Origin of the sequence: Klebsiella sp. D5A (assembly GCF_001620885.1) — a bacterium.
Classification (GTDB): domain Bacteria; phylum Pseudomonadota; class Gammaproteobacteria; order Enterobacterales; family Enterobacteriaceae; genus Klebsiella; species Klebsiella variicola.
The window spans coordinates 1-96,615 of sequence record NZ_LOAR01000019.1; the positions used below are offsets into that span (position 1 = coordinate 1).

The 96,615-nt window shown below is 56.9% G+C and carries 104 protein-coding genes and 2 pseudogenes; 60 read left to right on the top strand and 46 right to left on the bottom strand.

Annotated features, from left to right (window positions below):
• Nucleotides 1-277 precede the first annotated feature (277 nt).
• Nucleotides 278-829, bottom strand: a complete 552-nt coding sequence (locus AS136_RS22420) for an NAD(P)H nitroreductase (RefSeq protein WP_008807622.1) — start codon at nucleotides 827-829, stop codon at nucleotides 278-280.
• Between the two features lie 165 nt (nucleotides 830-994).
• On the opposite strand from AS136_RS22420, the gene sppA reads away from it, so the two are divergent.
• The 5 genes from sppA to yajD all read left to right on the top strand — a co-directional run bounded on the left by sppA (nucleotide 995) and on the right by yajD (nucleotide 6,573).
• Nucleotides 995-2,848, top strand: a complete 1,854-nt coding sequence (gene sppA, locus AS136_RS22425; RefSeq protein WP_063267018.1) for a signal peptide peptidase SppA — start codon at nucleotides 995-997, stop codon at nucleotides 2,846-2,848.
• Nucleotides 2,849-2,986: 138 nt separating this feature from the next.
• On the top strand, nucleotides 2,987-4,006 hold the full coding sequence (gene ansA, locus AS136_RS22430) for an asparaginase (RefSeq protein ID WP_008807624.1): 1,020 nt from the start codon (nucleotides 2,987-2,989) through the stop codon (nucleotides 4,004-4,006).
• Between the two features lie 9 nt (nucleotides 4,007-4,015).
• Nucleotides 4,016-4,657, top strand: coding sequence for a bifunctional nicotinamidase/pyrazinamidase (gene pncA, locus AS136_RS22435; protein WP_012542094.1), 642 nt, complete (start codon nucleotides 4,016-4,018; stop codon nucleotides 4,655-4,657).
• Between the two features lie 170 nt (nucleotides 4,658-4,827).
• Nucleotides 4,828-6,081: a chitinase ChiD gene (gene chiD / locus AS136_RS22440; RefSeq protein ID WP_012968474.1), complete on the top strand. Its 1,254-nt coding sequence runs from the start codon at nucleotides 4,828-4,830 to the stop codon at nucleotides 6,079-6,081.
• 147 nt (nucleotides 6,082-6,228) lie between these two features.
• Complete coding sequence (yajD, locus tag AS136_RS22445) at nucleotides 6,229-6,573, top strand: HNH nuclease YajD (RefSeq protein ID WP_002901254.1); 345 nt, start codon at nucleotides 6,229-6,231, stop codon at nucleotides 6,571-6,573.
• A gap of 96 nt (nucleotides 6,574-6,669) precedes the next feature.
• Here the strand turns inward: yajD and AS136_RS22450 are convergent, their stop codons facing one another.
• Nucleotides 6,670-6,948 carry a YeaC family protein gene (locus AS136_RS22450; RefSeq protein WP_012542095.1) on the bottom strand — a complete coding sequence of 93 codons (279 nt, stop codon included), beginning with the start codon at nucleotides 6,946-6,948 and terminating at the stop codon, nucleotides 6,670-6,672.
• A 43-nt stretch (nucleotides 6,949-6,991) separates the two neighbouring features.
• Nucleotides 6,992-7,405, bottom strand: coding sequence for a peptide-methionine (R)-S-oxide reductase MsrB (gene msrB, locus AS136_RS22455; RefSeq protein ID WP_008807627.1), 414 nt, complete (start codon nucleotides 7,403-7,405; stop codon nucleotides 6,992-6,994).
• A 337-nt stretch (nucleotides 7,406-7,742) separates the two neighbouring features.
• Between msrB and gapA the strand changes: the two genes are divergently transcribed.
• Nucleotides 7,743-8,738 (top strand): glyceraldehyde-3-phosphate dehydrogenase, encoded by a 996-nt coding sequence (gapA, locus tag AS136_RS22460; protein WP_008807628.1) that lies wholly within the window; start codon nucleotides 7,743-7,745, stop codon nucleotides 8,736-8,738.
• A 74-nt stretch (nucleotides 8,739-8,812) separates the two neighbouring features.
• The gene (locus AS136_RS22465) at nucleotides 8,813-9,697 is read left to right on the top strand and encodes a D-hexose-6-phosphate mutarotase (protein ID WP_023322412.1); all 885 of its coding nucleotides are present in this window, start codon (nucleotides 8,813-8,815) and stop codon (nucleotides 9,695-9,697) included.
• A gap of 55 nt (nucleotides 9,698-9,752) precedes the next feature.
• Here AS136_RS22465 and AS136_RS22470 read toward each other — a convergent pair whose 3' ends face one another.
• The gene (locus AS136_RS22470; protein WP_371856940.1) at nucleotides 9,753-10,604 is read right to left on the bottom strand and encodes an aldo/keto reductase; all 852 of its coding nucleotides are present in this window, start codon (nucleotides 10,602-10,604) and stop codon (nucleotides 9,753-9,755) included.
• Between the two features lie 94 nt (nucleotides 10,605-10,698).
• Complete coding sequence (locus AS136_RS22475) at nucleotides 10,699-11,445, bottom strand: MipA/OmpV family protein (RefSeq protein ID WP_008807631.1); 747 nt, start codon at nucleotides 11,443-11,445, stop codon at nucleotides 10,699-10,701.
• 416 nt (nucleotides 11,446-11,861) lie between these two features.
• Here AS136_RS22475 and yeaG point away from each other — a divergent pair, with 416 nt between their 5' ends.
• Together yeaG and AS136_RS22485 are read left to right on the top strand one after the other, a co-directional pair.
• Nucleotides 11,862-13,796: a protein kinase YeaG gene (gene yeaG, locus AS136_RS22480; protein WP_008807632.1), complete on the top strand. Its 1,935-nt coding sequence runs from the start codon at nucleotides 11,862-11,864 to the stop codon at nucleotides 13,794-13,796.
• An 85-nt stretch (nucleotides 13,797-13,881) separates the two neighbouring features.
• The gene (locus tag AS136_RS22485; RefSeq protein WP_012968476.1) at nucleotides 13,882-15,165 is read left to right on the top strand and encodes a YeaH/YhbH family protein; all 1,284 of its coding nucleotides are present in this window, start codon (nucleotides 13,882-13,884) and stop codon (nucleotides 15,163-15,165) included.
• A gap of 45 nt (nucleotides 15,166-15,210) precedes the next feature.
• Here AS136_RS22485 and AS136_RS22490 read toward each other — a convergent pair whose 3' ends face one another.
• Nucleotides 15,211-15,774 carry a hypothetical protein gene (locus AS136_RS22490; RefSeq protein WP_008807634.1) on the bottom strand — a complete coding sequence of 188 codons (564 nt, stop codon included), beginning with the start codon at nucleotides 15,772-15,774 and terminating at the stop codon, nucleotides 15,211-15,213.
• 158 nt (nucleotides 15,775-15,932) lie between these two features.
• On the opposite strand from AS136_RS22490, the gene AS136_RS22495 reads away from it, so the two are divergent.
• Complete coding sequence (locus tag AS136_RS22495) at nucleotides 15,933-16,415, top strand: glutathione peroxidase (protein WP_012968477.1); 483 nt, start codon at nucleotides 15,933-15,935, stop codon at nucleotides 16,413-16,415.
• A 121-nt stretch (nucleotides 16,416-16,536) separates the two neighbouring features.
• Here the strand turns inward: AS136_RS22495 and AS136_RS22500 are convergent, their stop codons facing one another.
• Both AS136_RS22500 and AS136_RS22505 read right to left on the bottom strand, forming a co-directional pair.
• The gene (locus AS136_RS22500; protein ID WP_012968478.1) at nucleotides 16,537-16,848 is read right to left on the bottom strand and encodes a hypothetical protein; all 312 of its coding nucleotides are present in this window, start codon (nucleotides 16,846-16,848) and stop codon (nucleotides 16,537-16,539) included.
• A gap of 105 nt (nucleotides 16,849-16,953) precedes the next feature.
• The gene (locus tag AS136_RS22505) at nucleotides 16,954-17,841 is read right to left on the bottom strand and encodes a LysR family transcriptional regulator (protein ID WP_023322409.1); all 888 of its coding nucleotides are present in this window, start codon (nucleotides 17,839-17,841) and stop codon (nucleotides 16,954-16,956) included.
• Between the two features lie 97 nt (nucleotides 17,842-17,938).
• On the opposite strand from AS136_RS22505, the gene AS136_RS22510 reads away from it, so the two are divergent.
• On the top strand, nucleotides 17,939-18,991 hold the full coding sequence (locus AS136_RS22510) for an SDR family oxidoreductase (RefSeq protein ID WP_016160734.1): 1,053 nt from the start codon (nucleotides 17,939-17,941) through the stop codon (nucleotides 18,989-18,991).
• Nucleotides 18,992-19,000: 9 nt separating this feature from the next.
• Here the strand turns inward: AS136_RS22510 and AS136_RS22515 are convergent, their stop codons facing one another.
• Nucleotides 19,001-19,882 (bottom strand): LysR family transcriptional regulator, encoded by an 882-nt coding sequence (locus tag AS136_RS22515; protein WP_008807639.1) that lies wholly within the window; start codon nucleotides 19,880-19,882, stop codon nucleotides 19,001-19,003.
• Nucleotides 19,883-20,057: 175 nt separating this feature from the next.
• On the opposite strand from AS136_RS22515, the gene AS136_RS22520 reads away from it, so the two are divergent.
• Nucleotides 20,058-21,248, top strand: a complete 1,191-nt coding sequence (locus tag AS136_RS22520; RefSeq protein WP_016160732.1) for an MFS transporter — start codon at nucleotides 20,058-20,060, stop codon at nucleotides 21,246-21,248.
• Here the strand turns inward: AS136_RS22520 and AS136_RS22525 are convergent.
• The 7 genes from AS136_RS22525 to AS136_RS22555 form a co-directional block, all read right to left on the bottom strand.
• Entirely contained in the window at nucleotides 21,245-22,261 is a 1,017-nt protein-coding gene (locus tag AS136_RS22525) for a C45 family autoproteolytic acyltransferase/hydolase (RefSeq protein ID WP_063267019.1), read from the bottom strand. The genes AS136_RS22520 and AS136_RS22525 overlap by 4 nt on opposite strands.
• A gap of 21 nt (nucleotides 22,262-22,282) precedes the next feature.
• Complete coding sequence (gene glnQ, locus AS136_RS22530; protein ID WP_012542105.1) at nucleotides 22,283-23,005, bottom strand: glutamine ABC transporter ATP-binding protein GlnQ; 723 nt, start codon at nucleotides 23,003-23,005, stop codon at nucleotides 22,283-22,285.
• A 2-nt stretch (nucleotides 23,006-23,007) separates the two neighbouring features.
• Nucleotides 23,008-23,664, bottom strand: a complete 657-nt coding sequence (glnP, locus tag AS136_RS22535; protein ID WP_012542106.1) for a glutamine ABC transporter permease GlnP — start codon at nucleotides 23,662-23,664, stop codon at nucleotides 23,008-23,010.
• 51 nt (nucleotides 23,665-23,715) lie between these two features.
• Complete coding sequence (gene glnH / locus AS136_RS22540) at nucleotides 23,716-24,468, bottom strand: glutamine ABC transporter substrate-binding protein GlnH (RefSeq protein WP_008807644.1); 753 nt, start codon at nucleotides 24,466-24,468, stop codon at nucleotides 23,716-23,718.
• Between the two features lie 127 nt (nucleotides 24,469-24,595).
• On the bottom strand, nucleotides 24,596-25,150 hold the full coding sequence (locus AS136_RS22545) for a carboxymuconolactone decarboxylase family protein (RefSeq protein ID WP_012968484.1): 555 nt from the start codon (nucleotides 25,148-25,150) through the stop codon (nucleotides 24,596-24,598).
• Entirely contained in the window at nucleotides 25,147-26,475 is a 1,329-nt protein-coding gene (locus AS136_RS22550) for an aspartate aminotransferase family protein (protein ID WP_022065498.1), read from the bottom strand. The genes AS136_RS22545 and AS136_RS22550 overlap by 4 nt, the downstream gene beginning before the upstream one ends.
• Nucleotides 26,476-26,603: 128 nt before the next feature.
• On the bottom strand, nucleotides 26,604-27,461 hold the full coding sequence (locus tag AS136_RS22555) for a MurR/RpiR family transcriptional regulator (protein WP_023322405.1): 858 nt from the start codon (nucleotides 27,459-27,461) through the stop codon (nucleotides 26,604-26,606).
• Between the two features lie 226 nt (nucleotides 27,462-27,687).
• Here AS136_RS22555 and AS136_RS22560 point away from each other — a divergent pair, with 226 nt between their 5' ends.
• A complete protein-coding gene (locus AS136_RS22560) occupies nucleotides 27,688-28,695 on the top strand; it encodes an AraC family transcriptional regulator (RefSeq protein ID WP_063267020.1) in 1,008 nt (335 codons plus the stop codon).
• Between the two features lie 102 nt (nucleotides 28,696-28,797).
• The gene (locus AS136_RS22565; protein WP_012968487.1) at nucleotides 28,798-29,628 is read left to right on the top strand and encodes an oxidoreductase; all 831 of its coding nucleotides are present in this window, start codon (nucleotides 28,798-28,800) and stop codon (nucleotides 29,626-29,628) included.
• 13 nt (nucleotides 29,629-29,641) lie between these two features.
• Here the strand turns inward: AS136_RS22565 and AS136_RS22570 are convergent, their stop codons facing one another.
• A complete protein-coding gene (locus tag AS136_RS22570) occupies nucleotides 29,642-30,577 on the bottom strand; it encodes a LysR family transcriptional regulator (protein ID WP_012968488.1) in 936 nt (311 codons plus the stop codon).
• Nucleotides 30,578-30,677: 100 nt separating this feature from the next.
• On the opposite strand from AS136_RS22570, the gene AS136_RS22575 reads away from it, so the two are divergent.
• Both AS136_RS22575 and AS136_RS22580 read left to right on the top strand, forming a co-directional pair.
• Nucleotides 30,678-31,787: an alkene reductase gene (locus tag AS136_RS22575; protein WP_044613716.1), complete on the top strand. Its 1,110-nt coding sequence runs from the start codon at nucleotides 30,678-30,680 to the stop codon at nucleotides 31,785-31,787.
• A 2-nt stretch (nucleotides 31,788-31,789) separates the two neighbouring features.
• A complete protein-coding gene (locus AS136_RS22580) occupies nucleotides 31,790-32,383 on the top strand; it encodes an ester cyclase (RefSeq protein WP_016160724.1) in 594 nt (197 codons plus the stop codon).
• 89 nt (nucleotides 32,384-32,472) lie between these two features.
• On the opposite strand, the gene AS136_RS22585 is transcribed toward AS136_RS22580, so the two are convergent.
• On the bottom strand, nucleotides 32,473-33,222 hold the full coding sequence (locus AS136_RS22585) for an SDR family oxidoreductase (protein WP_012968491.1): 750 nt from the start codon (nucleotides 33,220-33,222) through the stop codon (nucleotides 32,473-32,475).
• 167 nt (nucleotides 33,223-33,389) lie between these two features.
• On the opposite strand from AS136_RS22585, the pseudogene AS136_RS22590 reads away from it, so the two are divergent.
• The 7 genes and pseudogenes from AS136_RS22590 (at nucleotide 33,390) to AS136_RS22615 (ending at nucleotide 41,772) form a co-directional block, all read left to right on the top strand.
• A pseudogene (locus tag AS136_RS22590) lies at nucleotides 33,390-34,281 on the top strand (LysR family transcriptional regulator).
• A gap of 400 nt (nucleotides 34,282-34,681) precedes the next feature.
• The gene (locus AS136_RS27410) at nucleotides 34,682-34,927 is read left to right on the top strand and encodes a hypothetical protein (protein WP_072199700.1); all 246 of its coding nucleotides are present in this window, start codon (nucleotides 34,682-34,684) and stop codon (nucleotides 34,925-34,927) included.
• 315 nt (nucleotides 34,928-35,242) lie between these two features.
• Nucleotides 35,243-37,936, top strand: coding sequence for a magnesium-translocating P-type ATPase (gene mgtA, locus AS136_RS22595; RefSeq protein WP_012542116.1), 2,694 nt, complete (start codon nucleotides 35,243-35,245; stop codon nucleotides 37,934-37,936).
• A gap of 75 nt (nucleotides 37,937-38,011) precedes the next feature.
• Nucleotides 38,012-38,236, top strand: a complete 225-nt coding sequence (locus AS136_RS22600; protein ID WP_063267021.1) for a hypothetical protein — start codon at nucleotides 38,012-38,014, stop codon at nucleotides 38,234-38,236.
• Nucleotides 38,237-38,250: 14 nt separating this feature from the next.
• Complete coding sequence (locus AS136_RS22605; RefSeq protein WP_063267022.1) at nucleotides 38,251-39,903, top strand: Na/Pi cotransporter family protein; 1,653 nt, start codon at nucleotides 38,251-38,253, stop codon at nucleotides 39,901-39,903.
• Nucleotides 39,904-39,968: 65 nt separating this feature from the next.
• On the top strand, nucleotides 39,969-40,313 hold the full coding sequence (locus AS136_RS22610) for an SLOG family protein (RefSeq protein ID WP_063267023.1): 345 nt from the start codon (nucleotides 39,969-39,971) through the stop codon (nucleotides 40,311-40,313).
• 325 nt (nucleotides 40,314-40,638) lie between these two features.
• A complete protein-coding gene (locus AS136_RS22615) occupies nucleotides 40,639-41,772 on the top strand; it encodes an FAD-dependent oxidoreductase (RefSeq protein ID WP_063267024.1) in 1,134 nt (377 codons plus the stop codon).
• Between the two features lie 143 nt (nucleotides 41,773-41,915).
• Here AS136_RS22615 and AS136_RS22620 read toward each other — a convergent pair whose 3' ends face one another.
• Nucleotides 41,916-42,503, bottom strand: a complete 588-nt coding sequence (locus tag AS136_RS22620) for a TetR/AcrR family transcriptional regulator C-terminal domain-containing protein (RefSeq protein WP_012542120.1) — start codon at nucleotides 42,501-42,503, stop codon at nucleotides 41,916-41,918.
• A gap of 166 nt (nucleotides 42,504-42,669) precedes the next feature.
• On the opposite strand from AS136_RS22620, the gene AS136_RS22625 reads away from it, so the two are divergent.
• A complete protein-coding gene (locus AS136_RS22625) occupies nucleotides 42,670-44,112 on the top strand; it encodes a DHA2 family efflux MFS transporter permease subunit (RefSeq protein WP_063267025.1) in 1,443 nt (480 codons plus the stop codon).
• A gap of 122 nt (nucleotides 44,113-44,234) precedes the next feature.
• Here the strand turns inward: AS136_RS22625 and AS136_RS22630 are convergent, their stop codons facing one another.
• Together AS136_RS22630 and AS136_RS22635 are read right to left on the bottom strand one after the other, a co-directional pair.
• Entirely contained in the window at nucleotides 44,235-45,020 is a 786-nt protein-coding gene (locus AS136_RS22630; RefSeq protein ID WP_032732799.1) for an SDR family oxidoreductase, read from the bottom strand.
• Nucleotides 45,021-45,071: 51 nt separating this feature from the next.
• Nucleotides 45,072-45,968, bottom strand: a complete 897-nt coding sequence (locus AS136_RS22635; protein ID WP_063267026.1) for a GntR family transcriptional regulator — start codon at nucleotides 45,966-45,968, stop codon at nucleotides 45,072-45,074.
• 192 nt (nucleotides 45,969-46,160) lie between these two features.
• On the opposite strand from AS136_RS22635, the gene AS136_RS22640 reads away from it, so the two are divergent.
• Genes AS136_RS22640 through AS136_RS22670 form a run of 7 tightly spaced genes read left to right on the top strand, consistent with a single transcriptional unit; the run spans nucleotide 46,161 to nucleotide 52,839 of the window.
• The gene (locus tag AS136_RS22640; protein ID WP_012968501.1) at nucleotides 46,161-46,973 is read left to right on the top strand and encodes an ABC transporter substrate-binding protein; all 813 of its coding nucleotides are present in this window, start codon (nucleotides 46,161-46,163) and stop codon (nucleotides 46,971-46,973) included.
• Between the two features lie 27 nt (nucleotides 46,974-47,000).
• Nucleotides 47,001-47,726, top strand: a complete 726-nt coding sequence (locus AS136_RS22645; RefSeq protein WP_008807665.1) for an amino acid ABC transporter permease — start codon at nucleotides 47,001-47,003, stop codon at nucleotides 47,724-47,726.
• Nucleotides 47,723-48,463, top strand: a complete 741-nt coding sequence (locus AS136_RS22650; RefSeq protein ID WP_012968502.1) for an amino acid ABC transporter ATP-binding protein — start codon at nucleotides 47,723-47,725, stop codon at nucleotides 48,461-48,463. The genes AS136_RS22645 and AS136_RS22650 overlap by 4 nt, the downstream gene beginning before the upstream one ends.
• Before the next feature lie 13 nt (nucleotides 48,464-48,476).
• On the top strand, nucleotides 48,477-49,652 hold the full coding sequence (locus AS136_RS22655) for a M20 family metallopeptidase (protein WP_008807667.1): 1,176 nt from the start codon (nucleotides 48,477-48,479) through the stop codon (nucleotides 49,650-49,652).
• A complete protein-coding gene (locus tag AS136_RS22660; RefSeq protein ID WP_049246043.1) occupies nucleotides 49,649-50,749 on the top strand; it encodes a mandelate racemase/muconate lactonizing enzyme family protein in 1,101 nt (366 codons plus the stop codon). Before AS136_RS22655 ends, AS136_RS22660 begins: the two co-directional genes overlap by 4 nt.
• The gene (locus AS136_RS22665; protein ID WP_043875490.1) at nucleotides 50,736-51,905 is read left to right on the top strand and encodes a M24 family metallopeptidase; all 1,170 of its coding nucleotides are present in this window, start codon (nucleotides 50,736-50,738) and stop codon (nucleotides 51,903-51,905) included. Before AS136_RS22660 ends, AS136_RS22665 begins: the two co-directional genes overlap by 14 nt.
• A gap of 10 nt (nucleotides 51,906-51,915) precedes the next feature.
• Nucleotides 51,916-52,839 (top strand): dihydrodipicolinate synthase family protein, encoded by a 924-nt coding sequence (locus AS136_RS22670; RefSeq protein ID WP_023297410.1) that lies wholly within the window; start codon nucleotides 51,916-51,918, stop codon nucleotides 52,837-52,839.
• Here AS136_RS22670 and AS136_RS22675 read toward each other — a convergent pair.
• Nucleotides 52,823-53,920, bottom strand: coding sequence for a glutamine amidotransferase-related protein (locus AS136_RS22675; protein WP_063267027.1), 1,098 nt, complete (start codon nucleotides 53,918-53,920; stop codon nucleotides 52,823-52,825). The two genes, AS136_RS22670 and AS136_RS22675, sit on opposite strands and share 17 nt — an antisense overlap.
• A gap of 68 nt (nucleotides 53,921-53,988) precedes the next feature.
• Here AS136_RS22675 and AS136_RS22680 point away from each other — a divergent pair, with 68 nt between their 5' ends.
• Nucleotides 53,989-55,197: a pyridoxal phosphate-dependent aminotransferase gene (locus tag AS136_RS22680; protein WP_023322391.1), complete on the top strand. Its 1,209-nt coding sequence runs from the start codon at nucleotides 53,989-53,991 to the stop codon at nucleotides 55,195-55,197.
• 386 nt (nucleotides 55,198-55,583) lie between these two features.
• Nucleotides 55,584-56,171, top strand: coding sequence for a TetR/AcrR family transcriptional regulator (locus tag AS136_RS22690; RefSeq protein ID WP_022065835.1), 588 nt, complete (start codon nucleotides 55,584-55,586; stop codon nucleotides 56,169-56,171).
• Between the two features lie 26 nt (nucleotides 56,172-56,197).
• Here the strand turns inward: AS136_RS22690 and AS136_RS22695 are convergent, their stop codons facing one another.
• Nucleotides 56,198-56,974: a BPL-N domain-containing protein gene (locus AS136_RS22695; protein WP_063267028.1), complete on the bottom strand. Its 777-nt coding sequence runs from the start codon at nucleotides 56,972-56,974 to the stop codon at nucleotides 56,198-56,200.
• Nucleotides 56,975-57,468: 494 nt separating this feature from the next.
• Here AS136_RS22695 and umuD point away from each other — a divergent pair, with 494 nt between their 5' ends.
• The 3 genes from umuD to AS136_RS22710 all read left to right on the top strand — a co-directional run bounded on the left by umuD (nucleotide 57,469) and on the right by AS136_RS22710 (nucleotide 59,659).
• Nucleotides 57,469-57,888, top strand: a complete 420-nt coding sequence (gene umuD / locus AS136_RS22700) for a translesion error-prone DNA polymerase V autoproteolytic subunit (RefSeq protein WP_008807676.1) — start codon at nucleotides 57,469-57,471, stop codon at nucleotides 57,886-57,888.
• Nucleotides 57,889-57,890: 2 nt separating this feature from the next.
• A complete protein-coding gene (umuC, locus tag AS136_RS22705; protein WP_063267029.1) occupies nucleotides 57,891-59,153 on the top strand; it encodes a translesion error-prone DNA polymerase V subunit UmuC in 1,263 nt (420 codons plus the stop codon).
• A gap of 263 nt (nucleotides 59,154-59,416) precedes the next feature.
• Nucleotides 59,417-59,659, top strand: coding sequence for a DinI family protein (locus AS136_RS22710; protein WP_004203750.1), 243 nt, complete (start codon nucleotides 59,417-59,419; stop codon nucleotides 59,657-59,659).
• Nucleotides 59,660-59,830: 171 nt separating this feature from the next.
• Here the strand turns inward: AS136_RS22710 and AS136_RS22715 are convergent, their stop codons facing one another.
• Nucleotides 59,831-60,967, bottom strand: a complete 1,137-nt coding sequence (locus AS136_RS22715; RefSeq protein ID WP_162823382.1) for a glycosyltransferase family 9 protein — start codon at nucleotides 60,965-60,967, stop codon at nucleotides 59,831-59,833.
• On the opposite strand from AS136_RS22715, the pseudogene AS136_RS29130 reads away from it, so the two are divergent.
• The 3 genes and pseudogenes from AS136_RS29130 (at nucleotide 60,962) to AS136_RS22725 (ending at nucleotide 62,281) form a co-directional block, all read left to right on the top strand.
• Nucleotides 60,962-61,121 (top strand): annotated as a pseudogene (locus AS136_RS29130) (hypothetical protein). The gene AS136_RS22715 and the pseudogene AS136_RS29130 sit on opposite strands and share 6 nt — an antisense overlap.
• Before the next feature lie 95 nt (nucleotides 61,122-61,216).
• Nucleotides 61,217-61,717, top strand: a complete 501-nt coding sequence (locus AS136_RS22720) for a YbaK/prolyl-tRNA synthetase associated domain-containing protein (RefSeq protein WP_008807680.1) — start codon at nucleotides 61,217-61,219, stop codon at nucleotides 61,715-61,717.
• Between the two features lie 117 nt (nucleotides 61,718-61,834).
• Nucleotides 61,835-62,281: a DUF441 domain-containing protein gene (locus AS136_RS22725; protein WP_008807681.1), complete on the top strand. Its 447-nt coding sequence runs from the start codon at nucleotides 61,835-61,837 to the stop codon at nucleotides 62,279-62,281.
• Here the strand turns inward: AS136_RS22725 and AS136_RS22730 are convergent.
• Nucleotides 62,265-63,059, bottom strand: a complete 795-nt coding sequence (locus tag AS136_RS22730; RefSeq protein WP_008807682.1) for an AraC family transcriptional regulator — start codon at nucleotides 63,057-63,059, stop codon at nucleotides 62,265-62,267. The genes AS136_RS22725 and AS136_RS22730 overlap by 17 nt on opposite strands.
• 106 nt (nucleotides 63,060-63,165) lie before the next feature.
• Here AS136_RS22730 and AS136_RS22735 point away from each other — a divergent pair, with 106 nt between their 5' ends.
• On the top strand, nucleotides 63,166-64,341 hold the full coding sequence (locus AS136_RS22735; RefSeq protein WP_162823381.1) for a CynX/NimT family MFS transporter: 1,176 nt from the start codon (nucleotides 63,166-63,168) through the stop codon (nucleotides 64,339-64,341).
• 31 nt (nucleotides 64,342-64,372) lie between these two features.
• On the opposite strand, the gene AS136_RS22740 is transcribed toward AS136_RS22735, so the two are convergent.
• Nucleotides 64,373-65,065, bottom strand: coding sequence for a CTP synthase C-terminal region-related (seleno)protein (locus AS136_RS22740; RefSeq protein WP_012968515.1), 693 nt, complete (start codon nucleotides 65,063-65,065; stop codon nucleotides 64,373-64,375).
• A gap of 145 nt (nucleotides 65,066-65,210) precedes the next feature.
• Here AS136_RS22740 and AS136_RS22745 point away from each other — a divergent pair, with 145 nt between their 5' ends.
• Both AS136_RS22745 and AS136_RS22750 read left to right on the top strand, forming a co-directional pair.
• Nucleotides 65,211-65,720, top strand: coding sequence for a 2-thiouracil desulfurase family protein (locus AS136_RS22745; RefSeq protein ID WP_012968516.1), 510 nt, complete (start codon nucleotides 65,211-65,213; stop codon nucleotides 65,718-65,720).
• Nucleotides 65,707-66,063, top strand: coding sequence for a DUF488 domain-containing protein (locus tag AS136_RS22750; protein ID WP_063267036.1), 357 nt, complete (start codon nucleotides 65,707-65,709; stop codon nucleotides 66,061-66,063). Before AS136_RS22745 ends, AS136_RS22750 begins: the two co-directional genes overlap by 14 nt.
• Here AS136_RS22750 and AS136_RS22755 read toward each other — a convergent pair.
• Nucleotides 66,053-66,292: a putative hemolysin gene (locus tag AS136_RS22755; RefSeq protein ID WP_008807687.1), complete on the bottom strand. Its 240-nt coding sequence runs from the start codon at nucleotides 66,290-66,292 to the stop codon at nucleotides 66,053-66,055. The two genes, AS136_RS22750 and AS136_RS22755, sit on opposite strands and share 11 nt — an antisense overlap.
• A gap of 301 nt (nucleotides 66,293-66,593) precedes the next feature.
• Between AS136_RS22755 and AS136_RS22760 the strand changes: the two genes are divergently transcribed.
• The 4 genes from AS136_RS22760 (at nucleotide 66,594) to AS136_RS27425 (ending at nucleotide 68,085) form a co-directional block, all read left to right on the top strand.
• Entirely contained in the window at nucleotides 66,594-67,607 is a 1,014-nt protein-coding gene (locus AS136_RS22760; protein ID WP_049138445.1) for a sensor domain-containing diguanylate cyclase, read from the top strand.
• A gap of 57 nt (nucleotides 67,608-67,664) precedes the next feature.
• Nucleotides 67,665-67,766: a YoaK family small membrane protein gene (locus AS136_RS27415; protein WP_004150782.1), complete on the top strand. Its 102-nt coding sequence runs from the start codon at nucleotides 67,665-67,667 to the stop codon at nucleotides 67,764-67,766.
• On the top strand, nucleotides 67,766-67,840 hold the full coding sequence (gene yoaJ, locus AS136_RS29410) for a protein YoaJ (RefSeq protein WP_004892898.1): 75 nt from the start codon (nucleotides 67,766-67,768) through the stop codon (nucleotides 67,838-67,840). The genes AS136_RS27415 and yoaJ overlap by 1 nt, the downstream gene beginning before the upstream one ends.
• A gap of 119 nt (nucleotides 67,841-67,959) precedes the next feature.
• Complete coding sequence (locus tag AS136_RS27425) at nucleotides 67,960-68,085, top strand: hypothetical protein (RefSeq protein WP_012542130.1); 126 nt, start codon at nucleotides 67,960-67,962, stop codon at nucleotides 68,083-68,085.
• A 48-nt stretch (nucleotides 68,086-68,133) separates the two neighbouring features.
• On the opposite strand, the gene AS136_RS22765 is transcribed toward AS136_RS27425, so the two are convergent.
• The 4 genes from AS136_RS22765 to fraE all read right to left on the bottom strand — a co-directional run bounded on the left by AS136_RS22765 (nucleotide 68,134) and on the right by fraE (nucleotide 71,872).
• The gene (locus AS136_RS22765; RefSeq protein ID WP_004203731.1) at nucleotides 68,134-68,397 is read right to left on the bottom strand and encodes a DUF2534 family protein; all 264 of its coding nucleotides are present in this window, start codon (nucleotides 68,395-68,397) and stop codon (nucleotides 68,134-68,136) included.
• A 130-nt stretch (nucleotides 68,398-68,527) separates the two neighbouring features.
• The gene (gene leuE / locus AS136_RS22770; protein WP_004203730.1) at nucleotides 68,528-69,166 is read right to left on the bottom strand and encodes a leucine efflux protein LeuE; all 639 of its coding nucleotides are present in this window, start codon (nucleotides 69,164-69,166) and stop codon (nucleotides 68,528-68,530) included.
• Nucleotides 69,167-69,255: 89 nt separating this feature from the next.
• Complete coding sequence (lpxP, locus tag AS136_RS22775) at nucleotides 69,256-70,170, bottom strand: kdo(2)-lipid IV(A) palmitoleoyltransferase (RefSeq protein WP_008807690.1); 915 nt, start codon at nucleotides 70,168-70,170, stop codon at nucleotides 69,256-69,258.
• Between the two features lie 658 nt (nucleotides 70,171-70,828).
• Nucleotides 70,829-71,872: a fructose-asparagine asparaginase gene (gene fraE, locus AS136_RS22780; RefSeq protein WP_012542131.1), complete on the bottom strand. Its 1,044-nt coding sequence runs from the start codon at nucleotides 71,870-71,872 to the stop codon at nucleotides 70,829-70,831.
• A gap of 308 nt (nucleotides 71,873-72,180) precedes the next feature.
• On the opposite strand from fraE, the gene AS136_RS22785 reads away from it, so the two are divergent.
• On the top strand, nucleotides 72,181-73,389 hold the full coding sequence (locus tag AS136_RS22785; RefSeq protein WP_023339923.1) for an HD domain-containing phosphohydrolase: 1,209 nt from the start codon (nucleotides 72,181-72,183) through the stop codon (nucleotides 73,387-73,389).
• Nucleotides 73,390-73,462: 73 nt separating this feature from the next.
• The gene (locus AS136_RS22790; RefSeq protein ID WP_063267030.1) at nucleotides 73,463-75,247 is read left to right on the top strand and encodes a sensor domain-containing diguanylate cyclase; all 1,785 of its coding nucleotides are present in this window, start codon (nucleotides 73,463-73,465) and stop codon (nucleotides 75,245-75,247) included.
• A gap of 6 nt (nucleotides 75,248-75,253) precedes the next feature.
• On the opposite strand, the gene AS136_RS22795 is transcribed toward AS136_RS22790, so the two are convergent.
• Nucleotides 75,254-76,144: a LysR substrate-binding domain-containing protein gene (locus AS136_RS22795; RefSeq protein WP_008807694.1), complete on the bottom strand. Its 891-nt coding sequence runs from the start codon at nucleotides 76,142-76,144 to the stop codon at nucleotides 75,254-75,256.
• 120 nt (nucleotides 76,145-76,264) lie between these two features.
• Here AS136_RS22795 and AS136_RS22800 point away from each other — a divergent pair, with 120 nt between their 5' ends.
• On the top strand, nucleotides 76,265-77,767 hold the full coding sequence (locus tag AS136_RS22800) for a UbiD family decarboxylase (RefSeq protein WP_012542133.1): 1,503 nt from the start codon (nucleotides 76,265-76,267) through the stop codon (nucleotides 77,765-77,767).
• A 75-nt stretch (nucleotides 77,768-77,842) separates the two neighbouring features.
• Here the strand turns inward: AS136_RS22800 and AS136_RS22805 are convergent, their stop codons facing one another.
• Both AS136_RS22805 and AS136_RS22810 read right to left on the bottom strand, forming a co-directional pair.
• A complete protein-coding gene (locus AS136_RS22805) occupies nucleotides 77,843-78,253 on the bottom strand; it encodes a Spy/CpxP family protein refolding chaperone (RefSeq protein WP_012542134.1) in 411 nt (136 codons plus the stop codon).
• Between the two features lie 129 nt (nucleotides 78,254-78,382).
• Entirely contained in the window at nucleotides 78,383-79,069 is a 687-nt protein-coding gene (locus tag AS136_RS22810) for a KPN_01159 family EAL domain c-di-GMP phosphodiesterase (protein WP_016160694.1), read from the bottom strand.
• A 467-nt stretch (nucleotides 79,070-79,536) separates the two neighbouring features.
• Here AS136_RS22810 and AS136_RS28505 point away from each other — a divergent pair, with 467 nt between their 5' ends.
• On the top strand, nucleotides 79,537-79,725 hold the full coding sequence (locus tag AS136_RS28505; RefSeq protein ID WP_032691162.1) for a hypothetical protein: 189 nt from the start codon (nucleotides 79,537-79,539) through the stop codon (nucleotides 79,723-79,725).
• Here the strand turns inward: AS136_RS28505 and AS136_RS22815 are convergent.
• Nucleotides 79,704-80,336, bottom strand: coding sequence for an ECs1377 family protein (locus tag AS136_RS22815; protein ID WP_063267031.1), 633 nt, complete (start codon nucleotides 80,334-80,336; stop codon nucleotides 79,704-79,706). The two genes, AS136_RS28505 and AS136_RS22815, sit on opposite strands and share 22 nt — an antisense overlap.
• 572 nt (nucleotides 80,337-80,908) lie before the next feature.
• On the opposite strand from AS136_RS22815, the gene AS136_RS22820 reads away from it, so the two are divergent.
• Entirely contained in the window at nucleotides 80,909-81,106 is a 198-nt protein-coding gene (locus AS136_RS22820; RefSeq protein WP_004140506.1) for a hypothetical protein, read from the top strand.
• 58 nt (nucleotides 81,107-81,164) lie between these two features.
• On the opposite strand, the gene AS136_RS22825 is transcribed toward AS136_RS22820, so the two are convergent.
• Complete coding sequence (locus tag AS136_RS22825) at nucleotides 81,165-81,959, bottom strand: AraC family transcriptional regulator (RefSeq protein ID WP_063267032.1); 795 nt, start codon at nucleotides 81,957-81,959, stop codon at nucleotides 81,165-81,167.
• Between the two features lie 77 nt (nucleotides 81,960-82,036).
• Here AS136_RS22825 and AS136_RS22830 point away from each other — a divergent pair, with 77 nt between their 5' ends.
• From AS136_RS22830 to AS136_RS22840, 3 genes are read left to right on the top strand one after another with little or no spacing between them, the layout of a single operon-like run.
• Nucleotides 82,037-84,088 carry an FUSC family protein gene (locus AS136_RS22830; protein ID WP_063267033.1) on the top strand — a complete coding sequence of 684 codons (2,052 nt, stop codon included), beginning with the start codon at nucleotides 82,037-82,039 and terminating at the stop codon, nucleotides 84,086-84,088.
• The gene (locus tag AS136_RS22835) at nucleotides 84,081-84,293 is read left to right on the top strand and encodes a DUF1656 domain-containing protein (RefSeq protein WP_012968537.1); all 213 of its coding nucleotides are present in this window, start codon (nucleotides 84,081-84,083) and stop codon (nucleotides 84,291-84,293) included. Before AS136_RS22830 ends, AS136_RS22835 begins: the two co-directional genes overlap by 8 nt.
• Nucleotides 84,290-85,210, top strand: coding sequence for an efflux RND transporter periplasmic adaptor subunit (locus AS136_RS22840; protein ID WP_012968538.1), 921 nt, complete (start codon nucleotides 84,290-84,292; stop codon nucleotides 85,208-85,210). Before AS136_RS22835 ends, AS136_RS22840 begins: the two co-directional genes overlap by 4 nt.
• Here the strand turns inward: AS136_RS22840 and cydB are convergent.
• The 6 genes from cydB to AS136_RS22870 form a co-directional block, all read right to left on the bottom strand.
• Nucleotides 85,204-86,214 (bottom strand): cytochrome d ubiquinol oxidase subunit II, encoded by a 1,011-nt coding sequence (gene cydB, locus AS136_RS22845; RefSeq protein WP_008807703.1) that lies wholly within the window; start codon nucleotides 86,212-86,214, stop codon nucleotides 85,204-85,206. The two genes, AS136_RS22840 and cydB, sit on opposite strands and share 7 nt — an antisense overlap.
• Nucleotides 86,211-87,617, bottom strand: a complete 1,407-nt coding sequence (locus AS136_RS22850) for a cytochrome ubiquinol oxidase subunit I (RefSeq protein ID WP_012542145.1) — start codon at nucleotides 87,615-87,617, stop codon at nucleotides 86,211-86,213. The genes cydB and AS136_RS22850 overlap by 4 nt, the downstream gene beginning before the upstream one ends.
• 55 nt (nucleotides 87,618-87,672) lie before the next feature.
• The gene (locus AS136_RS22855) at nucleotides 87,673-88,560 is read right to left on the bottom strand and encodes a manganese catalase family protein (RefSeq protein WP_012542146.1); all 888 of its coding nucleotides are present in this window, start codon (nucleotides 88,558-88,560) and stop codon (nucleotides 87,673-87,675) included.
• A 16-nt stretch (nucleotides 88,561-88,576) separates the two neighbouring features.
• A complete protein-coding gene (locus tag AS136_RS22860; protein WP_008807706.1) occupies nucleotides 88,577-89,083 on the bottom strand; it encodes a ferritin-like domain-containing protein in 507 nt (168 codons plus the stop codon).
• A 26-nt stretch (nucleotides 89,084-89,109) separates the two neighbouring features.
• Nucleotides 89,110-89,604, bottom strand: a complete 495-nt coding sequence (locus AS136_RS22865; RefSeq protein WP_063267034.1) for a YciE/YciF ferroxidase family protein — start codon at nucleotides 89,602-89,604, stop codon at nucleotides 89,110-89,112.
• An 89-nt stretch (nucleotides 89,605-89,693) separates the two neighbouring features.
• Entirely contained in the window at nucleotides 89,694-89,879 is a 186-nt protein-coding gene (locus tag AS136_RS22870) for a con-10 family general stress protein (RefSeq protein WP_004150795.1), read from the bottom strand.
• 610 nt (nucleotides 89,880-90,489) lie between these two features.
• Here AS136_RS22870 and AS136_RS22875 point away from each other — a divergent pair.
• Together AS136_RS22875 and AS136_RS22880 are read left to right on the top strand one after the other, a co-directional pair.
• Nucleotides 90,490-91,683, top strand: a complete 1,194-nt coding sequence (locus AS136_RS22875; RefSeq protein WP_008807708.1) for a zinc-dependent alcohol dehydrogenase — start codon at nucleotides 90,490-90,492, stop codon at nucleotides 91,681-91,683.
• A gap of 107 nt (nucleotides 91,684-91,790) precedes the next feature.
• Nucleotides 91,791-92,018 (top strand): DUF1272 domain-containing protein, encoded by a 228-nt coding sequence (locus AS136_RS22880; RefSeq protein ID WP_012542149.1) that lies wholly within the window; start codon nucleotides 91,791-91,793, stop codon nucleotides 92,016-92,018.
• A 54-nt stretch (nucleotides 92,019-92,072) separates the two neighbouring features.
• Here the strand turns inward: AS136_RS22880 and AS136_RS22885 are convergent, their stop codons facing one another.
• The gene (locus tag AS136_RS22885; protein WP_063267035.1) at nucleotides 92,073-92,618 is read right to left on the bottom strand and encodes a cysteine hydrolase family protein; all 546 of its coding nucleotides are present in this window, start codon (nucleotides 92,616-92,618) and stop codon (nucleotides 92,073-92,075) included.
• Between the two features lie 325 nt (nucleotides 92,619-92,943).
• Between AS136_RS22885 and AS136_RS22890 the strand changes: the two genes are divergently transcribed.
• From AS136_RS22890 to AS136_RS22905, 4 genes are all read left to right on the top strand, one after another.
• Nucleotides 92,944-93,417 (top strand): OsmC family protein, encoded by a 474-nt coding sequence (locus AS136_RS22890; RefSeq protein WP_022066230.1) that lies wholly within the window; start codon nucleotides 92,944-92,946, stop codon nucleotides 93,415-93,417.
• A gap of 137 nt (nucleotides 93,418-93,554) precedes the next feature.
• Nucleotides 93,555-93,878: an antibiotic biosynthesis monooxygenase family protein gene (locus tag AS136_RS22895; RefSeq protein ID WP_012542151.1), complete on the top strand. Its 324-nt coding sequence runs from the start codon at nucleotides 93,555-93,557 to the stop codon at nucleotides 93,876-93,878.
• Nucleotides 93,871-94,263, top strand: a complete 393-nt coding sequence (locus AS136_RS22900; protein WP_032732783.1) for an amino acid-binding protein — start codon at nucleotides 93,871-93,873, stop codon at nucleotides 94,261-94,263. The genes AS136_RS22895 and AS136_RS22900 overlap by 8 nt, the downstream gene beginning before the upstream one ends.
• Complete coding sequence (locus AS136_RS22905; RefSeq protein WP_032732782.1) at nucleotides 94,260-94,973, top strand: ArsR/SmtB family transcription factor; 714 nt, start codon at nucleotides 94,260-94,262, stop codon at nucleotides 94,971-94,973. Before AS136_RS22900 ends, AS136_RS22905 begins: the two co-directional genes overlap by 4 nt.
• A gap of 337 nt (nucleotides 94,974-95,310) precedes the next feature.
• Here AS136_RS22905 and AS136_RS22910 read toward each other — a convergent pair whose 3' ends face one another.
• The 3 genes from AS136_RS22910 to AS136_RS27435 form a co-directional block, all read right to left on the bottom strand.
• Nucleotides 95,311-95,784: a hypothetical protein gene (locus AS136_RS22910; protein ID WP_032730035.1), complete on the bottom strand. Its 474-nt coding sequence runs from the start codon at nucleotides 95,782-95,784 to the stop codon at nucleotides 95,311-95,313.
• The gene (locus tag AS136_RS22915; RefSeq protein ID WP_032732780.1) at nucleotides 95,781-96,119 is read right to left on the bottom strand and encodes a hypothetical protein; all 339 of its coding nucleotides are present in this window, start codon (nucleotides 96,117-96,119) and stop codon (nucleotides 95,781-95,783) included. The genes AS136_RS22910 and AS136_RS22915 overlap by 4 nt, the downstream gene beginning before the upstream one ends.
• 398 nt (nucleotides 96,120-96,517) lie before the next feature.
• Nucleotides 96,518-96,615: hypothetical protein (locus tag AS136_RS27435; protein ID WP_228140427.1), on the bottom strand; the 98-nt coding region annotated here is incomplete at its 5' end.

Below are 96,615 nucleotides of genomic sequence, written 5' to 3' on the forward strand. Positions count from 1 at the left end.
GCCCGCATCCATGCGGGCTGCCCCTGCCTTCCGGGAACGTCTCAGCGATGTTGAGGCCGTCAGCACCGGCAGTTTCAGCAACAATGGTAAATAAATTAACGACAGGTCGTACGAACGTAGGCCGGGTCAGGCGCGAGCCGCCACCCGGCACAAAATCGGCTCCGTGCCCGCTGTCCTTGCCCGGCGGCGCTGCGCTTGCGCGGGCCTACAGACAGTCAGAGCCGGATGCGTTGGCCGGGTAAGGCGCCAGCCGCCACCCGGCATCACAAGCACCGACTCAGAAGCGCGTCACAAACGGCGCGGTATCCGGCAGGGCAATGGTGGTTGAGGCTTTTAGCTGCGGCGTCCCCAGATAGAGGAAGCCGACAATTTTATCCTGCTCGCGGCACGCGAAGCCGGCCCGCACCACCGGGCTCTCGGTCAATGCTCCGCTGCGCCAGATGCCATTGAATCCCTGGGCCAGGGCCGCCATCTGCATCGCCATCACCGCACAGCCAGCGGACATCTCCTGCTCCCAGCGCGGCACCTTCGGGTGGTCTTCACAGCGCGCGACTACGGTAATGATCAGCGGCGCGCGGAACGGCGCATTGCGGGCTTTCTCTATTCCCTTCTCATCCTGGCCGGCCTCTGTGGCCCCTTTTTCCAGCAGCTGGCTGAAGCGCTCGCGGCCGTCATCGGCGATAATAAAAAAGCGCCACGGCTGCAGGGTGCCATGATCCGGGGCGCGCAGCCCGGCGCGCAGAATGTTTTCCAGCTGTTCGCCAGCCGGGGCAGGTTCCGCCAGGCGAGAAGCGCTCCGGCGATTAAGCAGTAGATCGAGAGCATCCATCTGTATAACTCCTGTGATGTCATTTTTCATAAAATTAACATGCACAAGGATTTTGTTACAGCGTGGTCGGTGATTCCTGCTGACAACCGACGGCTCACTCTTTAGGATAGCCAGACGCGGCGGCCCCTGCGGCCTGCCCTTTTTAGATAACGTTAGGGAGAAGACATGCGAACCCTTTGGCGACTGATTGCCAGCTTTTTTAAATGGACGTGGCGGATACTCAACTTTATTCGCAAACTGGCTCTGAATGCGATCTTCCTGGTGCTGGTGCTGGTGTGTATCGGTATCTGGAGCCAGTTCAGCACCACTACCAGCGAACATGCCGCGCGCGGCGCGCTGTTGCTGGATATTACCGGCGTGGTGGTGGATAAACCTTCCGCCAGCAGCAAGCTCGGCGTAATTGGCCGCCAGCTGTTTGGCGCCAGCTCGGACCGTCTGCAGGAGAACTCTCTGTTCGATATCGTGCAGACCATTCGCCAGGCGAAAGATGACCGCAATATCACCGGTATTGTGCTGGATCTGAAAAACTTCGTTGGCTGCGATCAGCCGTCCATGCAGTACATCGGTAAAGCGCTGCGTGAGTTCCGCGACAGCGGCAAACCGGTCTATGCCGTCGGCAGCAGCTACAGCCAGGGCCAGTACTACCTGGCGAGCTTTGCCAACAAAATCTGGCTCTCACCACAGGGCGAGGTTGACCTGCACGGCTTCGCCACCAATGGGCTGTACTACAAATCACTGCTGGATAAGCTGAAGGTCTCCACCCATGTCTTCCGCGTCGGCACCTATAAATCCGCCGTCGAGCCTTTCATTCGCGATGATATGTCCCCTGCCGCCCGCGAGGCGGACAGCCGCTGGATTGGCGAACTGTGGCAGAACTACCTCAACACCATTGCCGCCAACCGCCAGATCACCGCCCAGCAGCTATTCCCGGGCGCCCAGGGCATTATCGATGGCCTGCGTAAAGTGGGCGGCGATACGGCAAAATATGCGCTGGACAATAAGCTGGTGGATGAGCTGGCGACCTCCACGGAAGTGGAAAAGGCGCTGACCAAACAGTTTGGCTGGAGCAAAACGGATAACAATTACCGGGCGATCAGCTATTACGACTACAACGTGAAGACACCGTCTGACGAAGGTTCCGCCATTGCGGTGATCTTTGCCAACGGCGCCATCATGGATGGCGAGGAGACCCCGGGCAACGTTGGTGGCGATACCACGGCGGCGCAAATTCGCGATGCGCGCCTCGACCCGAAAATTAAGGCCATCGTTCTGCGCGTTAACAGCCCGGGCGGTAGCGTGACCGCCTCAGAAATTATCCGTGAAGAGCTGGCGGCAGCCAAAGCTGCCGGTAAACCGGTAGTGGTCTCGATGGGCGGCATGGCTGCATCTGGCGGCTACTGGATCTCCACCCCAGCGGATTACATCGTCGCGAACCCGAGCACCCTCACCGGCTCCATCGGCATCTTTGGCGTAATCAACACCGTGGAAAATACCCTCGGGTCGATTGGCGTCCATACCGACGGCGTCGCCACGTCGCCGCTGGCGGATGTCTCCAGCACCAAAGCGCTGCCGCCGGAAGTGCAGCAGCTGATGCAGTTGAGCATTGAGAATGGCTATCAGCGCTTTATCACCCTGGTGGCTAACGCCCGTAAGAGCACGCCGGAGAAAATCGACCAGATTGCCCAGGGACACGTCTGGACCGGGGAAGATGCCAAAGCCAACGGCCTGGTCGACAGCCTCGGCGACTTCGACGATGCGGTGGCTAAAGCCGCCGAGCTGGCGAAGCTGAAAACCTGGCACCTCAACTACTATCAGGAAGAGCCGACCTTCTTCTCGATGGTGCTGGATAGCCTGACCGGCTCGGTACGCGCCTCGCTGCCGGCGGCCATTCAGGCCTGGCTGCCTGCACCGGTCGCCGCGGCGGCCGAGACGGTGAAAGCGGAGAGCGACAAGCTGGCGGCGTTTAACGACCCGCAGAACCGCTATGCCTTCTGCCTGACCTGCGCCAACATCCGTTAGTACGCAGCGGCTGCCCCGTCTCCCGGGGCAGCCTTTTTCCCGCACCTGCCAGCGCCGCCACAAAGCGAGCGGCCAACACTGTATTTTTTCCCGCGTCTCTTTATACTGCGCCTGTCTACGACCAACCTAAGCGATGCTATGCAAAAAAAATCGATTTACGTTGCCTACACCGGTGGGACCATCGGTATGCAGCGCTCTGAACACGGCTATGTACCCGTTTCCGGCCATCTGCAGCGTCAGCTGGCGCTGATGCCTGAATTCCATCGTCCGGAGATGCCGGACTTCACGATCCATGAATACCATCCGCTGATGGATTCATCCGATATGACCCCCGAGGACTGGCAGCACATCGCCGACGATATCCGCAGCCATTACGATGAGTATGATGGCTTTGTGATCCTCCATGGTACCGACACCATGGCGTTTACCGCTTCGGCGCTGTCGTTCATGCTGGAAAACCTTGGCAAGCCGGTCATTGTGACAGGGTCACAAATCCCACTGGCCGAGCTGCGTTCTGATGGTCAGATTAACCTGCTCAACGCTCTCTACGTTGCCGCCAACTATCCGATTAACGAAGTAGCGCTGTTCTTCAACAATCGACTGTTTCGCGGCAACCGCACCACTAAAGCCCACGCCGACGGCTTCGACGCTTTCGCCTCGCCAAACCTCGCGCCGCTGCTGGAAGCCGGGATCCATATCCGCCGCCTCGGTACCCCGCCGGCGCCGCAGGGCCGCGGAGAGCTTATCGTGCACCCCATCACCCCGCAGCCGATTGGCGTGGTGACGATTTACCCCGGCATCTCCGCCGACGTGGTACGCAATTTCCTGCGCCAGCCGGTGAAAGCGCTGATCCTCCGCTCCTATGGCGTCGGCAATGCCCCACAGAATGGCGAGTTTATTCAGGTGCTGGCGGAAGCCAGCCAGCGCGGTATTGTGGTGGTCAATCTGACGCAATGCATGTCCGGGAAAGTGAACATGGGCGGCTATGCCACCGGCAACGCCCTCGCCCAGGCGGGGGTCATCAGTGGTTTCGATATGACGGTGGAAGCGACGCTGACCAAGCTACACTATCTGCTTAGCCAGCAGCTGGATGTTGACGCCATTCGCGCGGCGATGCAGCAAAATCTGCGTGGCGAACTCACCCCCGACGAGGCTTAAGGAGGACGTATGGCACATCGAGCGCTGTTACTGGTTGATTTGCAGAACGACTTTTGCGCCGGCGGCGCGCTGGCGGTTCCTGAAGGCGACAGTACCGTCGAGGTGGCTAATGCGCTTATCGACTGGAGCCTGGCGCGCGGCGAGCCCATCGTCGCCAGCCAGGACTGGCACCCGGCGGATCATGGCAGCTTCGCCAGCCAGCACCAGGTGGCACCCTACACCCAGGGCGAACTCGACGGCCTGGCGCAGACCTTCTGGCCGGATCACTGCGTGCAGCACAGCGAAGGCGCGGCGCTGCATCCGCTGCTCAAACAGCAGGCGATCAACGCCGTGTTCCATAAGGGGCAAAACCGGGTCATTGACAGCTACAGCGCTTTTTTTGACAACGGTCACCGGCAGAAAACTGAACTGGACGGCTGGCTGCGCGGCCAGGGCATCGTGGAACTGACCGTCCTCGGCCTCGCCACCGATTACTGCGTCAAATTCACCGTGCTGGATGCCCTGGCGCTGGGCTATATGGTCAATGTCATCATCGACGGCTGTCGCGGCGTTAACCTGCAGCCGCAGGACAGCAGCCAGGCGTTTATGGAGATGGCCGCCGCGGGCGCCACGCTGTATACCCTCGATGACTGGCGGGAATCTCAGGCCTGATCCCTCCCCCCGGCGCCCTCGCGCCGGGTCTTCTTCTGCCGCCTCGCTATCGTCCATAAATTGAACTCTCTCGCAGTTTCAACAGGTTATTGCTGGTAGTCTGGCAAGGCTGTTTTTTCGCCACGCCATTTCCGTGGCGTGGTTATTTTTTATGTCAAAGAGGAACCACTATGAAACGTTTGCCCTTGCTGGCAGCCTTGCCCTTGCTTTGCGCTTCCGCGCTCTCTGCCCAACCTCTGATGTCCGTCGGCTATTTTAACGGCGGCGGCGACGTCACTGCCGGGCCCGGCGGCGATATCGATAAGCTGGACGTCCGGCAGATCACCCATCTCAACTACTCGTTTGGTCTTATCTATAACGATGAAAAAGACGAGACTAATGCGGCCCTGAAGGATCCCGCTCATCTGCACGAGATCTGGCTGTCGCCGAAGGTGCAGGCGGATCTGCAAAAGCTCCCGGCCCTGCGTAAACAGAACCCGGACCTCAAGGTCCTGCTGTCGGTCGGCGGCTGGGGGGCGCGCGGTTTCTCCGGCGCGGCGGCAAGCAAAGAAACCCGTAAGGTGTTTATTCAGTCTGCGCAGGAAATTGTTGAAAAATATGGTCTGGATGGGATTGACCTCGACTGGGAGTTTCCGGTCAACGGCGCCTGGGGGCTGGTTGCCAGTCAACCGGCCGATCGCGATAACTTTACCGCGCTGTTAAAAGAGCTGCGCGCAGCGTTTGGTACCAGGAAACTGGTCACTATTGCCGTGGGGGCTAACGCAGAAAGTCCGAAAAGTTGGGTGGACGTTAAAGCGATTGCGCCATCGCTCGACTACATCAACCTGATGACCTACGACATGGCCTACGGCACGCAGTACTTCAACTCGAACCTGTATGACTCCAGCCACTGGCCAACGGTCGCCGCGGCGGATAAATACAGCGCCGATTTTGTGGTCAACAATTACCTGGCCGCCGGGCTTAAACCCAGCCAGATGAACCTCGGGATTGGTTTTTATGGCCGGGTACCGAAACGGGCAGTTGAACCGGGGATTGACTGGACGAAAGCGGATGCGCAAAACAATCCGGTCACCCAGCCCTATTTTGGGCCACAGGAGGTCGCGCTGTTTGCCTCACTGGGTTATGACCTGAGCAAAGACACCTACGTAAAATACAACGATATCGTGGGCAAACTGCTCAACGATCCGCAAAAACGTTTTACCGAGCACTGGGACGATGAAGCGAAGGTTCCGTGGCTGTCAGTGCAGTCCGCGGAGGGCAAGCCGCTGTTCGCCCTGTCGTATGAGAACCCGCGATCGGTGGCCATTAAGGCGGACTATATCAAGGCGAAGGGCCTCGCCGGGGCCATGTTCTGGGAATATGGCGCCGATGACCAGAATCAGCTGGCCCGTCAGCTGGCGGAATCGCTGGGGATCAAACACTAGTCACGCCCCTTCCCCTCGGGCTGCGTGACGCAGACAACATCGCCTGCAATGCAGGTATATCGCGCAGCCCGGGATAGGTTATGATGCCAGTTATCCGCTGCGCCACGCGCTGGCGCAGCTTAACCGTTTGACAGGAGGCAGGGGGCCATGGCCTATATCCCCAAAAATTACGCGCGTCTGGAAGTGGGTTACCGCGAAAAGGCGCTCAAGCTTTTTCCCTGGGTGTGCGGACGCTGCTCACGGGAGTTTGTCTACTCCAATCTGCGCGAACTGACGGTGCACCACATCGATCACGACCACTCCAATAACCCGGAAGATGGGAGTAACTGGGAGATGTTGTGCCTGTATTGTCACGATCACGAACATTCCAAGTACACCGAAGCCGATCAGTATGGCTCCACGGTGGTGGCGGGCGAAGATGCGCAAAAGAGCGTCGGTGAGGCCACCTACAACCCGTTTGCCGATCTGAAAGCGATGATGAACAAAAAGTAAGCATGCCGATCTGGCCGCTACGCGCGGTCGTTCACGCTGATGCTGTCCGGCGCGGGGTGACCCCGACGCCGGAACCACGCGCCGCCGGCTGGCGCTTTATTGCAGCTTAACGGTGGCGATCGGCTTTGGCACGATGCCGAAATCTTCCTTCAGCTGCTGTTTACTCTTCATCACCATCTGCCCGCGAGTGTCGATGGTCATGTGCTGGGCTTCGGTGTTATACCGGGCCTGCCACAGCATCACCAGCTGCAGGCTATTTTCCTTTTGCTCCGGCGTCAGCGCCACGCCATCCGGCCATTTTCCCAGCTCCACCGCCGTCGCCAGACGCTGGTAAACTTCCGGCGTCATACTGTCGATAATTTGCTCAATATCCATCTTCCGCTCCACTCCGCTTGGAATAATTTGCTGAATCGTTTCTTCAACCCTTAATCTGCTCGCCATTCTGCTCATCAGTGAAGCTCAGCGACGCCGAATTCACACAATAGCGCTCGCCGGTCGGCTGTGGGCCATCCGGAAATACGTGGCCGAGATGGGCGTCACAATTTCCACAACGGATTTCAATGCGCTGCATGCCGTGCGAATTGTCGGTCAGATAGCGAATGGCCTCATCGCTCACCGGCTCATAGAAGCTCGGCCAGCCGCAACCGGAGTCGTATTTGGTTTGGGAGTTAAACAGCGGCGCATCGCACACCAGGCAGTGATACACGCCATTTTTCTTGTTGTGCAGCAGCCGTCCGGTGAAAGGCGGTTCGGTGCCGTGATGCTGCGTCACGTAAAACTGCATTTCGCTTAAGCCGTTTTTCAGCTCTTCCGGGGAGGGTTTATTCGCCATGGGCTTACATCTCGCTTTGCAATGGACAACTTTCGCTCCAATTCTAACAAAACATTAACAATGAAGCGTGCACTTTTGTTCTAAACTTATGCGGTGCCAACAGGCAGCCAGATAATTGTGACTTAAATCACGTTTTTATCTTAAATGCCCTTTAAAATTCCGCGCGCAGCCCCCATATGGAATTGGGCTCAAAGGGAGAGTGAGGCAAATCAATCGCGCAAGGTGTGCTCAGGATTGATTTGTCGCAATGATTGACACGATTCCGCTTGACGCTGCGTAAGGTTTTTGTAATTTTACAGGCAACCTTTTATTCACTAACAAATAGCTGGTGGAATATATGACTATCAAAGTAGGTATCAACGGTTTTGGCCGTATCGGTCGCATTGTTTTCCGTGCTGCTCAGAAACGTTCTGACATCGAGATCGTTGCAATCAACGACCTGTTAGACGCAGAGTACATGGCTTACATGCTGAAGTATGACTCCACTCACGGTCGTTTCGACGGTACCGTTGAAGTGAAAGACGGTCATCTGGTCGTTAACGGTAAAAAAATCCGTGTTACCGCTGAACGTGACCCGGCTAACCTGAAGTGGGACGAAGTTGGTGTTGACGTTGTTGCTGAAGCAACCGGTATCTTCCTGACCGACGAAACCGCTCGTAAACACATCACCGCTGGCGCGAAAAAAGTCGTTCTGACTGGCCCGTCCAAAGACAACACCCCGATGTTCGTTCGCGGCGCTAACTTCGAAACTTACGCTGGCCAGGACATCGTTTCCAACGCTTCCTGCACCACCAACTGCCTGGCACCGCTGGCTAAAGTTATCAACGACAACTTCGGTATCGTTGAAGGCCTGATGACCACCGTCCACGCGACCACCGCGACTCAGAAAACCGTTGATGGCCCGTCTCACAAAGACTGGCGCGGCGGCCGCGGCGCAGCTCAGAACATCATCCCGTCCTCTACCGGTGCTGCTAAAGCAGTAGGTAAAGTACTGCCAGAACTGAACGGCAAACTGACCGGTATGGCGTTCCGCGTTCCGACTCCGAACGTATCCGTTGTTGACCTGACCGTTCGTCTGGAAAAAGCAGCGTCCTACGAAGAAATCAAGAAAGCCATCAAAGCCGCTTCTGAAGGCGCAATGAAAGGCGTTCTGGGTTACACCGAAGACGACGTTGTTTCTACCGACTTCAACGGCGAAGTTTGCACTTCCGTGTTCGATGCTAAAGCAGGTATCGCACTGAACGACAACTTCGTGAAACTGGTTTCCTGGTACGACAACGAAACTGGCTACTCCAACAAAGTTCTGGACCTGATTGCTCACATCTCCAAATAAGTTGAGATGAAAAAGTAATCTGTAAGAGCGACTTCGGTCGCTCTTTTTTTTGTCTGCAGAGATAGGATTGCACAATGATAAATAAAATTTTTGCTCTCCCGGTGAATGAAACCATTTCTCCCGTGATCTCCCGTCGCCAGCTGGACGACCTGGAGCTGATTGTCATCGACCATCCGCAGGTGAAAGCCTCTGTGGCGCTGCAGGGAGCGCACCTGCTCTCCTGGAAACCCGCCGGTGAAGAAGAAGTCTTGTGGCTGAGCAACAACACCCCATTTAAACAGGGCGTCGCCCTGCGCGGCGGCGTGCCGATTTGCTGGCCCTGGTTTGGCCCTTCCGCGCAGCAGGGTCTGCCGTCGCACGGCTTTGCCCGCAATCTGCCATGGACCCTGGAAGGTCATGACGAAGACGACAGCGGCGTCATGTTGACCTTTGCGCTCCAGCACAGCGCCGAAACCATGAAGCTCTGGCCGCACGAATTCACCCTCTATGCCCGCTTCAAGCTGGGCAAAACCTGCGAAATCGAGCTGGAAGCCCACGGTGAATTCGAGACCACCTCTGCCCTGCATACCTACTTCAACGTCGGCGATATCGCAGCGGTGAAAGTGAGTGGTCTTGGCGAGCGCTATATCGATAAAGTGAAGAATGCCGAAGAAGGCGTCCTGAGCAACGGCGTGCAGACCTTCCCGGACCGCACCGACCGCGTCTACCTTAACGCTGACAGCTGCAGCGTGATCCATGACGATGCGCTTAACCGCACTATCGACGTCGTGCATCATCATCAGCACAACGTGGTGGCCTGGAACCCGGGCCCGGCGCTGTCCGTCAGCATGGGCGACATGCCGGACGATGGTTACAAAACCTTCCTTTGCGTCGAAACCTGTTGCGTGACCCAGCCGCAGAAAGCCAGCGAAGAGACCCCCTCTCGCCTGGCGCAGACCATCAGCCTGAAAAAACGCTAACAGCAAAAAGCCCCGTTCCCGACGGGGCTTTTTTCTCCGCTGGCTGAGGTGCTGATTAAACCATATCCAGCCGGGTTTTTCGCTGCGGTGGTGGATAGAGGCGATCCAGCTGCGCGAGCTCTTCCGCACTGAGGACGATATCGAGCGCGGCAGCATTCTGCACCACATGCTCAATACTGGCCGCTTTCGGGATCGCCAGCACTCCCGGATGACGAATCACCCAGGCGAGCAGCAGCTGCGCGACTGTCACCCCCCGCGCGTTAGCCATATTAATGATATCGGTATGCTGAAAAAGTCCATCGCGTAAGCGCCCCGCCTGCGCCAGCGGGCAGTAGGCCATCACCGGCAGAGTGTGCTGCTGGCACCAGGGCAGGAGATCGTATTCAATGCCCCGCGATGCGAGATGATAGAGCACCTGGTTGGTCGCGCAGCGTTCGCCACCCGCCGTCCGCCACAGCGCCTGCATATCGTCGGTGTCCAGATTAGAGACGCCCCAGCGGCGGATCTTGCCCGCGGCCACCAGCCTCTCCATCGCCTCGACCGTCTCCTGCAGCGGGATATCCCCGCGCCAGTGCAGGAGATACATATCGAGATAGTCGGTCTGCAGCCGGCGCAGGCTGTTTTCACAGGCGCGGCGCATCGCCGTTCCGCCGGCGTGCCAGGGATAGACTTTGGACACCAGCACCACGCGATCGCGCAGGCCGCGGATCGCCTGCCCGACGACCTCTTCCGCCCCACCGTCGGCATACATTTCCGCCGTATCGATCACCGTCAGTCCGTGGTCGATGCCCGCGCGCAGTGCAGCCACTTCCTGCGGACGCTGGGCGCTGTTTTCGCCCATATACCAGGTGCCCAGCCCGATGGCCGGAACCGCCGCCTGCTCGCCAAAGCGTACTGTTTTTTTCACCGTCTCCTCCTCTTTAGCTTTCTGCACCACCATAAAGCAAAACAGGGCGTGAAGCCCTGTTTTGATGCATAAAGCGCACTGTAATGATGCACAATCAGAAGGTGTAGGTAATCCCGGTTGAGATCAGGCCGCTCCAGGATTTGTCCACCATCGGGCTGTCGGTAATTTCATCCGACAGACGGGTATAGCGTGCAATGCCGTATACGCTCCAGTCGCCGAGGAAGCGATAGTTAGCCGACAGCTCCAGATACGGGTTCCAGCTGCTGTCCGGATCGTAGCTGCGCATGCCGCTGCGACGGGACTCATGCTGCGAGACACCATAGTAGTATTCGTTCTGATTGTCGCTGTTCCACTCCACGCCAATGCCCGGCGTCAGCGTCAGGTTACCATTGGTGTAGCGGTACAGCCAGGCGAGATCCCAGTTGATACCATTACTGTTATCCAGCGTATCGCCTGCAATCGTCGTGCGCAGGAAACCATAGGGCGTGTTGTGGACATAAGACAGACCGGCCATCACGGTCGATTTACGTTTATCCAGTTGACGCATTTGCGCGCTGTCGCTGTCGCCCGGCTTGAAGTACATCGGCGACCAGTAGGCCGTTATTGACAGCTTATCGTTGGTGTCGTTCCACAGGTAGTAGCCCCCGCCCAGACCGTGGAACCAGAAGTTATCGCTCTCATAACTAATGACCGGCACCGGGTAGACATCCGCATCATATTGCTTATACGGATGTTCGACGATGCCTACGCCAGCCCCAAGAGTGAACTTCCCGTCGGCATGCGCCGCGCTGGCGGACGTCGCAATCAGCACGCCGAGTGCCAGAAGTTTGATTTTAGTCACAATCCATATTCCCGTTGTCAAATTATCAGCCCGTGCAGTTTACCGTCGTAGACCTCATGCCTCAAATTCTTTACCCGACATGACACAAATCGTTCACTTTCCCACCCTTCTCTTACCATGAGGTGACAGCCCGGTGACAGCTTCGCGTCCTGGCGTGTCAAAAAGCGTCATTTTCAGGATGAGTTATTGATATGTCATTGAAATTGATTTTCTGCGGCATGCAAGATTTCTAAATGCATCTACGCTTAAATTTAGAAGGTGTAATTGCAGGGCACATTCACGCTACTCCACCCGCAACCTGGCATAAGGGTTGCTGGATATCTGGAGAGCGACGTTCAGCTTATGTCTTCCGGGGGCCCCCACTACTCATATGAACGGCTCTCAACCTGTGCTAAAAAACGAAAGGACGGCATGCCATGAATATATTCGATCACTATCGCCAGCGCTATGAAGCTGCCAAGGACGAAGAGTTCACACTGCAGGAGTTTCTTACCATCTGCCGGCAAGATCGCAGTGCCTATGCCAATGCGGCAGAACGTCTGTTGATGGCCATTGGTGAACCCGTCATGGTTGATACGGCTCTCGAGCCGCGGCTATCCCGTCTCTTTTCAAACCGGGTCATCGCACGCTATCCGGCCTTTGAAGAGTTTTACGGTATGGAAGACGCCATTGAGCAGATCGTTTCCTATCTCAAGCATGCCGCCCAGGGGCTGGAAGAGAAGAAACAGATCCTCTATCTGCTGGGGCCGGTGGGCGGTGGTAAATCGTCGCTGGCTGAACGGCTGAAAGCGTTGATGCAGCGCGTGCCCATCTATGTGCTGAGCGCCAACGGCGAGCGTAGCCCGGTCAACGATCACCCGCTGTGCCTGTTTAATCCGCAGGAGGATGCCCAGATCCTTCAGAAAGAGTATGGCGTGCCCACCCGCTACCTCGGCACCATCATGTCGCCGTGGGCGGCCAAGCGCCTGCACGAGTTTGGCGGCGATATTACTAAATTCCGCGTGGTCAAAGTCTGGCCATCGATTCTTGAGCAGGTCGCCATCGCCAAAACCGAACCCGGTGATGAAAACAACCAGGATATTTCGGCGCTGGTCGGTAAAGTGGATATCCGTAAACTGGAACACTATGCGCAAAACGACCCGGACGCTTATGGCTACTCCGGTGCGTTGTGCCGTGCCAACCAGGGGATTATGGAATTCGTCGAGATGTTTAAAGCGCCGATTAAGGTGCTACATCCGCTGCTGACCGCCACCCAGGAAGGGAACTACAACGGGACCGAAGGGATCTCTGCCCTGCCGTTTAACGGGATAATCCTCGCCCACTCCAACGAATCGGAATGGGTGACCTTCCGTAATAACAAGAACAATGAGGCCTTCCTCGACCGCGTCTATATCGTCAAGGTGCCTTATTGCCTGCGTATCTCCGAAGAGATCCGCATCTATGAAAAATTGCTCAACAGCAGCGAGCTGACCCACGCGCCGTGCGCCCCGGGCACCCTGGAAACGCTGGCGCGCTTCTCGATTCTGTCGCGTCTGAAAGAGCCGGAAAACTCAAGCATCTACTCGAAGATGCGGGTCTATGATGGCGAAAGCCTGAAAGATACCGACCCGAAAGCGAAATCCTATCAGGAGTATCGCGATTACGCCGGGGTGGATGAAGGGATGAACGGGCTCTCCACCCGCTTTGCCTTTAAGATCCTGTCACGGGTGTTTAACTTCGACCATGTCGAGGTGGCCGCCAACCCGGTGCATCTGTTCTATGTCCTGGAGCAGCAGATTGAGCGCGAACAGTTCCCACAGGAGAACGCCGAGCGCTACCTGGAGTTCCTCAAAGGCTATCTGATCCCGAAATACGCCGAGTTTATCGGCAAAGAGATCCAGACCGCTTATCTGGAATCCTACTCCGAGTACGGGCAGAACATTTTCGATCGCTATGTCACCTACGCCGACTTCTGGATCCAGGATCAAGAGTATCGCGATCCGGATACCGGTCAGCTGTTTGACCGTGAGTCGTTGAATGCTGAGCTGGAGAAAATTGAGAAGCCGGCCGGGATCAGCAACCCGAAAGACTTCCGTAACGAAATCGTCAACTTTGTGCTGCGCGCCAGAGCCAACAACAGCGGACGTAATCCGAACTGGACCAGCTACGAGAAACTGCGCACGGTTATCGAGAAGAAAATGTTCTCTAATACCGAGGAGCTGTTGCCGGTCATTTCGTTTAATGCCAAAACATCAACCGATGAGCAGAAAAAACACGACGACTTTGTCGACCGCATGATGGAGAAAGGCTACACCCGCAAACAGGTTCGCCTGCTCTGCGAGTGGTACCTGCGGGTTCGTAAATCGTCCTGATGCGTCAAGCCCGGCGGCACGCCGCCGGGTCAACTGCAGCTGAATGATGATAAGCAAAGTTGGCTAATGCAGTACAGGAGGGCATATGACCTGGTTCATAGACCGACGCCTGAACGGGAAAAACAAAAGCGCCGTCAATCGCCAGCGCTTTTTGCGCCGTTATAAGGCGCAGATTAAACAGTCGATTTCCGAGGCTATCAACAAGCGCTCGGTGACCGATATTGAGAGCGGAGAATCCGTCTCGATCCCGACGGACGATATCAACGAGCCGATGTTTCATCAGGGTCGCGGCGGCCTGCGCAACCGCGTCCACCCAGGCAACGACCATTTTGTGCAAAACGACCGGATTGAGCGACCGCAGGGAGGTGGCGGCGGCGGTGGCGGCGGTCAGGGGCAAGCCAGCGCCGACGGCGAAGGGAAGGATGAGTTTGTCTTCCAGATTTCGAAAGATGAGTACCTGGATCTGTTATTTGAAGATCTCGCCCTGCCGAACCTGAAGAAGAATCAGCACCGGCAGTTGAACGAGTTTAAAACCCATCGCGCGGGCTTTACCTCGAATGGGGTGCCAGCCAACATCAGCGTGGTGCGTTCGCTGCAGAACTCGCTGGCTCGCCGTACGGCGATGACCGCTGGCAAGCGCCGTGAACTGCGCGCCCTGGAGGAGGATCTGGAGACCATCAGCCGCAGCGAACCGGTGCAGCTGCTGGAGGAGGAACGCCTGCGCAAAGAGATTGCTGAGCTGCGCGCCAAAATTGAACGGGTGCCGTTTATCGACACCTTTGACTTGCGCTACAAAAATTATGAAAAACGGCCGGAGCCCTCCAGCCAGGCAGTGATGTTCTGCCTGATGGACGTCTCAGGCTCGATGGACCAGGCCACCAAAGACATGGCCAAGCGCTTTTATATCCTGCTGTATCTGTTCCTCAGCCGGACCTATAAAAACGTCGATGTGGTCTATATCCGCCACCATACCCAGGCAAAAGAGGTGGATGAACACGAATTTTTCTATTCTCAGGAAACCGGCGGCACCATCGTCTCCAGCGCCCTGAAGCTGATGGATGAAGTGGTGCAGGCCCGTTATGACCCGGCGCAGTGGAACATCTACGCCGCCCAGGCGTCGGATGGCGACAACTGGGCCGATGACTCCCCGCTGTGCCACGAACTGCTGGCGAAGAAAATTCTGCCAGTGGTGCGTTATTACAGCTACATCGAAATTACCCGCCGGGCGCATCAAACCCTGTGGCGCGAGTATGAACATCTGCAGGCGACCTTTGATAATTTCGCCATGCAGCATATCCGCGACCAGGAAGATATCTACCCGGTATTCCGCGAACTGTTTCACAAGCAGTCATCTAAAAGTGAAGCTTAATTAAATACTCAGCCAGTGAGTCGAGTGACTTGCTGGCTGTTTTCCTCAGACACAAGGCCCGATGGCACATCCATACATCATGTAAAATGGAAACAACGGGGCCATGGCGACGGCGCCAAGCGAGCTAATCGTTTTGGTCTTATCATTGATTGATACCACAACGGGGTGCGCTAACTGGTAGGCGGCGGCCAGATCTGACGCGTCCGATGCAGTCCAAAATCCTGTCGCTTTAAACAACACCCCGAGGCGATCGTTATCAATTTGCACCGCATGATACTGATTCACCAGCTCGCTATGCTGCCCGGCATCCAGTTTGCGCTGATCCATCACCACCAGATATTCCGCCGTCACCTCATGTTGTTCCACGACAAAGTTAACCCGCACGCCGGAAGCCTGTTGATGAAAGCGTTCATAAAAGGTCTTATAACGCTGATATTCCTGAGGCACACCGTCACGGACAAAGCGGTAACTGTATTTCGCTGAGCTGGCGACAATACCGGACTCTGTGGGTTTCATCGCCACAATGGTATCCCGAGGCGGCAAGTTTGGCGTGCTGGTACATCCTGCGAGTATCGCTACCACCACCAGCGATAAGACATATTTCATCATTTTCAGCCGTTCCTGTTTGCGATTTTCTCTATGACATCTGGCGTTTTTTTAACACTCCAGGTACAAATCCCTAACCCTGTGTATCATAACTGCCTAATCTGCTTCAAACATTCGCGCGATCGTCAGCGTTGAACTGTTTCTACTCTCAGGAGCCTGCTATGACCCCTTTTTATCAATTGACGGCTACCCGCCTGCGCGGCCAGCCCCTCTCAATGTCTGACTATGCTGGCAAGGTGGTTCTGGTGGTGAATACGGCCAGCCATTGTGGCTTCACACCGCAATACGCTGGCCTGGAAGCGCTCTACAAAAAGTACGCGGCTCAGGGGCTGGTAGTGCTTGGTTTCCCGTGCAACCAGTTTGGTAAGCAGGAACCCGGCGGTGCGGATGAAATCGAGCAGACCTGTCACGTTAACTACGGCGTGAGCTTCCCGATGTTTGAGAAAGTGGACGTCAACGGCCCCGCCGCACACCCGCTGTTTCGTTATCTGAAACAAGCGTTGCCCGGCGTGCTCGGCGGACGGATCAAGTGGAATTTCACCAAGTTCCTCATCGCTCGCGACGGCACACCCCTCGCGCGTTTTGCGCCGTTGACGACGCCGGAGAAAATGGAGGCCTCCATTGTCGCGGCCCTCACGCGCTGAGTGTTCCCGTCATGCCACGTTCACCCAGCGGCGGCTGGCTGCCCATACAAGGTAGACGTCGCTCTCACGCGGCCAGCAACCGTCTGTTGCTGGCCGATCTTCCACCTGCCCGGTCATCAGCCTACAGTGGCGACACGGCCTCAACTTCATGCTGAAACACGTAGGGGTCGGAGAGGAGTTCGAATGCGTCGTCGTCCGGATAAGTGACCGCGACGTGATAGTCTTCGCCTGCGAAGGCTTTGACCGCCGCAAGATCCTGCCAGTAGGTGGCGAGAAAAAAATGCGCCCATTCGCCCTGGTTTTCCTGGCGCACCAGCGCGCCTCTGTTACCGGGGATACCCCGGGCGTGATCCACGCCGGTCTGCTCAAGGTGGCGGGCAAACCCCTCGGCATGTTGCAATGGCACACAGCCGTGCCAGGTCCTGACGATCATTTGCGTTCTCCTGTGGTGATAAACGTCTCACCTTAACATCAGAAACCACCTGCAGGGGAGCGGCACGATACCGCGCACGGTTCTGAATGGGGGAGCGCCTTACCCTCAGCTCCCCACAGCGAGCTCAGGCAGTCGCGCCTCAATCAAGGCGATCACGCTTCTGACCCGCGGCGGAATAAAACGGGCATCGGGATAGACGGCATACAGGAAACGGTCCGGTAATCGCCAGTCAGCCAGGATCGGCACCAGCCTTCCAGCCCTGAGGGCCCTGGCCGCCAGCGGTCGCTGCATCCCTCCGATGCCGATACCGGATTCCAGCGCCTGCAACAGCGCATCGCTGGTGTTGGCCCGAAAAACGGTCTTAACCTGCACGTCTCTCGTCTCGTCTGCGGAAATTATCCGCAGCGGAGCATCAAGCGGGAGGCCGCTAAACCGAACGTGTGGATACTCCGCCAGGTCGTCCACGGACTGGACGGCGTAATGACCTGGTGCCGCAAAGAGCGCCGTTTCAATCCGCGCCAGAACCCGCGCAGCATGGGATGGCGGCGGCTCATGGCCGAGACGCAGCGCCACATCCACCCCTTCGGTAACCAGATCGGCGATCCGATCGTCGAGCGACAGCATCAGGTGCAGTTCAGGATACTGTTTCTGCAGCGCCAGCAGATGCGGCAGCAGAAGACTGCCGAGACCGCTTGGCAGCTGGACATGCACTCGTCCCTGAAACTGAGGCTCCGCCGGGTTGAGCCGCCTTTCCGCCTCCTGCATGGCGTTCAGCACCCGCTGCATATCACGCCGGTAATGCACCCCCTGCTCGGTAAGCATCATGGCACGCGTCGTACGATGGAGTAACACCACGCCAAGCTCCTGTTCGAGCGCGGCGATCTGCTGACTGACGGCAGATTGCTTCATCCCGAGCTGCCGGGCGGCTGCGGAAAATGAGCCGGCTTCGGCAACGCGCAGAAAGGTGGCGATGGCGGTGAGCTTATTATTCATTTCATGATTCTGCTGATAAGTGTCATCCGTTTCATGGGATAGGTGGCAAAAAAATAATCTAGCACACTGTGTCGGTCACCTTCCCAGGAGAAACACCATGAACAAGACATCCTCTCAGGTCGCACTGGTCGCTGGCAGCAGCGGCATCGTTGGCCGCCAGCTGGTCAACACCCTGTTACATCGTGGATGGGAGGTTATCGGCCTCAGCCACCGCGCCCTGTCGCAACCGGGGGCGATCCCGATGATTCACGTCGATTTACGCGATGCCCGGCACAGTGCGCAAGCGCTCCAGCCGCTGTCCACCGTGACCCACATTTTTTACAGTGCCTGGATGAATGCCGGAAACTGGAGCGAGATGGTGGAGCCGAACGTTAGCATGCTGCGTAATCTGGTCAGCCACGTCGAACAAAACGCCCCGCTGCAGGCGGTCAGCCTGATGCAGGGGTATAAAGTGTATGGCGCCCATCTTGGCCCCTTTAAAACCCCGGCGCGGGAAAGCGACCCCGGCGTACCCGGGGCTGAATTTAACGCCGCTCAACTTGCGTGGCTCCGCCACTTTCAACAAGGCAAAACCTGGCACTGGAGCGCTATCAGGCCCGGCGTGGTGGGCAGCCCGGTGCCGGGTAATGCCATGAATCTTGCGTTGAGCATCGCGCTGTATGCGTCACTGTGCAAAGCCCTGGGTTTACCGCTGCGCTTTCCCGGCACGTTAACCACCTGGCACAGCATTGTCGATCATACTGACGCCGACCTGCTGGCGGAGGCCACGCTGTGGGCCGCCACCTCACCGGCGGGGGAAAACGAGGCCTTCAACGTCAATAATGGTGATATCTGGCGCTGGTGCGAGCTGTGGCCGCGCATCGCGCAGTGGTTTGAACTGGAATGCGCCCCGCCCGTCAGGCTCTCATTTCATCAGCTATTCAATGACTACCGTGCCGTCTGGCACGAGCTGGCCGGAGAGCGGCTGGTGGAAGCGGACATTCTGCGTCTGAGCGACGGTCAGTTTGCCGATTTCGTGTTCGGCTGGCAGTACGATATGTTTGGCGATGGCAGTAAACTGCGCCGGGCTGGCTTCCAGCGGATGCAGGCCACAGACGAGATGTTTTTCAGCCTGTTTTCGCAGCTGAGAACGGCGCGGGTGATCCCCTGAGCGTTAGCGTCAGGGCAACGCCAGCCGGTCTTGATGGTCCGCAAAGAGGGTGATGAGATGGTCGGCGATAACCCGCACGCGTCTGGACCCGGCCAGGTCGGAATGCATCACTAACCATAACGTCTGATCCGCGCCGATCTCCGGCAACAGGCACTGCAGCCCGTTGGCCCGCGCCATAAAGTGCGGCAGGACGCCCAGCCCAAGCCCCGCTGATACCGCGGAAACCTGGGCCACGAGCGTATTGGCTTCGACTTTACACGGTCGCCCTCGTAGGGTGCGCGTGATCCATTGGGCGGCCGGCAGGTGCTGGTGAGTCTCCGGCCACCCCACAAAGTCCGCCTCGCTCAGCGACAGGCCGTCCGCGCCGGCCAGATAGCTGGCGGCGCCATAGACGCCAAACCCCACCGTCCCCAGCCGCTTTAAGGTCAAATGCCCGGCGTCAGGCTTGACCATGCGGATCGCCAGATCGGCATCCCGACGGTGCAGGTTCACCGGCTGCACGCCGCTCAGCACCTCCACCCGCAGGTCAGGATAGTGGTCCAGGAGCCCTTTCAGGGAGGGCAGAATAAAATGCGTGGCCAGGTTGTCCGAGGTAGCCAGGCGGACAACCCCGGCGACATGCCCCTGCAGTTGCGCCGCCTCGCCGAACGCCAGGCCTGCGTATTCCAGCGCCTCCGCCCGCGCGAGCAGGGCTTCGCCATCGTCGGTCAGGCGATAGCCGCTCTGATGGCGGCTAAAAAGCGGGACTTTCAGCGACTGTTCCAGCCGATCCAGCCTGCGGGACACCGTGGCAATCCCCATGTTCATCTTGTCGGCGGCGCCGCTTAGCGTTCCCGCCCGGGCGATGGCGAGGAATATGCGCGCATCATCCCAGTTAAACTCTGCCGTCATCTCTTTTCCATTTATGGAAAACGGTTCTCCGTTTTCTGCTCTTTTTTATCATTTTCGCAGGGATGATACTGCACGCCACTCGCGGAGACAAACAGGCTATCCGATCGCCGGTTCTCTCCTCACCTGAACGTCCGTGCACCATGCGCGACTTCCCTCTTCTTAGGATACGCCTGACATGAAAGAGATTGCTTTACCCCTTAACCCAACCCCGACGCGCGTCTGGATAGCCGTCATTGCGCTCGGGATCTGCGCCTTTTCGATTGTCACCAGCGAACTGGCGCCGGTGGGCATGCTCAGCGCCCTGGCGGCGGATTTTCACCAGACGGAATCCGGTATGGGGCTTGCCGTCACCGCCTACGGCTGGGTGGGCGCCCTGGCGGCCCTGCTTTCCGGCGCGATGCCAGCGCGTATTTCACGCAAGGCGCTGCTGGTCGGGCTGATGCTGACCCTGGCGCTTTCCTGCCTCGCCGCGACCCGGTCTTATTCCATGTTCGCCCTGATGAGCGCCCGCATGATTGGCGCCCTGGCGCATGGCGCCTTCTGGGCCTTAATTGGCATCGTCGCCGCGCAGCTGGTCCCGCCACACCGGCTGGGGCTGGCTACGGCAATCATTTTTGGCGGCGTGTCGGCGGCAAGCGTAGTGGGGGTACCGCTGGCGAGCTTTATCGCCACCCTGGCGGGCTGGCGACACGCGTTTTTGGCGGTGGCCCTGCTGTCACTGGCCGCAGCGGCAGTGCTATGCTCGACGCTGCCCGCGCTGGCCGCGTCCACCCCCGTCAGGCTGGGTGTTTATCGCGATATCTTCCGTAATCCGCTGCTCTGCGGCCTGTATGGCGCCACGGCCTGCATCATTACCGCTCACTTTGCCGCCTTCACCTACGTTGAACCGCTGCTGATAACACTTCAGGGAGTACCGGCGACCGCCCTCTCCGGCCTGCTGCTGTTGTCAGGGGTTTCCGGGCTGGTGGGTAACGTTATCGCGGGTAAGCTTATCGACCGTCATCTGAAGGGGCTGATTTTTGCTTCACTGCTGCTGAGCGGAGGCGCGCTGGCGCTCCTCGGCACCGGACGGCTTGCGCCCCTGCCTTTCTGTTTTAGCGGGCTGCTGTTAGCCCTGTGGGGCGCCGGTATCGCGATCGTGTACGTCGGCTTACAGACCTGGCTGCTGCGCAGCGCAGGCGCGGTCGCCCAGCCGGCGTCAGCCATTTACGTGGCTATTTTTAATGCCGCCATCGGCACCGGGGCGCTTGTCGGCGGCCAGCTGATCGCCACTGCGGGCTTGTCAGGCATGGTGTGGCTGGCGGCGGGGATCATGGCGTGCAGTACGCTGCTGATCGCCCTGCTGAAAGCGCCCTCAGTCGGCTAAAGGCTGCCCTGCAAAACCGCGTTTTCACGATCCAGGGTGAAGACCTGCCATGCGACCCGGGTCGCGCTCAGGGTAAAAATGGCCGTCGCCAGCGTATTTTCGTCATCCGGATCTTCCGCAGACAGCCGGTAAATCGGTAACAGCGGATCCTGCTGGTCGGAGAGCATCGCTTTCGCTGTTACCCCATCCAGCGACGAGTTCGTCGCCAACCACGCGTCCAGGCGCTGCTGGCGTGAGCCGGAGCTCCCGGTCACGATCTGTTCAATGGTCGCAAGCTGGGGATGGATCAGATGGTTGGCATGCCCAAAGGTGGCGGTCAGCTGGCGCACTGAGCTGCCGGAGCCGGTAGCTTCCACGCTAAACAGACGGCTATCGCCCATTTGACCCAGTGTGTGGTGAAACGCGCCCGCGCGCGGTGTCGCGGTCAGCAGGGTAATGGCCTCATCTAACGTGGTGGCATTCAGCGATGCGCGGGCCAGTATCTGGCGCGGCATCCCCTCCGGACGATGCACAGCACGAATATTGTTGACCGTATTGACTATCCCTTTCTCATTCACCGCGAAGGTGTGCCCGCACAGGGAGCCGGGGTAGGCGAAGCTGGTGAAGGCGAGGCCCACATCCGGTGTCACGTGGACGATGGCGCAGTCACCGCGCAGCTGCGGGAAGCCATCTTCATTTTGCGCAATAATTAACTCGCCCTCAGCGCTTATCCCCGCCAGGGTAGTGCAGCCATCCGACGTCGAACGCACCAGATCGCCGCGACAGTTCCAGGCAAACACCTCATCCACCGGCGCCTGCAGCCCCTCCGCCATGCCCTCCAGCTCCTGCCAGATCAGCGGAAACTGAGCCTGGACGGTTGCGCGCATGCGCTGGGTTTGCTCCGCCGTTTTCAGGGCGGTTACGGTTTGCCACAGCGCTGTTTGCCTGATTTTAGTATGCCAGGCCTCACGACCAAACGCGCCAAGCTGCTGACCCACCGCATAGGCGGAACCACGGATTGCGATTGTTTTCATATTGTCATCATTCACTTATGTTCAGGATACGTGTTGCAAAAACTCTTGCAGACGCGGATTGCTGCTGGCAGTGAGCAGCACCTCAGGTGAACCATCTTCGGCAATGGTGCCGCCATCAATAAAGATCAACCGGGAAGCCACCTCTCTGGCAAAGCCAATCTCATGGGTCACAATCACCATCGTCATGCCCTCTTCGGCCAGCGAGCGCATGACCTTTAACACCTCATGCCGCAGTTCGGGATCGAGAGCGGATGTTGGCTCATCAAATAACATCATTTTGGGTTTTACCGCCAGGGCACGAGCTATCGCCACGCGTTGCTGCTGTCCCCCCGAGAGCTCTGCCGGATAGTGGTTGGCGCGTTCGCGCAGACCCACGCGGTCCAGCAACGCCAGCGCCTGCTCCCGCGCCGCGGCCTTACTCTGCTTACGCACGCGAACCGGACCAAACATGACATTCTCAAGGGCGGTCAGATGCGGAAATAAATGAAACTGTTGAAACACCATACCGGCTTCGCGGCGAATATCACACTCATTCGCGTGCGGATCCGTAATATGCATGCCCGCCACCAGCAGCGTTCCCGAAGAGATCTCCTCCAGCTTGTTAATGCAGCGCAACAGGGTCGATTTTCCCGAGCCGGACGGGCCAATGATCACCACCACCTCGCCCGCTTCAATCTTTAAATTGATATCGTGCAGCACCTGAGTGGCGCCGAAGTTTTTCGCTACCGCGCTAAATTCAACCATGCTCATAAAATATGGATCCTTTTCTCAAGTTGTTTCAGCAGGAAGCTCAGGCACAATGTCAAAAACAGATAAATCATCGCCACCGCCGTCCACACCTCCAGCGCCCGAAAGTTACCGGCAATAATCTCTTGTCCCTGGCGGGTTAATTCTGCCACGCCAATCACAATAAATAGCGAGGTATCTTTTATACTGATAATCCACTGATTGCCTAATGCCGGGATCATTCGCCGAAAAGCCAGCGGCATAATGACATGTAATAGGGTGCTGCGTGGCGATAACCCCATCGCCAGGCTGGCTTCTTTAAAACCTTTATTGATCGACAGAATCGCGCCCCGGGTGATCTCCGCTATATAAGCGCCGGAGTTAATCACAATGGTAATAATTGCGGCAGGAACCGGGTCAATACGCACTGGCAACACCATCGGCAGGGCGAAGTAGATAAACATCACCTGCACCATGATCGGCGTTCCGCGGATTAATTCCACAAACACCAGCGATACCGTTTTTGATATTGTTCCGCCTAATGCGCGGCAGGTTCCCGCCAGCAAGCCAATGATTAACCCACCTAACAAACCGGACAAAGAGATAATCAGCGTCAGCTGCAAGCCCTGCATCAGCAGCGGTAAAGCATCCCAAATATAGCGACTGTCAAAATTCATCATTCTACCCGTCAAGAAGAAATGAGGTCGGATCGCTCCGACCTGGCAGGGTTATTTCGGCTGTTTAGCAAACCACTTAACGTAAATCTTGTCGTAGGTGCCATCGGCACGCAGGGCCTGCAGAGCCTGGTTCACTTTTGGCGTCAGGCTGCTGTTTTTCTGCATCGCAAAGCCATATTGCTGTGGCAGAATGCTGTCCGTCTCCCCGGTGGATTTGACCTTGCCATTACCCGCCGTCTTCACGTAGTAAAGGACATTTGGCGAATCGTGAACGACGGCATCGAGATTGCCGGCCTGAAGGTCAAGGTAGGCGTTATCGATATTCGGAAACTCGATATAATTCGCTTTATATTTGCTTTTCATAAAGCTGGCCGCCGCCGTCCCCTGCTTAAGGCCAACTTTTTTCCCGGTCAAATCACTGAATTTGGCAATGGAATTATCAGTACTTTTCACGGCTATTAACAGGTCGGCATTATAATACCCATCACTGAAATCCACGACCTGTTTACGCGCATCGGTAATGGTTATTCCGGCCATCGCCACGTCCAGATTACGCGACTGCAGTCCGGGGATGAGGCCGCCGAAATCCATCGGCCTTAATTCGTAGCTGATATGCATTTTCTTTGCGATAGCGTCCCACAAATCGATATCAAAGCCGACATATTTATCACCTTGTTTAAATTCAAAAGGGACAAAGGCGGTATCCACGCCCACCGTTATTTTGTCCTGGGCTGCTGTCACAAAACTGGCTGAACAAATAACCAAAGCCAGCGTCAGTTTTAATTTATTAAATAGTCCAGTCATAATTACCCTCAGCGTCAATGAAATGGCATGCAACGAATATCAGCCTGCGATATATATCGCCGGAAGAACCAATAACAACACTTGATATGCAGGGCGCATTATTATGCGCCCGAATGAAAAGGCTAATTTATTCAGAAAATAGAGAGTCGGTGGTATCCGGTACGGGCGTCTGGGCGCTGTTCATCACCATGGAGAGAAAACTGTAATAACCGTTTATCCCAATCAGATCCACCACGCCCTTCTCACCCCATAAATCAACGGCTTGTTGCCAGGTGCTATCACTCACCTTTTGCTGCTGATGCAGTTGCTGACAGAAGTCATAGATCACCTGCTCATCGGGCCGGAGATCGTCTGGCGGGCGCCGTTGCTTAATCGCCCGCACCGCCGCGGCAGAGATGCCCTTCTCACGTGCTATTGGCGCATGGATCGCCCACTCTACCGGCTGTGACCAGTGCCGTGCGGTCAGCAAAATCGCCAGTTCAGAAAGACGCTGACCCAGCGCGCTGCGATAACGTAAATACTCCCCCATACGCTGGGCATGCGCCATCAGCTCGGGACTACGCAGCAGCGGCTCAAAAGGCGGCAGTAAGGCGCCGCGCGGCCCATTGATGATCTCTTCCGCTAACTGACGTTGCCGCTCGTCCCATTCCTGTTCCGCCAGGGGCGGTAAACGATTGATCATAATTTTCCCGTCTCTTCGCGGATCACGCTGTTCAGCGTATCGACCACAAAGTCGATCTGCGCCGGGGTGATGATAAACGGCGGCGCGATCAGGATGTGATCGCCATACTGACCATCGATCGTGCCGCCCATGGGGTAGACCATCAACCCACGCGCCATACAATTTGCTTTGATCGCAGCATGCAGCTTCAGGGCAGGATCGAACGGGGTTTTGTTGTCTTTATCGCGCACCAGCTCGACGCCGGCAAACAGGCCGCGTCCGCGCGTATCGCCGACATGCGGTAACTCACCCAGCACCTCGCGCAGGGCCTGTTGCAGATAGGCGCCCTGCTGTTTGACGGCAGCCAGTAAATTATCGCGCGCAATCACCTGCTGCACCGCCAGAGCTGCCGACGCGGCGGTAGCATGACAAATGTAAGTGTGGCCATGCTGGAACAACCCGCTGCCCGCCTTCAGCGCGGAAACAATGGTCTCACTCGCCAGTACCGCCCCAATCGGCTGATAACCCCCGCCGAGTCCCTTGGCGATGGTTACTAAATCAGGCACCACGTCGTCTTGTTCAAACGCGTGTAGCGTCCCGGTACGCCCCATACCGCACATCACCTCATCGGCGATATACAGGATGCCGTATTTATCGCACAGGCGGCGCACCCCCTTCAGATAGCCCGGCGTCGGCGGCGTGGCCCCCGTCGTCGCCCCCACCACGGTTTCCGCACAGAAACCGATAATCGTTTCCGGGCCGGCCTCAAGAATGGCTTGCTCCAGCTCATTGAGCAGACGTTCGGTATACTGTTGCTGGGTCTCGTCAGCCCGGCGATCGCGGTACTCATTGCAGGCTGAGACGCGGATAACATCCATTAATAAGGGGGCAAACTGGCGACGGCGCCATTCGTTACCGCCCACCGCCAGCGCGCCCAGCGTATTGCCGTGATAGCTCTGTTTACGGGCGATAAATCGGGTGCGCGATGGCTGGCCGATCTCCACAAAGTACTGCCGCGCCATCTTCAGCGCCGTCTCTATTGCCTCGGATCCGCCCGAGACAAAGTAGGCATAGTTAAGCTCGCCGGGCGCCGTGCGGGTGAGATGGTCGGCCAGCTGCTCCACGACATCACTGGTAAAAAAACTGGTATGCGCATAGGCCAGCTGATCGATCTGGCGGTGCATCGCCGCCAGCACATCAGGGTGTGCGTGTCCGAGGCAGGAAACCGCCGCCCCGCCGCAGGCATCAAGATACGGCTTTCCCTGGGCATCAAAGATATAGGCCCCCTGGGCACGTGAGGCCACGATCGGCGTGCTACGCAGGCTGCGGTGAATGACATGACTCATACTGGGTTCTGCTCCTGAATCCGCTACATTAATTGAGCGTATCTTGCAGGATCCATTTGGATCACGTCAACGAAATAAAGATATAAATGCATCCATAATTCTTATACCAGATACATTTGAATCATTTATCAGGATTTACCGGGGATCACATAGACGCCAGAATCGATAAGATAGCGTTCGGCACTTTCAATTTTACTCACCGCCTCCCGGCCGTGGCGCACCACCAGCATCGCCAGTAAACACTCCGCCAGCCCCATGCCGGAGACCACGGAAGGGAAAAATGACGGACTGTCGATGGAAAACAGCAGCGTGCAGTCTGCCGCCTGCGCTAAAGGGGAAACCGGCGAGTCGGTGATGGCGAGGATCTTCGCCCCTGCCTGCCGGGCTGCCCGTAAAACATCCAGTGATTCGCGTGAATAGGGCGCAAAGCTGGTGAGTAAGACGCAATCCCGGCTGGTCAGTTCGCGGGTGAAAACTTCGATATTGCTGGCCAGGCCATCGATTAACGATACCTGCCGGTTGAACAGTCGATAGACATAAAACAGCGACCACGCGATCGGAAAGCTGGCGCGGAATCCGCAGATATAGACATTCTCCGCGCTATCGAGCAAGGTCACCGCCTGCTCCATCTCCTGCGCATTTTCGTTTTGCGTAAAGGTCAGATTCGCCTGATGCGCCTGAAAAACCTCTTTATACAGCTGCGTTTGCGTGCCGCGGGCCATCATTTTTTCCGCTTTTGATACGTACGTATCATTGCGCAGCCCCAGGTCGTCAATGAAATCGCTTTTCAGCTCGCTCCAGCCGCGGTAACCCAGCCGCTGCGCCAGACGCAGCAGCGTCGCCGGTTTTACCCCGGCTTCCGCCGCGAAGGCACGCATCGATAACACCACCAGTTGGCTGGCATTTTGCAGTGAGAACTCGGCGGCGCGTTGCAGCTCGGGCGACAACCCGCCGAATTCATTAATGATTTTTTCCCTGAGATTCATGGCAGCTACTTACTGGTTTTAAGTGAAAGCTATCTAATCATATTTGAGATCAAGACTCTATAGGTGGCTAACGACCCCGCGGGTCACATCCGTTCCCCCTTCTCATTGCTGGCGTGCTTTACTTCAAATATGGCGCAAGAGGAATGTCACTGGCGGGTGGGAAAAGGTATGCTCTTATCAGGGGGCGTTACACATCAAAGCCCTGTTCACTGCTGGAAATTTCACCATGGCGCGCAACCGCACTTTTTCTCTCAATCTCCGTTGGCGAGCGCTGCTCAAAGACGCAGGGATGGAGCCTGAACATCTCCTCCGCCAGGCCGGTTTGCCGGACGACACCTTTTCAGACATCAATCGCGGTCTGGCTACCGATGAGTACCTGCGTTTCTGGCGCGTGCTGGAAAAAGAAAGCGACGATCAGGCCTTTCCTTTGCCCTTTGTAGAAAGGGTCTCTGCGGAAGTGTTTGATCCCCCGCTGTTCGCCGCCTTGTGTAGTACCCACATGATGCAGGCGGTCCAGCGGCTGGCCAAGTATAAACTGCTTATTGCCCCCATGGCGCTGGAGACGACGGTCGTGCAGAACGGCACGCTGACAGTGTCTCCGCGCTGGCTGGGAGTAACAGAAATCCCTGCCTCTCTGGAAGTGGCAGAGCTGGCATTTTTACTTCGTCTGAACCGACTGGCCACCCGCGAACCGGTTCAGGCCGTGAAAGTAACGCTCTCACAGCCCCTCACCCGCCAGCAGACCCACCACTTTTCAGCCTTCTTCGGCACGACCATACAGCGTGGAAAGCGGGCGACCATCAGCTTTGCCGCCGCTGATGCCCTGCGGCCCTTTTTGACGGTGAACGAGGGTATGTGGCAGGTCTTTGAGCCGGAGCTGCAGCGTCGTCTCAGCCAGCTTAGCGATCAGGCCTCAACGGCTGAACGTGTTCATGCAGTCCTGCTGGAGCTTCTGCCGGGCAACGACGCCTCTATCGACAATACGGCGCAACGTCTGGGAATGAGCAAACGCACCCTGCAGCGCAGGCTGGAGCAGGAGGGAGAGAATTATCGCGCCCTTGTTCACGCTTGTCGCGAAGCGCTGGCTCGCCACTATCTTCTCAATACCACGCTTTCCGGTTATGAGATCGCCTTTCTGCTCGGTTTTGAAGATCCAAATTCCTTCTACCGGGCTTTTATGGCGTGGACCGGCCAGACGCCAGAAACCCTCAGAGACATGATGCGCCTCAACTAAGCGCGCGTCATGGCGCGCTTTGCCAGTATTGTGGCGCACCGTGCCAGCGACACCGCGCCTGACAGCAGGCACACTCAGCGCAGTCTACTTGCCGAGGTGCTTATGTTTATTCAGGAAAAGAAAACCGCGCTGGTCACCGGCGCATCGTCAGGGATGGGGAAAGCCATTGCCCGTCGTCTTATCCAGGAGGGTTACCAGGTTTACGTTGCTGCCCGGCAGCTCGGGAAAATGGACGATCTGGCTTCGCTAGGGGCCCAATGCCTGCAGATGGATCTCTCACGACAGGACGATCGGTTGGCGGTCGTGAACACCATTCTGTCTCAGACCGGAGGGGTCGATGTACTGGTCAATAATGCCGGTTTTGGCCTGTATGGCCCGGTCGAAGAGATCGGTATCGATGAGGCTCGCTACCAGTTTGAGGTCAATCTCTTCGGCGCGGCGCATCTCACGCAACTACTGCTTCCCGCGATGCGCGCCCGCCGTCGCGGATATATTGTCAATATCTCTTCCATGGGCGGGAAGATGTATAGCGTCCTCGGCGCATGGTACCACGCCACCAAACATGCACTTGAGGGGTGGTCAGACTGCCTGCGGCTGGAAGTTGCCGACTTCGGCATCAAGGTGGTTATCATCGAACCTGGAGTGATTGAAACCGGCTTCGGCGATGCGGCCAGTGAAAGTATTGTCAAACGTTCGGCCACAGGACCGTATGGTCAGTTGGTAAAAGGGGTCGCCCTGTCGATCCAAAAAACGTACGGCCATGGCACCGGCAGCGACCCGCAGACGATCGCCGAGGTGGTCCTGGTCGCGGTGAAGGCCTCAAATCCACGCCCCCGTTATGCCGTCGGTAAGTATGCCAAATTGCTTATCCGGATGCGTGTCTGGCTGGGCGACCGTCTTTTCGATCGTATCATCCTCAGCCAGATGCGCTGAGGTCATGTTCTGCTCACCTTCGCCTCGCGCTGGAGGGGGATGACTCTCCCAGCCAGTCGATAAAAAACGCCATAAACGCCGACACCTGCGGCGGCTGCAGCTTTCGCTGGGGAAAGACAAACTGCAGCCCAACCTCCTTGCGGTCTAAGGGGCTGAATCCGGTGAAGCGCTCGGCAAACAGCACCTGAAGCCGTCCCTCCTCGACATCCCTCTTCACATCCCACCATGATTTACCGGCGATCCCCGCCCCGCTGAGCGCCCACTGCCGCAGCAGTGCCCCATCGTCGCAGACCATCGCCGGCGTCACCCGCACCACGCGCTCCTTTCCCGCCTCCTCAAAGCGCCATTCATTCATCACCACACCGTGCCGCTCCAGCGCCAGGCAGCGGTGATGGTGCAACTCGTCGAGGGCGGCAGGCGTTCCGTGAGTGGCAAGATAAGCCTCCGAAGCCACCAGCACCCGGTGGTTGGGGCGGATATGGCGGATCGCCAAACTACTGTCTGGCAGGTTACCGACGCGAATGCTCATATCCAGCCGGTTGGCGACCAGATCCTCCACGCGCTCACCTAAGAACACGGAAAACGTGACCTCCGGGTGACGGCGGGAAAAGTCGACGATGGCCGGGCTAAGATACTGTCGGCCAAAGTCGGAGGGGGCGGAAAGACGAATATTGCCGCTCAGCACCCCTTCCTTTTGCGTCAGCAACGATTCGGCGTGACGGGCCTCCTCCAGTACGCGCCGCGCGGCATGATAAAAATCTTCCCCCGCCCTGGTCAGGGTGATCGCGCGCGTGGAACGATGGAACAGGCGGGTCTGGTAGCGCTCCTCCATCGCCTTCAGGCGGGCCGTCATGGTGGCCGGTGAGAGCGATAACCGTCTGCCGGCGGCGGAGAGTCCCCCCGCCTCGGCGACAGCCACCAGCAGCGCCATATCTTCCAGCTTGCCCATTTTTCGTATTTCCTGAAAAGTGAATCTGATTTTAGCCTAATTATCAAAATCAGATCCCGACTGTAAAGTGATTTTCATTCCACTCGCAAGGGACACCCGTATGAACAGCCTCTCACTTTTCGATCGTTACCGCATCGGCACGCTGCCGTTGAAAAACCGCATCGTCATGGCTCCCATGACCCGGGCGCGCGCCCTGCAGCCCGGAAATATCCCCTCCGCGCTGATGGCGGAATATTACCGCCAGCGCGCCAGCGCCGGATTGATCGTCACGGAGGCGACGCAAATCTCTCCTGAGGGACAGGGATACTCCTGGACGCCTGGCCTGCATTCCGCTGAGCAGATTGCCGGCTGGCAACTGACGACCGGGGCCGTTCACCAGGCTGGCGGCGTTATTTTTTCTCAGCTCTGGCACGTGGGCCGGATGTCGCACGCTCGTTTTCATGCGGATGGGCACCCCGTGGCCCCGTCGGCGCTGGCGCCGGACGCCCAGGTCTGGGTGGTGGATGAGCAAGGCCGGGGCCAGATGGTGGACTGCCCACCGCCGCGGGCGCTCTCCCGATCGGATATTCAGCGTATTGTCGCCGATTACGGTCAGGCGGCGCGCAATGCGATAGCGGCGGGGTTTGACGGCGTGGAAGTGCACGGCGGCAATGGCTATCTGATCGACCAGTTCCTGCGGCGTACCGCCAACCAGCGTACTGATGAGTACGGCGGTAGCCTGAGCAACCGGATCCGTTTTGCCCAGGAGGTGCTGACCGCCATCGGCGACGTCATTGGCCGCGAGCGGACGGGCATCCGCCTTTCCCCCTTCATTACCCAGCGCGGGATGAACGACCCGCAGGTGATCGACGCCATCCTTGCCCTGGCGGCCTGGTGCGAACAGCAGGGTATCGCCTTTATCCACCTGGCGGAGGCGGACTGGGACGATGCGCCAGCCGTTCCCCAGCACTTTCGTGACACGCTGCGCGCGACCTTCAGCGGCACCCTGATCGTGGCCGGCAATTACGATCAGCAAAAGGCGGAACGTATCCTCACCGCCGGTTTCGCCGACCTGGTGGCTTTCGGCCGGCCGTTTATTGCTAATCCTGACCTGCCGCAGCGGCTTCAGCACCGCTGGCCGCTGGCGACCGTCAGCGATCCCGCCACGCTGTTTGGCGGGACAGAGGTGGGCTATACCGACTATCCCTTCTATACGGAGCATAAAGAGTGAAAATGACCCGCAAAATGTTACCTGCCAGCCGTAGTTTCGCTGTTGTCTGTACGCAGGCCAGACGCGGCATCACGCTGCGGCGCTGCGCCACAGCGCTGCTGCTTGCCGGGATATCCGGCTCCGCGTTTTCAGCCCCGCAGGGTTTGCTGAAGCCAGCCCAGCTCATCGTTGACAACGGCCTTCCCCCTGCCACACGCGTCGCCAATGAATATGTCGCCAGGCAATACGCCACGTTCTGGAATACCGGTGATGAAGCGCTGGCCCGGGCGGCGCTGGCGGGGAATTTTATCGATAAAACGCCCCCGGAAGGGCGTCGGCAAGGGCCGGAAGGCGCGATCCTCGCCTCCAGAGCGTTTCGTCAGGCGGTGCCGGATTTACGCTGTGATGTCGAACAAATGATTGTGGCCGGTGACCGGGTGGTCTCACACTTACATTTTCATGGCCACTTTACCGGGACCTTCGGCACCCGGAAGGGTAAGGGACAAAATATCGATTTTATCGCCACCGATATCTATCAGATCAGCGGCGGTAAAATTGCCGCCAACTGGCATATTGAAGATAACCTGACGCTGATGAAACAGCTGGGCGCGCAATAAGCTGCCCACCCGGACGGTGAGTAAGCGATCGCCATAACCACGAGCCCCCCGGTATCCGCCGGGGCGGCTCGCCTGGCGACAGACTGTGCTTAGATTTGCGCCATTCCACCGTCGACATAGATCTCTGCGGCGTTAATAAAGCTCGACTCGTCAGACGCTAAAAATACCACCGCCCTGCCAATCTCCTCCGGCTCGCCCAGCCGCCCGAGCGGTACGCTGGCGGCCAGGGCGTCGAACAAGCCCTGACGGTCCGCCTCCGCAACCAGTCCTCCCAGACCCGGGGTACGCACCGGCCCCGGGCTGACGACATTGATGCGGATCCCGCGATCGTTCACCTCCAGCGCCCAGGAGCGCGCCAGGCTGCGTACCGCCGCTTTACTGGCGCTATAGATGCTGAAGTTCGCCGTCCCTTTGACCGCCGCCGTAGAGCCGGTCAAAATCACCGAGGCGCCGTCGGTGAGCAGCGGCAGCGCTTTCTGGACGGTGAACACCACCCCGCGCACGTTGGTGGCGAAAATCCGCTCGATGTGCGCTTCGGTGATGGCGCTGAGTGGCAGCATATCCCCGCCGCCAGCATTGGCGAACAGCACATCCAGCCGGCCGGACTCGTCGGCAATGGTCGCAAATACCGCGTCAAGGTCGCTTAACACGGCGGCGTCGGCGCGGATCCCGCGGGCGGCGGGCCCGATGAATCTTACCGCCGCATCCAGCTCCTCCTGTCGGCGGCCGGTGATATACACCTTCGCGCCCTGCTCCGCCAGCGCTTTCGCCGACGCCAGGCCAATCCCGGTGCTGCCGCCGGTCACTAACGCCACTTTATCCGCAAGTTTTTTGCTCATGGTGCATTTCCTTGGTTAGAGTATAAACAGGCCAGGCTCGCGAAAGCGCCCCGCCGGGTATGGAAAGCACTGTAATCGCCTCAAAGAGGCGGAAAAATGGCCTAATCTGAAAAACACTTTTCCCCTCCGTGGATAATGGACGCCCGCTAACCAGGATACTGCGAATAATGGACCGGTTTTCAGCCCTCAAAGCCTTCACCCGCGTTGTCGAAGCCGGCAGCTTTACCCGCGCCGCGGACTCGCTGGATATGCCCAACGCCACGCTCAGCAAAACCATCAAGCAACTGGAAGCGCACCTGGGGGTTTCCCTCCTGCAGCGCACCACACGGCGTATTACCGTGACGCCGGAAGGACGGGAGTACTATGAAAAAGCTCGCTGCCTGCTGGAAGACCTGGAAGAGATCGACGCCTCCTTCAATACCGCCCACAATAAGCCGAAGGGCCATCTACGGATCGCCATCGGTGGGTCGACCGCGTGCGATGTGCTGATCCCGCTGCTGGCGGACTTTATGACCTCCTGGCCGGATATCCGTATCGATTTACAGGTGGCCGATAAACCCGCGGACCTCATCAGCGGCAATATTGACCGGGCCGATGGATGACTCGACGCTGATCGCCCGTAAAATCGGCGAGGCGACGCTGGTCACCTGCGCCACCCCTGGCTATCTTCAGCGCTGCGGCACGCCCGCCTCGCCGGATGAACTCCATCATGGCCACCAGCTCATCAGCTATCTGTCGCCGGCCAGCGGCAGAGCGTTTCCGTTTCGCTTTACGCGTCACGGCGTCAGTACCGAGCTCAAGACAGAGCCCCATCTCGGCATCAATGAGAGCAACGCGCATATTGCCGCCGGCGAGGCGGGCTTAGGCATTGTGCAAACCTTTACCTATTCGCTAAAACCCGCGCTGGCAAGTGGCAAGCTGGTGGAGATCCTCGCCGCCTGGCGCCCGGCCCCCTATCCCTTTCACGTCGTCTATGCCCGGCACCGGCACGTGCCGCCCCGGCTCCGCGTCTTTATTGAATGGCTGGCGGCGGTTTTTCCGGCTGCGGTGCAGGGATAAAGCGCGTTATCTGACGCAGCGCCGAGGGTGGTCCACAATTGAACGCACTGACCGCTATTTTTCCTTTTTACGACCGTCCGAAAAACACCAATGATTAAATCTACGATTTGATGTTTCTACACAAAATATAAACGAAGATTTAAATTGATATGAATGGGTTGACAATAACATTGGCTATGGGTAGATTTCATGGGCCTAAGTTGTGGCCTTTCCTAATCTGACATAAGTGACTAATGGATACTGAATTTAGTAGCGGTCCGAATATGGCCTTAACGGTTATTCGGACAAGTAAACATAAAATCGATTGTGATCACTTCTTCGTTTTGGTGTGTCTCGCCGGAGCCTGATGCTCTCGTGTTGTCCCACCTCGACCAGAGTTTTCACGGTCCCGAGGTGTGTTATGAACTTCAAATCTACCCTTTTTTCTGGTGTCAAAACCATGACATCAACGCTGCGTGTCCGGCCGCCCCGCGATCGGGTGTCGTCTGCGCGAAAAAAACAGCAAAGCTCTATATTCTCTTCGAAAATCAGCGAGTTGAATCAACGCATTACTAACTGGCGCGTCAGTCCTGTCACCGGCCAGCTGGAGCGTCGTTGCCGCTTCTCTGATGGCGAAGACCCACAAAGTCGCCCCTTCGTCGCCTGATTCAGCCGTTACGCCGTAGGCCGTGTCTGCGCGCTATGCCGCAGCCCGTTTTCGTGCGTCACGCTGAGTTAAGTCACTGCTGGTACCTGTTTATTCACTGATGTATTCATACTTGTACATCGGCAGGAATAATCACGTCCAAATAAAACAAAATATAAACTTCACGCCTGTTTATTTTTAATAATAAACAGCGGGAAGCCCTGTGCGAAATTAATTAAAACCGATCGCTGATGCGACATCGGGCTATTTTCGGCCGCCCTTAATCCGGGTCTTACCGTAAAAAGCCTGCTGCCGCCCGGCGACAGGAGCAGCACCATGACTGTACAAATCAAGAACCGAAATAAAAAAAGCACGCTGTCTATGCGTGCCGCCCAGGAAGCCCAAAACGGTATCGCAGAAACCCTGGTCAACCTCAACACTACCCGGGAAGGGCTGCAGGAAGCCCAGGCAAATGCCCGGCTGGAGCGGGATGGCCTGAACGAAGTGACTCATGACAAGCCACCGCACGCGCTGATCCAGCTACTGATGGCGTTTAACAACCCGTTTATTTATGTGCTCGCCATTCTCGCCGGGATCAGCTTCTTCACCGACTACTGGCTGCCCACCAGCCATGGCGAAGACGGCGACCTGACGACGGTGATAATCATCGGCACCATGGTTGCCCTCAGCGGACTGGTGCGCTTCTGGCAGGAACACCGCTCGGCCAAATCGGCCGAAGCGCTGAAAGCGATGGTTCGCACCACCGCGACGGTCGTTCGTCGCGAACACGCCGGGCAAAAAGGAACGCCACGTGAAATCCCGATGCGCGAGCTGGTGGTGGGCGATATCGTGCAGCTCTATGCAGGCGACATGATCCCGGCGGACGTCCGTTTGATCGAATCACGCGACCTGTTTATCAGTCAGGCCGTCCTGACCGGCGAAGCGCTGCCGATTGAGAAGTACGACACCCTCGGCGACGTGGCGCAGAAATCCGCGCACGACAAGGCGGTTGATAACGAAAATCTGTTGGATATGCCTAACATCTGCTTCATGGGGACCAACGTTGTCAGCGGCACCGCTCAGGCGGTCGTGGTGGCGACCGGGCCAAGGACCTACTTTGGCTCACTGGCAAAAGCGATTGTCGGCACCCGGGCGCAAACGGCGTTTGACCGCGGGGTGAACAGCGTCAGCTGGCTGTTGATCCGCTTTATGCTAGTGATGGTGCCGGTAGTGTTCCTGATTAACGGCCTGATGAAGGGCGAATGGTGGGATGCCCTGCTGTTTGCTCTGGCCGTCGCCGTAGGTCTGACGCCAGAAATGCTGCCAATGATCGTCAGCGCCAACCTCGCCAAGGGCGCGGTGGCTATGGCGAAGCGTAAAGTCGTGGTTAAGCGCCTTAACGCGATTCAGAACCTGGGCGCGATGGACGTGCTGTGCACCGACAAAACCGGCACCCTGACGCAGGATAAGATCATCCTTGAGCACCACGTCGACACGCACGGTCAGAAAAATCAGTCCGTGCTGGCGCTGGCCTGGCTCAACAGCCACTATCAAAGCGGCATCAAAAACTTGATGGATCAGGCGGTCATTTACTTCTCTGAAAATGAGTCGGGCTTTGTGCAACCTCAGGGGTACAGCAAAGTCGATGAGATGCCGTTCGACTTCGTGCGCCGTCGCCTGTCGATTGTGGTGAAAGACAGCCAGAGCAATCATCTGCTGGTGTGCAAAGGCGCCGTGGAGGAGATGCTGAGCATCGCCACCCACATGGAAGAGAATGGCAAGGTTATCCCCCTCGACGATCAGCGCCGTGACGCCATGCTGGCGATGGCGAACGACTACAACAAAGACGGCTTCCGCGTTCTGGTGGTCGCTACGCGCGACATTCCGAAAGCCGAAGCGAAAAGACTGTACAGCACCGCTGATGAGCACGATCTGATTATCCGCGGCTTCCTCACCTTCCTCGATCCACCTAAGGAGAGCGCGGGTCCGGCGATTGCTGCCCTGATGGATATTGGCGTCGCAGTCAAAGTGCTGACCGGCGATAACGCGATTGTCACTACGCGGATTTGCCGCCAGGTGGGACTGGAGCCAGGCGAACCGGTACTCGGCCCGCAGATTGAGGCGTTGAGCGACACGGCCCTGCAGCAGTTGGTGGAAGAGCGCACGGTGTTCGCCAAGCTAACGCCGCTGCAGAAATCACGCGTGCTGAAGGCGCTGCAGGCCAACGGTCATACGGTGGGCTTTCTCGGTGACGGCATTAACGATGCCCCTGCTCTGCGCGATGCCGACGTGGGTATCTCGGTCGACAGTGGCACCGATATCGCCAAGGAATCGGCCGACATCATCTTGCTGGAAAAGAGCCTGATGGTGCTGGAAGAAGGCGTTATCAAAGGCCGCGAGACATTTGGCAACATTATGAAATACCTGAACATGACCGCCAGCTCCAACTTCGGCAACGTGTTCTCGGTACTGGTGGCCAGCGCGTTCATTCCGTTCCTGCCGATGCTCGCGATCCAGTTGCTGCTGCAAAACCTGATGTACGACATCTCCCAGCTCGCGCTGCCGTGGGACAAAACGGACAAAGAGTTCCTGAGCAAACCGCGCAAGTGGGATGCAAGAAACATCGGCCGCTTTATGGTCTGGATTGGCCCGACCTCGTCCATTTTTGACATGACGACCTTTGCGCTGATGTGGTTTGTGTTCAGCGCTAACAGCGAACACATGCAGACCCTGTTCCAGTCCGGCTGGTTCGTTGAAGGCCTGCTGTCGCAGACGCTGGTGGTGCACATGCTGCGTACCCAGAAAATTCCGTTCATTCAGAGCACCGCCGCCTGGCCGGTACTGATGATGACCGGTCTGATTATGGCTATTGGAATTTACGTGCCGTTCTCTCCGCTTGGGCCGTTGGTTGGGCTGCAGGCGCTGCCGTGGCAGTACTTCCCGTGGCTGGTCGGCACCCTGCTCGCCTACTGCTGCGTGGCGCAGGGCATGAAAACGTTCTACATCCGTCGCTTCAGGCAGTGGCACTAATTCTGCGTTAAAGACGGTGATTCACGTGCCGCTTCGGCGGCACCTTTCAGGCAGGCCACACAGGCTGGAAGCATTATGGAAAAGCAACATTCCATCATTTTCCTGATTAAAAATAAGACCATCACGTTGATTGTCTTATTTTTAATGAAAATAACCCGCACCCTTCGCGTCCGTGCCCTGGCATGGTACGCCGGAGGGAAGATTAACTATCAACACACTAAAGCATTACTGAACCTCGCCAGCGCCATACATCGTTTTTCGATCAGGTTACTGCGTTTTATTTCACTACCCGCCCTGTAGAGGGGGAATTCATAATGTCCGGAACCACTCTGTTAATTAACCTGGCTGGCGCCATCGCATTGCTGCTCTGGGGCAGCCATATGATTTCAACGGCGCTGCAGCGCGGCTTCGGCACGCCGCTGCGCAACTGGATGGGACGCCACCTCACTAACCGCTGGACCGCCCTGCTCTCCGGCATTGGCATTACCGGCATTCTGCAAAGTAGCACGGCGGTCAGTATGATGGCGACGTCATTTACCGCCGCAGGTACGCTAAGCCTTGCCCCCGCGCTTGCGGTGATGCTCGGCGCCAACATCGGCTCCACGCTGGTGGTTCAGTTGATGAGCTTTAACATGGAAATCGCCATTCCGCTGCTTCTGCTGGCCGGGTTTGTGGTTTTCAAGCTACGCGACCATTCCAGCTTTGAAAGCGTGGGCTGCGCCCTGATTGGCCTCGGCCTGATGCTGCTGGCGCTGCATTTACTGGGAGGCACGCTGCAGGACATTGAGGTCACGCCGGTGTTTCATGCCGTGATGCAGGGGCTACAGGGCGATATTTTCATTGCCCTGCTGGTGGCGGCGCTCCTGACGCTCCTGTGCCACTCCAGCGTGGCGATGATTTTGCTGATCGCCTCCCTCGCCGGTACCGGCACGCTGACCCCGGCTACGGCCCTGGTGCTGGTGCTTGGCGCCAACATCGGCGGCGCGTTACCGCCGGTGTTAAACGCCGGGTCCGCGGTGGCCCGCCGCCTGCCGGTTGGCAACCTGATGGTCCGCCTGTCCGGCTGCGCGCTGGCGTTACTGCTTCTGCCGTTGCTGATGGCGATCGCCCGTAAATCCGGGCTGAACACGCCGCAGCTGGTGGTGTGGTTTCATACCGCCTTTAGCGTGGCGCTCGCGCTGCTGTTTATCGGCCTGAACGTGCCAATGGCTCGCTTCCTGGAGCGACTGTTTCCGGAAGAAGAGCGCGTAGGCGACCCGGGTATGCCGATGTATCTCGACGATGCGGGTCTGGAAGTGGCTTATATCGGCCTGTCCAATTCGGTTCGCGAATCGCTGCGCGCCGCCGACATGCTAACCATCATGCTGGACCGACTGCTGATGCTGTTTGTGACCCAGGAAAAACAGGCTGCCGATGACATCCGCCAGCTGGAGCAGTCGGTCGATCTGCTCAGCGCGGCGGTTCGCGCCTACCTCGCCGACATTGGTCAGGACGGGCTGAATGATGCAGATGCCGATCGTGCCCAGGAGATCCTGATGTTCATCATCAATGTTGAGCACGCGGGCGACATTCTCTCCAGCAATCTGACCCAGCTGGCCACGCGCCGCGCACGCCGGGGAGAACATTTTAACGACTTTGAATTACACCATATTCGCCTGCTGCATGCGGAGCTCCTCACCAGCCTGAACTTAGGAATAGCGGCATTCCTGCGTGAAGACTTGTCTGCTGCCCACCAGCTGGTGCAGCGCAAAGAAACCATCCGCCAGTTGGAGGCCTCCGCCAGCCGCGAGCACTTCAAAAAACTGCGGGAGGACAAGAATGCCTGGGCGGAATCCGGCGACATTTTCCAGCGAGTGCTGCGGGACTACCGCCGCGTGCATCACCATATCGCCGCCGTCGCCTACCCTGTCATTGACCGCCTGGGCGATACCTCGCTGCGGTTTATTGAAACGCCGCCGGATGTTTAAAAAACAATAACCGCCAGCGCGCGGACGAGATCCTTTTCAAGGCAAGCAACGTTAAGGTACAAAAAATGCGAGTGTTAATCTGCTCGGGTCGGTTTTATGCCGACACCCATACCATCACCCATGTGCTGGATCTCTATGCCCGTACACAGACGATTAACGTTTTGATTCACGGAGGGCACCAGGCGCTGGGCGGCGCGATAGAAAACTGGGCGCGCGGGATCGACGTTCACGTGATCCGCTACCCGGCAAACTGGGCGCTGCACGGAAAATATGCAGAGACAAGGCGCAATTTGTTTATGCTGGAAGATAGCCGCCCTGACGTACTGCTGGCTTTTCATGGCGGAGAAAATACGGCGGAGTGCATAAAGATGGCGAAAAACAGAGGGATCCGCGTCATCGACGTCGTTTAACCTGAGTGGGTGAAGTTCGGTGACCATGGCCACAGGCAGGCGTCCGCTGAAGGGGTATTGAATGACGGCCTTGACGATTAACCAGCAATGGTCAATATAGAGAACCTTACTCGTCTAAGTGTAAGCTGAGCGCAGAGAGGAGAGTCAGGCGGGGGGCCCGGCCCCCAATTGTCCGGGAACATTATGGGCAATACCGCTCAGCATACCCTCAGGCTTCCGTTGGTCCCCGGGATGAGATTTCACGTCCACTCCCCTTATTCGTGCGGTATCGAAACCAGGAACAGCCGGACAACGACACCCGCCATACCTTACCTGGAGCGAAAAAATGACCTCATCCATTGCCATCGTCGGAGCAGGACTCGGCGGCCTCATGCTCGCACGTGTTTTACATGTTCACGGCATTTCCTCTGTGGTCTACGAAGCTGAAGCCTCTCCCGAGGCCCGCCCACAAGGTGGCTTGCTGGATATCCACGATCATAATGGCCAGCGGGCGCTGATAGCGGCAGGCCTGTACGATGCCTTCCGGGCCCTTATTCTTCCTGGTGGTCAATCCACGCGCGTACTCGATAAAGAGGGCAACGTATTGTTCGAGCAGTTCGATGATGGTTTGGGCGGCCGACCAGAAGTCTCTCGCGGCGCGCTTCGCACGCTGCTGCTGGAGTCGCTTCCTGCGGACATCGTGCAATGGGGCCGTAAAGTGGCAGATATCGTCCCCCATGATGACGGCACGCATAGTTTGTACTTTACGGATGGCGCCACCACCAGGGTCTCCCTGGTGGTGGGCGCAGATGGTGCCTGGTCGCGTGTCCGCGCTCTGGTCACCGATGCTGTCCCTGCCTATGCGGGATTTTCGTATGTCGAGCGCTGGCTTAGTCACGTCGACACCGATCATCTGGCTTGCGCGCAAGCAGTAGGCCGCGGCTCATTTTTTGCGCTCTCGCCAGGCAAGGGTATCATGGCGCACCGGGAGCCTGGCGGCGTGATCCACGTTTACATTGCTCTGTGCCAGCCCCAGGCCTGGTTCGCTGACGTGACGTCCGCTAATGCACAGGTTGACGTGCAACGCATAGTCGATGAATTCGATGGCTGGGCGCATCCACTGCAAACATTGATTACGGAGGGTGATGGTGAGCCCGTATTGCGCCCTATTCACTTTTTACCTCCCGGACTTCGATGGCCGCGAACAGCAGGCGTAACGCTGTTGGGCGACGCCGCGCATCTTATGCTGCCGTTCGGCGAAGGCGCTAATCTCGCGTTAGAGGATGGCGCTGAGCTGGGACTCGCGATTGCGGCCAATGCAGATAATCCTGAAGCCGCGCTGTCCGCTTATGAAGAACAGATGTTTATCCGCGTCGAAAGTGCGGCCAACGACGCGCAGGCAATGGCAGGCATTCTCTTTGGGGACGAGACACCCGGCGCGTTGTTGCATTTTTTTAACCAGTATAAAACAGGATCCTGATCCCCGACGCTGCGGTGATTCTTGCGCCATGAACAAATCACCCTCCCGCCATCGGGAGGTCAATGTTCAGTAATGTCCGGAGAATAACGCTCCGGATATAAAATCATTAAAACGCTGTCGCAATAGCTGAAATCTGGAACGAGTTATTTTAATAACCCCTTCATGATCAAAGACAGACCGAACTCAAAACAGGTATCCGGATGTTGGTGGGTAAGCGCATCGATACGACTGATTTCTGTTGAGGGTGTAGACAATCTTTCATCATCATGTCTGTCTGTACGAGACTGCTCCTCCAATACGCATCCCAGGGTATATTCGCTAATAGTGAGTAATATCATTGCGGCTTCGGCCTCAGAAAAGCCGGCCCGCATAAGGTAAGCCACCTTTGGGTAGAACGTTTCCCCTCCTACCCGCGCCGGTGTTGTCCCCGCATGGAGCAGTGCGCCATCCCGATGAGCGAGAAGCGCGCGGCGGAAACTGCGCGCGTTATTTGCCAGCCAGTCTGCCCACTCGGCCGTGTCTTCAGCCAGCGGAAGCGAATGGTGCCTGGCCAAAACAGTTGCGGCCATCTCTTCCAGTAAGCTGGCCTTGTTCCTGAAATGCCAGTACAGCGTTGCGGATTCTACCCCCAGCTTTTGCGCCAGCTTTCGCGTCGTTATCGCTTCCAGCCCAACTTCATCTAAGAGTGCTAATGCAGCATTAATGACCTGATCCCGCTGAATTTTAGCCATGGTGTTCATCCTGTTGTTAATGCATCCAACCGAGCCCGTGGTAGATAAAAAGAGATCTTCTCCTGACCAGGAGCCTACCGGCGCCATTGATGAAAATAAATCTATCATTGATAGAAAAATTGATCAATGATAGATTTTTTAACGCATCGCACCTAAAGGTCATCCCATGAATATCAATCGAGATACGCAGGTAAAGAAAACAAACCATGCTGGCCCCATCAATGCCATCCCGCCGGTTTTGTGGCTGCAAGCCGCCATCATCACCCTTGGGGCATTCGCTACCATGCTCTCATCCACCATGCTCAGTGCTGCGCTTCCGACCATGGCAAACGGCCTTGGGGTGACGGACGCCTCCATCCAGTGGATAGCCACCGCGTACCTCATGGCGCTGGCCGCAGGCGTTCCGGTTAGCGCATGGGCGGTAAAACGGTTTGGCGCCACCCAACTTTGGCTCTATGCACTTATTTTATTTGGTGTTTTCTCGGCAGTTTGCGCGTTATCCCCGAATGTCGAGGTGCTGCTCACCGCCAGAATAATGCAAGGTCTGGCAGGCGGGTTACTCGTGCCGGCCGGGCAGACGATCCTGGGTCTGGTGGTCGGTCGTGAGCGCCTCGGGCGGATCATTGGTACGATAGGCGTGGCTATCGTCATTGCGCCCTTACTGGGAACGTCTCTGGGGGCCGTGCTGCTTCAGGTCTGCGGATGGCGAGTCTTGTTTTTTATTAATGTCCCCTTATCTCTCTGTGCCTGGCTTGCGGGATGGAAATTACTCCCTCGCCCGACAATAAAAAATGATAAGCCGCTCTCCCTGGACTGGATGGGGTTAATACTGATTCTTTGTAGCCTTCCCCTGCTCATGGAGGGTATTAAAGGCGTCAGCCTGAATAGTGGTGAAAATAGCGGGAACATTATCTTACTCAGCGTGGGCGCACTGTTTATCGGCTTGTTTATCTTTCGCTCTTTTCGCATTGACTCGCCTTTACTTCATCTCAGCCTTTTCAAACATCGTGGCTTCACATTATCGGCGTTGCTGATGGCTATCGGAGGTGCGGTGAATTTTGGTGGACAGTTCCTGCTCCCGTTGTATTTCCGCGACGTTTGCCATGAAGCACTGGCTGATGTGGGTTTGCTCCTTACCCCGCAGTTAATCGGTTCTGCCATAGGATTCCCGGTCGCCGGTTATTTCTCAGACCGGCTGGGTCCTCGCGTGGTGCTGATCGTTGGCGGCTTGATCTCGGTGTTAGCGACATGGCCGCTGGCCATGATTGATGGAGGCAGTAGCTACCTCCTGGTCGGTAGCGCACTCGCTATCAGAGGGTTCGGTTTAGCCCTTGCGACAGTGCCGGCGATGGCGGCAGGCCTGGCGATGGCGGGTACCCGTCATGTTTCTGATGCAGCACCGATTCTCAACATCCTGCAGCGTGTTGGCGCGATGGCTGGCGCGGCCCTGGTGACGGCGTGCTACGTCAGACTGGCGCATACGCAGGGTAGCTTAGCCGCCTTTCAGCACGCCGGGTGGATACTGATCAGCGGCGCCATACTGCTCACCCTTTCAGCACTTTTCATGGTGAACCATCAGGGATCATCAACGCGGGAAGAAACAAGATAACCGGTCTGGCGTCCTGTCCCGCACCCGGTACGCAATAGTTAACACCTCATTCTGAATGAGCGCGAGAGAGGCGTGAATGCCAGTCAACGACACCAGCGACTGGCATTGCACGCGACTCCCCACTAAACCGAACCAATCAATCCGCCATCGACCCGGATCACCGCCCCGGTAATGTAGCTGGCAGGCTGGCTTGCCAAAAAGGCAGCGGTAGCGCCGTACTCATGGGGGTGGCCATAACGTCCCGCCGGAATGCTCAGACGACTCTTCTCCGCGACCGCTTCCGCAGTGGAATGTTCCCGTTTCGCCTTGATAGCATCCAGCTGACCCACCCGGTCGGTAGCAATGCGCCCAGGCACCATCACATTCACCGTGACGCCGTCGGCCGCCACTTCAGCGGCAAGGGTTTTCGACCAGCCGAGTAAGCTCATGCGCAGCGCATTCGACAGGGCGAGACCCGGAATAGGGGCAATCACACCGGACGAGGTGGAGGTAATAATGCGTCCCCAGCCACGGCTGCGCATGGCGGGCAGTAGTTTATCGGTGAGCTGGATCAACGAGGCGACCATCACTGAAAATTGCTGTTGCCAGACGGCGCCGTCCGTCCCCTGTGCCAGCGTGGGCGGTGGGCCACCGGAATTATTGACCAGAATATCGATGTCGCCCCAGTGCTCGCGGATATCGGCGATGACCGTATCAAACTGTTCCGGGATGGCAAGATCCAGCGGCCAGGCGCGGGCGGTACCGCCCAGCTGAGTGATGCGTTCCACCGTTTGCGCCAGCTTCTCTCTGTTGCGGCCTGTCACGGCGACCTTCACGCCTTCCTGCGCCAGCGAGCAGGCGATAGCCTGTCCAAGGCCACTTCCCGCACCGCAAACCAGTGCCACACGCTGTTGTATCTGCAAATTCATAAATGCTCCTGATTGTATTTTCAGGAGCATTATGTGCAATAGTGATGCCAGTTATACGCGGGGGCTTTTTACATTGACCTGGTCAAACGCGTATTGCAGGTGTTTTCTCATCAACTCTGCCGCCTGTTCCTGTTTGTTCTCTCGCAGGGCATCAATGATGGCAACGTGCTCTTCGCACCACTCTTTTACGCGACGCTTATTGTGATAGCTACCAAATTCCAGCAGGCGACGCAGCCGGTTTTGCTGCTGAATAGCCTGTAATACAAACAGGTTGCCGCTGGCCTCTGCCAGCAACTCATGAAACGCCGCATCGGTTTCGAAAATCTCTTTGGCCGGGACCTGCGTAATGTCCGGGTGGGTGATGAGTCTCAGATGCCGGGCGCGCAGACGTTTAAGCATCTGCCGGTCAACATGCAGGTTGGGCGTCAGCAACGCCATCGGTTCAATCATCAGGCGAAAACCGTAGCTATTGCGCAGAGCGATTTCGGAGTTCAGGGTTTGCAGAAAGCGCCAGCCATGCCCTGCATTGCGGGCAATCAGGCCATCCTCCGATAGCTTCACCAGCGTACGGGTCAGCACGCCGCGATCAACATCATAGCGCTGGCTGATTTCGGTCTGGGTAAAGGATTCCGGCAGGATACCTGCAATGCGGTCATGGACCAGTTGCTCGTACAACTTCTGGTCATTGCTCTTGGACTGCTCAATCTCCAGCTGATCCAGCTCATTACTGCGTTTAAGGAGGAAAAATCCCTGGTTTGGCCGCGCTTCAACCGCCCCCATTCGGGTCAGTTCCTTGAGCCCGGCACGTACCGGCGTACGCGAAACACCCAACGCATCGGCAAGATGTTGCTCACGTAAATGATGACCTGGATCGAATCTTGCTTCAGATATCAGGTCGAGTATTTGCCGGGCTATCCGGCGACTGCTCGCAGTGGAGTCAGGCTGCATGAATTCACGATTCCCTGAAGTGCATTGTTGTGGTCGATATATACAATATCACGAGCAACAAAACGCAGCAAAGTAAAGCAAGGAGTGCACGCTTAACGTGCAATACGCACCAGAATGAGACATTTTTTTCACACGCATAATTGTATTTATTGACTCACTAAATTCAATTTAAACCTTAGCCAGGAGACGACTATGTCCAGCAATTCTTTTCTGTTTCGCCATGTGCGTACTTTGATGTTCGCGCTGACCGCCCTGCCGCTGGTCAGCCATGCGGCGGTGGAAACCATCGCCAAGGGTCAACTGACCTATGGAACGGCAGCGACGTTCATGCCTTTTGAATACGTGAAAGCAGGCAAGCTTACCGGCTTCGATATCGACCTGATCAACGCGCTAAGCAAAGAGATCCAACTGACGCCGGCGCCAATGCCGATGGAATTCAAAGGGCTTATTCCGGCGCTGCAGGGTAAACGTCTGGATATCATCAACTCCGCCATGTACGTCAATCCGACCCGTGCCGAGCAGGTTGACTTCGTACCCTATCTGAAAATCGGCAGCCGCGTGGTGGTCCGCAAAGGTAACCCGGCCAACATCACCGGACGTGACCTGAGCCTCTGCGGCAAAAACATCGCCGTGACGCTCGGCGGGATCGAAGAGAGCCAGGCGCGGGCAGACAATCAGCGCTGCGTGGAGGCCAAAAAACCGGCCATCAACGTCATGACGTTCCCCGCCGCCACCGATTCCGCCGTGGCCGTCGCCCAGGGACGTGCCGATGCCGAGTTCCTCTCCACGCCGGGCACCGTCGCCCTGTTTACCGAAAAAGCCGGCATGTTCGAAGCGGTTGGCGCCGAGTTCGAAGCGAATACTCACATCGCCTTTGCCGTGCGTAAAGGCGATACCGCAACCCAGGCCCTGCTGGAGCAAGGTCTGCAGAGACTCGTCAAAAATGGCACCTACACGCAACTGATTAAGAAGTGGAACTTCCCAGACTCCGTTGCCCTTTTCTAACCCGTTTGCCATTAACCGGAGAACGCTATGTCGATCGATTTAATGTGGCAGTACTTCCTCTCCCCCGAATTTATTCGGGGTGCGTGGATGACGCTACTGATTACCCTCTGCTCACTGTTGTGTGGCGTGGTGCTGGGCCTGGTGTTGGCGCTGTTGCAGGAAGCGCCGTTTCGCGCCGGGAAAGGGCTGGCCTTTTTCTACCTGTGGCTGTTTCGCGGGACGCCGGTGCTGTTCCAGATAATCTTTGTCTACAACGTGCTGCCAGGCTTCGGCTTACGCTTCTCCGCGTTTACCTGTGCAGTGCTGGCCCTTTCGCTCAATGAAGGCGCCTACATGGCGGAAATTCTGCGCTCTGGCCTGCAGGCGGTGAAAAGCGGCCAGCGCACCGCCGGCATGGCGCTGGGGATGACTCACGGCCAGATCATGCGAAAAATCGTTCTGCCTCAGGCCGCACGCATCGTTCTGCCGCCGATGGGTAACCAGATGATCAGCATGCTGAAATCGAGCGCGCTGGTCTCGGTTATCGCCGTTCAGGAACTGCTGCTGGTCGCTAACCAGGCCGCCAGCGCCAGCTTCCGTTACTTCGAAGCGCTTTGCGCTGCGGGCATCTATTACCTGCTGCTCACCAGCCTGTTCATGATCTTCCAGTCGTGGCTGGAACGCGTGCTGGATCCCAGGCAGCGCCGCAGCAAAAGCCAGAAGCGGCTGACTCGCCTGTTTAAATTACCGAAAACCGTCCGGGAGGAACCATGAGTGAGAAACCGCTGCTGGAGATGATCGGCATTGATAAGACTTTTGGTCGCCAGACCGTACTCAAAAACTGCTCTCTGACCGTGCAACGCGGAGAAACCGTGGTGCTGATTGGCCCGTCCGGCTCGGGAAAATCCACCCTGCTACGCTGCGTCAACATGCTCTCGCCCGCCGACAGCGGCGATGTGTTCTTCGCCAGCCAGCACATCAGCCGGGGCGATGTGCCGGCGCACAAACTGCGTCAGCGCATTGGCATGGTGTTCCAGAACTACGAGCTGTTCTCGCACCTGACCGCAGCGGAAAACATCATGCTGGCCCCGATGACGGTGTTGGGAATGAACCGTATTGATGCCCGCAAACTGGCGGACAACCTGCTGGCAAAAGTGCGCATCAACGAACGTGCAGACCATTTTCCGGACGAGCTCTCCGGCGGACAGCAGCAGCGCGTGGCGATTGCCCGGGCGCTGGCGATGAAGCCCGAGCTGATGCTCTACGACGAGCCCACTTCCGCCCTCGACCCGGAGATGATCCGTGAAGTGCTGGAAGTCATGGCGGAGCTTAGCGCAGAAGGCATGACCAGCATGGTGGTGACTCACGAAATGGGCTTCGCCCGTCGGGCCGCTAACAAGATTCTGTTTATGGAAGACGGCGAAATTATCGATCGCGCCAACACCAGCGATTTCTTCGCCGGCCATGTCAGCGACCGCGCGCAGCGCTTCCTGACGCAAATATTACATTAATCACGGAGTTCCTATGTCCAGTTATCAGGTTGACAGCGCTCGTATGAAAAAGGACTTAGCGACGCTGGTTGCCATCAACACGGAGAATCCACCGGGCCATGAGCGCGAAGCCGCCGAATGTCTGGAAGGCTGGCTGCTGACCGCCGGGTTCGATCTCTCCTTTAGCGAATACGCACCGGGGCGGACCAACGTTATCGCCGTCCTGAACAATGGACCGGGGCCGTGTTTCGCCTTTAACACCCACCTTGACACCGTTCCGGCGGGAAGCGGCTGGGCCAGCGATCCCTTCACGCTCACCGAGCGTGACGGACGCCTGTACGGACGCGGCGCCTGCGATGCCAAAGGCCCGCTGGTGGCGATGGTTGAAGCCCTGCGTCTGCTGGCTGCCAACCGTCAGCAGTGGTCCGGCACATTGATGGGGGTGTTCACCGCCGATGAAGAGGTCGCCAGCGAAGGGGCGAAATTCTACGTCCGCGATAATCCACCGGCGATTGATTTTGCGGTGATTGGCGAGCCGACCTCAAATGCCACCTTCTCCGCCCACAAAGGCAGCTTACGTCCTCGCGTGCGGGTTAAAGGCGTCACCGCGCATTCTGGTACGCCGGAGCTGGGGGTTAACGCGATTTACCAGTCAGCGCGCCTGTTAGGGTTGATTGAAGAAGCCCACCACCAGCAGGTGCGTTGCCGCTGCCACGATCTGGTCGGCAACGCCAGCCTGACGGTAACCCGCATCCACGGCGGCCATGCGGACAACGTGGTGCCAGACAGCTGTGAGCTGCTGCTTGACCGTCGCATGGTTCCGGGCGAAGACGAAGAGGTCGTCAAAGCCGAACTGCAGCAACTGCTCGACCACGCATACGCACATGCAGGTGTGGAAGCCGAAATTATCGCCTGGCAGCCCACTACCGGCGGCGCGACGCAAACCGACAGCCGCGAAGCCATTGTCGAGCAAAGCCTTGCTGCCTGTCGCCGTCATGGGCAGAGCGAACCCGGCCCGTTTGGTTTTCAGGGGGGATGTGACCTGGTGCATTTCCGTTCGCTGGGCGCAAAAGGCGTCGTGATTGGCCCCGGCTCGCTGGCCGTAGCTCACAAACCCGATGAATTTGTCCCTGTCGATGAATTTATCGCCGCGGCCTACCTCTATCTCGATATTGCGCTCGCCATGCTGCCGCCGGAGCCCGGTTTATGAAAGCACAGCTCTTTCGGGGAGATCTGCATTACGCCGGTGTGACGCTGCATACCGCTGCCTCTGGTCCGGTAACGGCGCTCGATACGCTCTGGCTGCGTCTGGAAGACCAGGGAGTGATCGGGATTGGCGAAGTGCGGCTCAACATTCGCTACCTGCATGGCTACCGCGAAGAGCAGGTGCTGAACAACCTGCTTCAGATACTTCATCGCTGGGACTGGCGCCAGGCGCCCGCCGCGCGACTCGCCGCGTTAGATGATGAAGACTGCACGCTCCTGCCGCCATCGCGCATGGTGCTGGATATGGCCTTGCACGACCTGCTGGCGCGTCAGCAAGGGATAAGCGTTGCCGCCTGGCTGGGGGCGCGGGATGGCCTGCCTGCGTGGCACACCAACCAGACCCTGTTCTGGGGCAGCGAGAGACAGATGCTGGAGCAGGCGCAACGCTATGTCGATCGCGGTTTCACCCAGCTGAAGTTGCGCACAGGCGTGGCGGATTTCGCTACCGACCTGGCCCGTCTGCAACGGCTGCGCCAGCGGTTCGGTCAGCAGATTTCGCTGGCGATTGACGTGAACGGCCAGTGGTCTCTGGCGCAGGCTCACGCGGCATTCCCGTCTCTGCGCGAGCTGAAGCTCAGCTACATCGAACAGCCGTTAAGCCCGGCAAACGACAGCCAGCTTGCGGAGCTGTACGCCTACGGCATCCCGATCATGCTCGACGAAAGCCTCAACAGTGATGCCGCCATCACCCGGCTGATCGCCGCCAAAGGTGCGCTGTGGGGGCATCTCAAACTGGTGAAACTGGGTGGCCTTGCGCCGACGCTGGCCGCCGCCAACCGGCTGCGACTCGCCGACGTGCCATTCATGATTGGCCAGATGAATGAAGGCCATGCTGCCACCGCCGCCGCGCTCCAGCTGTGTCGTGTCGTGCAACCGGCATTTGCCGAGCTGTATGGCGCCGATGGCTTAACGGATGATCCCGTCAGCGGGCTGGAATACCGCAATGGCCTGGTCACCGTCAATGACTCACCCGGTCTGGGCGTGCAGTTTAATGCCGCGCAGGCCCACTTACTCCAGGAGTTTACTCATGCAAGATGTTAACAATGTGATTCAGGGCAGTGAGTCCGCCTTTAGCGCTGATGAATATGCGCAACGCATTCGACGCACCCGCGAACGCTTAAGCCGCGCGGGCGTGGACGTCATGATCGTTACCGGCCCGGAAAACATTTTCTGGCTCACCGGTCAGCAAACACCGGGCTATTACACCTTCCAGGCGCTGTTGCTGCCGGTAGAAGGGGATCCGGTGTTTGTGATTCGCCAGCTCGAATACTTTAACTTTATCGCCAACACCTTTATTTCTGACGCCGCCATCTACCAGGATGGCGATAACCCGGTGGATTTCCTGGTGGGCATGCTGCAACAGCGCGGCTGGCTCCACAAACGGATTGGGCTGGACAAACGCGGTTGGTTCCTGCCGGTTGCCGTGTATGAAGCCCTGCAGGCCAGGCTCGGCACCATTGCCGATACCGCGGGCGTCATCGAGCCGCTGCGCGCCGTGAAATCGGCGGCGGAGGTGGAAAAAATCGCCATCGCAGCGCGCTATGTGGACGCGGGCATGCGCGCGGGCATGGCGGCGATTCGCCGCGGCGCAGACGAAAACGCGCTGGTCTCGGCGATGATGGGGGCCGCCATTGCCGCCGGTTCCGAGTATGTCGGCATGGAACCGCTGGTCTCGACCGGCCCACGCAGCGGCGTGCCGCATGGCACATGGCGTCGTCGGGTGATGCAGGATAACGACCCGGTATTTCTGGAAATGTCAGCGGCTCACGACCGCTACCACGCCGCGATGATGCGCTCCGCCTGGCTGGGGCGGCCGCCCGCTATCGCCATCGAAATGGAAAAAGTGTGTCAGGAAGCCCTGCAGGCCTCTCTTGATGCCATTCGTCCAGGCGCCACCTGCGAAGCGCCGCACCTGGCCTGCCAGAAGGTGATTGATCGCGCCGGGTTCACCGAAAACTTCAAAAAACGCACCGGTTACTCCATCGGTATCGCCTTTGCGCCGGACTGGGGCGAAGGCGGCATTCTCAGTCTGTATCGTGGCGTCACCACTGAGCTGCAGCCAGGAATGACCTTCCACATTCCACCGGCTCTGCGGATCTACGGTCAATTTACCGTCGGCGTCAGTGAAACCGTGGTGGTGACCGAAACCGGATATCGTCAGCTGGGTTCCCTGGCTCGCCCTCTCACACTGCTGTAAGGAAAGAAAAATGAAAGATATCAATGAATGCCGTGAACGCCTGCGCGGTATTTTCAACATCACCGTCACCCCGTTCACCGCCAGCGGCGCGATCGACTTTCCGGCGTTACGTGAAAATATTGAACGCGTGATTGGTCTGGGTTATGACGGTCTGCTGATTGGCGGCACCTACGGTGAATTCCCGGTGATGACCGTCGAAGAACGCCGTGAGCTGTTTCATCAAGTCATGGCCTGTGTGGATGACCGCGTGGCGGTCATGCTGTGCAGCGCCAGCGCCGACCCGCGCGATGCCCGCGAGCTGACGCTGCTGGCAAGCGAGCTGGGCGGCCTGCCGATGGTGACCGCGCCCTTTGTTAGCGAAATCACTGACCAACAGATCGTCAGCTACTTCAAAGAGATGGCTCCCTTATCCAAAACCGGCATCCTGGTGTACAACGCGCCGGGCATCGGCATCACCCTCTCCCCGGCGCTGCTGGAACAACTGGCAGAGATCCCCAACGTGGTCGGCATCAAACAGGGCGATCTCAACCCCACCGCCATCGACCAGATTGCCAACCGTCTGCGTGGGCGTCTGCGCCTGTTCTGTGCTTCCGATCTGGCCTTCCTCGGGCCAATGATGGCCGGGTTTGACGGCATCAGCACCACCAACAGCGGCGCGCTGCCGGAGCTGATTATCAATACCTTCCGGGCCGTGGAACAGGGCGATGCCGCCACGGCCCGCGATCTGCATCAGCTGTGGTACGCGTATCGCGCGCTGGCGCGCAAACATGGTCAGCCGCAGCTGGTGAAAGCGGCGATGGCGCTGCGCGGTTTTAACGGCGGCACCGTACGCGCACCGTTAAAACCGATCGACGACGCGGCGCTGGCGGAGCTGACTCACGTCATGTCGGCGCTTGCCAGCGACAGCCGTAGCGGCGTTACGCTGGCGCGTTAAGCGCCGCCCGTAAAAAGGCGACGAACAGCGGATGGGGCGCATCCGGGCGGGACATCAGTTCCGGGTGCCCCTGCACACCATGCCAGAACGGCAGTTCCGGCTGGGAGATGGCCTCCACGATATCGTCCGTTTGCGCACTGACGCTGACCCCGCTGCGATCCAGCGCCGGTAATAAGTCGGTGTTAAAGCAGTAGCGATGGTTGTAGTGCATTTCGCGGATATCACCGGGGATCAACCCGAAGGAAAAAGGGAATACGCCGCAGCGATGACGGCCATCAACAAAGGGAACAAAGCTGTGCAGAGCCTCATCCGGAGCCACTTCGGCGGGAATGGCTGATTCGCAACCCGGACGTCGGCGCACGACTGCGGTCATCATGCTCTGCATTCCCAGGCATAACCCCAGCGTGGGCTGTCCGCGGGCAAGCGTATCTTCCGCCACGCGGATTTGTCCCTTGACGGCGGCCATCGAGGAACCGCCTGGCAACACGACGCCCTGGACGTCGTGGATGTCGTGTAACCCAGGGGACAGACTGACCGGCGCGAAGAAATGGACCTCCAGGTTCAGCCCCAGCGACGCCGCGGCATCACCCAGTGAGCCAAGCGTGGCGGGGTAGACCAGACGGTGGTCTGACTCACGGCCAATCAGTGCGATGCGCAAGGACGTCCCGGCAGAGGATGGCTCCCCGGCATCCCAGCGACCATAGCGATCGGCGGTGAGGTCTAACACCGTATGTTGCCCGTCGCTGAGCGTCAGGCGCTGGTTGCGGTCATCGCTGAACAGCCGTTGGCCCGGCAGGTCGGCGATAAGCGCTGCCTGCGAGGACGCCAGCACAATGACAGCATCTGACTCAGGCAGGCTGGCGATATCGCGCACCTCTTCACGCAGCGTATCGCTGCGCCAGAGGCCGCTGGTCACGCAGTACCCGGCACGAATGACGTGCTGATGGCTGTCGGGAACATCGCCGGCGAAGTCGGGGCGAAGGCTCCAGAGAGGCAGTCCAAGACGATTAGCCCACAGGCTGGCGGTAATACCGTAGCGAGCGGGCGCAGAGGTGTTATCGAGAATAAAGATCGGTGACACGGCGAGTTTCCTGCTGAGGTTGGGGACCTAATTGTATTAATTGAATCATTAGATACAAAAGAGGATTTATGAATAACAGTCAAATCGCCCGTCGTATGCAATCTGTACGCCCTTCACCGACAGCGGTCATTTCTGACCAGGTACGGGCACTGGAAGCCGCAGGCAAGCCGGTTATCAACCTGGGCGAAGGAGAACTGGATTTTGCTACCCCGGCCCATATCAGCTATGCGGGCATTGAAGCGATCGTGCATCATCAGACTAAGTATACCGCCGTTTCCGGCACCGCCGCGTTAAAGGAGGCCATTGCCGCCAAGTTCGCTCGCGACAATCAGTTGCATTACCGTCCGCAAGAGATCATCGCAGGCAGTGGCGCCAAGCAGCTTATTTTCAATGCTTTTCTGGCCACCCTCGACGCCGGGCAGCAGGTCATCATTCCCGCCCCCTACTGGGTCTCGTATCCGGATATGGTCTCTCTGGCCGATGGCGAACCGGTGATTGTGCCCTGTGATGAACAAAACGGCTGGAAGCTGACGCCGGAACAACTGGCCGCCGCCCTCACCCCATCAACGCGCTGGCTGATCCTCAACTCGCCGGGCAACCCGACGGGGGCGATTTACAGCGAGCAGGAACTGCGTGCCCTGGCTGCGGTGCTGGCGGATTACCCACAGGTGCTGGTGATGGCCGACGATATTTACGAGCCGCTGCGCTATGACAATATCCCTTTTACCACTTTTGCCCAGGCCGCCCCGCAGATGGTTTCACGTACCCTGACGGTAAACGGTGTGTCCAAAAGCCACGCCATGACCGGCTGGCGTCTGGGCTATGCGGGAGGGCCGCAATGGCTGATTGCCGCCATGCAGATCCTGCAATCACAAAGCACCTCCAACCCCAGCAGTATTTCGCAGGCTGCGGCGGTCGCAGCGCTTAACCACTCAGCCAATTTCTTCGACGGCTGGCTCAACGTGTTAGATAAACGCCGCCAGCAGGTGCTGGGAATGATTGCCGCCACCGATGGCCTGAGCGCCACCGCTCCCCAGGGGGCATTCTATGTGTTTGCTAACTGCCAGGCGCTCATGGGCCGGATGACCCCTGGCGGCGAAATCCTTCGCAACGACAGCGCGCTGGCGAACTGGCTATTAGAACAAACCCAGGTGGCCGTTTTACACGGCTCCGCGTTTGGAATGCCGGGGTATTTGCGTATTGCGTATGCGATAGAAGATGGCCTGCTAACCCAAGCCTGCCAGCGGATAGCGGGCGCCTGCGCGCAATTGCGTTAAAAGCGTGTGGTGGCGCAGCGGCTACCCACGCGGCGGCAAACCACGCTCGGTCTGAAAAATGCCGTGCTTATCGCCTACCTTGCCGATAAGCACGTTGTCATCATGATAGCTCACCGGGTAATAGCGACGTTCTCTTTCCCGGTTTTCCACTCCACCGTTGCGGCCACTACCGCACGCGGCAGGAATAGCATCCTGCGCATAGCTAATAATAAGGCAACCTCCCTGCAGCTGAATTTATACCAGACCCACAAAATAGATTTTCGTTATTTTGTTAATGCTATAAAAAACACAATGCTAACAGCTATCCCCGAATGTTGAACACGTGCAAGGTTTCAGAAATTATGATATAGTTCGCGCTTTAATGGATAGTGATTAAGGTTGAAATATTGAAAACGGCCAATTTTTCTGAGTTGATAAAAATAGCTGCGCTGCAACTGTTCAGAGAAAAAGGGTTTAGCAATGTCTCAACCCGTGATTTGACGCAGAAAATGAATATTTCCAGAAGTCATATCTATCACTATTATCGAGACTGGGAAACGCTCAAGAAATCCACTATTCAGTATATGTTTGAAAATGACATACAAGAATGTCATGCGTTTTTAAACGCGTCAGAAAAAATGAGCGCTAGTGAAAGAGTAAACCTCTATATCAGAACGCTGTTACCCGATGCACCTTCGGCACACTGGCTGCTCTACCTTGAACTATGGCCAATGGCAGCACGCGATGCGGATTATGCTAAATTAGTGCACGATCACTCCCTGCAATGGATCACTATTCTTGAAGGCATCATTAGCGTAGGGATGCAGGAAGGCGAGTTCCTTGCGGAAAACGCCGCTACCTCAGCCAGACAAATAAACACATTAATTGATGGGTATTCCAGCTTGCTGATCCTCGATTATTCAGAAGACAGACGCAGCATTTTTCTTAATGAAATATCTGAGCTTGCCTTTAAAATACTTAAAAAAGATTTCTGAGTGGGTGAAGCAAGGTAGCGTATCAGTTAACCCTTTTTTATATTGAGATAACTTAAAATACGCTGCATTTTACTTTCTGCCGTCGTATTCACTGGCGCAGCGCTGTCTATCCAGGTCTCATCGGCTTCAGGATGCGGACCTGACAGGATGATGTTTCCCTTACCATACCGGTACTTACCAATGGCGATATCTCCATTCTTGTAGTAAGCGATCGGCTGGAATCCAGTACTTGAGATACTACTGTTGAGATAAGGCCCATCCTGGTAGTAAAAAGGCTCTTGTTTATTATTCCATGTCAGTTGCAGGGTATAATCGCCTTCATCAACGGCCTGCGAACCGGGTCTTCCCACCTCTGACTCTAAAGGCGCATCAATAAGCCCTATCCAGTCTTTGTCGGCAAGATAGGCCCCCATACAAAGACCAAGAAAGGATTTGCCGCTTTTCACAAAATTACGGATAGCCTCTGCCCCTTCATCACCCAGGGCTTGATAAGATCCGGGTATATCCTGACCGCCGCCAGGTTGAATATAGAGGTCGAATTTTTTCAGTGTTTGCACATTTAATTTCAGCTTTTCTTTTTCGCCAACATAAGAGATGTGCAGAGGCAGGCCTGTCGCGACCAGCGATTTTACCACCATTTCAGAACAGCCTGGGCACCCGGCCTCCCCGCGATAAACGGCGACATTATAACTCTCTGATTGCGAGGGCTTTGCCAGCACCGATGCGGTGAAAAAGGCGAAAGAAAAGGCAACCGTTAGTATTTTTGCTTTTTTAAGTCTGGTGCCCTGGAAAAAAATTTTCATGTCAGTAGATCCCCTGATTATGTAGTTTCATGGTTAATCACAACGTATCACTTTCGGATCCCGAAGATGATGACGATAAATTAGAGCGACTGCTCAAATTTATCCTCAACCTCAAATTTGTCAAGACGTTTTAGTTAAAATAAATAATGTTTATTTATTCTGTAAGGTAAAGGCGACAATATTTTATAAATATCTTTTAATGAGATATTGTCATATCTTATTGCCTTCTCAATAACATTAAATACCGAAGAAAGGGTGAAAAAATAGTCGATCATGCTCCATGTAATACCGCGGTCATCTTACCGGGCAAACATCAACCTGGGCGTACTGGTCGCGCTACACAGCGATGGCAGTTCAGCAACAACACCACATGGCATGCTTTACATAAATCATCATTATATTCATGTAGTTATAAAAACAACGTCACGTGCGCCTTGATCCATCAGCACATTCAATAATACTGTATATAAAAACAGTATTCGAGGATCGATACCATGCAGTTTACTCGGCCAACTGAGATTTCGCCCCCACTCATGCTCCCCCTCTTCTCCGAGAGGGTACCCTGCGGATTTCCCAGCCCCGCTCAGGATTATGTTGAGGACAGGCTGGATCTCAATAAATTATTGATAAAACATCCGAGTGCTACCTACTTCATCAAAGTCAGCGGAGAGTCTATGCGTGATGCCGGCATCAGTGATGGAGACCTTTTAGTGGTTGACCGCTCACTGTCTGCCGTACATGGTGATATCGTCATTGCGGCTATCGCAGGTGAATTCACCGTGAAAGAACTTCGCACTCATCCTTTTTTACAGCTAGTGCCGCACAATCGCGATTACGCTTCCATTTCGTTTCATAATGCCGAAGAATTAGAAATATTTGGCGTGGTCATTTTTAGCATTAAAGCGCATAAATAATTATGTTTGCCCTCGTCGATGTCAATAACTTCTATACTTCTTGTGAAACGGTTTTTCGCCCTGATTTAAAGGGGAAGCCTATTGTGGTCGTGTCCAATAACGATGGTTGCATTATTTCTCGCTCTGCCGAAGCAAAATCCCTCGGTATAAAAAATGGCGAACCTTTCTTTAAAATAAAAAATAACCCTTATTATTCCAGTGTTCATTTTTTCAGTTCTAACTATGCGCTTTATGCCGACCTCAGTGACCGTGTTATGCAAACGCTCACGGCAATGTCTCCGTCAATAGAAATCTACTCCATCGATGAAGCCTTTATTAATTTATCCGGAGTAATGAATTGCGTCCCCTTATCCACCTTCGGCCATGAAATAAGAACTCACGTATTGAAAAATACTGGCTTAACGGTGGGCGTAGGTATTGCGCAAACCAAGACATTAGCCAAGCTCGCTAACCATGCCGCCAAGACATGGCGCGGCACGGGCGGCGTTGTCGACTTATCCAATATTGTGCGCCAACGCAGGCTACTCGCCCTTGTCCCTGTTGAAGAGGTCTGGGGCGTTGGGCGAAAAATGAGTAAAAAACTTAATTTAATGGGTATTAATACCGCTCTGGATCTGGCAGAAAGCTCATTATGGGTCATAAAAAAGCACTTCAATGTGGTGCTGGAAAGGACCGTTCGCGAACTGCGTGGTGAGCCATGTTTTGAGCTACAAGAATTTTCCCCAACAAAACAACAGATTATTTGTAGTCGATCTTTTGGCAACCGGGTAACGCAGTATTCAGATATGCATCAAGCCATTTGCGCCTATGCTGAGCGAGCAGCAGAAAAATTACGCAGTGAGCATCAATGTTGCCGCTTCGTTAGCGTATTTGTCCGGACGAGTCCGCACGCCGTTAATGAAACATATTATGGCAACCAAGCGTCAATGAAGCTATTAATGCCGTCTAATGATACCCGTGACATTATAAATTGTGCCACAAACTGCCTGCAGAGAATTTGGATTGATGGTTATCGATATATGAAAGCCGGTGTTATGCTTGCTGATTTCTTCAGTAATGGCATAGCGCAGCTAAACTTATTTGACGATAACGCTCCGCGCAAAAATAGTGCTGCGTTAATGGACGTTATCGACCAATTAAATCAATCCGGGAAAGGAAAGGTCTGGTTTGCCGGTCAGGGGATCGAAAAATCCTGGGCGATGAAGCGTGAAATGCTTTCCCCGGCTTACACCACCCGATATTCAGACCTACCCGTCGCGAAATGAATGTACGCAGGTAATGACATCGCTTCGGGTGAAGGTCACTGCGTTTACCAGGCCTACGCAATCAGCGATAACGCCTTTGCAGCGCGGAAATCCCCTCCGCTCGTCAGTGAGGCCTGCCTGACCACCGGCGGACGAGGCGCTGCTTTTGCGCGCAGCCCGTCTACCGCACGAGGTTGCGGATGAGCAGCACCGCGGCATTCGCTTGACACTGTACATTAATACAGTAAAAATATCGCCCGCGATCAGCATACAGAGGACAGAAGATGTTTGTGGAACTGATTTATGACAAGCGCAATTTTGCCGGGCTGCCGGGTGCCAGAGAGACCATTCTTAACGAACTGACCAAACGCATGCAGCGCATTTTCCCGGAAGCGGAAGTGCGGGTGAAGCCGATGATGACGCTGCCGGCGATCAACACCGACGCCAGCAAGCATGAAAAAGAGCTGATCAGCCGTACGGTGCAGGAGATGTTTGAAGAAGCGGATATGTGGCTCACTGAAGAGTGATGCCGCCCGTCGTTGGCGGCGGCCATCTCTTTAAGAGCTTTCCCGGATGTGTCAGAGCAGCGGGCAACAGTACAATAGCGGCGGTTGCAGACTGGCAATGCAACCTTCGCTCACCTGCTGGCTCTTGCATACGGCCAGCAGGTGAGCCCTACCAGCCTCCCCTCATCGCCCTCACAGCGTCTCCGGTAGCGCCGCTATAATTCTATCCACCAGCTCGCGATGCTGATGGACCTTCCCGCATTTAACAATGATCTGCCTGGCGTTGTCATAGCCCGGGGCCCACAGCCGGTTATTGAGCAGAACGTCCTTATAGACCGCGATCAGCGGTTTGTTCCACGCCGCCGCCATATGCACCACCGAGGTGTCCGGAGAGATAATCAGCTCCGCCTGGGCAATCAGCGCCATCGCATGGTGCAGCGTGTTAAACGGATTAATCACCACCTCCGGCGGCAGCGGGATGCGGATCTCACGCCGGTGATCGAGCAGAATAACCGCCAGCCCCGGATGGCGAGCCCGCAGCTTGTCGAGCAGTTCGGCCAGCTGCGTCTGGGAGAGACTCCGGTCGGCATGGCCGGCAAAAATATTAATCACTACCGCTTTTCCGCTCAGCGACGCCAGATACTGCGCCACCTCCTGCATAATCGGCCCGGGCACCGCCAGGTCGTAAGTGTCCAGAGCGCGGGTGTCCAGTTGGAGATAGTCGGCGATCAACGCGAACGTCTTCGTTACGTGCCAGCGCTGGCAGTCAAAATCAAAAGAGTGAGAGTAATGTTTAATCGATGGCCATTTATTAAACCCGAGTACTGATTTGGCTTTTATTTGTCGAAAAAGCCGCAGGCGATGCACGGGAATATCGAACAGCGAAGGGTCAATAATAATATCGTACTTATTATTAGCCAGTTCATTAATGACGTCGCGGGGTACGTTATGGTTAAATTTACGCAAAAAATCAGCGGAATTGACCGGCTCAGCCTCATAAATATGGCGGATCCGCGGGTTATAGCGCATCACCTGGCTGTTAGAGGTCGTCAGCAGAAAATCAACGATATAACCTGACTGATGCAGGCATTTTACCAGCGCGGAATCCACCACCACATCGCCGACCGCCCCCTCATTACGCATGAGTAAGACAGTTTTCGCGGACGACAAATCCACCGGCTGACGGCGTCGGCGGTCCCAGAGCGCTTTCGCCACTCCCACCCGCAGGGCATTACGTACTTTCTTAGTAAAGTAATTCCGCCGTCTGTTGAGCTCCCTTATTTTATTAAACTTCTTGCGTGGGGAACCCTGCATGGTTGCATCGTGCATCATCCTAACCTCATTACGGCAATTATTAATATTCTGTGTCGTCCGATAGAGACTGAGCGAAATAAAAAAAGTTCGATTGAAAATGAAAATCATTCTTTTTTTTATTTACAAAACTCATCTGCTGCGCCTGCGAGATTGCACCACAGCACTGTGAAGCAATAATGAGCGAATGGTGAATTTCCCGGCCCACCGTTGGCAGGCTGACGCAACAGCGCTAAGCTGGCGGCTTGATGATGTCAGGAGGACGCTATGCTTGAAGCAGTAGAAGGTAATATCCACCAGCGGCTGTGCGCGCTGCTCGACGAACACCAGGCGCGCTACCGGGTGATGGCGCACGACGCGGTCGGCCAGTGCGAAGCCGTCTCGGCGATCCGCGGCACCGCGCTTGGCCAGGGCGCAAAAGCGCTAGTCTGTAAAGTAAAAGGAAACGGCGTCAACCAGCATGTGCTGGCGATCCTCGCCGCCGATCAGCAGGCCGATCTCGCCAGCCTGGCCCGGCATATCGGCGGCAGCAAAGCCTCGCTGGCCAGTCCGGCGGAAGTGGATGCCCTCACCGCCTGCGTGTTCGGCGCCATTCCCCCCTTCAGCTTCCATCCGGCGCTGCGGCTGGTGGCCGACCCGCTGCTGTTTGAGCGCTTTCCACAAATCGCCTTTAACGCCGGACGCCTGGACCGGTCGATCATTCTCGATACCGAGGATTATTTACATATCGCCCGACCGGAGATCGCGACCTTTCGCCGCCTTAGCTAACCGGGCATCCGCCCTGATTTTCGCCGCATGGCGTAAAAATCCTGTTTATTCACGCCACGATGCGTAGAGTAAGCGGGATATTTTTTGGCTTTCTTTTTTTGGCAAGGACCTCTGTACATGTTTGATACCACCCTGTTGATCCTGCTGGGCCTGGCGGCGCTCGGCTTTATCAGCCATAACACCACCGTAGCGATCTCTATCCTCGTGCTGATTATCGTGCGCGTTACACCGCTGAATACCTTCTTTCCCTGGATTGAGAAACAGGGGCTGACTGTCGGGATCATTATTTTAACCATCGGCGTGATGGCGCCTATCGCCAGCGGTACGCTGCCGCCCTCGACGCTGATCCACTCCTTTATGAACTGGAAATCACTGCTGGCGATTGCGGTCGGGGTGTTTGTTTCGTGGCTCGGCGGGCGCGGCGTAGCGCTGATGGGCACCCAGCCGCATCTGGTGGCCGGGCTGCTGGTCGGCACGGTACTCGGCGTCGCCCTGTTTCGCGGCGTCCCGGTCGGACCGCTGATTGCCGCCGGGATCATCTCATTGTTTATTGGGAAGTCGTAGCCAGGCTGCCGTGATAGCGGCCCGGCGTCTGTCCGAGTCCTTTTTTAAACATGGTGATGAAGGCGGTGGTGGAGTCATAGCCCAGCGCCTGAGCCGTTTGCTGCACCGTCTGCCCGCGGATCAGCAGCTGCAGCGCGAGGATCAGCTGCAGCTGATGGCGCCAGCGGCGAAAGCTCAGCCCCGTTTCGCGCACTACCAGGCGGGCCAGATTGCGCTCGCTCATCGCAAACACCGCCGCCCACTGGCTCAGGGTCTGCCAGCGCGCCGGATCCTCGGCCATCATCGTCACCATCTGACGAATTTTCGGGTGGTTTGATACCGGCAGCTGCAGGTGCTCCTGCGGCTGCCGGGGCAGCTCATCAAACAGAACCTGCACCAGCCGGGCCGTGGCAGGGGCGGCCAGCAACTCCCCGCCGCGTTCCGCCAGGGTGAGGATCAGCTCCCGCACCAGTGGGGAAATCTTTAACGTACAGCAGCGGTCCGGCATCGGCGCGGCGCCCGGCTCGATGAACAGGAAACACACCTGGGCGCCGGGGGTGGCGCGGTTACTGTGGGAAAGCTGTCCCGGGACCCACACCGCATACTGCGGCGGCACCATCCACATCGCGTTCTCCACCTCGCAGGTCAAGGCGCCGTGCAGGGCGAGGATCAGCTGCCCCTTACGGTGAGAATGCGCCGGAATATACTGCTCCGCCTCCACCACCTGAATACGAAAGGCAATGGCCGATTCGTGGCCACTGTCCGGTTCATAACCATCCAGACCCAGTCCGATCATCATGTTGTCCGATATTAGCGATAATCTGTCATTTTAGCTTGATTTAAACAGAGGACAAAGTCGCTATCGTAACCCCCTCGTTAGTTACCTTGAGAATGATATGTCTTCTGTGATCTCCTCTACCGGCCGCCGCCCCGCGCTGCTGATTGCCGGTATCTTGCTCATCGCCACTACCCTGCGCGTGGTCTTTACCGGCGCGGCGCCGCTGCTGGACGCGATTCGTAGCGACTATGGCCTGACCACCGCGCAGACCGGGCTACTCACCACCCTGCCGCTGCTGGCCTTTGGCCTTGTCTCGCCGCTGGCGGCAGGAGTTGCCCGCCGGTTCGGCATGGAACGCAGCCTGCTGCTGGCGATGCTGCTGATCTGCGCCGGCATTGCCCTGCGCTCCCTGCCCTCCGCTGCACTGCTGTTTATCGGCACGGCGGCGATCGGCTGCGGTATTGCGCTGGGCAATGTCCTGCTGCCCGGACTGATTAAACGCGATTTCTCGCAGCATGTCGCGCGGATGACTGGCGCCTATTCCCTGACGATGGGCGGCGCGGCGGCGCTCGGCTCGGCGCTGGTGGTTCCCGTGGCAATGGCCGGATTCGGCTGGCGCGGCGCGCTGTTGCTGCTGATGGTCTTCCCGCTGCTGGCGATCCTCAGCTGGCTACCGCAGTCCCGGCGCCGGGCGGAGGCGCCATTGACCGGCTCAGGCGCCATGCATAATCGGGGGATCTGGCGGTCGGCGCTGGCCTGGCAGGTGACGCTGTTCCTCGGCATCAACTCGCTGGTCTATTACGTGATTATCGGCTGGCTGCCGTCGATTCTACAGAGTATGGGCTATAGCGAAGCGCAGGCCGGCTCGCTGCATGGCCTGCTGCAGCTGGCGACCGCCGCGCCAGGTCTGGCGATACCGTTGATCCTGCATCGGCTGCGCGACCAGCGTGGGATCGCGGTGCTGGTCGCCCTGATGTGCGCCATCAGCGCCGCCGGGCTGTGGCTGCTGCCAGGGCTGGCGATCGGCTGGACGCTGCTGTTCGGCTTTGGCTCCGGAGCTACCATGATCCTCGGCCTGACGTTTATCGGCCTGCGCGCCAGCTCGGCGCACCAGGCCGCGGCGCTGTCAGGGATGGCGCAGAGCGTCGGCTATCTGCTGGCCGCCTGCGGGCCGCCGCTGATGGGTAAGATCCACGATGCCAATGGCGACTGGCATATTCCGCTGCTGGCGGTGGCGCTGATTTCGCTGGTGATGGCGGTCTGCGGAGCCCTCGCCGGACGTGACCGGGAAATCCATTCCTGAAGATGACCGGCAGCGCCCGCTGCCGGTGGGTTTATTGTGCCGCGGCGCGAATCAGCGCCTGGACCAGCGGCGAGGGACGCCCATCCAGCGCGTGGCGTTCATGCTGGAACAACGTGGCGACAAAAAACGGGTGCGTCACCAGCTCGACGGCGCGGATCTCACCCTCTTCATCCCAGCCGGTGACGCGCAGATCGCCCTGTTCCAGCTCTCCGGCAAACGCGCTGTCCACCCCGTACCGGCAGTGGTAGCCCTCTTCAATGCTCTCCCGGCCATAGGCGCGGGCAATCAGCGTATTCGCCCGCAGCTCGACGACGGCGGAGGTCTCCACCAGCGAACAGCTAAGGGGAGCGATCACCATCCGCCCTTCGCTGTCAGTTTCCGCATGACCGGCATCCTGCCAGCCGAGCACGTTACGGGCGTATTCAATCACCGCGTGCTGAAAGCCGCCGCAGGTGCCGAGGAAAGGGATGCCGTTTTCGCGGGCATAGCGGATCGCAGTAAAGGCCCCCTGCGGATGACGATACGGGCTACCGGGAACGACCCAGACGGCATCGTACTCGGCCAGCGCCTCGCCGGAGACGATCGACGGGGTGGCGAGCCAATCATATTTCACCGGCTGCTCCAGCACGGCGGCAGCATCGTCTATCGCCAGGGGAATGGCCTGATGGGCAACAATATCGGGGTGATAATCGCCGACGAGGGCGAGGCGTAAAGGGGTTTTCATAGCAGGTTCCTTATGTCTGGACGAGACGAGCAGCACAAGGCACGTCAGGATAGCGATCCCTCCAGTGGAACACAATCCTTATTTTCGCCCCACCGCCCCCGCCGGCGGGTAAGGTATACTGGAGCAAGCGTGAAAGGGAGAAAGGATGAAAAGTAAGCTTTTGGTCAGCGCCTGCCTGATGGGATTCCAGGTGCGGTATAACGGTAGCGAGAAGGCACAGCTGGCGGCGACGCTGTCCCGCTGGCAGCAGACGGGGCGGCTGGTGATCCACTGCCCGGAGCTGGCGGCCGGTCTGTCCACGCCCCGTCTGCCGGCGGAGATCGTCGGCGGCGCAGGCGGAGATGTCCTTGCCGGGCGGGCGCGGATCGTGGAAAGCGACGGCCGCGACGTCACGGGACATTACCAGCTGGCCGCCTGGCTGGCGCTCAGCGCCGCCCGGGAAGCGGGCTGTCAGGCAGCGTTACTCACCGATGGCAGCCCTACCTGCGGCAGCCAGTTTGTCTATGACGGCTCCTTTCGCGGACGACGCAAAGCGGGCGCCGGGGTCGCGGCCGATCTGCTGCGCGCTCACGGCATCACGGTATTTTCCGACGGGCAAATCCCGCAGTTGCTCGCCTGGATGGCACAGAGGGAGCAGGATGATGATTCAATGTAAACGGGTGTATGACCCGCAGGAAAGCAGCGACGGCTACCGGGTGCTGGTCGACCGTCTCTGGCCGCGGGGGATTAAAAAAGAGGCGCTGGCCTGTGATGAGTGGTGTAAGGCGTTAACGCCTTCCGCTGAGCTGCGGAAAGCCTTTCACGGCGAGGCGATCGATTTCGCCCACTTCAGCCATCGCTATCGCCAGGAGCTCGACGCCCACCGCGAAACGGGACTGCGGTTGGCGGCGCTGGCGCAGCGCCAGCCGTTGACGCTACTGTACGCTGCGAAGAACACCGAGCAGAATCATGCCCGGGTGCTGGCCGCCTGGCTGGCGGCCCTGCCGGTTACGATTTAGCCGGATGATCCCGGCGCCACAGCGCCCACTCGTCGAGGGTTTCGCCGCTGGGTAGTTTGCACTGGGTGCTAACGCCCTGCGGCGTTTGCACCGGCACCCGGGTACCGCCTGATTGCTGACAGTACACCGACGCGGGATTGGCCATGCCGATGGTTTTCGTCGGCGCGGTGGACTGCGGCTGGGCACAGCCGGCTAATACCAGTGGCAGAATAGCCAGTAACTTTTTCATCGTTCCTCCCTTTCCTGAATGCCCGGGGATTTTAGCCTGAATCTCCACGTTTTCTCCATCTTGCCTGCACTTTTCCCCCGTAGAGTAGCCCCTGTTCTCGAACTGACCAGAGAACAGATCATTCCATAATCAATGAGTTTTTCCCCGTCGCCCCCGACGGGGCTTTTTTTCCTGCCGCGTGGACAAGTATTCCCCAAACAGATGTGATAAATTTAAAAATATCACTGTTTATTCGACGCTGATGTCCGTTTGCAGCCCATTATGCTGGGGTGACGTTTGGCGTGCTGGAGCTGTATTATTCATGTCAGATTTTATTCTTGCCCGGGTGTCGCAAACCCTCGCTGCGGAACAGTCCCTGGAAACCCTGGTGCGCCAGCTGCTGGAGATGCTGGAGGCGGTGACCCGAATGGAGTCCACCTATCTTACCCGCATCGATATCAACGCCCAGCGGCAGCAGGTGATGTTCGCCCATAACAGCAGCGAAATGCAGATCCCGGAAGGTTTTTCTGTCCCGTGGGATGAATCCCTGTGCAAGCGCGCCCTTGAGGATCAGTGCACGTTTAGCAACGACGTGGCCCATCGCTGGCACTCCTGCATCGCCGCCCAGGAGCTGGGGATCGCCACCTTTTTAAGCATTCCCGTCCGCCTGGCCGATGGCTCGCTGTTCGGTACCCTCTGCGCCACCAGCCGACAGAAGCAACCTTATAATCTCGAAGGTGAACAGGTGATGGGCCTGTTCGCGAAGCTCATTTCCCACTACGTGGAAAAAGACACCCTGGTGCAACAGCTGCAGGCGGCTAACGTCGCGCTGGAGCTGCACTCGTCGACCGATGAACTCACCCAGCTTCCTAATCGCCGTGCGCTGTTTAAGCAGCTGGCGCTACGCTTTGCCTCCGCCCGCGCCCAGCAGCAGCAGGTGTCACTGATTTTTATCGATCTCGACGGTTTTAAAGCCATTAACGATCGGTTCGGTCATCCGTGCGGCGACAGCTTCCTGGTGCAGGTCGGCGAACGACTCACCGCCGTCGCGCGCCGTGAGGATATCGTTGGTCGTCTTGGCGGCGATGAGTTTTTGATCGTCGGTAGCGCCCAGGAGCCCGCGGCGCAGCAAGCGTATGTCGCGATCCTGCGCCAGGCCCTGTGCGGCGTCTACTTCCTCGGCGAACAGCGTATCGACTATGAAGGCGCCAGCTTCGGGGTGATCATCTGCGATCCGCAGAGTATCGATGTTGAAGCGGCCTTACGCGCCGCCGATGAGGCGATGTACCAGGATAAGAAGTCCCGCCGTCAGGAGAATTTCATTCATATTGACTAAAGTACCGCGATATCCAGTATCATGCAGGGCATCATTCGTGGGTACAGGGACACTATCATGAAATTGGGTATTCTTTTCCCGGTGGCGATCTTTATCATCGCCGTCGTCTTTCTCGGTTGGTTTTTTGTCGGCGGCTATGCGGCGCCGGGTGGGGCATAATGAAAAAAAGCACCATTATTATGCTGGTTGTCGCCATCGTGGCGGTGGCCGGCAGCCAGTTCGGCTGGTGGTGATCGCGGCGGCGATATTGCGGAGTTATCCTATCCCATCAACAAGTTAACCCTTTACACTCACGTTATCCACCGCGGCATTCTCTGCCCCGGGGAAAGCAGAATAGCGGGAGAAGTAAGGGATGAAAAAACCGATCGTGTTACCGTTGATTATTGCGCTGTGCACGCTGTTATCGGGATGCATTATTGACGATGGGTACCACGCCCATCGCCATCACCACCATCATCACTATCATGACGATGATTAATCCTTCAGGCTGAAAAGACAGGGCGAACCGCGGTTCGCCCGTTGACGCTTAATCCTGGCGCTCGTCGCCGAGGAAAATAAAGCCGAGGGGGATAGCGAAGAGCGCGGTAAAGACAATGCTGTAAACCGTCACCATCGCCCCCTGCAGGAAGAACATGGACGTCGTCCACTCTGAGTACGGCATATTGTATTCGCTCACCACGCCCCCGAAGGTCGCCCGCCCCACCACCGCCAGCGCGATAGCAAACACCGCCGCGAGCGACAGACAGTATTTTTTGCAGTTTTTATTGCTGAGGAGTTTTTGCAGAATCATCGGGGCTTCCTTTTTGCTGAGCGATAAACGGCTGTATATGTAACACCAATGCAATAAAAAATGAAGGGTTTTTGTTACAGGGCAGAATAAGAGACGGCGGGACGGTCAGCGGGTAACCGGCCCGAGGGGATCAGGACTGCAGGGTAGCCAGGCGCGCGGCGAACCCAACGAAAACCAGACCAATCAGGCTGTTGCCAAGTTTGGCCAGCTTCTTGCGGGTTTTAACGTAGCGGGTGACAAACGAGCCGGAGAGGATCAAAAAGCTCATATAGCAGAAGCTAATCACCTCGAGGGTCAGCGCCAGAATAAAGAACGCCACGCCGGGCGCTTTGGCGTTGACATCGATAAACTGCACGAAAAACGACACATAGAACAGAATCGCTTTCGGATTGGTCAGACTCAGGGTCAGAGAGCGCTTGAGGATCGCGCTCGCCGGCTCCGCGCTGGCGTCGGCCTGGCCATCGCGCTGGGTCAGCACCGCGTAGAGCATTTTACCCCCCAGCCACAGCAGGTAGATCGCCCCGAGGTAGCGGACGACGTTAAACAGCACCGGCGTGGTCTTAATCAGCGTCGCCACGCCGGCAAAGGCCAGAAACATCAGCACCGCGTCGCCAATAAAGACGCCCGCCGCCGCCAGATAGCCTTTCTTCACGCCGTGGGCAATGCCCGTCTTCAGCACAAAAAACGTATTAGGGCCAGGGACGAGAATGATAAACACCGCCCCGACCAGGTAGGTCAAATAATTCAGAACACCAAACTCAGCGAACACTCTGCACTCCTTCGCGCACGACTAAAACATGATCCGGCTCACGTTACCCCAACTGTCGGGATTTTGAAAGCGCAGCCTGTGCGGGAAGGTTAATAGACGGAAGGTTCACCCAGCGGGCGGGTTTTAAAACGACGGTGCACCCACAGATACTGCTCGGGGGCACGCAAAATCTCGCGCTCGATCACCTTGTTGATATAGCCGGCAGCGATCTGCTTATCTTCACCCGGATAATCATTCATTACTTCGCTAATATGCAGGCTGTAGCCCTGGCGATCCAGCTTGCGCACCATACTGATACTCAGCATTTTCGCACCCGATAAACGGGACAGGACATAGGTGCCGTTGGTGGTCGCCGCCTGTGGGACAGAGAAAAACGGCGCAAACACGCTGCCCTTAGGACCGTAATCCTGGTCGGGAGCAAACCACACCGCTTCGCCTGATTTTAAGGCATGCACCAGACCGGTCAGGTTGTTGCGATCGATCATCGCTTTGTTCGAACGCAGGCGACCACGGGTTTGCACCCACTCCATCAGCGGGCTGTTGTGCGGACGATAAGTGGCCATCATTGGACGGCACAACCCCATCGCGCGCCCGCCCAGCTCCAGCGACATAAAGTGCACACCGACCACCATCACCCCTTTTCCGCCGCTAAGCGCATGATTAAGGTTGGCAAATCCTTCGACATCAAACCATTTTTTGACCCGCTCGTCGCTCCAGAACCAGGCCATGCCGGTTTCGATAAGCCCCATTCCCAGCGACATAAAGTTTTGATCGATCAGGGTCTCGCGCGCCGCCGGCGACATGTCCGGGAAGCAGAGCTCAATATTGCGCCGGGCGATATGTTCGCGGCGTTTGAGAAAGCGTCGGGAGAGGCGACCCGCGCTGGTGCCAATAAAATGCAGCAGCGGATAAGGCAGTTGCACGATTAACCAGAGGATGCCGAGCCCAAACCAGGTCAGCCAGTTGCGCGGGTGTAAAAGTTGTTTATTAAATACGCAGGCCATGATTTTTCCTGTAAACATTAATTATGTGGTAACGCTTAAGGAAAACAGAATCCATTTATCATCATTAGGCGGTACGTACAGCAAGTTCGACAATACTAATCCGCTGAAATTCCCTCCGGCAAGTAAAAAACAGCTTGCTGACAAAAAAACATAATTGCGGCACAAATGTTACCAAATGTAAACTTAAATCTTATCCTCTTCTTAATATATTCATCGTGCATATCATTTTCACGCTAATCATCAGCGTTACTAACAGGCATAACCGAAACCCGCCGCGAGAACGCCTTGTCTGCCGGGGACTGAGCCCGCTCAGCCACGTGGCCCGCAGCCTGCCCGCGTCCACAAGATCGTCGTCTGTACCGCGAAAGAATTAAAGCACTCCCGCTTCAGAGTGAAACATTTTTTATCCGTCGGCATAAGGAATATTAAAATCGCCTTAAGGGAATAATTAAGAATAGACTTATTTAAAGATGCTTTAAAAATAAGCGTCTTGCCAGTTGTTTGCACTTTAATACCGCCCACACCCGCCGTAAAAAAAAATATTTCTTTACGCCTTATACGCATAAAGCGCGGCGTTTAGCGCGGACAGTGACCCGACATCGGGTCACTATGGGGCAAACCGCAGCGAAGGCGTGAGCGACGCCCTGGCCGTAGAGGATCAGTAGGTGTGGAAATATTGCTGGATCAGCTGTGGATCTTTCGTTTGCGTCAGCGCAGTCATCAACAGAATACGTGCTTTCGCTGGGTTGAGGGAGTCGGACACCAGCCCAGGCTGGCTGTCATCCGGCGGCACGACACCGCTGCCGGTACGGGAGGCGCGAACCACCACTATGCCCGCCTGCTGCGCTTTTTTGATGCCCGCAGCGCTACGTACCGACACCGACCCCGCCCCGGTTCCGGCGTAGATAATACCGTCGGCATGATGGGCGATCGCCGCGTCGTACATATACTCCGGGTCGTCCTGATAACCATAAATGATCACCACCTTCGGCAGGGTCTTCAGCTGGCGGACATCGAACACCGAGCGCAGGGTGTGAATTTTATCCACGCGCGTCTCGAACTGGGGTTTTCCGCCCACCACGACGCCAAGGTAGCCCTCCTCCGGCGCCCGGAAGGTATCCAGCGAAGTGGCATTGGTTTTGGTGACGAAGCGCGCCGCGCCGATGCGGTCGTTCAGCACCACCATCACCCCGCGACCCCGGGCATCAGGATCGGCGGCGACTGTGACCGCTTCCAGCAGGTTCATCGGCCCGTCGGCGCTGATCGCCGTCGCCGGACGCATCGCCGCGGTAAAGACCACCGGCTTGTTGCTTTTGACCGTCAGATTGAGGAAATAAGGGGTTTCATCGAGGGTGTCCGTGCCGTGGGTGATCACCACGCCATCGACATCATCCCGGGCCAATAACGCATTCACCCGCTTCGAGAGTTCCAGGATAATGTCGCTGGTCATATTCTCACTGCCGATATTCGCCACCTGCTCGCCCTCGACATGAGCGATTTTACTCATTTCCGGCACGGCGTTAATCAGCGTCTGCACCCCAATCGCCCCGGCTTTATAACCCGTTGTCTGGGTATTGCTGGCAGCCGAACCGGCAATCGTCCCGCCGGTGGCTAAAATAACGATATGCGGTAGACGCGTCTCGCTAAATGCCAGACTGCTCATCGTCAGTAACGCAATGGTAAGTAATGCTCTAAAATTCATACAGGTCACTCCCTTCATAGACTTTAATCAAACTAACGTTTGCTTAATGCAAAGGGCTTGCCAGAATTTATTTATTTTTTGGGGGGGAAATGGTTAACTATCAGACAATAATAAGGTTCTCGCATCAACATCGCCCAAATCTGGTGCACGGCAGGCTCTGAATCGGGCAGCGCTATGAACCTGATACATTCTGGGTATTAACCTGTTCAGCAGCCAACTACACAACACGCATTGCGATCAGATTATCGACACTTCCGTCACCCGCGAGGTCATTTTTGCCCGCCAGGTAACGCGTACGGAGAACAGAAATGCGTATTGCCCTGAAATCAGCGCTAATGCTGACGACCAGAGTCATTCAGATCATTAACCCTGAACTGCACCGGCATATGCAACGAACGGCCTTAATCGCCCTGACGCTGGCGCAAAGGCTGGGGCTGCCTGCCGAGCGGCAGCAGACCATTTTTTGCGCCGCGCTGCTGCACGATATCGGCGTGCTGGGAGATAAACGCACCATTCATTCGCTGGATGCCATCGATAACATCCACGATCCGCATCAGCGCCAGGGGGCGGCGATGCTGGAAGGGTTAGTGACCTTTCTGCCCATTGTCCCCTTCATTCGCGATCACCATTTTAGCCCGGACCACCGGGGTAGCCGCGAACAGCATATTGTCTATTTCGCCGATGCCTTTGAACGGCTGCTGCCTGCCGGGAGTCACGTGGCCGGCTGGCCCACACGGGCGGTGGTGGAACAGTTCGTCTCCCTGCACCGGGAGATCGATCCGCCGCTGTGCGATATGCTGTGCGAGGTCGCTGAAAATGCGAACTTCTGGCAGCACCTTCATCCCGGCCATATTCAACGGCTGCTGGAAATTATTGGTCCCATCAACACGCTGTATCTGGATATTCATGGTCTGAAAGATATCTGCCTGCTGATTGCCAAAATTGTCGACACCTACAGCAGCTTTACCGCCACCCATAGCATCATGGTGGGGGAAATCGCCCGCCAGCTTGCCCGCTGGATTCAACTACCGGAGCCCATCTGCCAGCAAATTCAGATTGCCGGCTATCTGCACGATATCGGCAAGATCTCTATCCCGCTTTCCATCCTCGAAAAAGAGGGCGAACTGGATGATGACGAACTGGGCCAGGTGCGCGAGCACAGCTATATGACGGGCGAGATCCTCAGCGACTACAGCGAGCTCGGCGACATCATTAACTGGGCGTCGAATCACCATGAAAAACTGGACGGCAGCGGCTACCCTCTGCATCTCGAAAAAGATCATCTGACCCTCGCCGACCGTATTATCTCTATCGCCGATATTTTCACCGCGCTGACCGAAGATCGCCCTTATCGTAAAGGAATGGCCTGGCAGGAGGCCTTACAGATTATGGAAGCGGATGTTATAAATGGCGCTCTGGATAGCGATGTCTTTCTCGTTTTGCGCCACCATGCGGAAACGCTGCACGCCATCATTCTTCAGACCCTCGAACACCCCCGCAGCGAGCACCGCCCCTGAGGCAGGCCGCCGTCATGGCGGGGGGCGAGTTCTATAATTAAAACAGCTTCATCTGCATGCAAGGAAATACAGGGTGAGAATCGCCACCATCACCAACTGGGCTTACGGGATCACCGTCGGCCTGACGCTGGCATCCGGCAGCGCCATGCTTATGGCCTCCAGCGCCGACCGCGTCGAACGCCAGGCGGTACAACAGCGCCAGGTCTTTGATACCCTCTCCGACGAGGTGGAAAACGACGCCTGGGCGCTGTCTGACCTCGCCCGACTGTACGTGGTTAAGCCTTCGCCGGAGACGCTTACGCAGTATCAGCAACTGCAGCAGACCGACAAAAGCATTGAGCAGCGGCTGGCCGGACTGAAAGATAACGGCGCCAGCCGCGAGGAGCTGGCGCTACTCCAGGATGGTCTGCGGATCGCCGATGAGCTTCAGGATGAACAGCAGGCGGCCCTGACGCATGTCGCCCGCGGCGATGCGCCAGCGGCCATCGCGGTGCTGTACGGCAAAGCGTATGAGACCGAACTGGAGCGCATGCAGACGCAGATCGATCGCTTCCGTCAGATGCTTGAGCATCGCGCCGCCATCGCTATCGACCAGGCCACCGAGCGCTCGCGGATCTGGCGTACGCTGTCGGAAATCATGGTCGGCCTGACCGCCCTGATGTTTTTGTTTGTCCTCGGCTTCATTCTCAAACGCCGGGTGTTGTACCCGGTGGTCCGTCTGAGCGACGTGGTGCAGCGTCTCGCCTCCCAGGACTATGCGGTGGAGACGCCGCACTTCACCCAGGTGGATGAGATTGGCGATATGGCCCAGGCGATCCGCATTTTTCGCGAGAACGGCCTGGCCCGCCAGCAGCTGGAGCAGCAGCGCGACGCCGACTGGGCGATCCGTGAACTGCTGGCGCGTATGACCCAGCGTCTGCAGGGCTGTGAAACCATAGAGGATGTGATTAAGGTGGCGGAGCTGTTCGCGCCGAACATCGCCCCGACGATCCCCGGTAAACTGTATATTCTGGATACCGATCCATGGCAGATGCGCTGCGTGGCGCAGTGGCTGTCGCCCGCCGGGGAGACGACGTCCTTTGCTCCCGACGACTGCTGGGCGATACGGCGGGGACTCAGCCATCCGCCGGTACAGGGTGAGCCCGATATCACCTGCTATCATCTGCCGGAGGCGCACGCCGGCCAGTCGCTCTGCGTACCGCTCATCGCCCAGGGCGAAGCGATCGGTCTGCTGAGCTTTCAGAACGTCACCGCCAGTGACGCCCCTTCCCGGGCTTACCTGGAGCTGATGGCCGAAGCGCTGGGGCTGGCGCTCGCCAATCAGCGTTTACGCAGCGCCCTGCTGGAAAAAGCGTTGTTCGATTCGCTGACCGGCCTGCGTAACCGCCATCATCTTGATGAAGCGCTGCACTCGCAGATGGCGCTGGCGGTCCTTACCCACACCCCGCTGAGCTGCCTGATGATCGACATCGATCACTTCAAAGCCATCAATGACCGCTACGGCCATGAAGCCGGGGATCTGGTGATTAAGAGCGTCGCGACCATTGTGCAGCGCGCGGTGCGCGATATCGGCATGGCTTTCCGCTACGGCGGCGAGGAGTTTTTAGTGCTGCTCCCCGGGATTGACGAAGCCGGGGCGCACCAGTGCGCCAGCGAGATCTACACCCAGGTGCACAATATGACGCTGCGCGATGGCCTGACGGAGATAGGCCAGGTGGATGTGTCGATTGGCATCGCCAGCTACCCGCAGCACACCCAAAGCGACAGCCTGCTGCGCGCAGCGGACGCCGCGCTGTACCGGGCGAAAGAGCTGGGCCGTTCAAGGATTGTCAGCTTTGGCCGCCTGAAGACCCGCTAAGCGGGATTATTGCTCAGCGGCATTAAGCAGCGAGATAACTTTCCGCACCACCGCCGAACGGAAATGGCGGTGGTAAACCATGCTCAGCTCACTCTCCGCCAGCCGATCCTGGAGATCGATATACACCACGTTATCAAGGCGTAAGGCCCGCGCCGAGACCGGCACCAGCGCCACCCCCACCCCGGCGGAGACCAGGCTAATCATCGAGGTGACATCGTTAATTCGCTGCACCACCTGCGGCGTAAAACCCGCGACGCGACAGGCGTCAATAAATACCTGCTCCAGTCCGGTGCCCTGCGGATCGTCAAGCGAGATCCAGTTGTCAGTGCGCAACGAGGCCAGATTGAGCGCCCCCACGCCTGCCAGCGGATGCTGTTGATAAAGCGCCAGGCAAAGTTTTTCCCGCACAAATGGCCTGACCACCAGCGCGTCCGGCGGTGACGCCAGCGGCGCGCGGATGATGGCGATATCCAGACGCAGATCCAGCAGCGCTTCGTAGAGCATTTGCACATCCCCCTGCACCAGCGACAGCTCAATCCCCGGCCAGTCAGCGCGCAGCTCGCGCAGGAGCCCCGGCAGTTTGCTGTCATACATCGCACTGGAGACATAGCCCAGATGCAATCGCCCCTGCTCGCCTCGTGCGGTGCGCTGGGCGTCCAGGACCGCCTGATCGGCCATCTCCAGCGCCAGCCGCGTCTTCTGCAAGAAGGCCTCGCCCGCGGCGGTGAGGGTCAGGCGCCGGTTAGCGCGGGAGAAGAGCACCACGCCCAGGCGCTGCTCGAGTTGTTTAATCTGCTGGCTGAGGGCGGGCTGGGCGATATGTAACCGCTCTGCCGCCCGATGCATATGTAGTTCTTCAGCAACGACCACAAAATGGCGTAACGCTCGCAAGGACATGGCCGGACTCCGCGGAGTAAATTGATAATAAAAATGTTATCAATAAAGCATGAATGATGCAATTGATAACCATTAGCCTGCGAAGCATACTGTGCGCATCGACACGCTAAGGAGAACATCATGACCGCACCGATTCAGGATCTGCGCGACGCTATCGCGCTGCTGCAACAGCATGACAATCAGTACCTCGAAACCGATCATCCGGTTGACCCTAACGCTGAGCTGGCCGGCGTCTATCGCCACATCGGCGCGGGCGGCACCGTGAAGCGCCCCACGCGCATCGGCCCGGCGATGATGTTTAACAATATTAAGGGCTATCCGCACTCGCGCATTCTGGTGGGCATGCACGCCAGCCGCCAGCGGGCCGCGCTGCTGCTGGGCTGCGAAGCCTCACAGCTGGCGCTGGAGGTAGGCAAAGCGGTGAAAAAACCGGTCGCGCCGGTGGTCGTTCCGGCCAGCAGCGCCCCCTGTCAGGAACAGGTCTTTCTGGCCGACGATCCGGATTTTGATTTGCGCACCCTGCTCCCGGCGCCCACCAACACCCCGATCGACGCCGGTCCCTTCTTCTGCCTGGGCCTGGCGCTGGCCAGCGATCCCGACGACGCCTCGCTCACCGACGTCACCATCCACCGCTTGTGCGTCCAGGGCCGGGATGAGCTGTCGATGTTTCTCGCCGCTGGCCGCCATATCGAAGTGTTTCGCCAGAAAGCCGAGGCCGCCGGCAAACCGCTGCCGATAACCATCAATATGGGACTCGATCCGGCTATCTATATCGGCGCCTGCTTTGAAGCGCCAACCACACCGTTTGGCTATAACGAACTGGGCGTCGCCGGTGCGCTGCGTCAGCGTCCGGTAGAGCTGGTACAGGGCGTCAGCGTCCCGGAGAAAGCCATCGCTCGCGCCGAGATCGTTATCGAAGGGGAACTGCTGCCGGGGGTACGCGTCAGAGAAGATCAGCATACCAACAGCGGCCACGCGATGCCGGAGTTTCCTGGCTACTGCGGCGGCGCCAATCCGTCGCTGCCGGTGATAAAAGTCAAAGCGGTGACCATGCGAAACAATGCGATTCTGCAGACGCTGGTAGGGCCGGGCGAAGAGCATACCACCCTCGCCGGACTGCCAACGGAAGCCAGTATCTGGAATGCTGTCGAGGCTGCTATCCCGGGCTTTTTACAAAATGTCTACGCCCACACCGCGGGCGGCGGTAAATTCCTCGGGATCCTGCAGGTGAAAAAACGCCAGCCCGCCGACGAAGGGCGTCAGGGGCAGGCCGCGTTGCTGGCGCTGGCGACCTATTCCGAGCTGAAAAATATCATTCTGGTCGATGAAGATGTCGATATCTTTGACAGCGACGATATCCTGTGGGCGATGACCACCCGTATGCAGGGGGATGTCAGCATCACGACAATCCCCGGCATCCGTGGTCACCAGCTGGATCCTTCCCAGACCCCGGCATACAGCCCGTCGATCCGCGGAGAGGGTATCAGTTGCAAGACAATCTTCGATTGCACGGTGCCGTGGGCGCTAAAATCACACTTCGAACGCGCACCGTTTGCCGATGTCGATCCGCGTCCGTTTGCGCCGGAGTATTTTGCCCGGCTGGAAAAAAACCACGGTCAGTAAAATCAGATGATAGCCGCCGGAGCACGGCGGCATCTTCCGGGCCAGCATCACCTGCAGCGGGTGGCTGACGCAGGGTTAGTTGATCGCGGCGGAGAGGTCTTTTTTCACCTGCTCACGCTGCTCGGGGGTCAGCACCTGGCTCACGTCGAAGTAGTATTTCACACGATAATACCGCACCTGCTGGTCCAGCTGGCCAAAGGCGGCCAGCTGCTGTTTGACCTTAGCGTCATCCCATTTTCCGGAGTGAATAACGTCTGCCAGAGCACCATCCTGATAGCCGCTGATTTTAATCTGGCTTACATTATTTTCGAATCCCTGACGCAGCGCCTGGATTTTGGCGACCTGCTCTTCACTCAGCTTCAGGTGCTGGACGACCGGATCCTGCGAGACAGACGGTATATCGGCGGAGGTCGACGCCTGGCTGGCTGCCGTAAAGCAGGTGGTCAGCGCAATGGCGAGCAGGGTGTTACGCAAGCGAGTATTCACAGTGAATGATCCTTCAGAAAAGAAAATGAGAGGCGATTATCACTGCGCTAATAAAGACTATCTGTAACAAAGGGTTAATTTAAAACTGGATAAAAAAAGGATGGTAAGAAACAGAAATCAGATCCCGGGTCAGCAGCACAGAAAGATATATTCATCCTTCCAGTAACGGCCCTGTCCAATGATATCCCCGGCGGCGCTGATTAACTGTTTTTGCTTTTCGGTTTCAATCCCCTCAACGATCACATGGCTGGTCAGGGTATGAATAGATTGCAACAGCCCGGGAAAAGCGGGGTCGTTTTCTTTATCCCAGAAGTAATCTTTATCCACTTTGACGCAATCGAAGCGGAAGCGCTCCAGCAGCGGGAAGGACGTCCGTCCGCGGCCAAAATCATCCAGCCAGACCGGGCAAAGCGCCGCCAGCGTGCTCAGCGCCGTCAGCTCACGTCCGGCGATAAACTCGTGAAAGTTCTCATTTATTTCCAGAGCAATGTGTTTACAGGAGCGCAGGAAATCACAGAGATAGCGATCCGTCAGAATAAAGTGGCTTAATAAATCATCAATATTCAGCGATATCGGTTTATTATCGACCCGGGCGAAATCAAATACAGAAAGTAACTCGATTTGCCGAATAAATAGAGCAAGCTTATCGCGTTCGGTAAGCGTGGAGAAAGAAAACGTCGACGCAGAGGTGGTATTTTGTGCGGGTGCTATAATATCTTTAGTAAGCAACTCCCACGAGTGGTAGCTGCCGTCATCGCTAATAGCGGGCTCCAGAACGAAGCGATAAGAGGTATTTTTCACGTTTTCTTCAACCATTTAAAAAATACCAAAAATAAGAAAGGGTTAAAGCATGTCATATATTTTCCGCCAACAAAAATAGTTTAAAGTGATCGATAATAATCATTCGATAGTTAAAAACTATCAAGATATAATTTATTGATCGGTAAATTGAATTAATATAAATTAGCCACTGCTGTAACTCCCTCTGAAAAGTCAATTAAAATATTGTTTCAAACCAGACAGTTACCAGAGTATTCTGCGTAAAGCCTGGTCGTCTCACGCTTTGTGCTGCCAGGTAAAAAAAGAGAGGGGTAATAAAAATGAAAAATACAAGCCGCCAGTTTTAGTCATATCATTATGCCGAATATGAATAACGCTGCGTCCTGAGGCGCCGCTTCGCCTGGCATGCCATGAGTCCTCAATAAAAAAGTGTGACTCAGTCGACAAAACGTCATACTTTCCCGCTATCCTGCAGCGAAGAAGAGTGAAGTGGATGACAGGCAGTGAAAAAAATAAACGTGATTCCGCTGGGGCTGATGCTATTCATGCTCATCGCCAGCGCATGGCTGGGCCCTGCGCCGCGGCACACCGGCAGCATGCAGTGCGTTTGGTTTGACGGGGCAATGGTGAGCTGCCTGCCGAAGCAACGACTGGGCGAAGGCTCGCCGCATCATTTACTGGTCAGACGATAAACCGGTACTCGCCGGGTGGTGTTGAACAGATTATCGCAGGCTTCCACCTCTTCCGTGACAATTCCCATGCCGGACCGGCGCAATTGCGCAATGTCCGCCGCCACCCGCTGACTGCCGAACCAGAACAGCGCATCAAGCGCGGTAACCGGCAAGCCGGCAAGTAACGCATGGCGAAGCCGCTCCCGGGCCGGCTTTATCTCGCGGGCAATCTGCTGGTACGGGGCTGCCGTCGGTCCCTGCGGATCGACGCGACGGATACGGTTTGACAGGTGGTAATGGAAGGACTCCGGAATCGGCTGTAAATCCTGCTTCAGACTGTAGACACAACCGTAACGTTTGCCGTTGAAAACGGCGGCTTTACGATTGAGCTGCAGCTGATCGCGCACGTCGGCGATCAGCTGCGGCGCGCGCACCAGCAGCAGGCGAAAAGGCAATTCGAAGCTGGTGACATAGTCGACATTCAATAGCGCAATGCGCAGACGCTCCTCAGCCCCGGCCTGCTGCTGACAACACTCCAGATAGACCTCACGCCACTGCGCTCTGAGCCGTGGCGACTCACCGGCTTCTGTAAACTGGTATTTTTCAATATCGTAATCAATTCTCCCGGCCACCGCGCATTCCTTTCTGAATCAGTCCGGCGTCATAATAACATCCTCTGGCGCAGTACCCTATGCCGAGCGTCCTCGCGCATCCCCTTCCCGGTTATTTACGATACAGATAACGGGTGATGACCACATCGAGGAGATACAGCAGGAAAATAACGCTGCTTAACCACAATAAACCTGCGAATAAATCAAGTAATTGCATCGTTGCTCCCTCACTGTTAGCCATCGCCGAATGACGCCCCTCACCATAAAGTAGTTAAGTTCTGCCTTAACAGCCACCAAATAAATTTATTTAGTCAAAAGAAAGCCCGGCGCTATTGTACGTTCATTTTACTGTCATCAAATTGTCATCATAAAATGTCTATCATCAACCCGCGCCGCAGGGTTGTCCCGCGCCTCATAGCATCCTGGGGAAACGCGCGGCCACAGGTTTAACAACATGGAATAATATCGCCCCACCGTATCCTTAATGACATTGCATCATCTTATATCAGGCGCCACTGTCATCCTGCTGAATAATCCGGAAAACGCTTTAAACAATAAACGCCCTGCTGATTGGTTTACCATGGAGAAATAAGATGCCCAGCGAAAAAGCCCGCAGCCTTGACCATTTCTATGAATTACTGGCGACAGGACAACACCCGAAAATTGAACTCGATTTTGATGTCGCCGCGGACGATTTTTTTAAAATCGCCACCGAGTTTGGCGACATTGGCGCGAGGATCACCCGGGTTAACGAACGATTTATTATTAAGATCAAGCCGCCGAAAGCGTAAGCGCCCCCTGCCGCCTTGTTGGGTGCCACGCCAGCCGTCGCGGCCCGACAAGGTTTTCTTAACGAGCCGCGGTCTGACGCTCGGCAAAATAGTGCGCCGGTGTCGTCCCCATCGTTTTTTTGAACATGGTAATAAAGGCATTTACCGATTCATACCCCAGCTTAGCCGCCACGTTTTGTACCGAAACGCCGCTGGCCAGCTCCTGCAGGGCAATAATCAAATGCAGCTGCTGGCGCCAGCGCCCGAAGGTCAGGCCGGTCTCCCGCAGCATCACCCGGGCCAGCGAGCGCTCACTCAGCGCCAGACGCTTCGCCCACACCGACAGGGTGCTGCGATCGTCAGGATGGCTGACCAGCCGGTCGGCCATCGCCCGAATTTTGGGATGTGCTGAGACGGGCAGATTCAGGCGCTGCGCCGGCATGGTCGCCAGTTCGTCAAGGGTCACTCGGGTGAGTCTCCCGGCATGGCTATCCGCCACATAATCCGCCTCCTCACGAGTGAGTCGCTCCACCAGCTCGTGGATCAGGGGAGAGAGCGCCAGGGTGCAGCAGCTGCCAGGCAGCGCGGCAGCGCCGGGTTCAATAAACAGATAATTGAGGCGCGCGTTCCAGGTGGCGGACACACTGTGCGGAATACCGCCCGGGATCCATACCGCGCAGCGAGGCGGCACAATCCACAGGTTATTTTCCGCCCGACAACTCACTGCACCATACAGCACAATAATCAACTGCCCTTTGCGATGGGTATGCACCGGCACTTCCGCTTCATACTCGACAAAATCAAGATGACAGGCGACGGCCGGGCAGGACGCGGCGTCCGGATCGTACAGCGTATTGGCAAAAGGTGATGGCATACGATTGGCCAGATTCAGGTATTTTTTGACAGAATAGAGTATTTCGCCGCAAGCGCAAGCCAGCCATAATCCGCGGCATGAACATTAACCTCTTTCGCCAGGCCGCCTGGCTGCGTGCCGCAGGCGCCGTCGCGCGCCCTTTCATGCCGCAATCGACTTCAGCCGTCCTGCGCAGTGATGCCCAGGCAATACTCTTTTCCGCAAAGAGTTTCGCCGCGGCGATGCTGGCGTACTATCTTGCGCTATCCATCGGCCTGCAAAGGCCTTCGTGGGCCATCATCACTGTCTATATCGTGTCGCAGACCTCGGTGGGCGCATCGCTAAGCCGCAGCGTCTATCGCCTGGTCGGGACCCTCGTCGGCGCGGCGGCCACCGTCTTCATCGTGCCCACCTTCGTTAACCAGCCGATCCTGTGTAGCGCCATGCTGGGCCTGTGGATCGCGGGTTGCCTGTGTCTGTCGCTGCTTGAGCGCACGCCGCGCGGATACGCTTTTTTGCTGGCGGGCTACACCGCGAGCCTGATTGGTTTCCCCGCCGTCTCCGTGCCCGGGACCATCTTTGACCTCGCGGTCATTCGGGTGGAAGAGATCGCCATCGGTATCTTGTGCGCCGGATTGATTCACCGCTTCGTGCTGCCGGTGCGCATCGCCGGGCGGTTTAACAGCACGCTGGCACAGACGCTGGCAACCGCCCGGCAGCGGATCGCCGATACGCTGGCCGGTAAGCCGGTGGCGGCGGAAACCCTGCGGCTGGCGCTGAGCCTGCAGTTTTTGCAGGGCATCAACCACCATCTTCCCTGGGATGACGGTCTCTCTGTTCCCCACCGCGAGGTCAGAAAAGCGATCCACGACCGGCTGGCGCGACTGTTGATCGTCAATGGCGAATTGTATGACCGTTTACAGAGGTGCGGGCAGCCACCTGACGACCTGCAGACGCTGCTAACGGAGGCAGAGGTCTGGCTGAGAGGTCCGGAAGCCGACAGAACGGCGCTCTCCGCCGACGAACTACTCTCCCGCTGCGAGCAGCTCATCAACCGGTGCGCCCCTGCGCAGACGCTGAACGAGGCGCTGCGCGTTAGCCTGGTGCGCCACCTGGCGGAAGCCATCCGTCTCCTGCAGCAGAGCGAACGGCTGGCGAAGGCGATTTATCACCGCCGATCGCCAACCCTGCCCTCTGACGCCCGCTCGGCAAAGGGCTATGTTTTCCATCGCGATCCGCTCAGCGCCCTGCGGACCGCCTTCGGCGCCTTCGTCATCATCCTCAGCGGCTGCCTGATCTGGATAGGCTCTGCCTGGCCCGATGGCGGCACTGCGGTCTCGATCCTCGGGGTCTGCTGTAGCCTGTTCGCCAGCTTCTATGCGCCGGCGGCGCAGCTGGTGAAATACCTGATCGGCTGCGTGTGGGGCGTGCTGTTCAGCCTGCTGTATAGCTTCGCCCTGCTGCCGCAGGTGAGCGAATTTGCCCTGCTGGCGGCGATGCTCGCCCCGGTCTATCTGCTGGCCGGTTCGCTGCAGGCGCGGCCGCCGACCACCTTTATGGCGATGGGCATCACCCTGACGCTGCCGATATTGTGCGAACTGGGCCCCAGTTATCAGGGGGATTTCGCGACGGCGATGAATACCTCTATCGCGCTGTTTGTCGCCATCGGCTATGCCGCGTTTGGTATGCGTCTGCTGCAAACCGTGCAGGCCGATGCCGCTGTCCATCGTCTGCTGACACTGTGCCGTCGCGATATCCGCCGCGCCGCGCGGGGCCGACTGGCGCACAATGCCCACCGCTGGACCAACCTGATGATCGACCGGACCGCTTTACTGCTGCCGCGGCTACCGCAGAGCGGGCCAACCGCAGGTCAGCTGCTGGACAAGATGCTGCACGATATTCGTACCGGCCTGGCGGTGATCCACCTGCGCCGTAGCTATCAGCCGGTGGATCGAGAAGCGGCTACCGCTGTGCAGACGCTGCTTGACGCCCTTAGACAGGAGCCGGACATAGAGGCCCTCGCGCAGCCTGTTGACGCGCTGTTAGCCCACGGTTTACCGGCTGATGCCGCCTCACATGAGCGCGCGGAAGCGCTCATTTCCCTGTATTGCGCCTTACACCGGCCTGAGGAGAGCCAAAACCATGCGTGATCTCGCGATGGGCGGGGTATTTTTCCCCGGCCTGCTGGTTGTCGGCCTTGTCGCCCTGCTCGCGACGCTGCTGCTGCAACCGCTTATTTTCTCCGTCCGGGGCCTGGGCCGCTTGCCCTGCCGCCCGCTGTGGGGGCTTTCCCTCTATATCGCACTCTTTTTCCTGCTCCTGCAGGAGGTTAACACGCTGGGGTTTGCCGTATGACAGTCTATCTCACTCTTCTGGGCCGCTACGCCCTGACCTTAGGCGCCGTTGCCGCCGCCGCGCTACTGGCTTTCATTCTCTGGAAACAGGAGGCGCAAACGCCCTGGACCCGCGATGGTCGGGTACGGGCCGACGTGGTGCAGATCGCTCCCGATGTCTCGGGACCGGTGGCCAGCGTGGCGGTAAAAGACAACCAGTGGGTCAATCGGGGAGATGTGCTCTATTCCATCGATCCGCGCTGGCTGAAGCTGGCGGTCAGTAGCGCCCAGGCGGAGGTGGAAGCCCGACGCCAGGAGATGGCGATGCGCCAGGATGCCGCCAGACGACGGGCGCAGATCCAGGGCGTCATCTCCAGCGAAGATCTGAAACAGACCAACAGCGCGGCCAGCGTCGCGGCCGCTAACTACCAGGGCGCGCTGGCGGCACTGGCGCTGGCGCAACTAAATTTAGCGCATGCCACCGTGCGGACGCCGGTGGCCGGGTACGTCACCCATCTGCGGCTACGCCCGGGCGACTATGCCACCGCCGGGGTGACGAAAGTGGCCATTATCGATGGCCAGCGTTTCTGGGTGGTGGGGTATTTTGAAGAGACCCGTCTGCGCCACATCCACGTTGGCGATACCGCACATATCACGCTGATGGGGTATGATCCGGTCATTACCGGCCATGTCGAGAGTATCGGACACGGGATCGGCGATACCAATGATGAGACCGGCGCCCTGGGCCTGCCGGAGGTCGAGCCGACCTTCAGCTGGGTGCGGCTGGCGCAGCGTGTGCCGGTACGCATCCATATCGATACCCTGCCCGAGGGGGTGGAACGGGTCGCCGGCTTGTCCGCGACTATCTCGGTCATTCCCGCGCGGTTGGCGCGACGCGCCGGCAAATCCTCACCTGCCGGCGCGAATCAGGCTCAGTGATAGCCCTCGCTGCCGGAGACTTTGCCGCGAAAGACGTAATAACTCCAGGCGGTATACATCAGGATCACCGGGATAATGAGCAGCGCCCCCGGCAGCATAAATACCTGGCTGGAGGGCGGCGCGGCGGCATCCCACAGGGAGATATTCGGTGGGATAATGTTCGGCCAGACGCTGATCCCCAACCCGCTGAAGCCGAGGAAAATCAGGCCCAGCGTCAGGATAAAGGGACGAGCGTGGCTGGCGGGGCGCGCGCTCAGGCGCCAGATCCACAGGCTCAGCGCCAACACCAGGATCGGTACCGGCAGGAACCAGAAGAAATTGGGTAGCGTAAACCAGCGCTCCGCCACATAGCGCCAGCCCAACGGCGTCCAGACGCTGACCACCGCGATCACCACCATCAGCGCCAGCAGCACCTTGCGGGTCAGCTCGCGCATCCGCTGCTGCAGCGCGCCTTCGCTTTTCATGATCAGCCACGTGGTGCCGAGCAGCAGATAGGCCACCACCAGCCCCAGACCGCAGAACAGGTTAAAGGGGGTAAGCCAGTCCAGCGTTGAACCGGCGAAGCGGCGGTCAGCCACCGCAAAGCCGTTGATAAACGCGCCGACGACAATCCCCTGGCTGAAGGTCGCCAGCAGCGAGCCGCCGGCGAAGGCATAATCCCAGAAGGTACGATGCGAGGGAACCGCTTTAAAACGAAACTCAAACGCCACGCCGCGAAAAATCAGGCCGATGAGCATCGCCGTCAGCGGGATGACCAGCGCATCGGTGATCACCGCATAGGCCAGCGGAAAGGCGCCGAACAGCCCAGCCCCGCCGAGTACCAGCCAGGTTTCATTTCCATCCCAGACGGGCGCCACGCTGTTGACCATCACATCGCGCTCTTCGCCATCATGCACCACGCTGAACAGCATCCCAATACCTAAATCGAAACCATCCATCACGATATACATCAGCGTGGCGAAGACGATGATGACAAACCAAATCACCGAGATATCGATGCTCATGATGCGTTCTCCTCATCACGCACCGGCTCTGCCGCCGAGAGCGGACGCGCCGGGGTGCCGGCGGTTTGCGAGGTCAGCTCCGTCACCGGTTGCGGCCCTTTTTTAATCAGCCGAAAAATGTAGTAATACCCCACGCCAAATACCGCGCAGTAGACCACGATAAACACCAGCAGGCTGATGGCCATCTGCAGCGTGCTGTGCAACGACACCGCATCCCGGGTGCGCAGCAAGCCGTAGATCACCCACGGCTGGCGACCCATCTCGGTGGTCACCCACCCGGCAACCAGGGCAATAAGGCCGGCAGGCCCCATGCAGAGCGCAAACCACTGAAAGGGACGCGAGTGATACAGTCGCCGCCGATAGCGCAGCCAGGCGCTGCAGATCCCTAAGGCGATCATCAACACGCCCATCCCAACCATGATGCGAAACGACCAGAAAACGGCGGGCGAATAGGGTCGGTCCTCTTTCGGGAAGTCTTTCAGCGCCGGCACCTGCTTATGCAGACTGTGGGTGAGGATCAGGCTGCCGAGAGCGGGGATCTCGAGGCCATAGCGGGTGCGCTCCTGTTCCATATCCGGCAGGCCAAACAGCAGCAGCGGCGTGGCCTCGCCGGGTCGGTTTTCCCAGTGCCCCTCGATGGCGGCGATCTTCGCTGGCTGATGCTCAAGGGTGTTAAGACCATGCATATCCCCCACCACCGCCTGGATTGGCGCTACCAGCAGCGCCATCCACATCGCCATCGACAGCATTTTGCGGATGGCCGGCGAGTCGTTGCCGCGCAGAAGATGCCACGCGGCAGAGGCCCCGACGAACATGGCGCTGCTGAGAAACGCGGCTATCGCCATATGAAACAAACGATACGGGAACGAGGGGTTAAAGATAATCGCCAGCCAGTCCTGCGGAATGAGATGGCCATTTTCGATGGTAAAACCCTGCGGTGTCTGCATCCAGCTGTTGGAGGCGAGGATCCAGAAAGTGGAGACCAGGGTGCCAAGCGCCACCATGCAGGTAGTAAAAAAATGCAGCGCCGGCGGCACTTTATTCCAGCCAAATAGCATTACCCCGAGGAATCCCGCTTCGAGGAAAAAGGCAGTCAGCACTTCGTACAGCAGCAGCGGGCCGGTTATGCTGCCAGCAAACTGGGAAAATCCGCTCCAGTTGGTGCCGAACTGATAGGACATCACTAATCCGGAGACCACGCCCATCCCAAAATTGACGGCGAAAATTTTCAGCCAGAAATTGTAGAGTGAGCGCCAGACGTTATCCCGGGTTCGCAGCCACATCCCCTCAAGCACCACAAGGTAGCTGGCAAGGCCGATGGTGATGGCCGGAAAGAGGATATGGAAGGAAACGGTAAAGGCGAATTGCAATCGGGCCAGATGAAACGCGTCGAATTCAAACATATTCCACACCCATCATTGTGAATCGCCCCGGCCGCAGCCGGGGCTCATGCGAACATCACTTAGCCGATGAGGAAGTGTTTTGCTTACCGGCGCCGAGTTCGGCGCCGGTCAAAGGATCGCCCTGCGGGTCAGACTGCGTTCGCTTCAGCATCGCTTTGCACAGCGCTTCCTGCTCTGGCGTCAGGCCGACAGTAGCGCTGCCATCTCCGCCATCCACAGCCGGCTGCGGATCCTTGACATAATCGAAGTGTTTGTCACTGTTCCAGCTGCCGCGTACTTCTCCACCTTCTGACATATTGTAGTAGGTGTTAGCGTACTCGCTAATGGGCGGCAGTTTGCCCGGTGGATAGTTGTTGCGAATCGACTGCAGCGCCTTCTCAAAAGAGAGCTGATGCGCCGCTTCGCGGGTCATCAGGAACGCCAGCGCGTCTTTCACGCCGGGATCGTCGGTCACGTTGATCAGGCGTTCATAGACGATCTTCGCCCTCGCCTCCGCCGCGACATTCGACCGCAGGTCGGCGGTGGGTTCGCCGATAGTATCAATGTAGGCCGCCGTCCACGGCACGCCCGCCGAGTTAGTCAGCGGGGGACCGCCGCCGTACAGCAGCGAGGTAATATGGCTGTCATTGCCGTTGGCAGTAAGTGAACGATAAAGTTCCGCCTCGCTTTCGGTGCCCTCCGCCAGGGCTCCTTTGGCGCCTTTATTCAGCATGCCGACCAGGGTGCCAATGATCTCCAGATGGCTCAGCTCCTCTGTCGCGATATCCATTAGCATATCTTTGCGGCCGGGATCGTCATCGCTTAATCCCTGAGTGAAATAACGACACGCGGCGGCCAGCTCGCCCTGAGGGCCGCCAAACTGTTCGAGCAGTAAGTTCGCGAGCCCCGGATTGGGTTCAGCAACGCGCACGGTATACTGCAGTTGTTTCACATGACGAAACATAGGCCTGCCTCCTGGGTTATTTTTTCGCTTCTACGCCGTCAGCATCTGAACGCAGGAGAAACTGCTCCGTGGTCTGAGGAATATGTTTGATCAGCCAGTCGGCCATTTCCCGCTCTTCCGCCAGGATAGCCTCAATAGCCGGGATGGAGGCGGTGTCGCCCGCTTTTTCAGCCGCCGCCAGCAGAGAGGTGTAGCAGGCGATCTCAAATTGCTCGAAGACGTACCCGCTGATCGAGCCTTTGACGATTTCATCGGAAGGAAACATTCCGCCGATGGACTGGCCGAGAGCCGCCATTTTACTCATCGAATCTTTAATCACCGAGCGCGAAATGTCGTTGCGGTCGAGGATCTCTTCCAGCACGGTAATTTGCCGTTTGGTCTCATTAATATGCTGTTCAATTCTGGCACGGAGATCCGGATAATTATCGATACGGCCAGCCATCGATTCCAGCATGGATTCTGCCTGCTTTTCCATGGCATGCGCATCGCGTAGCCAGTCATGATAATGTTCAACGTGATTCATGGTCATTTCCTCGTGTCAGGGAGCGTTTATTTTTCCGCTTTTTTATTAATGTTACCTACCGCCAAATCGGTTAATTTAACGTCGGTTTGCTTTTCTTCTTCCAGCGTTTCGGCCAGCAATTTGACCGCTTTTTTATAGCCCAGCTGTTCTGCCAGGGTGACCAGGGTGCCGTAACTGGCAATTTCGTAATGCTCGACCTTTTGCGCAGCGGCAATTAGCGCAGCATCTCGTACCTCATTTTTTTCCGTGCTCTCAACGACTTCATTGGCCTCTTCGATTAATCCTTCCATGGCCACGCATTTCATGCGTTTGATTTTCAGGCCGGATTCCTGCTCAATAATTTGGTCAATACGTTCAATCTGGCCCTGGGTTTCTTCGAGATGAGCATTGAACGCCGCGCTGAGTTTTTCACTGGACGCCGCTCTGGCCAGTTTAGCCAGCCCGCGGTTTAATTGTTTCTCTGCGCTGTAGGTATCTGAGAGCAGGTGGATAAATACATCTTCAATGCTTTTCATATTCATAGAAATACCTTCTGGAGTCAGAAAATAACTGCGAGTCTATACAGACTCGCAGGAGATACTTTCACTTCAGGGTGCAAGGAAAAGGATAATCAGGAATTATCGGACTTGCGGCCACCGCCGTGGCTGTTTTGTCCGCCTTTTTTACCCGCTTCGGACGCACGCTGCGGATCATTTTTAAAGTTCCCGCCGCTGTGCTGACCACCTTTACGACCTGCTTCAGAAGCTTTTTCACGGTCTTCAGCAAAATTACCGGAACCACCACGATGCTCTGCCATATTTCACCTCATGTATTTCGGTTATGTCAGTACGATACGAAAATATTCCGTATCACTCGTCGTTCGATATTTAACTCTAGCGGGTAATGCTGGTTAGTCAAATTATTATTCCGTTTTCCCGACGTCTTTCAGCAGTAATTCGGAATAATTCCACAACACACATTAAAAATAACCAGACGGCACATCACCGCTAACTTACTGTGTGCAGGGAAATAATACCTGCAGCCCTCGTATTATCGATACAACCGGAGTACTCCTGTTGAGGTATATAACGAAGCGGCGCGGCGAGGCTTCGTCGGCATGAAATTCAGAACTTTTCTAAAGATAACCAATAAAAAAAGCCGCTGGGGGAGCGGCTATCAAATAAAAAAATGGAGCGAATATCATGCCTGATTAAGGCTAGACTTCGTCATCCGAATATGCAAATAACCCAACAAACCAAACGTGAAATAAGCGAAACGTAAAATACACCCAACAACTTAAATATCACGCAGTTCCATTACTTGTACTCTACGCTTTATTTTTACGGTGGTTTATCGGTGGCCATCGCGTCAGGTCAATATGCCTTTGCGCCTGATGCGGTCAGCCGTTCTCTCCAGGAGAATATGCAATGAAAGCACTCACTTATCATGGTCCCCATCATGTCAGCGTCGACACCATGCCCGACCCGGCCCTTGAAGCGCCGGACGATATTATACTGCGCGTCACCGCGACGGCGATTTGCGGTTCCGATCTCCATCTTTACCGCGGAAAGATCCCCGGCACGCACCACGGCGATATTTTCGGTCATGAATTTATGGGGGAAGTGGTGGAAGCGGGTTCCGAGGTCACCGCGGTCCGCAAAGGCGACCGGGTGGTTATCCCGTTTGTGATCGCCTGCGGAGACTGCTTCTTTTGTCGCCTGCAGCAGTATGCCGCCTGCGAAAGCACCAATAGCGGCCAGGGGGCGACACTCAACCGAAAAGGCATTTCGCCACCGGCGGCCCTGTTTGGCTATAGCGATTTGTACGGCGGCATCCCGGGCGGCCAGGCTGAATATGTACGGGTCCCCAAAGCCAATACCGGACCATTTAAAGTGCCTGACACCTTACCCGATGAAAAGGTGCTGTTTCTGTCAGATATTCTGCCCACCGCCTGGCAGGCAGTAAAAAACGCCGAGGTCAAACCCGGCAGCAGCGTGGCTATTTTTGGCGCCGGCCCGGTAGGGCTGCTGTGCGCCTCCTGCGCCAGGCTCAATGGCGCAGAGCAGATATTTATCATCGATCATAACGATTACCGACTCGATTTCGCGCAGCAGCGCTATGGCGCGATCCCGATAAACTTCGACACCCATGACGACCCGGCGCAGTGGATTATCGATAACACGCCGGGACATCGCGGCGTCGACGCGGTGATTGACGCCGTGGGCTTCGAGGCGAAAGGCAGCCTCACGGAAACCGTCCTCAGCAACCTGAAAATCGAGGGCAGCAGCGGAAAAGCCCTGCGTCAGTGCATCGCCGCCGTGCGCCGCGGCGGTATCGTCAGCGTGCCCGGGGTTTACGCCGGTTTCATTCATGGGTTTATGTTTGGTGATGCCTTTGATAAGGGACTGACCTTCAGGATGGGGCAAACCCACGTCCATGCCTGGCTGCCGGACCTGCTGGCGCTAATTGAGCAAGGGCTGCTCACCCCTGAGGAGATCGTCACTCACCATATGCCGCTGGAGGAGGCCGCGCGCGGCTATCAGATCTTTGAGAAACGCGAAGAGGCATGCCGCAAAGTCATCCTTGTGCCGGGGATGCAGCCCGGGAAGGCAACGCTTTGAGGCGGGAGTTAATCCGCCCTCCTCGGCAGCCAGTCCGGGCCGTGATATAAAAACAGCATGCGTTGACCCGCCCTCGCTGATACAGCCGTTAACCACAGGAGAAGTTAATGCTCGAGTTACGCCCGAATTGCGAATGCTGTGATAAAGATCTGCCGCCAGACTCACCCGAGGCGTTTATCTGCTCGTTCGAGTGTACTTTTTGCCGGGACTGCATGACGGCGCGGCTGCACGGTCGTTGCCCAAACTGCGGCGGCGAACTGGTGCGGCGCCCTGTGCGTCCCGAAGAGGCGCTGCGGCGGCACCCCGCCTCCACCCTGCGCCGCCATGCACAGTAAAACCGGATGAACTGGCGTGGCAAACGGGAGCCATCGAGCTCCCTTTCTTCATCCTTATTTCTCTGCAGAAAAGTGCCACTCTGCGGCGGTCGATAGCGTCACAAATGGCCCGGCAAGCGTGATATTGTGATGGCCGATAATGTCAGGCGCTGACAACCGTTCGTTATCCATGGTTGAGTGCGCATCCGAGATCAGCACCGTCCGCCATCCCAGCGCCGATGCCGCACGGCAGGTCGTGTCCACGCAGAATTCGGTTTTCATCCCGGCAATAACCAGCTGTTTTACGCCGGCCTGAGCGAGCCGATGCGCAAGGTCAGTGTGCTGGAAACAGGAGGGGTACCTTTTAATAAAGACGATATCTCGCTCGCCGCTAACCCCCATCTCAGGCAGCAGTTGGGTTAATGGACTTTGTGCTGAGAACGGAGAATCGTCCGGCCCGGTATGGCGGGCAAAGAAGACGGGCACCTCAGCCTGTCTCGCTTTTTCAATCAGCAGGCAAACGTTCGCCAGAAGCGCATCGGCCTGATACGGAGAAACCGGGCTATGGAAAAGCCCCTGCTGCATATCGATAATTAAAAGGGCATGCTCAGATGAAATCATGATGGGTCTCCATTCAGTGTGTCACGAACGGAGAGGTCTCTCCCCGTCCACATTGGCGGGGAGTGAGGATCTGTTTGTCAGGAGCCGGTCACAGATACGCCCACACCACCGCTGGTTACGGTCGTGGTGGTGGTGGTGACGGTGGTCGTTGGCTGAACTGACGTAATCATTATCTGACCTTCACTTATTCTTTACATATAAAACATACGCACCATTAAAACGGCTCTTTTCTTATAGCATTGAGCAGATACGGATGGCAATTTATGCGCGAACAACGCAGCCGCCAGCACATAAATCTCCCCCTCCACAGAGAAAAGGCAAATCTATGCAACATGCTTATACCAGCCATATCACATGGACCGGCAATCAGGGCACGGGTACTTCGGGTTACAAGGCTTATGCCCGGACCTGGGATATCGCGGTAAAGGGAAAAGAACCCATTCATTGTTCAAATGATCCATTACTGGGCGGCGATCCCGGCAAAATGAACCCGGAAGATCTCCTGCTCTCTTCTCTTTCAGCCTGTCACATGCTGTGGTACTTACATCTGGCCTCCGATGCCGGCATTACGGTCATGGAATATCAGGACTCACCGGTGGCAATGGGTGAAGTATTAAAAGGGGGCGCGGGTCGCTTTATTTCTGCCACCCTCAGGCCGAAAATCACCGTACTATCAGGTACCGATCTCGACGCCGCCACGGCCATTCATCAGCAGATCCATCACGTCTGTTTTATCGCCCGTTCGGTCAATTTCCCGGTCAGTTACCAGCCTGAATTTATTATTTTTAACGCAGAGTAACGCGTTTCTGGGACGGTAATTCGGTGCACAGGGACGGCGGCTGAGGGTATCCCCCCTCAGCCATACTTCGCTGCAGACCGAAGCATTCTGCTCGGGCCGTCAGTAGACTGCAGGGACATTCACCACGGAGCAGACTGATGATTGCAGTACTTTTTGAGGCCGACGCCTTACCAGAAGCACAGGAAAGATATTTACAGCTTGCGGCCGGGCTGACGCCTTTGCTTTCAGACACGCCGGGGTTTATTGCCATTGAGCGCTTTCAGAGCCTGAGTACGCCCGGCAAAATCCTCTCGCTATCCTGGTGGGAAGATGAAGCATCGGTGGCCAACTGGCAGCAAAATGAGCGGCATCTGGCTGCCCAGCGCGAAGGTAAAGCATCGATTTTTTCATACTACAGAATACGCGTTGCCCGCGTGTTCCGGGATTACGCATCGGATCGGGGAGCGCAGCCAGATGTATGACATCCACGTGATTCTCAGCAACACGCCGGGCTCGCTTGGCGCAATGGGTATGGCGCTGGGTAACAACGGCGTGGGGCTCGAAGGCGGCGGCGTATTCACCACGCCTGAGGCCGGACATGCGCATTTTCTGGTGGAAGACGGTGAGAAAGCCCGCAGGGTACTGACCGAGGCCGGCTTTGCCGTCAGCAGTGTATGCCGTCCTCTGATCAGAAAGTTACCTCAGGAACGACCAGGGGAACTGGGCGACATCGCAGACACCCTTGCCCGCAATGGCATTAATATTCTGGTACAGTACAGCGACCACCGTAACCGGCTCATTCTCATTACCGATGATGACACCCGGGCTGCGGAAGTGACCAAAAAATGGGCCATACTTTCTGAATGAATCTCCTGAAAACGCAGCAAGACAGTGAGCCAGAGGAGGCGCTGGAAACCGCTATGGCGATGGTGGCCTCCGCCCTCTCTGACCCGTCAAGGGTCAGTATTCTATGCGCGCTAATGGATGGGCGCGCATGGACGGCAACCGAACTCAGTACGGTTGCCGAGGTGTCTGCCTCCACCACCAGCGGACATCTTGCCCGACTGCTCAGCAACGGGCTGGTGGTGTGTCTCGCGCAGGGGCGTCACCGCTATTACCGCCTGGCGGGCGCGCATATCGCCGCGCTGCTGGAAAACCTGATGGGCGTCTCTATGCAGGCGCATAAGACGCTTCTCCCCAGCACGCCGGTTAACCTTCGTTACGCACGCACCTGCTACGACCATTTGGCGGGCGAGCTGGCGGTGAACATTTATGAGTTTATGCTGCGGGAAAAATGGCTGGCGGCCGATGGCCTGGCCCTGACATCAGCCGGTAAAGCCCAGCTTGAACGCCTTGGCGCAGTACTGAACACCCGCCCGCGACGTAAGCCTTGCTGTCCCTGTCTTGACTGGAGTGAAAGACGTTTTCATCTGGGCGGTGACGCCGGATCGGCGCTGATGGCACTGTTTGAGCAGAAAGGATGGATAACCCGCACGCCGGGATATCGGGAAGTGCAAGTGACGGATAGCGGCAGAGCGGCGTTGTCCCGGCTGTTTAATCTGAAAGTGAGCGGATAGCGTATTGCTTTTCAGTCACCCATTTGGCGCCTTAACGTTCGGCGCGGTTTTAACCTGCATTTTCTCCCCGAACTCCCCCTCTAACTTTGGTGCATCTGTTTGCATGTCCGCATAAATTCCGCACCTCTATGTCGGGGAACGTGTGACGGGGGATTAAGGGCACCATGTGAGGATAAGCTAATCTGTGCTCATTCCTAACCAGAAACAAATAATATGTTTCACTACCTCTTCTATAATAAATTTAAAATCAATAAGTTAAACCTGTTCAGTAAGATTAATTTTTTATATTTCAATCTAAAAACAATAACTTGCCAAATCCCGACTCTTGTCGAAACTGTCAGCGATGATAGGTTTCCCATTCCCGGTAAACCGATATAATTGACTGATATTTAGATGTGTCAGCAGGACTGAAGAAAAACTGCAACTCCTTATCTTCGTACAACTCTCTGATTGGAACGTGATAAGTTTTCTTAAACGTTTCCTTGTTTAGTTTTCCTTCACGATAACTCATACAGGCTTGATCATATGCATTGAGCCAAGTTTCTTGTGCTGAATTATAATTTTTGCTGATGATTGGATAGTTGACAGCAGAGCTATCAGCTTCTGCGTATTTCATCAATGCCTCGCGCAGCTGTACTGTTGCAGTAGCAATACTATTTGTAATCTGACTTTCGAGAGCAGCTTCCTGTAACTTCAGCGCTCTTTTGGAAATAACGTTTGCATTGCGATATTGAAGTGCTGAATAGATAGAAGCCACCAAAGCTATACATGACAGCGTAAGCGTTACAATATTTAATTGTTCTTGATTCATGGTTTCGGTCCTTTTGCTACCATTCTCATCATTGCTAGTATTTCATCATTGCTAATGGATGAGCCTGATTTAGCTAACGCCTCATAATCCTCCCTACCACTGTAGTGTTCAAGGGCGATAACATCATCGTCATACCCCAGGTCCGTCAGGGCCTTTTTTAGCTCTTCGAGCATACGAACCCGTTGATGCTCAGTAAGAGGGTTTCCATCTACTGTTAAAGTCTGAATTTCCATCCAGATTTTATTCAATTCTATCACTCGCATATCTCCATCTTTACATTTAGATATGCGAGCAGCATATATTTCTGCTAATTCCTTATAAGTTTGGACTGCCATAGTATCTCTCCTTGATGTATGAATTAGAGTTTGTATAGATAAAGTAAGACTTCTTCATTGTATTGAAGAAAATTAGAAGAACAAGATTTTTAGGGAATTTTACCTATACAACGCATTCTTTTTCGCTATCAATCTCTTTTTAAAGAAAAAGAGATTCTATATATACACTTCTGGCAATGGCAAACTGCCAAGATATTTCCTAACCTGATATCTTTCTGAGTTCATAACCCGGTCATGGCAAATACTTAAGTTAGAAAGGCAGCATTGAACTGGTTGATGTCGTGCAGCAGGATATCTGTCACTACACGATCCGATGAGCACCTGGGGGAATCATTGACTGAAAATCAAAAAAAACGGGAGCCCATCGACTCCCGCTTTTACTTAATCCACCAACGGGATTACATGTTCGCGATGATAGCGTCGCCAAACTCTGAACATTTCAGCAGCTTAGCGCCTTCCATCAGACGTTCGAAGTCATAGGTCACGGTCTTGGCGG

Excerpts from the sequence above, each read along its gene's own strand:
- AS136_RS22615 (WP_063267024.1), top strand. The coding sequence starts at position 40,639 with ATGACCTCATCCATTGCCATCGTCGGAGCAGGACTCGGCGGCCTCATG.
- AS136_RS22680 (WP_023322391.1), top strand. The coding sequence starts at position 53,989 with ATGAATAACAGTCAAATCGCCCGTCGTATGCAATCTGTACGCCCTTCA.
- AS136_RS22710 (WP_004203750.1), top strand. The coding sequence starts at position 59,417 with ATGTTTGTGGAACTGATTTATGACAAGCGCAATTTTGCCGGGCTGCCG.
- AS136_RS22555 (WP_023322405.1), bottom strand. The coding sequence starts at position 27,461 with ATGAATCTCAGGGAAAAAATCATTAATGAATTCGGCGGGTTGTCGCCC.
- yajD (WP_002901254.1), top strand. The coding sequence starts at position 6,229 with ATGGCCTATATCCCCAAAAATTACGCGCGTCTGGAAGTGGGTTACCGC.
- AS136_RS22905 (WP_032732782.1), top strand. The coding sequence starts at position 94,260 with ATGAATCTCCTGAAAACGCAGCAAGACAGTGAGCCAGAGGAGGCGCTG.
- AS136_RS22515 (WP_008807639.1), bottom strand. The coding sequence starts at position 19,882 with ATGACGGCAGAGTTTAACTGGGATGATGCGCGCATATTCCTCGCCATC.
- AS136_RS22620 (WP_012542120.1), bottom strand. The coding sequence starts at position 42,503 with ATGGCTAAAATTCAGCGGGATCAGGTCATTAATGCTGCATTAGCACTC.
- AS136_RS22635 (WP_063267026.1), bottom strand. The coding sequence starts at position 45,968 with ATGCAGCCTGACTCCACTGCGAGCAGTCGCCGGATAGCCCGGCAAATA.
- AS136_RS22450 (WP_012542095.1), bottom strand. The coding sequence starts at position 6,948 with ATGGATATTGAGCAAATTATCGACAGTATGACGCCGGAAGTTTACCAG.
- AS136_RS22850 (WP_012542145.1), bottom strand. The coding sequence starts at position 87,617 with ATGTTTGAATTCGACGCGTTTCATCTGGCCCGATTGCAATTCGCCTTT.
- AS136_RS22625 (WP_063267025.1), top strand. The coding sequence starts at position 42,670 with ATGAATATCAATCGAGATACGCAGGTAAAGAAAACAAACCATGCTGGC.
- AS136_RS22865 (WP_063267034.1), bottom strand. The coding sequence starts at position 89,604 with ATGAATATGAAAAGCATTGAAGATGTATTTATCCACCTGCTCTCAGAT.
- AS136_RS22545 (WP_012968484.1), bottom strand. The coding sequence starts at position 25,150 with ATGATCAATCGTTTACCGCCCCTGGCGGAACAGGAATGGGACGAGCGG.
- AS136_RS22600 (WP_063267021.1), top strand. The coding sequence starts at position 38,012 with ATGGAAAAGCAACATTCCATCATTTTCCTGATTAAAAATAAGACCATC.
- AS136_RS22915 (WP_032732780.1), bottom strand. The coding sequence starts at position 96,119 with ATGGCAGTCCAAACTTATAAGGAATTAGCAGAAATATATGCTGCTCGC.
- AS136_RS22785 (WP_023339923.1), top strand. The coding sequence starts at position 72,181 with ATGCGTATTGCCCTGAAATCAGCGCTAATGCTGACGACCAGAGTCATT.
- AS136_RS22840 (WP_012968538.1), top strand. The coding sequence starts at position 84,290 with ATGACAGTCTATCTCACTCTTCTGGGCCGCTACGCCCTGACCTTAGGC.
- AS136_RS22485 (WP_012968476.1), top strand. The coding sequence starts at position 13,882 with ATGACCTGGTTCATAGACCGACGCCTGAACGGGAAAAACAAAAGCGCC.
- pncA (WP_012542094.1), top strand. The coding sequence starts at position 4,016 with ATGGCACATCGAGCGCTGTTACTGGTTGATTTGCAGAACGACTTTTGC.
- AS136_RS22560 (WP_063267020.1), top strand. The coding sequence starts at position 27,688 with ATGGCGCGCAACCGCACTTTTTCTCTCAATCTCCGTTGGCGAGCGCTG.
- AS136_RS22660 (WP_049246043.1), top strand. The coding sequence starts at position 49,649 with ATGAAAGCACAGCTCTTTCGGGGAGATCTGCATTACGCCGGTGTGACG.
- AS136_RS22570 (WP_012968488.1), bottom strand. The coding sequence starts at position 30,577 with ATGGGCAAGCTGGAAGATATGGCGCTGCTGGTGGCTGTCGCCGAGGCG.
- ansA (WP_008807624.1), top strand. The coding sequence starts at position 2,987 with ATGCAAAAAAAATCGATTTACGTTGCCTACACCGGTGGGACCATCGGT.
- AS136_RS22910 (WP_032730035.1), bottom strand. The coding sequence starts at position 95,784 with ATGAATCAAGAACAATTAAATATTGTAACGCTTACGCTGTCATGTATA.
- AS136_RS22670 (WP_023297410.1), top strand. The coding sequence starts at position 51,916 with ATGAAAGATATCAATGAATGCCGTGAACGCCTGCGCGGTATTTTCAAC.
- AS136_RS22740 (WP_012968515.1), bottom strand. The coding sequence starts at position 65,065 with ATGAAAACCCCTTTACGCCTCGCCCTCGTCGGCGATTATCACCCCGAT.
- AS136_RS22890 (WP_022066230.1), top strand. The coding sequence starts at position 92,944 with ATGCAACATGCTTATACCAGCCATATCACATGGACCGGCAATCAGGGC.
- AS136_RS22630 (WP_032732799.1), bottom strand. The coding sequence starts at position 45,020 with ATGAATTTGCAGATACAACAGCGTGTGGCACTGGTTTGCGGTGCGGGA.
- chiD (WP_012968474.1), top strand. The coding sequence starts at position 4,828 with ATGAAACGTTTGCCCTTGCTGGCAGCCTTGCCCTTGCTTTGCGCTTCC.
- AS136_RS22575 (WP_044613716.1), top strand. The coding sequence starts at position 30,678 with ATGAACAGCCTCTCACTTTTCGATCGTTACCGCATCGGCACGCTGCCG.
- AS136_RS22420 (WP_008807622.1), bottom strand. The coding sequence starts at position 829 with ATGGATGCTCTCGATCTACTGCTTAATCGCCGGAGCGCTTCTCGCCTG.
- AS136_RS22760 (WP_049138445.1), top strand. The coding sequence starts at position 66,594 with ATGTCAGATTTTATTCTTGCCCGGGTGTCGCAAACCCTCGCTGCGGAA.
- AS136_RS22820 (WP_004140506.1), top strand. The coding sequence starts at position 80,909 with ATGCCCAGCGAAAAAGCCCGCAGCCTTGACCATTTCTATGAATTACTG.
- AS136_RS22650 (WP_012968502.1), top strand. The coding sequence starts at position 47,723 with ATGAGTGAGAAACCGCTGCTGGAGATGATCGGCATTGATAAGACTTTT.
- AS136_RS22755 (WP_008807687.1), bottom strand. The coding sequence starts at position 66,292 with ATGAAAAAGTTACTGGCTATTCTGCCACTGGTATTAGCCGGCTGTGCC.
- umuD (WP_008807676.1), top strand. The coding sequence starts at position 57,469 with ATGCAGTTTACTCGGCCAACTGAGATTTCGCCCCCACTCATGCTCCCC.
- AS136_RS22720 (WP_008807680.1), top strand. The coding sequence starts at position 61,217 with ATGCTTGAAGCAGTAGAAGGTAATATCCACCAGCGGCTGTGCGCGCTG.
- AS136_RS22880 (WP_012542149.1), top strand. The coding sequence starts at position 91,791 with ATGCTCGAGTTACGCCCGAATTGCGAATGCTGTGATAAAGATCTGCCG.
- lpxP (WP_008807690.1), bottom strand. The coding sequence starts at position 70,170 with ATGGCCTGCGTATTTAATAAACAACTTTTACACCCGCGCAACTGGCTG.
- umuC (WP_063267029.1), top strand. The coding sequence starts at position 57,891 with ATGTTTGCCCTCGTCGATGTCAATAACTTCTATACTTCTTGTGAAACG.
- AS136_RS22605 (WP_063267022.1), top strand. The coding sequence starts at position 38,251 with ATGTCCGGAACCACTCTGTTAATTAACCTGGCTGGCGCCATCGCATTG.
- mgtA (WP_012542116.1), top strand. The coding sequence starts at position 35,243 with ATGACTGTACAAATCAAGAACCGAAATAAAAAAAGCACGCTGTCTATG.
- AS136_RS22825 (WP_063267032.1), bottom strand. The coding sequence starts at position 81,959 with ATGCCATCACCTTTTGCCAATACGCTGTACGATCCGGACGCCGCGTCC.
- AS136_RS22855 (WP_012542146.1), bottom strand. The coding sequence starts at position 88,560 with ATGTTTCGTCATGTGAAACAACTGCAGTATACCGTGCGCGTTGCTGAA.
- AS136_RS27415 (WP_004150782.1), top strand. The coding sequence starts at position 67,665 with ATGAAATTGGGTATTCTTTTCCCGGTGGCGATCTTTATCATCGCCGTC.
- AS136_RS22810 (WP_016160694.1), bottom strand. The coding sequence starts at position 79,069 with ATGGTTGAAGAAAACGTGAAAAATACCTCTTATCGCTTCGTTCTGGAG.
- AS136_RS22510 (WP_016160734.1), top strand. The coding sequence starts at position 17,939 with ATGAACAAGACATCCTCTCAGGTCGCACTGGTCGCTGGCAGCAGCGGC.
- AS136_RS22520 (WP_016160732.1), top strand. The coding sequence starts at position 20,058 with ATGAAAGAGATTGCTTTACCCCTTAACCCAACCCCGACGCGCGTCTGG.
- cydB (WP_008807703.1), bottom strand. The coding sequence starts at position 86,214 with ATGAGCATCGATATCTCGGTGATTTGGTTTGTCATCATCGTCTTCGCC.
- AS136_RS22875 (WP_008807708.1), top strand. The coding sequence starts at position 90,490 with ATGAAAGCACTCACTTATCATGGTCCCCATCATGTCAGCGTCGACACC.
- AS136_RS22885 (WP_063267035.1), bottom strand. The coding sequence starts at position 92,618 with ATGATTTCATCTGAGCATGCCCTTTTAATTATCGATATGCAGCAGGGG.
- AS136_RS22645 (WP_008807665.1), top strand. The coding sequence starts at position 47,001 with ATGTCGATCGATTTAATGTGGCAGTACTTCCTCTCCCCCGAATTTATT.
- fraE (WP_012542131.1), bottom strand. The coding sequence starts at position 71,872 with ATGAATTTTAGAGCATTACTTACCATTGCGTTACTGACGATGAGCAGT.
- AS136_RS22490 (WP_008807634.1), bottom strand. The coding sequence starts at position 15,774 with ATGATGAAATATGTCTTATCGCTGGTGGTGGTAGCGATACTCGCAGGA.
- AS136_RS22640 (WP_012968501.1), top strand. The coding sequence starts at position 46,161 with ATGTCCAGCAATTCTTTTCTGTTTCGCCATGTGCGTACTTTGATGTTC.
- AS136_RS22525 (WP_063267019.1), bottom strand. The coding sequence starts at position 22,261 with ATGAAAACAATCGCAATCCGTGGTTCCGCCTATGCGGTGGGTCAGCAG.
- AS136_RS22895 (WP_012542151.1), top strand. The coding sequence starts at position 93,555 with ATGATTGCAGTACTTTTTGAGGCCGACGCCTTACCAGAAGCACAGGAA.
- AS136_RS22565 (WP_012968487.1), top strand. The coding sequence starts at position 28,798 with ATGTTTATTCAGGAAAAGAAAACCGCGCTGGTCACCGGCGCATCGTCA.
- AS136_RS22900 (WP_032732783.1), top strand. The coding sequence starts at position 93,871 with ATGTATGACATCCACGTGATTCTCAGCAACACGCCGGGCTCGCTTGGC.
- AS136_RS22800 (WP_012542133.1), top strand. The coding sequence starts at position 76,265 with ATGACCGCACCGATTCAGGATCTGCGCGACGCTATCGCGCTGCTGCAA.
- msrB (WP_008807627.1), bottom strand. The coding sequence starts at position 7,405 with ATGGCGAATAAACCCTCCCCGGAAGAGCTGAAAAACGGCTTAAGCGAA.
- AS136_RS22870 (WP_004150795.1), bottom strand. The coding sequence starts at position 89,879 with ATGGCAGAGCATCGTGGTGGTTCCGGTAATTTTGCTGAAGACCGTGAA.
- AS136_RS22830 (WP_063267033.1), top strand. The coding sequence starts at position 82,037 with ATGAACATTAACCTCTTTCGCCAGGCCGCCTGGCTGCGTGCCGCAGGC.
- AS136_RS22500 (WP_012968478.1), bottom strand. The coding sequence starts at position 16,848 with ATGATCGTCAGGACCTGGCACGGCTGTGTGCCATTGCAACATGCCGAG.
- AS136_RS22715 (WP_162823382.1), bottom strand. The coding sequence starts at position 60,967 with ATGCACGATGCAACCATGCAGGGTTCCCCACGCAAGAAGTTTAATAAA.
- AS136_RS22750 (WP_063267036.1), top strand. The coding sequence starts at position 65,707 with ATGATTCAATGTAAACGGGTGTATGACCCGCAGGAAAGCAGCGACGGC.
- AS136_RS22725 (WP_008807681.1), top strand. The coding sequence starts at position 61,835 with ATGTTTGATACCACCCTGTTGATCCTGCTGGGCCTGGCGGCGCTCGGC.
- yeaG (WP_008807632.1), top strand. The coding sequence starts at position 11,862 with ATGAATATATTCGATCACTATCGCCAGCGCTATGAAGCTGCCAAGGAC.
- AS136_RS22860 (WP_008807706.1), bottom strand. The coding sequence starts at position 89,083 with ATGAATCACGTTGAACATTATCATGACTGGCTACGCGATGCGCATGCC.
- AS136_RS22610 (WP_063267023.1), top strand. The coding sequence starts at position 39,969 with ATGCGAGTGTTAATCTGCTCGGGTCGGTTTTATGCCGACACCCATACC.
- AS136_RS27425 (WP_012542130.1), top strand. The coding sequence starts at position 67,960 with ATGAAAAAACCGATCGTGTTACCGTTGATTATTGCGCTGTGCACGCTG.
- AS136_RS22505 (WP_023322409.1), bottom strand. The coding sequence starts at position 17,841 with ATGAATAATAAGCTCACCGCCATCGCCACCTTTCTGCGCGTTGCCGAA.
- glnH (WP_008807644.1), bottom strand. The coding sequence starts at position 24,468 with ATGACTGGACTATTTAATAAATTAAAACTGACGCTGGCTTTGGTTATT.
- AS136_RS22550 (WP_022065498.1), bottom strand. The coding sequence starts at position 26,475 with ATGAGTCATGTCATTCACCGCAGCCTGCGTAGCACGCCGATCGTGGCC.
- AS136_RS22665 (WP_043875490.1), top strand. The coding sequence starts at position 50,736 with ATGCAAGATGTTAACAATGTGATTCAGGGCAGTGAGTCCGCCTTTAGC.
- sppA (WP_063267018.1), top strand. The coding sequence starts at position 995 with ATGCGAACCCTTTGGCGACTGATTGCCAGCTTTTTTAAATGGACGTGG.
- glnQ (WP_012542105.1), bottom strand. The coding sequence starts at position 23,005 with ATGGTTGAATTTAGCGCGGTAGCGAAAAACTTCGGCGCCACTCAGGTG.
- AS136_RS22745 (WP_012968516.1), top strand. The coding sequence starts at position 65,211 with ATGAAAAGTAAGCTTTTGGTCAGCGCCTGCCTGATGGGATTCCAGGTG.
- AS136_RS22580 (WP_016160724.1), top strand. The coding sequence starts at position 31,790 with ATGACCCGCAAAATGTTACCTGCCAGCCGTAGTTTCGCTGTTGTCTGT.
- AS136_RS22655 (WP_008807667.1), top strand. The coding sequence starts at position 48,477 with ATGTCCAGTTATCAGGTTGACAGCGCTCGTATGAAAAAGGACTTAGCG.
- AS136_RS22835 (WP_012968537.1), top strand. The coding sequence starts at position 84,081 with ATGCGTGATCTCGCGATGGGCGGGGTATTTTTCCCCGGCCTGCTGGTT.
- glnP (WP_012542106.1), bottom strand. The coding sequence starts at position 23,664 with ATGAATTTTGACAGTCGCTATATTTGGGATGCTTTACCGCTGCTGATG.
- AS136_RS22585 (WP_012968491.1), bottom strand. The coding sequence starts at position 33,222 with ATGAGCAAAAAACTTGCGGATAAAGTGGCGTTAGTGACCGGCGGCAGC.
- AS136_RS22795 (WP_008807694.1), bottom strand. The coding sequence starts at position 76,144 with ATGTCCTTGCGAGCGTTACGCCATTTTGTGGTCGTTGCTGAAGAACTA.
- AS136_RS27410 (WP_072199700.1), top strand. The coding sequence starts at position 34,682 with ATGAACTTCAAATCTACCCTTTTTTCTGGTGTCAAAACCATGACATCA.
- AS136_RS22465 (WP_023322412.1), top strand. The coding sequence starts at position 8,813 with ATGATAAATAAAATTTTTGCTCTCCCGGTGAATGAAACCATTTCTCCC.
- AS136_RS22765 (WP_004203731.1), bottom strand. The coding sequence starts at position 68,397 with ATGATTCTGCAAAAACTCCTCAGCAATAAAAACTGCAAAAAATACTGT.
- AS136_RS22730 (WP_008807682.1), bottom strand. The coding sequence starts at position 63,059 with ATGATGATCGGACTGGGTCTGGATGGTTATGAACCGGACAGTGGCCAC.
- AS136_RS22495 (WP_012968477.1), top strand. The coding sequence starts at position 15,933 with ATGACCCCTTTTTATCAATTGACGGCTACCCGCCTGCGCGGCCAGCCC.
- gapA (WP_008807628.1), top strand. The coding sequence starts at position 7,743 with ATGACTATCAAAGTAGGTATCAACGGTTTTGGCCGTATCGGTCGCATT.
- AS136_RS22695 (WP_063267028.1), bottom strand. The coding sequence starts at position 56,974 with ATGAAAATTTTTTTCCAGGGCACCAGACTTAAAAAAGCAAAAATACTA.